At 66.4% G+C, this 110,482-nt stretch carries 117 protein-coding genes, 1 tRNA gene and 1 pseudogene (2 of these 119 cut by a window edge); 53 read left to right on the plus strand and 66 right to left on the minus strand.

Annotated elements, in window-relative coordinates; genetic code table 11:
* Nucleotides 1-1,261 carry the 3' portion of a tetratricopeptide repeat protein gene (locus SPYCA_RS12040; RefSeq protein WP_120220709.1) on the plus strand. Its footprint begins 284 nt before the window's first position, so 1,261 of the gene's 1,545 nt are visible here — the last part of the coding sequence; its start codon lies beyond the left edge, outside the window; the stop codon is at nt 1,259-1,261.
* Here SPYCA_RS12040 and SPYCA_RS12045 read toward each other — a convergent pair.
* The 4 genes from SPYCA_RS12045 to SPYCA_RS12060 are packed head-to-tail and all read right to left on the minus strand — an operon-like array spanning nt 1,255 to nt 4,027.
* Nucleotides 1,255-2,013 (minus strand): isocitrate lyase/PEP mutase family protein, encoded by a 759-nt coding sequence (locus tag SPYCA_RS12045; RefSeq protein ID WP_120220711.1) that lies wholly within the window; start codon nt 2,011-2,013, stop codon nt 1,255-1,257. The genes SPYCA_RS12040 and SPYCA_RS12045 overlap by 7 nt on opposite strands.
* Nucleotides 2,014-2,054: 41 nt before the next feature.
* Nucleotides 2,055-2,486: a nuclear transport factor 2 family protein gene (locus SPYCA_RS12050; protein ID WP_120220713.1), complete on the minus strand. Its 432-nt coding sequence runs from the start codon at nt 2,484-2,486 to the stop codon at nt 2,055-2,057.
* Nucleotides 2,487-2,498: 12 nt separating this feature from the next.
* Nucleotides 2,499-3,560: a bifunctional DNA-binding transcriptional regulator/O6-methylguanine-DNA methyltransferase Ada gene (gene ada / locus SPYCA_RS12055; RefSeq protein ID WP_172595055.1), complete on the minus strand. Its 1,062-nt coding sequence runs from the start codon at nt 3,558-3,560 to the stop codon at nt 2,499-2,501.
* A gap of 2 nt (nt 3,561-3,562) precedes the next feature.
* The gene (locus tag SPYCA_RS12060; RefSeq protein ID WP_120220717.1) at nt 3,563-4,027 is read right to left on the minus strand and encodes a DUF1203 domain-containing protein; all 465 of its coding nucleotides are present in this window, start codon (nt 4,025-4,027) and stop codon (nt 3,563-3,565) included.
* A 103-nt stretch (nt 4,028-4,130) separates the two neighbouring features.
* On the opposite strand from SPYCA_RS12060, the gene SPYCA_RS12065 reads away from it, so the two are divergent.
* Nucleotides 4,131-5,657 carry a S1C family serine protease gene (locus SPYCA_RS12065; protein ID WP_120220719.1) on the plus strand — a complete coding sequence of 509 codons (1,527 nt, stop codon included), beginning with the start codon at nt 4,131-4,133 and terminating at the stop codon, nt 5,655-5,657.
* A gap of 265 nt (nt 5,658-5,922) precedes the next feature.
* Here SPYCA_RS12065 and SPYCA_RS12070 read toward each other — a convergent pair whose 3' ends face one another.
* Nucleotides 5,923-6,600, minus strand: coding sequence for a dienelactone hydrolase family protein (locus SPYCA_RS12070; protein ID WP_120220721.1), 678 nt, complete (start codon nt 6,598-6,600; stop codon nt 5,923-5,925).
* 51 nt (nt 6,601-6,651) lie between these two features.
* Between SPYCA_RS12070 and SPYCA_RS12075 the strand changes: the two genes are divergently transcribed.
* The 7 genes from SPYCA_RS12075 (at nt 6,652) to SPYCA_RS12105 (ending at nt 14,172) form a co-directional block, all read left to right on the plus strand.
* Nucleotides 6,652-7,179 carry a hypothetical protein gene (locus SPYCA_RS12075; protein ID WP_146625132.1) on the plus strand — a complete coding sequence of 176 codons (528 nt, stop codon included), beginning with the start codon at nt 6,652-6,654 and terminating at the stop codon, nt 7,177-7,179.
* A gap of 132 nt (nt 7,180-7,311) precedes the next feature.
* Nucleotides 7,312-7,878, plus strand: a complete 567-nt coding sequence (locus tag SPYCA_RS12080) for a F0F1 ATP synthase subunit delta (protein WP_120220725.1) — start codon at nt 7,312-7,314, stop codon at nt 7,876-7,878.
* Between the two features lie 38 nt (nt 7,879-7,916).
* Complete coding sequence (gene atpA, locus SPYCA_RS12085) at nt 7,917-9,446, plus strand: F0F1 ATP synthase subunit alpha (protein ID WP_120220727.1); 1,530 nt, start codon at nt 7,917-7,919, stop codon at nt 9,444-9,446.
* Nucleotides 9,447-9,541: 95 nt separating this feature from the next.
* Entirely contained in the window at nt 9,542-10,423 is an 882-nt protein-coding gene (locus SPYCA_RS12090; RefSeq protein ID WP_120220729.1) for a F0F1 ATP synthase subunit gamma, read from the plus strand.
* A gap of 24 nt (nt 10,424-10,447) precedes the next feature.
* Nucleotides 10,448-11,980 carry a F0F1 ATP synthase subunit beta gene (gene atpD / locus SPYCA_RS12095; protein ID WP_120220731.1) on the plus strand — a complete coding sequence of 511 codons (1,533 nt, stop codon included), beginning with the start codon at nt 10,448-10,450 and terminating at the stop codon, nt 11,978-11,980.
* Between the two features lie 46 nt (nt 11,981-12,026).
* On the plus strand, nt 12,027-12,284 hold the full coding sequence (locus SPYCA_RS12100; protein WP_120220733.1) for an ATP synthase F1 subunit epsilon: 258 nt from the start codon (nt 12,027-12,029) through the stop codon (nt 12,282-12,284).
* A 394-nt stretch (nt 12,285-12,678) separates the two neighbouring features.
* Entirely contained in the window at nt 12,679-14,172 is a 1,494-nt protein-coding gene (locus SPYCA_RS12105) for a CpaF family protein (protein WP_120220735.1), read from the plus strand.
* 238 nt (nt 14,173-14,410) lie between these two features.
* Here the strand turns inward: SPYCA_RS12105 and SPYCA_RS19065 are convergent, their stop codons facing one another.
* Nucleotides 14,411-14,596, minus strand: coding sequence for a hypothetical protein (locus SPYCA_RS19065; RefSeq protein WP_146625133.1), 186 nt, complete (start codon nt 14,594-14,596; stop codon nt 14,411-14,413).
* 55 nt (nt 14,597-14,651) lie between these two features.
* On the opposite strand from SPYCA_RS19065, the gene SPYCA_RS12110 reads away from it, so the two are divergent.
* Entirely contained in the window at nt 14,652-15,482 is an 831-nt protein-coding gene (locus SPYCA_RS12110) for a class I SAM-dependent methyltransferase (protein WP_120220737.1), read from the plus strand.
* A 5-nt stretch (nt 15,483-15,487) separates the two neighbouring features.
* Nucleotides 15,488-16,252: a leucyl/phenylalanyl-tRNA--protein transferase gene (gene aat, locus SPYCA_RS12115; protein WP_120220739.1), complete on the plus strand. Its 765-nt coding sequence runs from the start codon at nt 15,488-15,490 to the stop codon at nt 16,250-16,252.
* Nucleotides 16,253-16,287: 35 nt separating this feature from the next.
* On the opposite strand, the pseudogene SPYCA_RS19760 reads toward aat, so the two are convergent.
* From SPYCA_RS19760 to SPYCA_RS12135, 4 genes and pseudogenes are all read right to left on the minus strand, one after another.
* Nucleotides 16,288-16,683: pseudogene (locus tag SPYCA_RS19760) on the minus strand (DUF2155 domain-containing protein); the annotation flags it as partial.
* A complete protein-coding gene (locus SPYCA_RS12125; RefSeq protein ID WP_120220741.1) occupies nt 16,683-17,069 on the minus strand; it encodes an NADH:ubiquinone oxidoreductase subunit NDUFA12 in 387 nt (128 codons plus the stop codon). The gene SPYCA_RS12125 and the pseudogene SPYCA_RS19760, both read right to left, overlap by 1 nt.
* A 62-nt stretch (nt 17,070-17,131) precedes the next feature.
* Entirely contained in the window at nt 17,132-17,587 is a 456-nt protein-coding gene (locus tag SPYCA_RS12130) for a DUF192 domain-containing protein (protein ID WP_120220742.1), read from the minus strand.
* 120 nt (nt 17,588-17,707) lie between these two features.
* Nucleotides 17,708-18,280, minus strand: a complete 573-nt coding sequence (locus SPYCA_RS12135; protein ID WP_120220744.1) for a RecX family transcriptional regulator — start codon at nt 18,278-18,280, stop codon at nt 17,708-17,710.
* A gap of 179 nt (nt 18,281-18,459) precedes the next feature.
* Here SPYCA_RS12135 and SPYCA_RS12140 point away from each other — a divergent pair, with 179 nt between their 5' ends.
* The 3 genes from SPYCA_RS12140 (at nt 18,460) to SPYCA_RS12150 (ending at nt 23,568) form a co-directional block, all read left to right on the plus strand.
* Nucleotides 18,460-20,211 (plus strand): fatty acyl-AMP ligase, encoded by a 1,752-nt coding sequence (locus SPYCA_RS12140; protein ID WP_120220746.1) that lies wholly within the window; start codon nt 18,460-18,462, stop codon nt 20,209-20,211.
* Nucleotides 20,212-20,425: 214 nt separating this feature from the next.
* Nucleotides 20,426-22,780 carry a putative bifunctional diguanylate cyclase/phosphodiesterase gene (locus SPYCA_RS12145; RefSeq protein ID WP_120220748.1) on the plus strand — a complete coding sequence of 785 codons (2,355 nt, stop codon included), beginning with the start codon at nt 20,426-20,428 and terminating at the stop codon, nt 22,778-22,780.
* 203 nt (nt 22,781-22,983) lie between these two features.
* Nucleotides 22,984-23,568 carry a CHAP domain-containing protein gene (locus tag SPYCA_RS12150; protein WP_120220749.1) on the plus strand — a complete coding sequence of 195 codons (585 nt, stop codon included), beginning with the start codon at nt 22,984-22,986 and terminating at the stop codon, nt 23,566-23,568.
* 267 nt (nt 23,569-23,835) lie between these two features.
* Here the strand turns inward: SPYCA_RS12150 and SPYCA_RS12155 are convergent, their stop codons facing one another.
* The gene (locus SPYCA_RS12155) at nt 23,836-24,105 is read right to left on the minus strand and encodes a DUF3297 family protein (RefSeq protein WP_120220751.1); all 270 of its coding nucleotides are present in this window, start codon (nt 24,103-24,105) and stop codon (nt 23,836-23,838) included.
* A gap of 336 nt (nt 24,106-24,441) precedes the next feature.
* Here SPYCA_RS12155 and SPYCA_RS12160 point away from each other — a divergent pair, with 336 nt between their 5' ends.
* The gene (locus tag SPYCA_RS12160; RefSeq protein WP_120220753.1) at nt 24,442-25,389 is read left to right on the plus strand and encodes a hypothetical protein; all 948 of its coding nucleotides are present in this window, start codon (nt 24,442-24,444) and stop codon (nt 25,387-25,389) included.
* Between the two features lie 11 nt (nt 25,390-25,400).
* On the plus strand, nt 25,401-27,035 hold the full coding sequence (locus tag SPYCA_RS12165) for a ShlB/FhaC/HecB family hemolysin secretion/activation protein (protein ID WP_120220755.1): 1,635 nt from the start codon (nt 25,401-25,403) through the stop codon (nt 27,033-27,035).
* Here SPYCA_RS12165 and SPYCA_RS12170 read toward each other — a convergent pair.
* Together SPYCA_RS12170 and SPYCA_RS12175 are read right to left on the minus strand one after the other, a co-directional pair.
* Nucleotides 27,007-27,465: a hemerythrin domain-containing protein gene (locus tag SPYCA_RS12170; protein ID WP_172595056.1), complete on the minus strand. Its 459-nt coding sequence runs from the start codon at nt 27,463-27,465 to the stop codon at nt 27,007-27,009. The two genes, SPYCA_RS12165 and SPYCA_RS12170, sit on opposite strands and share 29 nt — an antisense overlap.
* Nucleotides 27,466-27,520: 55 nt before the next feature.
* On the minus strand, nt 27,521-28,462 hold the full coding sequence (locus SPYCA_RS12175) for a helix-turn-helix domain-containing protein (protein WP_120220759.1): 942 nt from the start codon (nt 28,460-28,462) through the stop codon (nt 27,521-27,523).
* A 153-nt stretch (nt 28,463-28,615) separates the two neighbouring features.
* Here SPYCA_RS12175 and SPYCA_RS12180 point away from each other — a divergent pair, with 153 nt between their 5' ends.
* Entirely contained in the window at nt 28,616-29,389 is a 774-nt protein-coding gene (locus tag SPYCA_RS12180) for an SDR family oxidoreductase (protein ID WP_120220761.1), read from the plus strand.
* A gap of 20 nt (nt 29,390-29,409) precedes the next feature.
* On the opposite strand, the gene SPYCA_RS12185 is transcribed toward SPYCA_RS12180, so the two are convergent.
* The 5 genes from SPYCA_RS12185 to SPYCA_RS12205 form a co-directional block, all read right to left on the minus strand.
* On the minus strand, nt 29,410-29,964 hold the full coding sequence (locus SPYCA_RS12185) for a pseudouridine synthase (RefSeq protein ID WP_120220763.1): 555 nt from the start codon (nt 29,962-29,964) through the stop codon (nt 29,410-29,412).
* 199 nt (nt 29,965-30,163) lie between these two features.
* Nucleotides 30,164-31,996 (minus strand): translational GTPase TypA, encoded by a 1,833-nt coding sequence (gene typA / locus SPYCA_RS12190; RefSeq protein WP_120220765.1) that lies wholly within the window; start codon nt 31,994-31,996, stop codon nt 30,164-30,166.
* A gap of 54 nt (nt 31,997-32,050) precedes the next feature.
* Nucleotides 32,051-32,962, minus strand: a complete 912-nt coding sequence (locus tag SPYCA_RS12195) for a hypothetical protein (RefSeq protein WP_120220767.1) — start codon at nt 32,960-32,962, stop codon at nt 32,051-32,053.
* Nucleotides 32,963-32,979: 17 nt separating this feature from the next.
* Nucleotides 32,980-33,882 (minus strand): tetratricopeptide repeat protein, encoded by a 903-nt coding sequence (locus SPYCA_RS12200; protein WP_172595057.1) that lies wholly within the window; start codon nt 33,880-33,882, stop codon nt 32,980-32,982.
* An 84-nt stretch (nt 33,883-33,966) separates the two neighbouring features.
* On the minus strand, nt 33,967-34,617 hold the full coding sequence (locus tag SPYCA_RS12205) for a 5'-methylthioadenosine/S-adenosylhomocysteine nucleosidase family protein (RefSeq protein ID WP_120220770.1): 651 nt from the start codon (nt 34,615-34,617) through the stop codon (nt 33,967-33,969).
* A 64-nt stretch (nt 34,618-34,681) separates the two neighbouring features.
* Between SPYCA_RS12205 and SPYCA_RS12210 the strand changes: the two genes are divergently transcribed.
* The 3 genes from SPYCA_RS12210 (at nt 34,682) to SPYCA_RS12220 (ending at nt 37,674) form a co-directional block, all read left to right on the plus strand.
* Nucleotides 34,682-35,641: a bile acid:sodium symporter family protein gene (locus tag SPYCA_RS12210; RefSeq protein ID WP_120220772.1), complete on the plus strand. Its 960-nt coding sequence runs from the start codon at nt 34,682-34,684 to the stop codon at nt 35,639-35,641.
* Nucleotides 35,642-35,717: 76 nt separating this feature from the next.
* Nucleotides 35,718-36,929, plus strand: coding sequence for a toxic anion resistance protein (locus tag SPYCA_RS12215; protein ID WP_120220773.1), 1,212 nt, complete (start codon nt 35,718-35,720; stop codon nt 36,927-36,929).
* Nucleotides 36,930-36,945: 16 nt separating this feature from the next.
* Nucleotides 36,946-37,674, plus strand: coding sequence for a hypothetical protein (locus SPYCA_RS12220; RefSeq protein WP_232003289.1), 729 nt, complete (start codon nt 36,946-36,948; stop codon nt 37,672-37,674).
* Here the strand turns inward: SPYCA_RS12220 and SPYCA_RS12225 are convergent.
* From SPYCA_RS12225 to SPYCA_RS12240, 4 genes are all read right to left on the minus strand, one after another.
* On the minus strand, nt 37,665-37,988 hold the full coding sequence (locus SPYCA_RS12225; RefSeq protein WP_120220777.1) for a hypothetical protein: 324 nt from the start codon (nt 37,986-37,988) through the stop codon (nt 37,665-37,667). The genes SPYCA_RS12220 and SPYCA_RS12225 overlap by 10 nt on opposite strands.
* A complete protein-coding gene (locus SPYCA_RS12230; RefSeq protein ID WP_120220779.1) occupies nt 37,985-38,593 on the minus strand; it encodes an RNA polymerase sigma factor in 609 nt (202 codons plus the stop codon). Before SPYCA_RS12230 ends, SPYCA_RS12225 begins: the two co-directional genes overlap by 4 nt.
* A complete protein-coding gene (locus SPYCA_RS12235; RefSeq protein ID WP_146625134.1) occupies nt 38,520-39,125 on the minus strand; it encodes a hypothetical protein in 606 nt (201 codons plus the stop codon). Before SPYCA_RS12235 ends, SPYCA_RS12230 begins: the two co-directional genes overlap by 74 nt.
* Nucleotides 39,126-39,388: 263 nt before the next feature.
* Nucleotides 39,389-39,462 (minus strand) — tRNA-Gln (locus SPYCA_RS12240).
* 155 nt (nt 39,463-39,617) lie between these two features.
* Here SPYCA_RS12240 and SPYCA_RS12245 point away from each other — a divergent pair.
* A complete protein-coding gene (locus SPYCA_RS12245) occupies nt 39,618-40,922 on the plus strand; it encodes an FAD-dependent oxidoreductase (RefSeq protein WP_120220783.1) in 1,305 nt (434 codons plus the stop codon).
* A complete protein-coding gene (locus SPYCA_RS12250; protein ID WP_120220785.1) occupies nt 40,919-41,332 on the plus strand; it encodes a DoxX family protein in 414 nt (137 codons plus the stop codon). Before SPYCA_RS12245 ends, SPYCA_RS12250 begins: the two co-directional genes overlap by 4 nt.
* A 123-nt stretch (nt 41,333-41,455) precedes the next feature.
* Here SPYCA_RS12250 and SPYCA_RS12255 read toward each other — a convergent pair whose 3' ends face one another.
* Nucleotides 41,456-42,715: a dipeptidase gene (locus SPYCA_RS12255; protein WP_120220787.1), complete on the minus strand. Its 1,260-nt coding sequence runs from the start codon at nt 42,713-42,715 to the stop codon at nt 41,456-41,458.
* Here SPYCA_RS12255 and SPYCA_RS12260 point away from each other — a divergent pair.
* Both SPYCA_RS12260 and SPYCA_RS12265 read left to right on the plus strand, forming a co-directional pair.
* Complete coding sequence (locus SPYCA_RS12260; protein WP_120220789.1) at nt 42,714-43,031, plus strand: hypothetical protein; 318 nt, start codon at nt 42,714-42,716, stop codon at nt 43,029-43,031. The genes SPYCA_RS12255 and SPYCA_RS12260 overlap by 2 nt on opposite strands.
* 21 nt (nt 43,032-43,052) lie before the next feature.
* Nucleotides 43,053-44,228 (plus strand): acyl-CoA dehydrogenase family protein, encoded by a 1,176-nt coding sequence (locus tag SPYCA_RS12265; protein ID WP_120220790.1) that lies wholly within the window; start codon nt 43,053-43,055, stop codon nt 44,226-44,228.
* Nucleotides 44,229-44,241: 13 nt separating this feature from the next.
* Here the strand turns inward: SPYCA_RS12265 and SPYCA_RS12270 are convergent, their stop codons facing one another.
* Nucleotides 44,242-44,838, minus strand: coding sequence for an HAAS signaling domain-containing protein (locus SPYCA_RS12270; protein WP_120220791.1), 597 nt, complete (start codon nt 44,836-44,838; stop codon nt 44,242-44,244).
* Entirely contained in the window at nt 44,835-45,161 is a 327-nt protein-coding gene (locus tag SPYCA_RS12275; protein WP_120222314.1) for a PadR family transcriptional regulator, read from the minus strand. The genes SPYCA_RS12270 and SPYCA_RS12275 overlap by 4 nt, the downstream gene beginning before the upstream one ends.
* A gap of 76 nt (nt 45,162-45,237) precedes the next feature.
* On the opposite strand from SPYCA_RS12275, the gene SPYCA_RS12280 reads away from it, so the two are divergent.
* Both SPYCA_RS12280 and SPYCA_RS12285 read left to right on the plus strand, forming a co-directional pair.
* Complete coding sequence (locus SPYCA_RS12280) at nt 45,238-45,873, plus strand: hypothetical protein (RefSeq protein ID WP_120220792.1); 636 nt, start codon at nt 45,238-45,240, stop codon at nt 45,871-45,873.
* Between the two features lie 83 nt (nt 45,874-45,956).
* Nucleotides 45,957-47,165 (plus strand): M20 metallopeptidase family protein, encoded by a 1,209-nt coding sequence (locus tag SPYCA_RS12285; RefSeq protein WP_120220793.1) that lies wholly within the window; start codon nt 45,957-45,959, stop codon nt 47,163-47,165.
* Here the strand turns inward: SPYCA_RS12285 and SPYCA_RS19070 are convergent, their stop codons facing one another.
* The 3 genes from SPYCA_RS19070 to SPYCA_RS12300 form a co-directional block, all read right to left on the minus strand.
* Entirely contained in the window at nt 47,166-47,741 is a 576-nt protein-coding gene (locus SPYCA_RS19070) for a hypothetical protein (RefSeq protein WP_146625135.1), read from the minus strand. It abuts the gene before it with no gap.
* Nucleotides 47,738-49,324, minus strand: a complete 1,587-nt coding sequence (gene nadB, locus SPYCA_RS12295) for an L-aspartate oxidase (RefSeq protein ID WP_120220795.1) — start codon at nt 49,322-49,324, stop codon at nt 47,738-47,740. The genes SPYCA_RS19070 and nadB overlap by 4 nt, the downstream gene beginning before the upstream one ends.
* A gap of 108 nt (nt 49,325-49,432) precedes the next feature.
* A complete protein-coding gene (locus SPYCA_RS12300; RefSeq protein ID WP_120222315.1) occupies nt 49,433-50,356 on the minus strand; it encodes an ABC transporter ATP-binding protein in 924 nt (307 codons plus the stop codon).
* A 101-nt stretch (nt 50,357-50,457) separates the two neighbouring features.
* Here SPYCA_RS12300 and SPYCA_RS12305 point away from each other — a divergent pair, with 101 nt between their 5' ends.
* The 14 genes from SPYCA_RS12305 (at nt 50,458) to SPYCA_RS19075 (ending at nt 63,402) form a co-directional block, all read left to right on the plus strand.
* A complete protein-coding gene (locus tag SPYCA_RS12305; protein ID WP_232003291.1) occupies nt 50,458-51,018 on the plus strand; it encodes a DUF4402 domain-containing protein in 561 nt (186 codons plus the stop codon).
* Nucleotides 51,019-51,156: 138 nt separating this feature from the next.
* Nucleotides 51,157-51,360 carry a zinc-finger domain-containing protein gene (locus SPYCA_RS12310; protein WP_120222316.1) on the plus strand — a complete coding sequence of 68 codons (204 nt, stop codon included), beginning with the start codon at nt 51,157-51,159 and terminating at the stop codon, nt 51,358-51,360.
* A gap of 96 nt (nt 51,361-51,456) precedes the next feature.
* A complete protein-coding gene (locus tag SPYCA_RS12315) occupies nt 51,457-52,008 on the plus strand; it encodes a DUF4402 domain-containing protein (protein WP_232003674.1) in 552 nt (183 codons plus the stop codon).
* A 449-nt stretch (nt 52,009-52,457) separates the two neighbouring features.
* Entirely contained in the window at nt 52,458-53,900 is a 1,443-nt protein-coding gene (gene tldD / locus SPYCA_RS12320; protein ID WP_120220801.1) for a metalloprotease TldD, read from the plus strand.
* A 218-nt stretch (nt 53,901-54,118) separates the two neighbouring features.
* Nucleotides 54,119-55,354 carry a hypothetical protein gene (locus tag SPYCA_RS12325; protein ID WP_120220803.1) on the plus strand — a complete coding sequence of 412 codons (1,236 nt, stop codon included), beginning with the start codon at nt 54,119-54,121 and terminating at the stop codon, nt 55,352-55,354.
* 80 nt (nt 55,355-55,434) lie between these two features.
* Entirely contained in the window at nt 55,435-55,833 is a 399-nt protein-coding gene (locus tag SPYCA_RS12330; RefSeq protein WP_120220805.1) for a hypothetical protein, read from the plus strand.
* 138 nt (nt 55,834-55,971) lie between these two features.
* A complete protein-coding gene (locus SPYCA_RS12335; RefSeq protein ID WP_232003294.1) occupies nt 55,972-56,541 on the plus strand; it encodes a DUF924 family protein in 570 nt (189 codons plus the stop codon).
* Nucleotides 56,542-56,569: 28 nt separating this feature from the next.
* Nucleotides 56,570-57,136, plus strand: a complete 567-nt coding sequence (locus SPYCA_RS12340) for a pyridoxamine 5'-phosphate oxidase family protein (protein ID WP_120220809.1) — start codon at nt 56,570-56,572, stop codon at nt 57,134-57,136.
* Nucleotides 57,136-57,348 carry a putative signal transducing protein gene (locus SPYCA_RS12345; RefSeq protein WP_120220811.1) on the plus strand — a complete coding sequence of 71 codons (213 nt, stop codon included), beginning with the start codon at nt 57,136-57,138 and terminating at the stop codon, nt 57,346-57,348. Before SPYCA_RS12340 ends, SPYCA_RS12345 begins: the two co-directional genes overlap by 1 nt.
* Nucleotides 57,349-57,462: 114 nt before the next feature.
* Nucleotides 57,463-58,158, plus strand: coding sequence for an endonuclease/exonuclease/phosphatase family protein (locus SPYCA_RS12350; protein WP_120220819.1), 696 nt, complete (start codon nt 57,463-57,465; stop codon nt 58,156-58,158).
* 415 nt (nt 58,159-58,573) lie between these two features.
* Nucleotides 58,574-58,912 (plus strand): P-II family nitrogen regulator, encoded by a 339-nt coding sequence (locus SPYCA_RS12360; RefSeq protein ID WP_003043080.1) that lies wholly within the window; start codon nt 58,574-58,576, stop codon nt 58,910-58,912.
* Between the two features lie 18 nt (nt 58,913-58,930).
* Nucleotides 58,931-60,295, plus strand: coding sequence for an ammonium transporter (locus tag SPYCA_RS12365; protein WP_120220823.1), 1,365 nt, complete (start codon nt 58,931-58,933; stop codon nt 60,293-60,295).
* Nucleotides 60,296-60,646: 351 nt separating this feature from the next.
* Nucleotides 60,647-63,007, plus strand: coding sequence for a TonB-dependent receptor (locus SPYCA_RS12370; protein ID WP_120220825.1), 2,361 nt, complete (start codon nt 60,647-60,649; stop codon nt 63,005-63,007).
* 53 nt (nt 63,008-63,060) lie between these two features.
* Nucleotides 63,061-63,402, plus strand: a complete 342-nt coding sequence (locus SPYCA_RS19075; protein WP_146625136.1) for a hypothetical protein — start codon at nt 63,061-63,063, stop codon at nt 63,400-63,402.
* On the opposite strand, the gene SPYCA_RS12375 is transcribed toward SPYCA_RS19075, so the two are convergent.
* Nucleotides 63,371-63,745 (minus strand): VOC family protein, encoded by a 375-nt coding sequence (locus tag SPYCA_RS12375; protein ID WP_172595060.1) that lies wholly within the window; start codon nt 63,743-63,745, stop codon nt 63,371-63,373. The two genes, SPYCA_RS19075 and SPYCA_RS12375, sit on opposite strands and share 32 nt — an antisense overlap.
* 62 nt (nt 63,746-63,807) lie before the next feature.
* Between SPYCA_RS12375 and SPYCA_RS12380 the strand changes: the two genes are divergently transcribed.
* Nucleotides 63,808-64,347, plus strand: coding sequence for a winged helix-turn-helix transcriptional regulator (locus tag SPYCA_RS12380; protein WP_120220829.1), 540 nt, complete (start codon nt 63,808-63,810; stop codon nt 64,345-64,347).
* Nucleotides 64,348-64,436: 89 nt separating this feature from the next.
* Here the strand turns inward: SPYCA_RS12380 and SPYCA_RS12385 are convergent, their stop codons facing one another.
* From SPYCA_RS12385 to SPYCA_RS12445, 14 genes are all read right to left on the minus strand, one after another.
* A complete protein-coding gene (locus SPYCA_RS12385) occupies nt 64,437-66,023 on the minus strand; it encodes a GMC family oxidoreductase (protein WP_120220831.1) in 1,587 nt (528 codons plus the stop codon).
* Nucleotides 66,024-66,341: 318 nt separating this feature from the next.
* Entirely contained in the window at nt 66,342-67,256 is a 915-nt protein-coding gene (locus SPYCA_RS12390) for a sterol desaturase family protein (RefSeq protein WP_120220833.1), read from the minus strand.
* Nucleotides 67,249-67,653 (minus strand): hypothetical protein, encoded by a 405-nt coding sequence (locus tag SPYCA_RS12395; protein ID WP_120220835.1) that lies wholly within the window; start codon nt 67,651-67,653, stop codon nt 67,249-67,251. The genes SPYCA_RS12390 and SPYCA_RS12395 overlap by 8 nt, the downstream gene beginning before the upstream one ends.
* Nucleotides 67,650-68,084, minus strand: coding sequence for a TIGR01244 family sulfur transferase (locus SPYCA_RS12400; RefSeq protein ID WP_120220836.1), 435 nt, complete (start codon nt 68,082-68,084; stop codon nt 67,650-67,652). The genes SPYCA_RS12395 and SPYCA_RS12400 overlap by 4 nt, the downstream gene beginning before the upstream one ends.
* 454 nt (nt 68,085-68,538) lie before the next feature.
* Entirely contained in the window at nt 68,539-70,320 is a 1,782-nt protein-coding gene (gene recQ / locus SPYCA_RS12405) for a DNA helicase RecQ (RefSeq protein ID WP_120220838.1), read from the minus strand.
* 39 nt (nt 70,321-70,359) lie between these two features.
* On the minus strand, nt 70,360-71,019 hold the full coding sequence (locus SPYCA_RS12410; RefSeq protein WP_120220840.1) for an aquaporin: 660 nt from the start codon (nt 71,017-71,019) through the stop codon (nt 70,360-70,362).
* Nucleotides 71,016-71,525, minus strand: coding sequence for an arsenate reductase ArsC (locus tag SPYCA_RS12415; RefSeq protein ID WP_120220842.1), 510 nt, complete (start codon nt 71,523-71,525; stop codon nt 71,016-71,018). The genes SPYCA_RS12410 and SPYCA_RS12415 overlap by 4 nt, the downstream gene beginning before the upstream one ends.
* Nucleotide 71,526: 1 nt before the next feature.
* A complete protein-coding gene (locus SPYCA_RS12420) occupies nt 71,527-72,003 on the minus strand; it encodes an ArsI/CadI family heavy metal resistance metalloenzyme (protein WP_120220844.1) in 477 nt (158 codons plus the stop codon).
* Entirely contained in the window at nt 72,000-72,344 is a 345-nt protein-coding gene (locus SPYCA_RS12425; protein ID WP_120220846.1) for an ArsR/SmtB family transcription factor, read from the minus strand. The genes SPYCA_RS12420 and SPYCA_RS12425 overlap by 4 nt, the downstream gene beginning before the upstream one ends.
* 214 nt (nt 72,345-72,558) lie before the next feature.
* The gene (locus SPYCA_RS12430; protein ID WP_120220848.1) at nt 72,559-74,373 is read right to left on the minus strand and encodes an ABCB family ABC transporter ATP-binding protein/permease; all 1,815 of its coding nucleotides are present in this window, start codon (nt 74,371-74,373) and stop codon (nt 72,559-72,561) included.
* 209 nt (nt 74,374-74,582) lie between these two features.
* On the minus strand, nt 74,583-74,732 hold the full coding sequence (locus SPYCA_RS19280) for a hypothetical protein (protein ID WP_172595061.1): 150 nt from the start codon (nt 74,730-74,732) through the stop codon (nt 74,583-74,585).
* Between the two features lie 105 nt (nt 74,733-74,837).
* On the minus strand, nt 74,838-75,413 hold the full coding sequence (locus SPYCA_RS12435; RefSeq protein WP_172595062.1) for an LptA/OstA family protein: 576 nt from the start codon (nt 75,411-75,413) through the stop codon (nt 74,838-74,840).
* Nucleotides 75,410-76,048, minus strand: a complete 639-nt coding sequence (gene lptC, locus SPYCA_RS12440) for an LPS export ABC transporter periplasmic protein LptC (RefSeq protein WP_120220850.1) — start codon at nt 76,046-76,048, stop codon at nt 75,410-75,412. Before lptC ends, SPYCA_RS12435 begins: the two co-directional genes overlap by 4 nt.
* A 16-nt stretch (nt 76,049-76,064) precedes the next feature.
* A complete protein-coding gene (locus SPYCA_RS12445) occupies nt 76,065-76,682 on the minus strand; it encodes a ribonuclease D (RefSeq protein ID WP_120220852.1) in 618 nt (205 codons plus the stop codon).
* A gap of 261 nt (nt 76,683-76,943) precedes the next feature.
* Here SPYCA_RS12445 and SPYCA_RS19720 point away from each other — a divergent pair, with 261 nt between their 5' ends.
* The gene (locus SPYCA_RS19720; RefSeq protein WP_120220854.1) at nt 76,944-77,708 is read left to right on the plus strand and encodes a cold-shock protein; all 765 of its coding nucleotides are present in this window, start codon (nt 76,944-76,946) and stop codon (nt 77,706-77,708) included.
* Nucleotides 77,709-77,805: 97 nt separating this feature from the next.
* Here SPYCA_RS19720 and SPYCA_RS12455 read toward each other — a convergent pair whose 3' ends face one another.
* From SPYCA_RS12455 to SPYCA_RS12480, 6 genes are all read right to left on the minus strand, one after another.
* Nucleotides 77,806-78,264, minus strand: coding sequence for a DMT family transporter (locus tag SPYCA_RS12455; protein ID WP_120220856.1), 459 nt, complete (start codon nt 78,262-78,264; stop codon nt 77,806-77,808).
* Nucleotides 78,261-78,485 carry a tautomerase family protein gene (locus tag SPYCA_RS12460; RefSeq protein ID WP_120220858.1) on the minus strand — a complete coding sequence of 75 codons (225 nt, stop codon included), beginning with the start codon at nt 78,483-78,485 and terminating at the stop codon, nt 78,261-78,263. Before SPYCA_RS12460 ends, SPYCA_RS12455 begins: the two co-directional genes overlap by 4 nt.
* 13 nt (nt 78,486-78,498) lie before the next feature.
* Nucleotides 78,499-78,975, minus strand: a complete 477-nt coding sequence (locus SPYCA_RS12465) for a nuclear transport factor 2 family protein (RefSeq protein ID WP_120220860.1) — start codon at nt 78,973-78,975, stop codon at nt 78,499-78,501.
* Nucleotides 78,976-78,987: 12 nt separating this feature from the next.
* Nucleotides 78,988-79,398: a VOC family protein gene (locus SPYCA_RS12470; RefSeq protein WP_120220862.1), complete on the minus strand. Its 411-nt coding sequence runs from the start codon at nt 79,396-79,398 to the stop codon at nt 78,988-78,990.
* 105 nt (nt 79,399-79,503) lie between these two features.
* Nucleotides 79,504-80,106 (minus strand): glutathione S-transferase family protein, encoded by a 603-nt coding sequence (locus SPYCA_RS12475; RefSeq protein ID WP_120220864.1) that lies wholly within the window; start codon nt 80,104-80,106, stop codon nt 79,504-79,506.
* Between the two features lie 4 nt (nt 80,107-80,110).
* Nucleotides 80,111-80,737: a pyridoxamine 5'-phosphate oxidase family protein gene (locus SPYCA_RS12480; protein ID WP_120220866.1), complete on the minus strand. Its 627-nt coding sequence runs from the start codon at nt 80,735-80,737 to the stop codon at nt 80,111-80,113.
* 147 nt (nt 80,738-80,884) lie between these two features.
* Between SPYCA_RS12480 and SPYCA_RS12485 the strand changes: the two genes are divergently transcribed.
* On the plus strand, nt 80,885-81,775 hold the full coding sequence (locus SPYCA_RS12485) for a LysR family transcriptional regulator (protein ID WP_120220868.1): 891 nt from the start codon (nt 80,885-80,887) through the stop codon (nt 81,773-81,775).
* A gap of 151 nt (nt 81,776-81,926) precedes the next feature.
* Here the strand turns inward: SPYCA_RS12485 and SPYCA_RS12490 are convergent, their stop codons facing one another.
* Nucleotides 81,927-82,937: a MipA/OmpV family protein gene (locus tag SPYCA_RS12490; RefSeq protein ID WP_120220870.1), complete on the minus strand. Its 1,011-nt coding sequence runs from the start codon at nt 82,935-82,937 to the stop codon at nt 81,927-81,929.
* Between the two features lie 182 nt (nt 82,938-83,119).
* On the opposite strand from SPYCA_RS12490, the gene SPYCA_RS12495 reads away from it, so the two are divergent.
* Nucleotides 83,120-83,350, plus strand: coding sequence for a hypothetical protein (locus tag SPYCA_RS12495; RefSeq protein ID WP_120220872.1), 231 nt, complete (start codon nt 83,120-83,122; stop codon nt 83,348-83,350).
* Nucleotides 83,351-83,396: 46 nt separating this feature from the next.
* Nucleotides 83,397-85,325, plus strand: coding sequence for a 1-deoxy-D-xylulose-5-phosphate synthase (dxs, locus tag SPYCA_RS12500; protein WP_120220874.1), 1,929 nt, complete (start codon nt 83,397-83,399; stop codon nt 85,323-85,325).
* 124 nt (nt 85,326-85,449) lie between these two features.
* On the opposite strand, the gene SPYCA_RS12505 is transcribed toward dxs, so the two are convergent.
* The 3 genes from SPYCA_RS12505 to SPYCA_RS12515 form a co-directional block, all read right to left on the minus strand.
* A complete protein-coding gene (locus SPYCA_RS12505; RefSeq protein WP_120220876.1) occupies nt 85,450-85,734 on the minus strand; it encodes a type II toxin-antitoxin system RelE family toxin in 285 nt (94 codons plus the stop codon).
* Complete coding sequence (gene relB, locus SPYCA_RS12510; RefSeq protein WP_120220878.1) at nt 85,718-85,936, minus strand: type II toxin-antitoxin system RelB family antitoxin; 219 nt, start codon at nt 85,934-85,936, stop codon at nt 85,718-85,720. The genes SPYCA_RS12505 and relB overlap by 17 nt, the downstream gene beginning before the upstream one ends.
* 315 nt (nt 85,937-86,251) lie before the next feature.
* Entirely contained in the window at nt 86,252-86,686 is a 435-nt protein-coding gene (locus tag SPYCA_RS12515; protein WP_197715345.1) for a PaaI family thioesterase, read from the minus strand.
* Between the two features lie 80 nt (nt 86,687-86,766).
* On the opposite strand from SPYCA_RS12515, the gene SPYCA_RS12520 reads away from it, so the two are divergent.
* On the plus strand, nt 86,767-87,108 hold the full coding sequence (locus SPYCA_RS12520) for a winged helix-turn-helix transcriptional regulator (protein WP_120220880.1): 342 nt from the start codon (nt 86,767-86,769) through the stop codon (nt 87,106-87,108).
* Nucleotides 87,109-87,350: 242 nt separating this feature from the next.
* On the opposite strand, the gene SPYCA_RS12525 is transcribed toward SPYCA_RS12520, so the two are convergent.
* The 8 genes from SPYCA_RS12525 to purE all read right to left on the minus strand — a co-directional run bounded on the left by SPYCA_RS12525 (nt 87,351) and on the right by purE (nt 96,117).
* Nucleotides 87,351-87,770 carry a DUF3035 domain-containing protein gene (locus tag SPYCA_RS12525; RefSeq protein ID WP_120220882.1) on the minus strand — a complete coding sequence of 140 codons (420 nt, stop codon included), beginning with the start codon at nt 87,768-87,770 and terminating at the stop codon, nt 87,351-87,353.
* A 25-nt stretch (nt 87,771-87,795) separates the two neighbouring features.
* Nucleotides 87,796-88,317: a signal peptidase II gene (gene lspA, locus SPYCA_RS12530; protein ID WP_120220884.1), complete on the minus strand. Its 522-nt coding sequence runs from the start codon at nt 88,315-88,317 to the stop codon at nt 87,796-87,798.
* Nucleotides 88,314-91,529, minus strand: coding sequence for an isoleucine--tRNA ligase (ileS, locus tag SPYCA_RS12535; protein WP_120220886.1), 3,216 nt, complete (start codon nt 91,527-91,529; stop codon nt 88,314-88,316). The genes lspA and ileS overlap by 4 nt, the downstream gene beginning before the upstream one ends.
* Nucleotides 91,530-91,755: 226 nt before the next feature.
* Nucleotides 91,756-92,682, minus strand: a complete 927-nt coding sequence (locus tag SPYCA_RS12540) for a bifunctional riboflavin kinase/FAD synthetase (protein WP_120220888.1) — start codon at nt 92,680-92,682, stop codon at nt 91,756-91,758.
* Nucleotides 92,683-92,845: 163 nt separating this feature from the next.
* A complete protein-coding gene (locus tag SPYCA_RS12545; protein WP_120220890.1) occupies nt 92,846-94,027 on the minus strand; it encodes a dipeptidase in 1,182 nt (393 codons plus the stop codon).
* Nucleotides 94,028-94,029: 2 nt separating this feature from the next.
* Nucleotides 94,030-94,521 carry a dihydrofolate reductase gene (locus SPYCA_RS12550; RefSeq protein WP_120220891.1) on the minus strand — a complete coding sequence of 164 codons (492 nt, stop codon included), beginning with the start codon at nt 94,519-94,521 and terminating at the stop codon, nt 94,030-94,032.
* Nucleotides 94,518-95,603, minus strand: coding sequence for a 5-(carboxyamino)imidazole ribonucleotide synthase (locus tag SPYCA_RS12555; protein WP_120220893.1), 1,086 nt, complete (start codon nt 95,601-95,603; stop codon nt 94,518-94,520). The genes SPYCA_RS12550 and SPYCA_RS12555 overlap by 4 nt, the downstream gene beginning before the upstream one ends.
* Nucleotides 95,604-95,607: 4 nt before the next feature.
* Nucleotides 95,608-96,117 carry a 5-(carboxyamino)imidazole ribonucleotide mutase gene (gene purE, locus SPYCA_RS12560; protein ID WP_120220895.1) on the minus strand — a complete coding sequence of 170 codons (510 nt, stop codon included), beginning with the start codon at nt 96,115-96,117 and terminating at the stop codon, nt 95,608-95,610.
* Nucleotides 96,118-96,325: 208 nt separating this feature from the next.
* Between purE and SPYCA_RS12565 the strand changes: the two genes are divergently transcribed.
* The 5 genes from SPYCA_RS12565 to SPYCA_RS12585 all read left to right on the plus strand — a co-directional run bounded on the left by SPYCA_RS12565 (nt 96,326) and on the right by SPYCA_RS12585 (nt 101,042).
* Entirely contained in the window at nt 96,326-96,970 is a 645-nt protein-coding gene (locus tag SPYCA_RS12565; RefSeq protein ID WP_120220897.1) for a GGDEF domain-containing protein, read from the plus strand.
* Between the two features lie 52 nt (nt 96,971-97,022).
* Nucleotides 97,023-97,352, plus strand: a complete 330-nt coding sequence (locus SPYCA_RS12570) for a hypothetical protein (protein WP_120220899.1) — start codon at nt 97,023-97,025, stop codon at nt 97,350-97,352.
* A gap of 33 nt (nt 97,353-97,385) precedes the next feature.
* On the plus strand, nt 97,386-97,952 hold the full coding sequence (locus SPYCA_RS12575; RefSeq protein WP_120220901.1) for a TMEM165/GDT1 family protein: 567 nt from the start codon (nt 97,386-97,388) through the stop codon (nt 97,950-97,952).
* A 114-nt stretch (nt 97,953-98,066) separates the two neighbouring features.
* On the plus strand, nt 98,067-98,519 hold the full coding sequence (locus tag SPYCA_RS12580; protein WP_120220902.1) for a Dps family protein: 453 nt from the start codon (nt 98,067-98,069) through the stop codon (nt 98,517-98,519).
* Between the two features lie 255 nt (nt 98,520-98,774).
* Nucleotides 98,775-101,042 carry a TonB-dependent receptor gene (locus tag SPYCA_RS12585; protein WP_120220904.1) on the plus strand — a complete coding sequence of 756 codons (2,268 nt, stop codon included), beginning with the start codon at nt 98,775-98,777 and terminating at the stop codon, nt 101,040-101,042.
* Nucleotides 101,043-101,387: 345 nt separating this feature from the next.
* Here SPYCA_RS12585 and SPYCA_RS12590 read toward each other — a convergent pair whose 3' ends face one another.
* Nucleotides 101,388-102,785: a methyltransferase family protein gene (locus tag SPYCA_RS12590; RefSeq protein ID WP_443029484.1), complete on the minus strand. Its 1,398-nt coding sequence runs from the start codon at nt 102,783-102,785 to the stop codon at nt 101,388-101,390.
* Between the two features lie 239 nt (nt 102,786-103,024).
* Here SPYCA_RS12590 and SPYCA_RS12595 point away from each other — a divergent pair, with 239 nt between their 5' ends.
* Together SPYCA_RS12595 and SPYCA_RS12600 are read left to right on the plus strand one after the other, a co-directional pair.
* Nucleotides 103,025-104,233, plus strand: a complete 1,209-nt coding sequence (locus SPYCA_RS12595) for a M23 family metallopeptidase (RefSeq protein ID WP_120220906.1) — start codon at nt 103,025-103,027, stop codon at nt 104,231-104,233.
* Between the two features lies 1 nt (nt 104,234).
* The gene (locus SPYCA_RS12600; RefSeq protein WP_120222320.1) at nt 104,235-104,630 is read left to right on the plus strand and encodes a bactofilin family protein; all 396 of its coding nucleotides are present in this window, start codon (nt 104,235-104,237) and stop codon (nt 104,628-104,630) included.
* Between the two features lie 21 nt (nt 104,631-104,651).
* Here SPYCA_RS12600 and SPYCA_RS12605 read toward each other — a convergent pair whose 3' ends face one another.
* From SPYCA_RS12605 to SPYCA_RS12620, 4 genes are all read right to left on the minus strand, one after another.
* Nucleotides 104,652-106,406 (minus strand): sensor domain-containing diguanylate cyclase, encoded by a 1,755-nt coding sequence (locus SPYCA_RS12605; protein ID WP_120220908.1) that lies wholly within the window; start codon nt 106,404-106,406, stop codon nt 104,652-104,654.
* 241 nt (nt 106,407-106,647) lie between these two features.
* A complete protein-coding gene (locus SPYCA_RS12610) occupies nt 106,648-106,950 on the minus strand; it encodes a hypothetical protein (protein ID WP_120220910.1) in 303 nt (100 codons plus the stop codon).
* Nucleotides 106,951-106,976: 26 nt separating this feature from the next.
* Nucleotides 106,977-109,856 carry a M16 family metallopeptidase gene (locus SPYCA_RS12615; protein WP_120220912.1) on the minus strand — a complete coding sequence of 960 codons (2,880 nt, stop codon included), beginning with the start codon at nt 109,854-109,856 and terminating at the stop codon, nt 106,977-106,979.
* A gap of 95 nt (nt 109,857-109,951) precedes the next feature.
* Nucleotides 109,952-110,482 carry the 3' portion of an acylase gene (locus SPYCA_RS12620; RefSeq protein ID WP_172595064.1) on the minus strand. It continues 1,692 nt past the right edge of the window, so only the last 531 of its 2,223 coding nucleotides appear in the window; its start codon lies off the right edge, out of view — the gene reads right to left on this strand; it ends in the stop codon at nt 109,952-109,954.

Below are 110,482 nucleotides of genomic sequence, written 5' to 3' on the forward strand. Positions count from 1 at the left end.
TGCGGGATTTTACAGCGCCGACCTCGACGGCAGCTATGCCGTTTCAAATCGCGAGGTGATCGAGTTCAAAGGCACGTCCGCGGCGCAGCAAACGCTGTTCCACGAATATACGCATCATTTCATGAAACGCTATTTCGGCGCCGCCTTTCCGGCCTGGTTCATCGAGGGGTTCGCCGAATTCTATTCGACGACCGATTTCACCAGCAAGGGCCAGTATCAGGTCGGTCGTCCCGCCTATTTCCGGGCGCACGGGCTGGTCAACATGCCGCGCATCCCGGTGGCGGATTTGCTGCTGAAGCAACCGCGCGAAATGCGCTCGTCGGGCCAGATGGACGTCTATTACGGCCGGGCATGGCTGCTCACGCACATGCTTTATTACCATCCCGATCGGAGCGGCCAGCTGACCGCCTATATCGACGCCATCAATCGCGGCGCAGATGGAGAGCAAGCGGCGATTGCGGCCTTTGGCGACCTCGCCGCGCTCGATCGCGACCTTCAACGCTATCTCGGACGCCCGCTCACCTATATGACATCGGCCGCCCCCGTTCCGATCCCCGGAACGATCACCATAAAGGCGCTGTCCAATGCGCAGGATGCGCTTTTGCCATGGCAGCTGGAACGGCGGAGCGCGCGTGACAGCGAACGACTGGTCGAGGTGCGCGACGAACTGAAAAAGCTCACCGCCGAATATGGCGACAGCGCCGGTGTCTGGTACGAACTGGCGCGCGCCGAATGGGATCTGGGCGACGAGAAGCGCGACGCCGTGGCGGCGCGCGCGGCAGTGGACAAGGCGCTCGCGATCGAGCCGAAGCATGTTCGCGCCAATATATTGTTGGGCGAAATGATGATCCACGACCTTGGCCAGCGCGATACGGTTTCGGACGCGGACTGGGCGGCGGCGCGAAAGCCGATCATCCTCGCCAACAACACCGACCCCGACGACCCGGTCCCGCTCTATACCTATTATGACAGCTTTCTGCGGCAAGGCGTTACCCCGCCGAAAATTGCGGTCACCGGACTCGAACGCGCCTTTGCGTTGGGCCCCGAAAGCGCCAGCGCGCGCATCGCCTATGCCTTTGCCCTCGCCCGCAATGGCGATTTCGAACGAGCGACCCGCCTTGCAAAGGTGGTGGCGTTCGACCCGCACGACGGCGGGCAAGGTGAACAGATTCTGGCGCAGATCGAAACGATGCGCAAAAGGAGCGGCGACGCCGGAAAGGGCGACGCCAACCTGTCCGCGGCGGCCGACGCCGATCAATAATCGGGCTCGGCGCCGCCAAAAACCTGCGCGGCCTGCGCGCTCAGCCATTCCATCGCCCCCGCCCAGGGCTGGTGCCCGTGGCTGATCCGCGCGACGCCAAGCTCGGCGAGTTGCTTGTGCGTCGGGCCGCCCTTGCCGCGCAATATGTTCACCGGCAGCGGCGAAGCGTCGCAGATCGCGCCGATGCAGCGGGGGTCGAGCAGGAAGGGCACGAACAGCGACCCCGCGCCAGCATCGGCATAGGCGCGCGCGCGTTCGAGCGTCGCGGCAACCAGCGCATCGCCATCCTTCGCGACGTCCTGCCCGCGAAACGCGTCGCAGCGGGCGTTGACGAAAATGCCGGTGTCGGCCGCGGCGCGGAAGCGCGCCACCGCTTCGGCGATGGGCAAGAGGTCGGACTGGCCGGGCAGCCGGTCCTCCATATTGATCCCCACGGCGCCCGCATCCCTGGCGCGGCCGACCGAGACGTCGACCGCCGCCGGATCGGCGCCATAGCCCGATTCCATGTCGATCGTCACCGGCAGGTCGGTGACCGACAGGATGCGCGTCAGGTTCGCGAAGACATCTTCGAGCGGGAAATCCTCGCCATCGGCGCGCCCCTGCGCGCCCGCAACGCCGAAGCTGCCCGTCGCGATCGCTTTCGCGCCCGCCGCGGCGACCGCCTTCGCGCTCCCCGCATCCCAGATATTGACGAGGATCAGCGGGTCGCCGGGGATATGCAGCGCGCGGAAACGGGCAATCTTGTCAGTCATGCAATAAGCTCCTTGGGCATCGATGGCGATGGAGGGGTGGGTCAGACGATCGGGACGGGCGATGCCGAGCCAAAGACCTGGCTATGCCCGCTTCTGGTATCCATATATTCGCGAATACGCCGGACGCGCGCGCCCTGCATCTCGAAAATGAAGACATAGTCGAGCGCGTAATCGCGCCCACCCGCGAGCGTCGCGCTATGACGCTGCTCAAAGACGACGCGGTCGCCCTCGGCGGTCAGCGAGATCGGCTCGATCCGCATCCCGTTGCAAAAGAGCCGCGGATAATCGTCGAGGAGAAAGCGGACGATCGCCTCGGCGCCGATCATATGATGGGTGACGCCCAGCGCGGTCGCGGTCGCATTGCCCGCGGGGGCCAGCCATTCGGCGTCGTCGGTCAGCACGGCGCGAATCCGGTCGGCATCGCGCGTCCCGAAGGCCTGCCAGACGGCGAGCGCGGCTTGTTTGCTATCCATGGCGCGCTCCCTTCAAAATTCGTCGAGGCGGCGCTGGCCCGGCGCGCCTTCGCGGCGGAGCAGTTCGTCCTTGATCGGCAGGCCATAGGCGTAGCCGCCGAGCGAGCCGTCGCCGCGCACGACGCGGTGGCAGGGGATGAGCACGGCGACATTGTTCGCGCCGTTCGCGCTGCCCGCCGCGCGCACCGCCCTGGGCTTGCCGACCGCGGCGGCGATGTCGGCATAGCTGCGCGTTTCGCCCGCCGGAATCTTGCGCAGTTCGCGCCATACCGCCTCCTGAAACGCCGTCCCTTTCACGTCGATCGGGATATGGTCGAAACCCTGCGTCGGCGCCTCGACGGCTTCAATTACCTGCGAGAGAAGCGCGGCAAACTCTTCGCCGCCTTCGACCAGCGTGGCGGCGGGAAAACGCTCCTCGAGCGCCTCGCGTCCCTCGGCAAAGCTCAGGCGGCACACGCCCTTGTCGGTTGCCGCGACGAGCATGTCGCCGAGACTGGTCGGCACGACCGCCCAGTGGATTTCGACACCCTTGCCGCCGTTCACCCATGCTGACGGGGTCATCCCCATACGTCCCTCCATATTTTCGTAAAAGCGCGACGGCCCCGAAAAGCCGGCGTCGTAAATCGCGTCGGTCACCCGCACCCCCTCGCTCAGCGCCGCCCGTGCGCGCTCCTCGCGCAGCGCGCGGGCATAGGCGGCGGGCGACAGGCCGGTGTGGCGGGTGAAGACGCGCTGGAAATGCGTCGGCGAATAGCCGGTGCGCGCGGCGAGATCCGCGAGCGCGAGCGGCTCCTCGCTTCCCTTGATCGCGGCGATCGCCTTGATCACCGCGCTTTCGTCGCGCGCGACATCGTCGGGCAGGCAGCGCTTGCACGGCCGCAGCCCCGTCGCACGCGCCGCCGCGCCATCGGCAAAGAAGCGCACATTTTCGCGCAGCGGATGCCGCGCGGCGCAGCTCGGTCGGCAATAAATGCCGGTGGTGAGCACGCCGGTCACGAAGCGCCCGTCGAACGCCTTGTCGCGCGCCTGCACCGCCTGCCAGCATTCGTCGTCGGTCATCGTGGAGAAGGCCATGATCAATTCCTCTCGATGCGCGCAGCGAAGCAGCCATTGGTGGCATATTGCGCGTGGATATAGGCAATGCGCGGGTCGGCGAACAGCTCGCGGATCGCCGCATCGCCATCTTCCCCCGGCCCCAGACGCGCTGCTGCCAACATACCCTCGGCGTCGAAGCCGCGGAACGCCATCGTCCGCCCCACGAACGCCGGGGGCAGTGCGTCGCAATAAGTCGCCGTTTCGACGCGATCGCGCACATAGATGGCATAGGCGCTGCGGAACGGCGTATCGACGTCGTGGCTGACATGGTGGAGCAGGATCACATCCTCGCCCGCTTTCGCATCGTCGAGGCTGATCCGGCACGGCCAGCCGCGATCGGCGGTCGCGGTGACGCGCCGGGCATTGCGGGCGGCCAGTTCGGTATCGTCCATCGCGAACAATGGAGCAAAGCGGTCGGGGGAGAGCCCCTCGATCTTGTAGGTCATTGGATCATTCCTTCTTCTTCGGTCGCCGCTGTTCTGGCACGCCGCGCCAACCGGTGCGTCCCGATGCTTGCGTTCAAAGCCTGCTCGACTAGTCTGCCGCGCCATGACCCGCTTCCTCGCGCTGCTGCTCGCCCTCCTCACCCTCACCGTCCCCGCGCGCGCCGCCGACGACATCAGCGCCGCGTCGCGCAGCGTCGTGCGCGTCGTCACCGTCGCGATGATGGACGGCGAGGTCGTCGGTTTTGGCCATGGCAGCGGTATCGCCATCTCGCCGACGCGCATCGTCACCAATGCGCATGTCGTCGAATCGGCGGCGCGCTACCCAGGCAATGTGGCATTGGGCGTCGTTCCGTCGGAGGGGCAAAAGAGCTTTGCCGGCAAGCTGATCGCGATCGACACCGCGCGCGACCTCGCGCTCGTCGAGATCACCGAGGGACGCCTGCCCGCCGCCGCCATCTACACCGGCCCGCTCGAATCGGGCGCCGATGTCGTCGCGCTCGGCTATCCCGGCAATGTCGACCTCGCGACCGCGCGCAGCGCCAACGACTATATCACGCCGCGCACGCCGACGCGCAGCGAGGGCAATTTTTCGAACATGCAGGCGGTCGACGGCGTCGCCATGCTGATCCACACCGCGAAAATCTCGCGCGGCAATTCGGGCGGGCCGCTCGTCGACCAGTGCGGGCGCATCGTCGGGATCAACACCGCGATCACCCGTGCCGACGACGGCGATTCGCCCTTTGCCTTTGCGATCGCCGGGCGCGAACTCACGCGCTTCCTCGCCGATGCGGGGCAGCAATATGGCAGCGTGGGCACGACCTGCCTGTCGATGGCCGAGGCCGACGCACGCGAACGCGCGGCGATCGAGGCCGAGGCGCGCGCCGAAGCCGAGGCCAGTGCCGCCAAAAATGCTGCGGCAAAGCTCGACCGCGAACTCAGGCAGGCGCGCGCCGAAGAGGAAGCGCTCGCCGCGCGCGAAAATCGCATCGCGCTCGCCGGCGTATTGTTCGTCATCGGCGCGCTCGCGGCGGGCGCCGGGTTGATGTTCTACAGCCAGAAGAATCTGCGCCATGCCAAGCTGGCGGGCGGCGGCGGCGGCGCGCTGATGCTCGCGGCGGTGGTGCTGTTCGTCACCCGCCCCGATGCCCATGCCGACGTCGTCGACGAGGCGGCCAAGACCCCCGCAAGCGAGGCGCCGCAACTCGCCGAGGGCAGCCTGCTTTGCACGATCCGTCCCGACCGCAGCCGCATCACCGTGTCGGCGACGACCGACGTGCCGATCCGCATCGGCAAGGGCGGCTGCGTCAACGGCCGCACCCAATATACGCGCGGGGCCGACGGCCGCTGGCAGCGCATCCTGGTGCCGAACGAGGAAGCGACCGTCACCGTCGCCTCGATCGACGCCGCGGGGCGCGACTATCGCGTCGAACGCTATCTGCTCGATGCCGAGACGATGGCAAAGGCCCGCGAGACGCGCGCCGCGATCACGCTCAAGAGCTGCACCGCCGACCCCGACGAACTCGCGGGCCTCGCCGCACAGCAGGACGCGATCCGCAGCGCGCTTCCGGCCACCCCCAACGAACGGCTCGTCTATCGCTGCCAGCGGGCGGCGATGGAGGCCGCGCCCTGACGCGAAAAGGGGCCACGGTCTTGATTCGACCGATTGCGGACCTCTCAATTCTCGTCACCCTGAACTTGTTTCAGGGTCCATAGCCCATTCGTTTCCTCCGGCGCAGCGCCGGATCAGAGGTCAGGCCATGGATGCTGAAACAGCGAGGCCATCGCCGCAGCCAGCATGACGGATTTATAGGGCAGCTGCCCACCCGGAACCGGCCGTCAGGCGCCGCATGATTCCGAACGAAACGTAACGGCGAGCCTCTCCGCGGCCCTTGCTTTCACCCCCCGCACGCCTCGAACAGCATCAGCGTGCGCTCGCGCGCCAAGTCCGCGCTCGGTTCGTGATAATCCTTGCGGCGGTCGCTGTTGAAGCCGTGTCCCGCCTCGTAAACGAAGATTTGCGCAGTCGGGTGATCCTGCGCGATCAGCGCTTCGACCCCCTCCATCGGGATGCCGCCGTCGAAGCGGCCGAAATGGGCGATGGTCGCGCAGCGCGGCGCCTCGTCCTTGAACATCGTCGGCACGAGGCTGCCGTAATAGGAGGATGCCGCCGCCAGATCGGGGCTGATCTGCGCCATCCGCCACGCGACCGACCCGCCATAACAATAGCCGGTGATGAAGACTGGCCCCTTCGCTTTCAGCGCGTCGATGCACGTCTGCGCGTCCTTCAAACTCTGTTCGAACGGATGGAGCTTGCGCGCCAGCTCGATAGCGCGCTCGAACTGCGGCCCCGAATAGTCGCTCTCGAACCCCGGATGCTCGCGGTCGAACAGCGCGGGGGCGAGCACTTCATAGCCGTCGGCGGCATATTCGTCGCAAAGCTCGCGGATATGATCGGTGACGCCGAAGATTTCCTGGATGAGCACCAACCCGCCGCGGCGTTCGCCTGTCGCCTCGGCATGATAGACAGCGATCCCGGCGCCATCGTCCATCGTCATCCGAATCATCTCACCCATCGTCATTTCCCATGCTATTCGACAAGCTGTCGTTTATCGGCAGGAGCGATCATGCAAGCAAGAATCCTAGCGCTCACGACGACAGTCCTGATCATGCTGTCAAGTTGCGATGCGCCGACGGGTGCACCGATGCCTGCGGCTCCGGACCCCAAACACAAGGCAATGCAGTTCGAACGAATTGCCAAGATCGCCGAGCAATCTTGTATGTGCGCGATGGCGGGACGCGACACGAAAGCGCTCGGTCGCGAGCTGGAACGGCTGACCACTTCGCTGGAAAAGCAGGAAAGCGCGACATCAAGCGTTCCGCTGCAAGGGCAGATCACCTGTTACCCCGAACTTGGCGAACAGGCCTGCATCGGACGAATAGTAATCACCGGCTCCCCCTCGAAAAGCGATTTTGTCTGCACAGAAGAGCAAGCCGACGAATTGCAAGCTGCTTGGGACACAGCGGTTGAAGATGACGGCGACATCGACAGCCTCAACAAGTCATTGCCAAAGCGCGATCGGGCGTTGCTGAAACGCCTCAAAGCAATGCACGCCCAAGCCGCGGCCATGATTCCGCAAACAGCCTGCAACTAGCCCCCACCCTCACCTTGCATTGCAACAGAATCGTTGCTACGCGCGCCGCGACCTTGCAGCGGGGGTGTCTTCGGACGCCGGTCAAATCCGCGCAACCATCCCCCACGGGATCGCAGAAAAGGACTTTCACGCGTGGAGAATTCCGGCGGCATTCAGGGCAACATAACGGCGGGCCTCGCGGGCCGCTATGCCAGCGCGCTGTTCGATCTGGCGCGCGAATCGAATGCCATCGACAGCGTCCAGCAAAGCCTTTCGGCGCTGCGCGCGGGCCTGATCGAATCGGCTGATCTCAAGGCGCTTGTCGAAAGCCCCGTCGTCAGCCGCGCCGACGCCGCCAGGGCGGTCGCCGCGGTCGCAGAGGCGATGAAGCTCGATTCGCTCACCGGCAAATTCCTCGGCGTGCTCGCCGAGAACCGGCGGCTCGCCGATCTGGGCGGCATGATCGACGCATTCGACGCGATCGTCGCGGCGCATCGCGGCGAAGTGACCGCAAAGGTCACGAGCGCGCACCCGCTCACGGCAGAGCAGCTCGACGCGCTCGCCGCCAATCTCAAGACCCGTGTCGGCCGCGACGTCCAGGTCGCGACGACGGTCGATCCCGCCATCCTCGGCGGCCTCGTCGTCCAGCTGGGCAGCCAGCTGATCGACGGCAGCATCCGTACCCGTCTCAACAGTTTCGCCCAGGCGATGAAGGGCTGAACGCCCGCACGCCAAATGCCCCGATGAAAGGCTAAACAATGGAAATCCGCGCCGCTGAAATCAGCAAGGTCATCAAGGACCAGATCGCCAATTTCGGCACCGACGCCACGGTCAGCGAGATCGGCTCGGTGCTGTCGGTCGGCGACGGCATCGCCCGCGTCCACGGCCTCGACAATGTCCAGGCCGGCGAAATGGTCGAATTCGCCAATGGCGTGAAGGGCATGGCGCTCAACCTCGAAGCCGATAACGTCGGCATCGTGATCTTCGGCTCGGACGCCGAGATCAAGGAAGGCGACCAGGTCAAGCGCACCGGCACGATCGTCGACGTCCCCGTCGGCAAGGGCCTGCTCGGCCGCGTCGTCGACGGCCTTGGCAACCCGATCGACGGCAAGGGGCCGATCAAGGCCGACAAGCGCATGCGCGTCGAGGTCAAGGCGCCGGGCATCATCCCGCGCACCTCGGTCCACGAACCCGTCCAGACCGGCCTCAAGGCATTGGACGCGCTCGTCCCCGTCGGCCGTGGCCAGCGCGAGCTGATCATCGGCGACCGCCAGACCGGCAAGACCGCCGTTGCGATCGACACCTTCATCAACCAGAAGGAAATCAACAAGGGCGACGATGAGTCGAAGAAGCTCTACTGCATCTATGTCGCGGTCGGCCAGAAGCGCTCGACCGTCGCGCAGATCGTCCGCCAGCTCGAAGAAAATGGCGCGATGGAATACTCCATCGTCGTCGCCGCGACCGCGTCGGAGCCCGCGCCGCTCCAGTTCCTCGCGCCCTACACCGGCTGCACGATGGGCGAGTTTTTCCGCGATAACGGGATGCACGCCGTCATCGTCTATGACGATCTGTCGAAGCAGGCCGTCGCCTATCGTCAGATGTCGCTGCTGCTGCGCCGTCCGCCGGGCCGCGAAGCCTATCCCGGCGACGTTTTCTATCTGCACTCGCGTTTGCTGGAGCGCGCGGCAAAGATGAACAGCGACAATGGCGCCGGTTCGCTGACCGCGCTGCCGATCATCGAAACGCAGGCAGGCGACGTGTCGGCGTATATCCCGACCAACGTGATTTCGATCACCGACGGCCAGATCTTCCTCGAAACCAACCTGTTCAACGCGGGTATCCGCCCGGCGATCAACGTCGGCCTGTCGGTGAGCCGCGTCGGCTCGGCCGCGCAGACCAAGGCGATGAAGAAGGTGTCGGGCTCGATCAAGCTGGAACTGGCGCAATATCGCGAAATGGAAGCCTTTGCGCAGTTCGGTTCGGACCTCGACGCCTCGACGCAGAAGCTCTTGAACCGCGGCGCGCGCCTGACGCAGCTTTTGAAGCAGCCGCAGTTCCAGCCGATGCCGTTCGAGGAGCAGACCGCGTCGATCTTTGCCGGCACCAACGGTTATCTCGACAATGTCGCGACGACCGACGTGTCGCGCTACGAAGCGGCGATGCTCGCCTATCTGCGCAGCGACCATGCCGATGTGCTGAAGGCGATCCGCGACACCAAGGATCTGGGCGACGACACGAAGAAGGCGCTGGTCGCCGCGCTCGACGCCTTCGCCAAGATTTTTGCATAACCCCCCCACCTCGTCATCCCGGCGAAGGCCGGGATCTCGACGGTGAGACCCCGGCCTTCGCCGGGGTGACGAAACAAAGGTAAAAGACGGGACTTATGGCCAGTCTGAAGGAACTCAAAGGGCGGATCGTCTCGGTCAAATCGACCCAGAAGATCACCAAGGCCAAGAAGATGGTCGCCGCCGCGAAGCTGCGTAAAGCGCAGGCCGCCGCCGAAGCCGCGCGTCCCTATGCCGAGCGGCTCGAAGGCGTCGTCGCGAGCCTCGCGTCGAAGGTCGGCGCGTCGGATTCGGCGCCGAAGCTGCTGGCCGGCACCGGCAAGAGCGACACGCACCTGCTTGTCGTGCTCAACAGCGACCGCGGGCTGGCGGGCGCGTTCAACTCGAACATCGTCAAGGCCGCGCGCGACAAGGCGCTCGAACTGCAAGCACAGGGCAAGAAGGTTCTCTTCTACCTCGTCGGCCGCAAGGGCCGCCCGGTGATCGCGCGCCTCTTTCCGGGTCAGATCATCGAGCAATATGAGACGACCGGGATCCGCGACATCGGCTTCGAGCAGGCGAGCGAGATTTCGGCGAAGCTGATGGAGCTTTACGAAGCCGGCGCCTTCGACGTCGCGCATCTCTTTTATTCCAAGTTCCGCTCGGCGCTCCTCCAGATCGCGACGGGGCAGCAGATGATCCCGGTCCCGCCGCCGGAAGGCGCCGCCCCCGGATCGGGGTCCGGGGCTTCGGTTGAATATGAACCCGACGAGGAAGCGATCCTCGCCGACCTCTTGCCGCGCAACGTCACCATCCAGATCTTCAAGGGCCTGCTCGAAAACGCAGCGTCCGAACAGGGCGCGTCGATGACCGCGATGGACAATGCGACGCGCAACGCGGGCGAGCTGATCAACAAGCTGACCATCGTTTACAACCGCACGCGCCAGGCGGCGATCACCACCGAACTTATCGAAATCATCGCTGGCGCCGAAGCGCTCTAAGCTATCCAAGCAAGGAAAAAACCCATGGCAACCGCACCCGCCCCTGAAAAGAAGGCTCCCGCCAAAAAGGCCGCCGCGCCCAAGGCTGCTGCGCCGAAGAAGGCCGCCGCACCCAAGGCCACCGGCACCGCAACGGGCCGCGTCGCGCAGGTCATCGGCGCCGTCGTCGACGTCCAGTTCACCGGCGAGCTGCCCGCGATCCTGAACGCGCTCGAAACCGACAACAACGGCAACCGCCTCGTCCTCGAAGTCGCGCAGCACCTCGGCGAGAACACCGTCCGCACCATCGCGATGGACGCGACCGACGGCCTGACCCGCGGCCAGCCGGTTCGCGACACCGGCGCGCAGATTTCGGTCCCCGTCGGCCCGCAGACGCTCGGACGCATCCTCAACGTCATCGGCGACCCGATCGACGAACGCGGCCCGGTGAACAGCGACATGAGCGCGCCGATCCACGCCAAGGCCCCCGAGTTCGTTGACCAGTCGACCGAAGCGTCGATCCTCGTCACCGGCATCAAGGTCATCGACCTGATCGCGCCCTATGCCAAGGGCGGCAAGATCGGTCTGTTCGGCGGCGCGGGCGTCGGCAAGACGGTGCTCATCCAGGAACTGATCAACAACATCGCCAAGGGCCATGGCGGCGTCAGCGTGTTCGCGGGCGTCGGTGAACGCACCCGCGAAGGCAACGACCTCTATCACGAGTTCCTCGACGCCGGGGTTATCGCCAAGGACGCCGACGGCAACCCGACCCCCGACGGGTCGAAGGTCGCGCTGGTGTTCGGCCAGATGAACGAACCCCCGGGCGCCCGCGCGCGCGTTGCGCTGTCGGGCCTGACCATGGCCGAATATTTCCGCGACCAGGAAGGCCAGGACGTGCTCTTCTTCGTCGACAACATCTTCCGCTTCACGCAGGCGGGTTCGGAAGTGTCGGCGCTGCTCGGCCGTATTCCTTCGGCGGTGGGTTATCAGCCGACGCTGTCGACCGACATGGGCGCGCTGCAGGAACGCATCACCTCGACCACCAAGGGTTCGATCACCTCGGTGCAGGCCATTTACGTCCCCGCGGACGACTTGACCGACCCCGCGCCCGCGACTTCGTTCGCCCACTTGGACGCGACGACGACGCTGAGCCGCGCGATTTCGGAACTCGGCATCTATCCCGCGGTCGATCCGCTCGATTCGACCTCGCGCGTGCTGACGCCCGCCGTCGTCGGTCAGGAGCATTATGAAACCGCCCGCCGCGTTCAGGAAACGCTGCAGAAGTACAAGTCGCTGCAGGACATCATCGCGATCCTCGGCATGGACGAGCTTTCAGAAGAGGATAAGCTCGTCGTCGCCCGCGCGCGCAAGATCCAGCGCTTCCTGTCGCAGCCCTTCCACGTCGCCGAAGTCTTCACCGGCATCCCCGGCAAGTTCGTGCCGATCGAGGAAACGGTGAAGTCGTTCAAGGCGGTCGTCGACGGCGAATATGACCATCTGCCCGAAGCGGCCTTCTACATGGTCGGCGGCATCGACGAAGCGGTCGCCAAGGCCGCGAAGCTCGCCGAAGACGCGTAACAATAGCCCTCTCCGCTTCAGGGGAGAGGGCTTTAGGAATGAAGACATGGCTCTGAAGTTCGAACTCGTCACTCCCGCCCGCCTCGAGCGGTCCGCCGACGTCCATATGGTCACCGTTCCGGGGACCGAGGGCGATTTTTCGGTGCTCGAAGGCCATGCGCCCTTCATGGCGACGCTGCGCAATGGCCCGCTGACCATCTATGCGTCGCAGGGCGCCGCGCCCGAAGTGATCGAGGTCGAAGGCGGCTTTGCCGAAGTCAATGAAGCGGGCCTCACCGTGCTGGCAGAGCATATCGCCGGCTGATTTTTTCGCCCGTCCACGGCGATCGAAAGCCCGCATCCCGACCGGATGCGGGCTTTTTCGTTGGGGGGCAGCGCATTCAGCCCTCGTGCGAATAGCGGCTTGCGACCGGTAGTTGCCCTCAACTTTATCGTCATCCCGGCGAAGGCCGGGATCTCACCCTATCGGTTTACCGCACCGGCGAGATCCCGGCCTTCGCCGGGATGACGGATAAGGGAAAGGCAGGAATCCACCCCAAAGCGGACACCGGCACGGCGCAAAAACCGCCGCCTCTGCATCTCCAGTCCGATCGCATTAGGACAATGTCAAAGTTTCCGATTTATTCACCCTGTCCGATGAGGGTGCGTCCGCGGCTGCGGATCATGCCCGAAGGAATTTGGAAAGCAGGATAAAGCGAATGAGTGCATTCGGACGCCGACCCGGAGCCGCTGGCCGCCCCGCCTTTGGCGTGGCGAAGCCGATGCAGACTGGCGCCGCCGTACCCGGTGGAACCCAGTTCCCCGCGATTGACACGCCCGCCGAAACCCCGCTGCCGATGCCGTCGTCGCTGTCGCCCGAAGACGATGCGATGGAACGACTCAACCAGCGCTCGACCGCCGAGATGGCCGAACCCGAAAAAGCGCAGGGGTTCGAGGCGAGCGTCCACAAGATCAAGGAACAGGTGCTGCCGCGCCTGCTCGAGCGTGTCGATCCCGAGGCCGCGGCGACGCTGTCGAAGGACGAGCTGACCGAAGAGTTTCGCCCGATCATCCTCGAAGTGCTCGCCGAGCTTCGCATCACGCTCAATCGGCGCGAACAATTCGCGCTCGAGAAGGTGCTCGTCGACGAACTGCTCGGCTTTGGCCCGCTGGAGGAATTGCTCGCCGATCCCGACGTTTCCGACATCATGGTCAACGGTCCCTATCAAACCTATGTCGAGCGCAAGGGTCAGCTGATGCTCGCGCCGATCCAGTTTCGCGACGAACAGCATCTGTTCCAGATCGCGCAGCGCATCTGCAACCTCGTCGGCCGCCGCGTCGACCAGACGACGCCGCTCGCCGACGCGCGTTTGAAGGACGGCAGCCGCGTCAATGTGATCGTCCCGCCGCTGTCCTTGCGCGGCACCGCCATCTCGATTCGCAAATTCTCGGCCAAGCCGATCACGCTCGACATGCTGTGCCAATGGGGCGCGATGAGCCAGAAGATGTGCACCGCGCTGAAAATCGCGGGCGCCAGCCGCTTCAACATCGTCATTTCGGGCGGCACGGGTTCGGGTAAAACCACCATGCTCAACGCCCTTTCCAAGATGATCGACCCCGGCGAACGCGTGCTGACGATCGAGGACGCCGCCGAACTTCGCCTGCAACAGCCGCACTGGCTGCCGCTCGAAACGCGCCCCGCGAACCTTGAAGGGAACGGCGCGATCCACATGGGCGATCTCGTCAAGAACGCGCTCAGAATGCGCCCCGACCGCATCATCATGGGCGAGGTTCGCGGCGCCGAATGTTTCGACCTGCTCGCCGCGATGAATACCGGTCACGACGGGTCGATGTGTACGCTGCACAGCAACAGCCCGCGCGAATGCCTCGGCCGTATGGAAAATATGGTGCTGATGGGCGACATCAAGATCCCGAAGGAAGCGATCTCGAAACAGATCGCCGACTCGGTCGACCTGATCGTCCAGATCAAGCGCCTGCGCGACGGTTCGCGCCGCGTCACCAACATCACCGAAGTGATCGGCATGGAAGGCGACGTCATCGTCACCCAGGAATTGTTCAAGTTCGAATATCTGGACGAGGACAAGGACGGCAAGATCGTCGGCGAATATCGCTCGATGGGCTTGCGTCCCTACACGCTGGAAAAAGCGCGGCAATATGGGTTCGACCAGCCGTATCTGGAGGCGTGTCTGTAAAGACAGGCGATTGCCCGAAGGCGTAGGTCAGCTTTGGGGTGGGAAGCGGATGTTGACTTTCTCCCCTCCCGCTTGCGGGAGGGGCAGCGAGACTTGCGAGCTTGCTCGTTAGTCGCAGCGGGGTGGGCTACCGCACCGTCGCTGCCCACCCCCGACCCCTCCCGCAAGCGGGAGGGGAGAGGAACCGTCCGCAACCGGTCGCAATCCGCCGTCGCGCACCCCATAAGACCGCCGGGAATCACGGCCTCAACGCCAGTGCTGCGGCCAAAAACGCCACCCCCGCCGACGCCAGCGCGATCCCGCGCCACGGCATGAAACCGACGGCATCGACGTCGCGCCGGTTGTTGCGGCGCCAGTTCGCGATCTCGGCAACGCCGAACAACGCCCCCGCCGCAATCGCCACCGACAGCATCGACACTTGCATTGACGCGCGCACCTTCGCAAACAGGGGACAGTCCCCCAAAAGAGAGGTTGCCCATATGCGTTCGCTGATCCTCGTTGCAAGTAGTGCCCTCGCCCTCGCCACCCCCGCGGCGGTCCTTGCCGACCATCATGGCGACGGCCACGCCGCGCACCAGGCGCATCACGCAATCGCCGCCGCGGTGGCCGCGCCGACGCGCACCCCCGCGAACGTCGAGCGCGACAAATACCGCCACCCCGCCGAAACCCTCGCCTTTTTCGGCGTGAAGCCCGGCGACACGGTGGTCGAGCTGTGGCCCGGCGGCGGCTGGTACACCGAAATCCTCGCCCCGCTGGCGAAGGCCGGCGGCGGCACGCTCTATGTCGCGGCGCCGTGGGAACGCGGGCTCAATCGCATCAAGGAAAAACAGGCCGCCGACGCCGCCACCTATGGCGCGCTGAAACTGGCCGAGTTTCCCGCCACAGGCGCCGGGCCGAAGGTGCCCGACGGCAGCGCCGACGTCGTGCTCACCTTCCGCAACGTCCACAACTGGCGCTTCGGCGGCGCCGACAAGACCGCCGACGCTTTCAAGCAGATTTTCGCGATGCTGAAACCCGGCGGCACATTGGGTGTCGTCGAGCATCGGCTGAACGAGGACGACGACGCCGCAAAGGAAGAAAAATCGGGCTATATGAAGGAAAGCTCGATCATCGCCTTTGCCGAAGCCGCGGGCTTCAAGCTGGCGGGCAAGAGCGAGATCAACGCCAATCCCCAGGACACCAAGGATTATGAAAAGGGCGTCTGGACGCTGCCGCCGAACCTGCGCGAAGGCGAGGTCGACCGCGCCAAATATGTCGCGATCGGCGAATCGGACCGGATGACGCTGAAGTTCGTGAAGCCTGCAAGCTGAAGCCGATTGAGTCCATCGACCCTGCGCTGCTGCTGAGCGCTTATGCGCAGGGGATTTTCCCGATGGCCGACGGGGCGGACGACCCGTCGGTCCATTGGGTCGAGCCGCGGCTGCGCGCGATCCTGCCACTCGACGGCTTTCACCTCTCGCGCAGCCTGAAAAAAATCATCGTGTCGGACCGCTTCCGCGTCACCACCGACACCGCCTTTGCCGACATGGTCGCGCTCTGCGCCGAGCCCGCCGACGACCGGCCGACGACGTGGATCAACCCCGTCATCCGGGCGAGCTATGACCGGCTGTTCCGGCTCGGCCATGCGCACAGCGTCGAATGCTGGCAGGACGATGTGCTCGTCGGCGGGCTTTACGGCGTCACGCTCGGCCGCGCCTTTTTCGGCGAATCGATGGTCAGCCGCGTGCGCGACGCGTCGAAGGTCGCGCTGGCGCATCTCGTCGCGCGGCTCATTGCGGGCGGCTGGAAACTGCTCGACTGCCAGTTCATCACCCCGCACCTCGCCAGCCTCGGCGCGATCGAAATCCGCCAGGCCGACTATCTGGCGCGGCTCTATTCGGTGTTGGCAGGGGGCGACGGCGCAGGGGCCGGGGCCGGAGCGGGAGCAGGCGCGGCGGGGGTTTCCGTGCCCTCGCCGCCGTTCGTCGCGGGCGACTGGGGCGCGCTCGATGCCTTGGGCGCGGAGGCCTTGGGGGCCGAGCGTTCGACCGGCTCGCCGCCCGGATATGTCATCGCACAGCTTTTGACGAAGACGTCATAGATCGGATGCTCGATCACATTGCGGTCGGGCCGCTCGCGGAAAAGCCAGCCCGAAAAGACGCGGCGCCACTTGTCGTCGCGCTGGTCCTGCACGGAAAGCTGGACGAAGGCGCCGGTTTCGGGCGGGTCTTCCCATGGCGCCGTCTGTTCGCACGCGCGCAGCCGGACGATCGCGCGGCCGACGCGCAGCGAGTCGCCGGGCTTCATCTCCAGTTCGCGGACCAGCCCGTTGCGCTTGTTGAGCAGGCCCAGCACCGCGACGCGCTCGGCCATCGGGGTTGCGCCCTCGATGCCGCCGATTTCGGCCGGAACGCGCTCCGACTTCAGCGCCGTCGGGACGGTCTTGCTGCCGTTCGAGGGGGGGCGGTCACATCCGGCCAGCGCCGTCGCGGCGGCTAGCGCGATCAGTGCGGTCGAAAGCGGCCGCGGCATTAATCGGCGCCGGGCCGCCAGGCCTCGTAATCGCCGGTCGCGGCGGCGCGGCGGCCGCCGCGTTCGAGCGCGCCCGCGGGGCGATAGGCGCCCGCGCTGCCGGTCAGATTGGGGGTCGGTTCGCCTTCCCAGGCGCGCGGCGCGGGCAGCACGTCGGCGGGGAGTTCGTCGAAGGTGCCGTGCAGCCAGCCGTGCCATTCGGGCGGCACGCGGCTCGCGTCGTTCGATCCCTTATAGATCACCCAGCGGCGGGGCCCCTTTTTGGCGCGATAATAGACATTGCCCAGGCTGTCCTCGCCGACCCTTTCGCCGCGCGCCCAGCTGTTCAGCAATGTGCCGACGGTCGCGCCGTCCCACCAGGTGAAAATCTTGCCCAGGATGCTCATGGCTGCGGCGTTTACAGCCAAGGGTGCGGGCTTCGCAAGCGAATTGCTCGCCGATTGGCCGCCTATTCCTTCCACGTCACCTTTGCCGTCTCGTCGATCCCCAGCTTCGCCGCGGTGCCGCCCGCGAGTTCGAGCACCGCCGCCACTTCGCCGCCGCTCGCGACGGGTTCGAGCGATCCGGGGATGGTGTTTTCGGCGATGCGGTCGATGCTGCCATCGGCGCGGATGAAGATCATGTCCAGCGGGATCAGCGTGTCCTGCATCCAGAAACTTGCGATCCGCGGTTTCTCGAACGGAAAGAGCATCCCGCCGTTCGCGGGCAGGCTGGTGCGGAACTTGAGGCCCCGCTTCTGCTCCGCATCGGTGCGCGCCACCTCGACGTCGAAGCGGTGCGCCGTGCCCGCCATGCTGATCGTCACCGCCGCCGTCGCCGCACGCTCCGCCTCGCCTGCATCGCGGCTGCACCCCGCCATCGGCAACGCAAACGACAGAGCCAGGGCCGTCAGAAAGATACGCATCGGAAACTCAGCCTCTTGATCGTCATCCCGGCGAAGGCCGGGATCTCGCCGTCAACTTCGTTCCGCACGGGCGAGATCCCGGCCTTCGCCGGGATGACCGCCCGATGCGGAGTATAGGGGCTAATCCAGCGCTGCTTCATCGTCCAGCGCCGCCAGCGCATCCTCGTCCCCCGGCGCGAGCGCCAGGATACGCCGCGCGAGCGCGAGCGAATGCCCCGCGCGCGCAAAGGCCGCGACGTGTCGCTCGCGCAGCCGGGGGTCGTCGTCGGCGCGCACGGCAAAAGGCCCCAAACGTCGCCGCCGTGCAAAGCCGATCGCCGCCGCGACCGCCGCGCGCTCCGCCGCGGCGATCGCTTCGCCGCTGTCCGCCGCGGCGATTCCATCGACGTAAAGCTGCGCCTTGACGCGCCGCACCCCCAGCCCGCGCCGCGTCATCGCCTGGCCACGCATCGCCGCATATTGGCGGTCGTCGAGATAGCGGAGCGCCTCCATCCGGTCGGCGATGGCCTCGCACGCCGCCATGGCGTCACTTTCGTCCTTCCATTCGGATTCGCGCACTTTTCTTGCGAGATAGCGCAGCAGTTTCGCCCGGCTCGTCGCGAATCGCGCGACATAGGCAAGCGCCAGCTCGTCGAGCTTCGCTGCGTCGAGCGGCTTTCTGGAACGGTCGAACGGAGCACAAGGCTTGGGCATGTGCCATGTTTGTGCCACAGTCGGGCCCGATTGAGAACGATCAACACCGCCATATCGGGCGTCAAGGCCCGGAAATGGGCGATTTGTTCAAACAACGCAGGGTTCGCGCACGCTTCATGGCACAGAAAGATGACATGCTTGTTGCTGCGCCCCCCGAATCGAGGGACGTCGCACCCCTTATGACCGAAAATCATGCCGCGTCGGCCGACACGCTCGTGCCGACCCCTACCCTGTGCGCGCAACCGCGCCGCTTTTCGGATTTCGCCACCGTGGGCGAAGCGCTCGACTATGCCGCCGCGGGCACCCGCGGGCTCAATTTCCACGATCCGCGTGGGCGTCTGGTGCGCCCCTACCCCTATAGCGAGCTCCGCGCCGACGCGCTCGCGGCCGCCTATCGCCTGATCGCCGCGGGGGTGAAGCCCAACGACCGAATCGCACTGATCGCCGAAACCGGCCCCGAGTTCGCCGCACTCTTTTTCGGCACCATCTATGCCGGCGCCTGGCCGGTGCCGCTGCCGCTGCCGACGAGCTTTGGCGGGCGCGACTCCTATGTCGGCCAGCTCGTCGTCCAGCTGACGAGCTGCGATCCCAAGATGCTGTTCTTCCCGCCCGAAATCGCCGCGATGGCGGCCGAGGCGGCCGAGCAGCGCGGGGTCGAACCGATCGACTGGACCAGCTTTGCCGGGCGCGCGGCCCCCGTCGCCGAGCTGCCCGAGCAGAAAACGGGCGAAACCTGCTATCTTCAGTACAGCAGCGGCTCGACCCGCTTCCCGCACGGCGTCGCGGTGACGCACGGCGCATTGCTCAACAATCTGTCGGCGCATTCGCACGGCATGAAGCTGCAGGACAGCGACCGGTGCGTGTCGTGGCTGCCCTGGTATCACGACATGGGACTCGTCGGCTGCCTGCTCTCGCCCGTCGCGAACCAGGTTTCGGTCGATTATTTGAAGACCGAGGATTTCGCCCGCCGCCCGCTCGCCTGGCTCGACCTCATCAGCCGCAACGAAGGAACGACGCTCAGCTATTCGCCGACCTTCGGCTATGACATTTGCGCGCGCCGCATTTCCAGCCAGAGCCATGTCGCCGACCGGTTCGACCTGTCGCGCTGGCGTGTCGCGGGCAATGGCGCCGACATGATCCGTCCCGACGTGATGCAGGCCTTTGTCGACGCCTTCGCCGATGCGGGATTCAAGGCGAGCGCCTTCCTGCCGAGCTACGGCCTCGCCGAAGCGACGCTGGCGGTCAGCATCATGCCGCCGGGCGAAGGCATCGTCGTCGAACTGGTCGAGGAAACCGAGCTGTCGGGCGCCGCGAACGATTCGGGCCGCCCGACGCGCTATCGCGCGATCGTCAACTGCGGCAAGGCGGTCAAGGACATGACCATCGAGGTCCGCGACGAGGCAGGCAATCCGCTCCCCGACCAGACGGTCGGCAAGGTGTGGTGCAGCGGTCCGTCGCTGATGACCGGATATTACCGCGACCCCGAAGCGACCGCGGCCTGCATGAAGGACGGCTGGCTCGACACGGGCGATATGGGTTATATGTCAAACGGTTACATCTATATCGTCGGCCGCGCCAAGGACATGATCATCATCAACGGCAAGAATCACTGGCCGCAGGACATCGAATGGGCGGTCGAGCAATTGCCCGGCTTCAAGTCGGGCGACATCGCCGCCTTTGCGATCACCACGCCGGGCGGCGAAGAGACCCCCGCGGTGCTCGTCCAGTGCCGCACCAGCGACGATGCCGAACGCGCCGCGCTGCGCGAGACGATCCGCGAGCGCGTCCGCGCGATCACCGGCATGAACTGCCTCGTCGAACTGATCCCGCCGCGCACGCTGCCGCGCACCAGTTCGGGCAAACTCAGCCGGTCGAAGGCGCGCGCGCAATATCTGGCGGGGGAAATCCAGCCTTTTGCGATTGCGGCGTAAGGGCGGGAAACGCTGTTGACGCCCGAATGCTGACCTCAATGCCATCGTCATCCCGGCGAAGGCCGGGATGACGAATAAGCGAAAGTCGGGAATCCACCTCCAAAACCCGTCATTTCCACGCAATCCTCCATCCAGTCCCCGCGCGGCACAGAAATTCGCCACGCCGCAGCGCGATGGTTACCTTCGGGTAACCCGCACCCGTTAAACCGGCCGGGTGAAAAGCCTGCCGACCGATCCGACTGCCGCCGACGTCATACCCGCGCGCACCCTGCTGGGGCTGGGGCCGCGGGGTCAGGATCTCGGCAACCTCCGTCAGCTCCAACTCGCGCCGCTTCGTGGCCGCGGCGCGCTGCGGCTCAGCATGGGGCTCGGCATGGCGCTCGTCGCCTTTGTGACGATGCTTCACCATGTCGCGCTGCCGGTCGCCGGCGGCTGGCTCGGTGCATCGCTTTTCTTCAGCCTCTGGTCGTGGCGCCGGTTTCGCGGTCTGCCGCTCGGCGATCCCAAGCTGCCGGGGAGCGTCGAATACCGGCTGTGCAATCGCCACGCGCTTTATTCGGCGCTGCTCTGGGGGGCGCCCTTCTGGCTTCAGGGGCTCACCCCCGGCATCGACCATATCCTGTCGATGTGGACGATCGCGGTGCTGATGATGCTCACGCTGGCGATCGTCGCGCACAGCGTTCCGCTGGCCTGCACCCTGTTCATCATGCCCGTTTCGCTGTCCGCGGCGGCGGCGCTCGGATTGGCCGGGGCGCCGGAAATCGGCGCGGTCACGCTTGTCGCAGGCATTCTGCTTTCGGGCTTCTGCGTCCGTTTTGCGCAAATCCACATCCGTTCGCGCCGCGCCGAGGAGACGCTGCACGAAAAGAGCGAAACGGTCAGCCTGCTGCTGCGCGAGTTCGAGGAAACCTCGGCCGACTGGCTGTGGCAGACCGACAGCAACCGCCGCCTCGTCCATGTTTCGCCGCGCCTCGCCTATGCGCTCGGCAGCAGCGCCGACCGGCTCGAAGGCGTGCCGCTGCTCCAGGCGCTGTCGGGCGATGCGTGGGACACCGGACTGTTCCCCAAGAGCCTGCACGACATGGCCGAACGGATGAAGCGGCGCGAAAGCTTCTCGAACCTGATCGTGCCGGTGTCGATCGGTGGCCGCCCGCGCTGGTGGGAATTGTCGGCGTCGCCGCGCCTCGACGAATCGGGCAAGTTCCTCGGCTTTCGCGGGGTCGGGTCCGACGTCACCGAACAGCGCGCAACCGCCGAACAGATTGCAAGAATGGCGCGCTTCGACAATCTTACGGGCCTGCCCAACCGGCTCAGCCTCAACGAGGATCTGGCCCGCGCGCTCGCCCGCGCCGTCGAGGCCAAATCGCGCTGCGCCCTGCTGATGATCGACCTCGATCGCTTCAAGGCGGTCAACGATACGCTGGGCCACCCCGTCGGCGACAAATTGCTGGCGCAGGTCGCGGCGCGGCTGAAGGCCTTGATGGAGCGCGGCATGACCTGCGGCCGCCTCGGCGGCGACGAATTTGCCGTTGTGCTCCACAATGTCGCCTCCGGCGCGGCCGCCGAAGACCTCGCGCAGCGGATCATCGCGACGATCAGCCGGCCCTATGTCGTCGACAATCACCAGCTGTTCGTCGGCGCCAGCGTCGGTTATGCGATCGGCCCGACCGACGGCGCGACGGTCGAGACGCTGACGCGCAACGCCGACCTTGCGCTTTATAAATCAAAGGATCGCGGCGGGAATGTCGTCGCCGCCTATGTCGCCTCGCTCCACGCCCAGGCCGAGGAACGGCGCGTCATGGAACAGGAATTGCGCGGCGCGCTCGAACGCGGCGAGTTCGAGCTTTATTACCAGCCCGTCGTCACCGCCGCCGACGGTACGCTCAATGGATTCGAGGCGCTGCTCCGCTGGACCAACCAGAAGCTCGGCAATGTCTCGCCGGGCCGTTTCATCCCGCTCGCCGAGGATGCGCGCCTCATCTCGCCGATCGGTGAATGGGTGCTGCGCACCGCATGCCGCGAGGCGATGAAATGGCCGTCGAACCTGAAGGTCGCGATCAACGTGTCGGCCGACCAGCTCACCGACCCCAGCTTCGCGTCGGTCGTCGTCTCGGCACTCGCGCAGAGCGGACTCCCGCCGCAAAGGCTGGAGATCGAGGTTACCGAAAGCGTCTTCCTGCGCGACGGCGGGGGCGCCGCGCAATTGCTCGACCAGCTCATCGCGCTCGGCATCCGCCTGTCGCTCGACGATTTCGGCACCGGCTATTCGTCGCTCGGCTATTTGCGCAAGACGCAATTCTCGACGATCAAGGTCGACCGCAGCTTCGTCGTCGGCGCCGCCAAGGGCAGCATCGAATCGATCGCGATCATCCGCGCCGTCGTCGCGCTCGCCGACAGCCTCGGCATGTCGACCACCGCCGAGGGCGCCGAAACCGAACTGGAGGTCGAAACGCTGCGCAGCTTCGGCTGCTCGAACATCCAGGGCTATTATTACGGGCGCCCGATGCCCGCGAGCGACGTGCTGACGCTGTTCCGCCGCCCCGACGATGTGGCGACGGCTGCGGCGTAACGACCGTCGCCCCCGGCGAAGGCGGGGGCGAAAGAAGAGCGGCGCGGCCAGCCGAATAGCGCGCACGACGAATCGAGTGCCTGAACAAGAGGTTCCGCCGTCCGCCGCATCGGTGGCGCGGCTCGTCGCTGGACGGGTGGTGAATGCCGCCCGGCGTGGCAAAGACGCTCCCACGCTTGAAAACAAGCCGGGGGTCGCATTCCATGTTCCAACGCCGCTTTCTGCCTGCCGCGCTTGCGTCGCTGCTGACGCTTGCCGGGCTGCTCGCCAGCGTCCCCGCCGCGGCCAGATCCTATTTGCAATGCGTCCCCTTCGCACGCGCCGAATCGGGCGTCGACATTCGCGGCAATGCCAAGACCTGGTGGGCGCAGGCGGCGGGCAGCTATGCGCGCGGCAACGAACCGCGGCTGGGCGCCGTCATGGCCTTTGCGGGCACGCGCGGGATGCCGATGGGCCATGTCGCGGTGGTCAAAAAAATCGTCAGCGACCGCGAAATCCTGATCGACCATGCGAACTGGTCGCCGATCAACGGCCGCCGCGGCCAGATCGAACGCGGCGTGCGCGTCGTCGACGTCAGCGATGCCGGCGACTGGAGCCTGGTGCGCGTCTGGTACGCCCCGATCGGCGACCTCGGCCTGCGCGCCAATCCGGTGCAGGGTTTCATCTACGCCGACGGCGAACCGGGCGGCGCAAATCCGGCGCCGAGCTTCGAGGCGCCGGTCTGGGCACAACAGGACTGGAAACCCGGCAACGGCCTCGAGGTCGTTGCCGCCTCGCTCGGCAACTGAGCCTACCCCCCACCTCCAAGGGCTCGACGAGCGACAAAGCCACTCGGGGCGGCCCGCCGCTCCGGGTGGTTTCTGTTTTGGGGCGCCGAAAGGGCACGAAACGGCTCAGTCGGCGCTTATCTGCTTACCATGTTGAGCCCCTCGTCATTGCGAGGAGCGTAGCGACGAAGCAATCTCCAGCCACCGATCGTGCGTGACGATAGCTGGAGATTGCTTCGCTGCGCTCGCAATGACGACTTCGGATGCGAGCGGAGGATGCGTCGCTGATCAGTCGGCGACCGGCGCGTCGCCCTCGCCCGCCACATCCTCGAACCACGCCTCGACCTCGCCCGACAGCTTGATCGTCATCGGCTGGCCGAAGCGATCCTTCGATTTCCCCGCGGCAACGCGGATCCAGCCTTCGGAGATGCAATACTCCTCGACGTCGGTGCGTTCCTTGCCCTTGAAGCGGATACCGATGCCACGTTGCAGCACCTCCAGGTCGAAATGGGGCGAGCGCGGATTGGTCGACATGCGGTCGGGCGGCGTATCGGTCATGGACAATTTTCCCATAAAATGATGCGCGGCCCTAGCGGGCGCACCCCCGCTTCGTCAATCGAAAGGCCGGTCGGGACGGATAGCGCCGCGCCACCTTTCGCTCCGGTCGATTCGCTGGGTCGATTCGCAGCCCCGAAGCGTGTGAACGACCAAAGAAAGCAAGTAAGTTTATAGTTAATGTCGCAAGATATTTTATCCGGTTTTGCACGATGATCTGGCAATTTACTTGTTTACCATCCTCGACATGTTCAAGAATTATCAAGATTTTATGGAACCTTTTCATTCAAGCGTGAATATCGCGGTCAGGGACCAGATCATGTACGAAGGGGAAGTGTCATGCCTTTGTCCTGTCTCAAAATCCGCTCGGCTCATCTTGTTCTTTTGCCCGCCTGCCTCGTGTTGGCGGCATGCGAATCCTCGGGCAGTTACCGCGTCGGCAGTGTCGGCCCTGCCGGGCCTGCGGGGCCCGTCGGCGCCACCGGACCGGCCGGTCCCGCCGGACCAGCCGGTCCCGCCGGTCCCGCCGGTCCCGCAGGCCCGGCTGGCGGAGCGCTCGGTCTCGGCGATGCCGGCGCCCTGGCGGTGGGGGGGCTCGTCGGGCCATCGGGAATCGCCGGCACCGGCCTTCTCGCCAACACCGGCGATCCAGCGAACGTCAATCCCGTGATCGGCGGCGTGCTCGTCAAGTCGGGCAGTCTCGTTAATGTCGTTGCCGACAAGGGCCTGCTGCTCGCGAGCGCAGTCGACAGCCGGCTTCCCGGCGACGCCAATCTCGTCGGCACGGTCGTCGGCGTCGTCAAAAGCACCGGCGTTGCGCTTGTCCAGACCGGAAACGGACAGCAATATCTGGTTGACGGCCTTACCGCCGCGCCGGGCGAGCTGATCACCGCGACGATTGGCAAGGCCACCGCACTCGGCAGCCCCGACGCCTCGCCGCTGATCGGCGCGAGCATCCTGTCCCCGGGCCAACAGAACGGCAGCCTGCTGACCGTCGGCGTCGGCTCGGGCGGGCAGCTCGTCACCGTGCAGCCCGGCACGGGGGGCAATCTGCTCGGCGGCGTCACCGCTGGGCTGACCGGCGGCGCAAACGGGTCGCCTGCCGCCACGCCCGTTGCGCTGGTCGGCAATGTCGTCTCGACCGCGACCGGCGCGCTGGCGCAGGTCGGCGGTGGCACCACGGGCGGCGACGGCAAGGGCGGCAATGCCGTAACCGGCGTGGTCCAGGGTGTTACCGGCACCGTCGGTGGAGTTCTTGGTGGGCTGAAACCCAAGGGTGGCGACTGAGAAGCTCCGCGATGCGTCGCTTGCGCACCGCCGGCGTCGCGACGGTGATGGGGGCCTGGCTCCTGCCCGTCGCGGCGCTCGCCGCCCAGCCCGCCGCGGCGCCGCTCGATGGGCGCCCCCCGCTAGCTCCTGATCGCAGCCGCGATCCGCTGCCCGATCCCGCGCCGCGCGACGTCGCGCTCGGCACGGTCGAACTCGGCGCTCGCCCCGATGTCACGATCCGCGAAATCCGTTTCGTGGGCGCCGGCGTGCCCGCCAACGTGGCCCGCGCGGCGCAGCGCTTCGTCGGGCGCCGCGCATCGGCCGACAATCTGGCAAAGCTCGCGGCGGCGATGACCCGCGCCTACAACCGGTCGAGCGTCGCGCTCTTCACACTGGTCATCCCCGAACAGGATCTGTCGGACGGGATCGTCACCGTCGCCTCGGCCGAAGGCTATATCGGCTCGGTCACGCTGAGCGGCGAAAGCGAAAGCGGCCCCGCGCCGCTCATCGCGCGCATGGCCGCGCCACTGACCGCCGAACGTCCGCTGCCGCGCGCGCAATTCGAGCGCGCGCTTGGCAACATCGCCGATATCCCCGGCGTCGCCGTCACGCCCAGGCTGGCGCTCGGCGGCGAGCAGGGCGCGGTGGCGCTCGACCTCGCCGTCGATGCAAAAAGACCCACGCTCGGCCTCGGTTTCACCACGCGCACCAGTCGTTTCGCCAACGACGGCATCGTGGATGCCAATGCGCGCGGCACCAGCCTGTTGCGCAGCGGCGACGAAACGCGGCTCAGCGGCGCGGCGGCCGTCAACTTCCGTTCACTTCTCTACCTTGCCGCCCGCCATTCGACCCCGCTGGGCGCGGGCGGCACGCGCGCCGAGCTGTCGGGCGCGGCGCTACGCACCCGGCCCGAAGGGCTGGCGGTCGACGGTGAAGCCTGGAGCGCGGGCTTTGCCCTCACCCATCCGGTCGTTCGCGCCGCGCGGCGCAATCTCGTCGCGGTCATCCGCGTCGATTATCTCGATTCCAAAAATGCTCTGTTCGGGTCGACAATCGCGGCCGAAAAAAGCTGGATCGCGGGCGGCAGCCTGGCCTTTCGCCTGTCCGAGGACCGCACCGCGGTTGGCGCGCGTATCGGTGTGGCCAAGGGGCTCGACATCGCTGGCGCGCGCGTCGATCCGGCGATCGGAGAGGTCGGTTTCGCCTATGCCGACGTCGGCGTCGAGGCGAACCAGTCGTTCGGGAAAGCGGTTATCGCACGCATCGCCGCGACAGGACGCTGGTCGCGCGACCGTCTGCCCGCCGCGCAACGCTTCAGCGTCGGCGGCGCCACATTTGGCCGTGCGTTCGACGACGGGCTGGTCAGCGGCGATCGCGGCTATGCGGCATTTGGCGAACTCGCGTTGCGCCCAATTCAAAACGGCCGAATGGCGAAGAGCGAAATCTATGCCTTTGCCGATTATGCGGACGTCCGGCTCGCCGCGCGCGCGTCGACGTCGGCAGCAGCCTTCCGGCTCGGCAGCTGGGGCGGCGGCCTTCGGCTCTCCTACGCCGACAATGCCACCATCGGGCTTGAGCTGGCTGACGCCTGGAAACAGCCGGTGCCGGGTTTCGGACAGGACTTGCGCGTCGCGCTCAGCTGGAAATTGTCGATCCGCCCCTGACCGGCGCGACCACCGGCGCCGCTGCCGAATAGAGTTTGTCGGCGAGCGGATAAAGCTCGCGCTCCTCGCGCTCGACGCGGCGCCCCAGCAGGTCGAAGACGATCCGCGTCTCGCGGCAGAAGCCCGCCCGGTCGGCCGCAACGCGCGCAGCGGTCCATTTGTCGTCATAAGCGGCGAAATTGTCGGCGAGGTCGCCCATTTCGAGTTCAAACGCGCGGGTGAGGCGAACAAGTTCGGCCTCGCCGCTCGCACGCAGGCGCGGATACAGCGCCCAATCCTCGCACTTCAGATGGCGGACCAGCGTGGTGCGCAACGCCGAGCGCGCCGATGCCAGATCGGCGGGACGCAGCGGCGCGGGGTCGTCGATCATCGCCAGGATGATGCGCGCCAGCGCCATCAGCGCCGCATGTTCGGCGCGCAGTCGATCCATTTCCCGGCTCGTGGCCATAATGGTTCCCGCGGCGCGAGCAGTCCCTCGTCCGCGATCATAGATGGGGAGCGTGAACGGACCGTAAACTCTCTTCCCGCCCGGCGGCGACCGGAACGCCGCCCGCGCCGGCGTCCGGCCAGGTCGCGCGCCGCCAGCTCGACGGCGGTGCGCCGAAGCGGCGGGCGAAGGCGGTCGCGAAATGGCTGGGCGTCGCAAAGCCCGTGGCGAGCGCGATTTCGGTCACCGGATCGTCGCCCGCGCGCAGCATCCGCGCCGCCGCGTCGAGCCGCGCGCGCAGCACATATTGCCAGGGCGTGACGCCGAACGCCTCACGGAACGCGCCGGTGAAGCGCCGCACGTCCATGCCGACGAGCGCCGCGAGCGTATCGAGGCTGTGCCGCGCGTCGGGCTCGTCGCGGATCGCCGCGACCAGCGCCGCGCGCTGCGATGCCGACAGCGTGCGCCGCGCCCCATGCCGGAACCCCGGTCGATAACGCGCGCGCAGATGCAGGTGCAGCGCATCGCCGACCGCGTGCGCCGCCATGTCGGCCAGGCCGCCGCCCGGCCCGCGCAGCAATTCGGCCAGCCGCGCCGCCGATCCGAAGAGAAAATCGTCGCGGTGCCGCACCCGCGCCGCAAGCGGCACGTCGCCGACGAGCGCGGTGGGCACGCGCAGCTCGACAAACTCGGCCCGCCCGCCCTCGGCGAGCGCGGCATAGCGGCACGCCGCGGGGATGATCCAGATGTCGCCGCGTTCCGGCTGCACCGGCCCCGACGGCCCGACGGCAAACTCGCACATGAGCCGGTCGATCCGCCCGCCCAGATGCACGACGATCGTGTGATGCGCCTCCTCGAACGTCCAGTCGGTCGGGCGGTCGAGCCGTTCGGTCGCGGCGACGACGCCGATCGGGCCGATCGCCGTCTCGCGGCGCGCGATGAGCGCCCGCGGTCGCAGCGGCCGGATGCCGTCCCACACGCCCCACGCCTGCCCGCTCAATCGCCCTCCTCTCCGGCCACCCGACTCATGCGCCGGAGGGGAAAGCTGCGCCGGAATTGGAAAGCGGGCAAGCCGGAACGCGCCTATCGTCGGCAGGACAGCGCCGTGGCGACTGCCCTGGCGTCCCTCCCACCGTCACCAAGGAGACCAGCAATGACGGATCACAGCATCAAGGGCAAAGTCGCGCTCATCGCGGGCGGCGGCAAGAATCTGGGCGGCCTCGTCGCCCGCGACCTTGCCGCGCACGGCGCCAGGGCCGTCGCGGTGCATTACAACAGTCCCGCCTCCGCCGCCGAGACCGAGGCAACGCTCGCCGCCATCCGCGCCGCGGGCGCCGAGGCCGTCGCCTTCCAGGCCGACCTCACGTCGGCGTCGGCGATGGAAAAGCTGTTCGCCGACACCATCGCGGCGGTCGGGCGCCCCGACATCGCGATCAACACCGTCGGCAAGGTGCTCAAAAAGCCCTTCACCGAGATCAGCGAGGCCGAATATGACGAAATGACCGCGGTGAACAGCAAGACCGCCTTTTTCTTTCTGAAAGAGGCGGGCAAGCACCTCAATGACAATGGCAAGATCTGCACGCTCGTCACCTCGCTGCTCGGCGCCTACACGCCCTTCTACGCCGCCTATGCGGGGACCAAGGCGCCGGTCGAGCATTTCACCCGCGCCGCATCGAAGGAGTTTGGCCAGCGCGGCATTTCGGTGACCGCGATCGGGCCGGGGCCGATGGACACCCCCTTCTTCTACCCCGCCGAGGGCGCGGAGGCGGTCGCCTATCACAAGACGGCCGCCGCGCTGTCGCCTTTCACCCCCACCGGCCTGACGCATATCGAGGATATCGTGCCGTGGATTCGGATGCTGGTGTCGGAAGGCTGGTGGATGACCGGCCAGACAATCCTCGTCAACGGCGGCTATACGACCAAGTGACCCCGGCTGGCGGGCGGCTGTCAGACCGTCCGCCATTCCCCCACCGCCAAATCCCCGATCTCCCACCCCCCGATCCGCCACCGCACCAGCCGCAGCGTCGGAAACCCCACCGCCGCCGTCATCCGCCGCACCTGGCGGTTGCGGCCTTCAGTGATGGTGAGTTCGATCCAGGCGTCGGGGACGCTCTTGCGGTATCGCACCGGCGGGTCGCGATCCCACAGCTTTGGCGGCTCGATGCGGCGGACGGTGGCGGGGCGGGTCGGGCCGTCGTTCAGCGTGACGCCACGGCGCAGCGCCGCCAGCGCGGCGGCGTCAGGTTCGCCCTCGACCTGCGCCAGATAGGTTTTGGGCATCTTGTGCTTCGGCGACGAAATCCGCGCCTGCAACGCGCCATCGTCCGTCAGGATGAGCAGGCCTTCGCTGTCGCGGTCCAGCCGCCCGGCGGGATAGACGCCCGGCACGTCGATATAGTCGGACAAGGTCGCGCGCGGGCCGTCCACGGGTGCGGTCGTTCCCTTGTCGGTGAATTGCGACAGCACGCCATAAGGCTTGTTGAACAGGATCAGGCGGGGCATGATGTGTTTGCTGCCATACGCCCCGCGGCTTTCTTCGTCACCCTGAACTTGTTTCAGGGTCCATGGCCTGCCCTATCCGGTAACGCGGCGCCGAACGAGAGCGCAGGCCATGGATGCTGAAACGAGTTCAGCATGACGAAACCGAAAAGGAAACGCCCAAAACAAAACCGGCGGCCGTTTCGGGCTGCCGGTCTGTATCTTACGCCGCCTCTTTTTTCCGCGACGCCTTCTTGCGCTCGTGCGGATCGAGGATCGCCTTGCGGATGCGGATATTCTTCGGCGTCACCTCGACCATCTCGTCGTCGTCGATATAGGCGATCGCCTGCTCCAGCGTCATGCGGCGCGGCGGGGTCAGCCGGATCGCGTCGTCCTTGCCCGTCGAGCGGAAGTTGGTGAGCTGTTTCGACTTCATCGGGTTGACCTCAAGGTCTTCGGGCTTGGCGTTTTCGCCGATGATCATCCCCTCGTACAGCGCCTCGCCGGGCGACACGAACAGGATGCCGCGCTCTTCCAGGGGGCCAAGCGCATAGGCGACGGCTTCGCCATTGCCGTTCGAGATGAGGACGCCATTCTTGCGGCCCTCGATCACGCCCTTGTACGGGCCATATTTCTCGAACAGGCGGTTCATGATCCCGGTGCCGCGCGTGTCCGACAGAAACTCGCCATGATAGCCGATCAGGCCGCGCGACGGGCCGCTGAAGGTGATGCGCGTCTTGCCGCCGCCCGACGGGCGCATGTCGATGAGGTCGGCCTTGCGCATCTGCATCTTCTCGACCACCGTGCCGCTATGCTCGTCGTCGACGTCGATGACGACGGTTTCATAGGGTTCGGTGCGCTGGCCGTTTTCGTCGGTCTGATAGAGGACGCGCGGGCGGCTGATGCCGAGCTCGAAGCCTTCGCGGCGCATCGTTTCGATGAGCACGCCAAGCTGAAGCTCGCCGCGGCCCGCGACGTCGAAACTGTCCTTGTCGGCGCTTTCGGTGATGCGGATCGCGACATTGGTTTCGGCTTCGCGGAAGAGGCGGTCGCGGATCATGCGGCTCGTCACCTTGCTGCCCTCGCGCCCCGCCATCGGGCTGTCGTTGACGGCAAAGCGCATCGACAGCGTCGGCGGGTCGATCGGCTGCGCGGCGATCGGTTCGCTGACGCTGGTGTCGGCGATGGTGTTCGCGACGGTCGCGTTGGTGAGGCCGGCGATCGCGACGATGTCGCCCGCGCGCGCCTCGTCGACGGGCACGCGGTCGAGCCCGCGGAACGCGAGCAGCTTCGATGCACGGCCGGTCTCGATCACCTTGCCGTCCATGTCGAGCGCGTGGATCGGCTGGTTGACCCTGACCGTGCCCGACTGGACGCGGCCGGTGAGGATGCGGCCGATGAAATTGTCGCGGTCGAGCAAAGTCGCGAGGAAGGTGAAGGGCGCATTTTCGTCGAGCCCCGGCGCGGGGACATGGCTGACGATCGTCTGGAACAAGGGCTCGAGCGTGCCCTCACGCGCTTCGGGGTCGGGCGAGGCATAGCCGCCGCGGCCCGAGGCATAAAGTATGGGGAAATCGAGCTGTTCGTCATTGGCCTCGAGCGTCAGGAACAGCTCGAACACCTCGTCGAGCACCTCGGCGGCGCGCGCGTCGCTGCGGTCGATCTTGTTGACGACGACGATGGGTTTCAGACCGAGCGCGAGCGCCTTGCCGGTGACGAACTTGGTCTGCGGCATCGGCCCTTCGGCGGCGTCGACCAGCAGGATGACGCCGTCGACCATCGACAGGATGCGCTCGACCTCGCCGCCGAAATCGGCGTGGCCCGGCGTGTCGACGATGTTGATACGCGTCGCCTTGTCGCCCTCGCCCCATTCGACGCTGGTGCATTTCGCCAGGATGGTGATCCCGCGTTCTTTCTCCAGGTCATTGGAATCCATGGCCCTTTCCTCGACACGCTGGTTGTCGCGAAAGGTGCCCGACTGGCGGAAGAGTTGATCGACGAGCGTGGTTTTGCCGTGATCGACGTGCGCGATAATGGCGATATTGCGGAGCGACATGGGAAAAGAGGCCTTTTGTGGAGATGAGCGGCAGCGCCGTGGCTGCGCGCGCCCTTAGCGATTATCCTGCTGCGGCGCAACAAAAGCGAGGTTGGCCGGATTGTATAGGGATCGCGCCTCGTGGCGGCGCAGCCGCCGCGCAAGGCCATTCTCGAACGCCGCCCGCCACGTCGAGAGCGCGGTCGTGAAACCGTCCCCCTCGGCCGCCTTTCCTTCCAGGTCCGCCAGCGCGCGCGAGGCCGCCAGAAGGTCGCGCCGCTCGGCGCCGAACGCCGGGGCCGGATAGCGTTCGGCGATCAGTCCCAGCTGATGGCGCGCCGCGGCCAGCAGCGCGCGCGCCGCAGCGCCATCGCCGCGCCGCGCCATGCCGATCGCGCCGCGCAGCGCCGAGACGGTCAGCCGCAGCTGGTCGTCGAGCGCGCGTCCAACAGGCGGGTCGCCATCGGGACAGGGGGCGATCGCGCGCACATAGGCGGCAATGGCGGCGAGCATCGCCGGCGTCGGTTCGCGGCCTGCGAATTCGTCGACAATCAAGGCGCGGACAAAGGATTCCAGAACTCCGTCCGCCGAATCGCGCGACACTTTGCCCGGCCGCGCCAGATCGGGAATGCGGACGGGGTCGAAGCGGCCATTGCCGCGCGCGGCGCCAAAGAAACTGTGCGTAACATCGGCCGTGCCAGCCCGATCCGAAACGCCCGCCATCAGGAAATGTGCGTTGTCGCGCCCGTTGACGTGGCAACCGGCGCAGCTCAGCCCGGCTTTGGCGGCCTGTCCGCCGAGCAGTCGGGGGCTGTTGAACAGCGCCTCCCCCGCCTGTATTTCGACCGAAGCGCTGCCCAAACATGCCGCAGGCTGGGTCGTAAGGACGGCAAGCTCGGCTCCCGGCGCCGTCCAGCGCAACGTCTCGAACGGCGGCGGCGCGGCGGCGGGGGCGGCGGGAACAGCCAGAGCCAGCGCGACCGCCATGCCGCCGGTGCACCGGTTCAGCCTGCCGATGGCGCTTTCTCCTCGATCCAGCGTCGCAGTTCATCGGCTTCGTTGCAGCCGAATCCACAGATCGCGTCGAGTCGCGCCAGATGCGCCCTCGCCCCGGCAACATCGCCCCGTTCGAGCTTCAGTTCGCCATAATATTCGATCGCGCCGCGGTGCGTCGGCGCGATCGCAAGCGCGTCGCGATAATAGGCTTCGGCCGCGTCGTGACGCCCGAGCTTGCGGTTCGCGAAGCCGAGATAGGTCAGCACATCGGGGTGTGGCCCCGCCGCCCACAGCGCCGCATCGAGTTTTGCGATCGCCGCTTCGTAACGGCGTTCGTTGATGAGCGCGACAGCCGCGACATAGATGGGATCGAGCGCGGCGGCGGATGGCAGGTGCATATCGGGCGCGACCGCGGCCCGCGCCTGCGGTCCCGCGGCGATGGCTGCCTCCAGCCTGGCGATCGCATCGGCAAGCTTTGCCGCATCGGCGCAGCTGGCTGCGCACTGTTCCTGCATCATCTTGAGCGCTTGCAGCTCTTTGTCGGCCTTGTCGGCCTTGCCGAGTCTCGCCTGCACGACGCCAAGATCGCGGCGCGCCTCGACCATTTTCCCGTCATGGCGCACCGCTGTTTCGAGCGGCTTTACCGCGCGGGAATAATCGCCCTGCGCCAGATGGCTGGCGCCGAGCAGATAATTGGCCTGCGGGTTCCTGGGGACGGCCGCGACAACCTTTTTCAGAGCCTTCGCCGCCTCGGCATAGCGGCCTGCGGCAAAGGCTTCGACACCCTTTTTATAGTCGATCGTCGGGTCATAGCTGCTCTGGCTCGGCGGCGCGCCGCCTCCCCCACCGCCGCCGCCCGCCGCAAGAGCGATAGGCGCCGCCAGCGCCGCGCAAGCCGCGAGCAGGGACATGGATGACCGGTAGTACCGCATGGCGTGTCGCTCCTCGGTCTGGAGAGGGTCAGTCTACCACAGAAGCGACCGGGGCGAAACGGATCAAAGCATCGCGACCAGTCGCTCGATCTCTTGCCCCGCGGCGCGCGCGGCGCGGACGAGGTTCGCGTGGAAATCACCGCCGCTGTCGCCATTCGCCTCGTCGGTCACCGCCTTGATCGCCGCCCATGGCTTGCCGAGCCGCATCGCCGCCTGCGCGACCGCGCCAACCTCCATATCGACGAGCGTGGCGCCGAGCGATTTGAGGTCGGCGGCGGCGTCGGGGGAGGCGACGAAGCTGTCGCCGCTGGCGATGCGCGCGTGAGGCAGGCCCAGCCCCGGATCGGGCATCGCGGCGAAGTGCGCCTCCCCCGGCTCGCCCATCGGCCAGTCGCCCGCGCGGTAGCGCCGGAAGCGGCCGGGATGCGTCGCGCCATAATCATGCTGCAAGGCTTCGGCGATCCAGTAAGCGCCCGGCGCCGCGCCAAGCGCGCCGCAGGTGCCGCTCATCAGAATGAGGTCGGCATCGCGCGCGAGGGCACCCGCGCACAGCGCAGCATTGACCTTGCCAAGCCCGCAGGTCGCGATGGCGACATCATGGCGATGCACGGCGAGACGGCGGACGGCGAAGGGGCCGTCATCCCTGTCCCCGGCTCCGGGGAACAATGTGTCACTCTCTTCGGGAAGTGCGGCAAGGATCAGCATATATGACATTATGCCTCTCTAGCGCCTCCTGCCGTCTTGCCAATCGTCCCCGCCACGGCCATCGCCTGCTGCAATGCTAGACCGCATCTTCCCCGACCGTTTCGTTCTTCTGCTGCTTGCGACGATTCTGCTCGCGAGCCTGCTGCCGGTGCGCGGCGCGGCGGTACCGGTCGCAGAGGCGTTTTCGACGGCGGCGGTCGTTCTGCTCTTTTTTCTGAACGGCGTCCGCCTTCCGCGCGACGAGGTGCTGCATGGCGTGCGCAACTGGAAACTTCAGGGCGCAGCGCTTCTTTTCTGCTTCGGCGCCATGGCCTTGCTGGGCCTCGCCGCGCAGGCCGCTCTCGCGCCTCTGCTGCCGACGACGCTCGCACTCGGCTTCCTGTTCCTCGGCGTCCTGCCCTCGACGGTTCAGTCGGCGACCGCGGCCACCTCGATGGCGGGGGGCAATGTCGCCGCGAGCGTCGTCGCCGCCGCGCTGCTCAATCTGATCGGGGTCGCGCTGTCACCGTTGCTCTTTGCCTTGCTCGCCGGCAGCGCGGGCGCAATTCAGGGCGCGGCGGTGCTGCGCATCGTGTCGGTCCTGCTCCTTCCCTTCCTGATCGGACAGCTTGCACAGCGCTGGCTTCGTCCCTGGGCGCTCGCGCACCGCGGCCTTGCCACCGCCATGGATCGCACGGCGATCGCGATCGCCGTCTATGTCGCCTTTTCGGCCGCGGTCGTCGCGGGCATCTGGGACCAGCTCGACGAGCGTGAGATCGCTATCATTCTCGCTGTCACCGCGTTGATGCTGGCGCTGTCCTTCGGGGGAGCCTGGGCGCTCGGCGGACTGCTGCGGCTTGCGCGACCCGATCGCATCACGCTGCTCTTCGCGGGCGCGCAGAAAAGCATCGCGGTCGGCGCGCCGCTGGCGGCGACGCTGTTCCCGCCCGCAATCGCCGGCATGGTGCTGGTGCCGATCCTCGTTTATCATATGGCGCAACTGATCGTGTCGGCATGGATTGCGCCGGGATTGAAAAGGACAGGACAAGTGTAATGCTTGTATAATACAGTGCCGCATGCCATATAGGCGGGCGGCCCTGACATCTCTCTTGGGGCTGGAAGGAAGACGAATGAGCGAAGTGACCGCAACGGCGACCGCGACCGACGAGCTGAAACTGACGCCGCCCGAACCCGTGCCCGCCGTGACGCCCGACAAGGCGGCGGGCCTCGTGCCGCTGTCGACCGAGCAGAAATCGAAGCTCGAAGAGCGCGTCGATGGCTTCATCGACGATCTGGTTGCGCAGGACGTCAATTCGCCCGCCTTCGGGCAAAAGGTCGACCAGATCACCAATATGGGCCGCAAGGAAATGCTGGAAGCGGCGAACCAGTCGAACCGTTTTCTCGACCGCCCGATCAAGGCGATGGACCGTGACACCGACATCGGCCAGAATCTGATCGAGCTGCGCAACACCGTCGAGCGGCTCGACCCGTCGGCAAACGGCAAGCTGATTTCCAAGCGCGGCCTGCTCGACAAATTGTTCGGCAGCAGCGTCACCAATTATTTCGCCAAATATCGCAGCGCCCAGTCGCACATCTCGAGCGTACTGACCGCGCTGGCGAACGGCAAGGACGAGCTGTTGATGGACAATGCCGCCATCGACGTCGAACGCCGCAAGCTGTGGGAAGCGATGGGCAAGCTGGAGCAGATGGTCCATATCGCCCAGACGCTCGACCGCAAGCTCGAGGAAAAGGCCGCCGAACTCGACGGCATCGACCCTGCGAAGGCCAAGGTGCTGCGCGAAAATGCGCTCTTCTATGCGCGCCAGCGGACGCAGGATCTGCTGACGCAGATGGCGGTGACGGTGCAGGGTTATCTCGCGCTCGATCTGGTCAAGAAGAACAATATCGAGCTGGTGAAGGGCGTCGAGCGCGCCAGCACCACCACGGTCGGCGCCTTGAAGACCGCGATCACCGTCGCGCAGGCGATGACCAACCAGAAGCTTGTGCTCGAACAGATCACCGCGCTCAACACCACCACCGCGAACATCATCGACGGCACGTCGAAGATGCTGAAGGACAACACCGCGCGCATCCACGAGCAGGCGGCGTCGAGCACGATCCCGATGGAAACGCTGCAACGCGCCTTCCAGAATATCTATGACACGATGGACGCGATCGACACCTTCAAGCTGAAGGCGCTCGACAGCATGAAAACCACGGTCAACACGCTGGAGGGCGAGGTCGCCAAGTCGAAGGGCTATATCGCGCGCGCCGAGGGCGCCGCCCAGGCGCAGGCGAGCGTCGGCGGCGGCGACAGCCCGCTCGCGGCGATCGAAGGGTGACGGCGAACCGATGAGCATGAGCGAGGTCGACAAGATCCGCCTTTCGGCCGAAGCCGCGATCGAACGGTCGCGCGAACGACAGCGACCGATCGGCACCAAGAGCGTCGCGCTGCGCCGCCAGCATCTTTACAGGAAGCTCGGCCGGATGCTGATCGCGGGGGGCGTGCTGCTACTCGGCGCCGCACTGTTCGGCGCGCTGATCCAGCCGCTCGGCTTCACCGGACTGCTCGCGCTGTTCGTCCTGCTTGTCGGCGTCGCGATACTCTTAGGCAAATGGCCGCCCTTCCCCGAACCGCGGCAGGCGGACCTGCCGAAAACCGATTTGAAACAGCTCGCCGGGCGCACCGAAATCTGGCTGGAAACGCAGCGGCCCGCGCTCCCCGCGCCCGCGCGCCAGCTGGTCGACGGCATCGGCGTCCAGCTCGACCTGCTCGCGCCGCAGCTCCAGACGCTCGATCCCGCGACGCCTGCCGCCGCGAACATCCGCAAGCTCGTGGGCGAAGACCTCCCCGAACTCGTCGCGGGTTATCAGCGCATCCCGGCGGGGCTGCGCAAGGAAGCGCATGCCGGGCGCACCCCTGACGAAACCTTGCTTGGCGGCCTGAAAATGCTCGAAAGCGAGATCGGCAATGCCGCGCGCAGCCTCGCCGCGGGCGAACTCGACAAGCTCGCGACGCGCGAACGCTATCTCCAGCTCAAATATCAGGGGATCGACGACGAACAGGCGCCGGGCGGTCAGGCCTGACGCCAGCGCTGCGTACCGAGCCACAGCAGCAGCACGAGCAGCAGCGGCGACGCGAGCTTCCACTCGCCCGGACCGGCCAGCGGCGCGAGCAGCGGCGCCGACGACAGGAGCCAGAGCGCGGCCAGCAGCGCACCCGCCGCGAGCGCTTCAAACGCAAAGCTGCGCCAGAAACGCCCGCGCGCCCGCTTGTACGCCGCCTGCGCGTCAATCGAACGGTCGATGCGCTGCACGAACCCCCGGTCGCCCGGCCGATCGGGCGGCGCCAGCATCGCCGCAAGAAGAGCGTCGGCGTCGGCTTCGCTTGGCTGTGTCATGGCGTCGGTTCTCCGGCGATCATTTTCTGCGCCTTCGCGCGCCCGCGCAAGACAAGCGATTTGAGCGTGCCGAGCGGCACGCCCATGATCGCGGCGGCCTCGCCATGCGAGCAACCGTGGCCGATGCATAAGGTGAGCGCCGCGCGCTCCTGCGGCGACAGCGCCGCCAGCAGGCGGTCGGCGTCGACGGCCGCGTCGCTGGCCGACCGCGGGTCGGTCGACGTCGCGTGCGCTTCGTCATCGCGTGCGATGGCGGCGCGCCGCCGTGCCGTGCGCCGCTGGTCGAGGAACAGGCGCCAGCCGATTCCCATGACCCATGCCGCATAACGTCCCTGCCCCCGATACTCGCCCGCCCGCTGCCACGCGCGAACGAAAGCCTCCTGCGCCAGATCGTCGGCGTCGCATCCCGCGGCCCGCGCCAGGAACGCCCGCACCCGCCCCTCGTACCGCAGCACCAGGAGCTGGAATGCGGCGCGATCGCCCCTCGCGACACGCTGGCTGAGCGCCCAATCTTCATCGGCCTCTCCCCCGTCACGCAGCGGCGCGCTCCTCGACAGCGGCGCTGCGCGCCAGGCGGCGACGGACCAGCAGCGCCGCTCCGACAAAGGCGGGGAAAAGCGCGGCGCCCGCCGAAATGCGGATCAATTGCTCATGCCCCTGGATCAGTCCGAAACCCGCCATCGCGAGACCGATCGCGAGCAGGACCAGCGCGTTGCGGTCATCGCCGGGCGCGTCGGTGCGCTGACCGCCCAGATGCTCATATGGCTTGTTGAGCTTGTCGATCAGCGGGGTCACGGCCTCCGATTTTGCCTCGAGCGCCCGGCGGATCGAGCGATGGAGCATCCACGCATGAAGCAGCCGCGCCAGCAGGAAAAATCCGACGATGAAAAGCGCAACGAACGTCGCATTCTCGACGGCGTTGAAAAAGCTGTCGCTGATCGCCACCAATTCGGTGGTTGGCGGCGGCGGCGGCAGAAAGGCGGCAATATCGCGCGGGTCGATATAGGCCGCGACATCGGCCGGGCTGATTGACTGTGCGCCGGCGACGGGCACGGCAACGGCCGTGGCGGGCGGCGCCGCGGCCGACATGGCGGGGGCGCTCGAGGCCGTCGCCGCGGTGGTGATCAACTGGTCCATCAACGCATATTCTCCTTGACACCGGACAGCGTGGTGAAAACGGGTGGCGGCCCGCGCCGGGGCACGGATGATCCGCACCGGGGAGCACAGCTTCCATGACCGCGCAAGGCCGCCGCCCGGATCGGCAAGCGCGCCGATCATCGACTGGACGGTGCGGCCGCGCGTTTCGGATGCACATGGGCGGCGTTTTTTTTTTGCGAGATCGCGGCGCACCTGCATAGCGCGACCGGCGGCAGGATTTGGGTTGGCCTGTCAGAAGAAAATGGATGCCCCGCGAGGATTCGAACCTCGATAGACGGAATCAGAATCCGTAGTCTTACCATTAGACGACGGGGCAAAGAGGGGCGCGCAATATGATCAGGCGCGCGGGCTGTCAAGGCCGCTGCGCCCATCGGCAACAGTCTGCTTGCCCTGCGGCATTTCGCCGCTAGCATCGCCCGCATAACAAGGGGGGCCGCGCCCCGGCGCAGGCGCCCGCATAGGAGTGGGCTGATGCGTCATGTCGCGATCGTCGGGTCGGGTCCGGCGGGCTATTATACCGCCGAAACATTGCAGAAGGCGGACGACATCGCGGTCGACGTCATCGACCGGCTGCCCGTCCCCTATGGCCTGATCCGCACCGGCGTCGCGCCCGATCACCAGTCGATCAAGGCGGTGTCGCGCCGTTATGAGGGCGTCGCGCTGACCGACAATGTCCGCTTCGTCGGCCATGTCGCGGTCGGCACCGACGTCAGCATCGACGAGCTGGTGGTGCTGTACGACGCGGTCGTGCTGGCGACGGGCGCACCGAACGACCGGCCGCTCGACATAGCCGGCGCCGACCGGCCCGGTGTGATCGGCAGTGCTGCCTTTGTCGGCTGGTACAACGGCCACCCCGATTTTGCCGATCTGAATCCGCCGCTCGACGCCCCCGGCGTCGCGGTGATCGGCAATGGCAATGTCGCGCTCGACGTCGCACGCATCCTCGCCAAGACGCCTTCCGAATTCGCCGGTAGCGACATCGTCGCGCACGCGCGCACGGCGCTCGCCGCCAGCGGGGTGCGGCATATCCACATCCTCGGCCGCCGTGGCCCCCATCAGATCGCGATGACGCCCAAGGAGCTGGGCGAACTCGCGCATCTGGAGCGCGCCAGCCCGCGCGTCGACCCCGCCGATCTGCCCGACGAGGGCGACGACGCGCTGCTCGAACCGGGAATGCGCAAGTCGGTCACGCACCTGCGCAGCTTCGCCGCCAATCCCGTCGCCAAGCCCGTGACGATCGATTTCGACTTCTTTGCCATGCCGGTTGCGATCGAGGGCAGCCAGGAAAATGGGGGTCGCGTTCGGCGCGTGATCGTCGAAAAGACCGCGCTCGACGCCGATCTGCGCAGCCATGGCACGGGGGAAACCTATGCCATCGACGCGGGGCTGGTGATCAGCTGCATCGGTTATCAGACGCCGCCGATCCCCGGCGTGCCCTATGAACATGGTCGCGGCCGCTTTGCGAACGACGAGGGGCGGATATTGCCCGGCCTCTATTGCGTGGGCTGGGCGCGGCGCGGGCCGTCGGGGACGATCGGCACCAACAAGCCCGACGGCGCGCGCATCGCCGAAATGGTGCTGGACGACATCGGCCGCGGCGCGGGCAAGGCGGGACGGCCGGGGCTCGACGCGCTGCTCGCCAGCCGGGGCGTTGCGCCCGTCACCTTTCGCGACTGGCGCCGGATCGAGGCGGCGGAAGTCGCGGCGGCGCTCGACGGCAACCCGCGTGAGAAGTTCACCAGCGTCGAGGCGATGCTCGCCGCGATCGGGCGATGACCGAGCGCATCCGCACCGCGCTGCGCTGGCTGCTCGCGCTTGCCTTCGGCTATGCGGGGTGGCGGCATCTGGCGACACCGGAACCTTTTGTCGCGATCACCCCGCCGTGGGTGCCGCGCCCCGATCTGGTCGTCGCGGCGACCGGGATCGCCGAGATCGCGGGCGCGATCGGGCTGATGATCCCCGCCACCCGCAAGGCCGCCGGCTGGGGCCTCGCCCTCTATGCGCTGTGCGTCTGGCCCGCCAATGTCCACCACGCGCTCGCCAATGTCGCGATCGGCGGGGAGACGCTCGGCTGGTGGTATCATGGCCCGCGCCTCGCCGCGCAGCCGTTCATCATCTGGTGGGCGCTATGGGCGAGCGGCGCGGTCGAGTGGCCGTTCGGGAAAAGGAAAGCCCCTCCCCCTTGATGGGGGAAGCGGCGAGCCCCGGATCAAGTCCGGGGCGCAGCGGTGGGGGTGAGGTCGCGGGCAAAAGCGTACGCCGGCAACCTCACCCCCACCCAACCCTCCCCCATCAAGGGGGGGGGACTTTTAACTTGCGGCCGGCGTCTCGATCGGCGGCTGTCCCTTCTGCCTTGCCGCATGGGCCTCGACCGCTTTCAGCACGCGCAGCATGTTGCCGCTCGCGATCTTTTCAAGTTCGGCCTGCGAATAGCCGCGCCGCGCCAGTTCGACGAACAGCGCCGGATAGCCCGCGACATCCTCCATCCCCACCGGCGCCGAATCCATGCCGTCATAGTCGCCGCCAAGCCCGATATGGTCGACGCCGATCGTGCGCTTCAGATGGTCGATATGGTCGGCAACCCTCGCGACCTGCGTTTTCGGGGCGGGGTTCGCGTCGTCCCACGCCTTCAGCGTCGCCGCGGCCGCCGCGGGATCGCCGGGATACATGGCCTTCAGCCGTGCCTCTTCGGCGGTGCGGCGGAGGCCGTGCGCGCGGACATCGGCGTCGAGGAAGCCGGGCAGGAACACGACCATCACGATCCCGCCATTCGCCTTGACCGCGGGCAGCACGCTGTCGGGAACGTTGCGCGGATGATCGTTCACCGCGCGCACGCCCGAATGGCTGAACATCACCGGCGCCCTCGACGCCGCAAGCGCATCCTGCATCGTCGCTTCGCTGACGTGGCTCAAATCGACGATCATGCCGATGCGGTTCATCTCCTGCACCACCTGGCGTCCGAAATCGGTGAGGCCGTCATGTTCCGGCGCATCGGTCGCGCTGTCGGCCCAGGGCACATTCCTGCCGTGGGTCAACGTCATGTACCGCACCCCCATGCCGTACATTTCGCGCAGCACCGCCAGACTCGACCCGATCGAATGGCCGCCCTCGATCCCCAGCATCCCGGCGACCTTGCCCGCCTTCATCGCCTTTTCAAGCTCCGCCGCATCGCCCGCAAGCATCAACCGGGCGGGGTAACGCGCGACCAGCCGCCGCATCACGTCGATCTGTTCGATCGTCTGCTGCACCGCTTTCGCTTCATTGGTGGTCGATGGGACATAGACCGACCAGAATTGCGCGCCGACATGCCCGCGGCGCAGCCGGTTGAGGTCGGTGTGCATCGCGATCCGGTCCTCGGTCGCGGTGTCGGTCGTATCGACGAAATCGAAATCATTGATGACGTTATCGACACGCGCGCGCAACGCCCAGGGCACGTCATTATGCCCGTCGAACACCGGCGCCTTCCTGAGCGCGGCCTCGGCCACCGCCTCGGGCGAGGTCTGGGCGGCGGTGGGAGTGGCGGTAAGGGCGAAAGCGGCAAGGCCGACGAGCAGGGAGGCTTTTTTCATGGCGCGCGACCCTAACCACTTGTTTGCGCAGCGCAAGCGTGCGCCCGCAAGGTCGCGCCTTCTTGTCTCACGCAAGAGGCGCAAAGGCGCAAAGAAGAAGAATGGCGATCTCGCGCGAAGTTACAAAGAGGGCAGCGGAAGAAAATGCCGACTGGGCGAGAATCGGCGCGAAGCGCCATCATGGTCGCCTGCGGCGGCCAATTATCAATCGCACGCGCTCTTTGTGTCTTCGTTTGAGATTTTCTTCTTTGCGCCTTTGCGTGAGATTTTTCCGTCGCCGCATCTCGCGAGCAAACGCACCTTGACGTTTACGTAAACCCCGCGCAGCATCGCCCCCATGACAGCTTTCGACGACTGGCGCGCCCGTTCGCCCTATTATGACGAGACCCACGACGCGCTGGCGCAAAGCGTCCGCCGCTTCGTCGAGCGCGAGATCGCGCCGCATATCGACCGCTGGGAAGCCGAAGGCGAGCTGCCGCGCGAACTGCACAAAAAGGCCGCCGAGGCGGGCATTCTTGGCCTGCGCTATCCTGAGGAATATGGTGGCCATTCGGAGGGTTTCGACATTTTTCACGGCCTCGTCGTCACCGAGGAACTGGCAGCGGTGGGCGCGGGCGGGCTTGGCGCGTCGCTGATGACGCATGGCATCGGCCTGCCGCCGATCCTTGCCCTGGGTTCGGAAGAATTGAAGCGGCGCGTCGCGCCGCCGGTGCTGGCGGGCGAGAGGATCATCGCGCTCGGCATCACCGAAGCGGGCGGCGGCAGCGACGTTGCGAACCTCAAGACAACCGCCAGGAAGGACGGCGACAGCTACATCGTCAATGGCGGCAAGATGTTCATCACGTCGGGCATGCGCGCCGACTGGCTGACCTGCGCGGTCCGCACCGGCGGGCCGGGCGCTGGCGGCATCTCGCTGCTGCTCATCGACATGGACGCGCCGGGGGTCGAACGCACGCGGCTCGACAAGATGGGCTGGCGGTGCAGCGATACCGCCGCCATTCATTTCAGCGATGTGCGCGTCCCCGCCGCCAACCTGATCGGGCGAGAAAATGCCGGCTTCATCGGCATCATGCGCAATTTCAACAGCGAGCGGCTCGGCATGGCGATGGGCTGCTGCGCCTACGCCCGCGTCGCGATGGCCGAGGCGGCCGGATGGGCGCAGAACCGCCAGACCTTTGGCCGCCCGCTCGTCGGCCACCAGTCGATCCGCATCAAGCTCGCCGACATGGAACGCCAGATCGAAGCAACGCAGGCCTGGGTCGACCTCTGCGCCTGGCAGGTCAAAGAGGACAGGGCCCGCCCCGCCGACTTCGCGATGCTGAAGGTGCAGGCGACCCGGATGCTGGAGCATGTCGCGCGCGAGGCGGCGCAGATCCTCGGCGGCGCCAGCTACATCACCGGCAGCAAGGTCGAACGCATCTACCGCGAAGTCCGCGTCAATGCCATCGGCGGCGGCAGCGAGGAAATCATGCTCGATCTGGCGGGGCGGCAGTTGTTTGGGGGGACGCGTTAGTTGGGGGGACGTGTTAGGAGGCCAGCCGCTGCGCGTAGCGATCGAGCCGCGCAAGCTGTGCCATCAGCACGGTGAGCAGCAGCAATTCGACCAGCCCCGTCGCGACGATCAACGCATACGCCATATCCCCGCTCGCACCCTGAAACGCGCGCACCAAACTCGCCCCGACCGATAGCGCCAGACTCCCGGCGGCGAAATGCAGCCAGCGGCGCACCAGCGCGATCCGGCGACGCGGCGCAATCCACCACGCCGCGCCGATGCACACCAGCGCCGCTAGTAACCCGCCGCGATCGAGCCAGGTCAGCGGATCAGCGCTGCCCGGAATATCGAGGACGACCGTCCGCAGCCGCATCAGCAGCAGGGTTCCGCCGCCAAGCAGCGCGGCCGCCACGCACGTGCCCCGCAGTCGGTCGGGCAGTGCCGCCTCGGCATAGGCGCGCGCAATGTCCGCGGGCCGCCCGAAGCGCTGCACCGCGGCGGCCTCGCCCACCTGGTCGGCGGTATCCCAGAGATGCGATTCGATCTCATCACGCACCCGGCGTGACAGGCTGGGATCGAACGCCAGAACATCGTCGAGTTCGTTGAGATAGGCGGCGATCGGCCCCTTCATGTTCGCGCGCCCAGTACCCGGTCGATGCCGGTGGCAAAGCTTTGCCAGCCCGCGCGCCGTTCGACCAGCGAGCGGCGACCGCTATCGGTCAGTGAATAGACCCGGCGTTTGCGCCCGCCGTCGGGCTGCACCCAGCGGCTCGCGAGCAGCCCGGCGAGTTCGAGCCGGTGCAGCGCCGGATAGATCGTGCCCTCGGGCAGATCGAAACGGCCACCGCTGCGCGCACGGATGGCCTCGATGATCGCATAGCCGTGCAACGCGTCGTCGCCGATCGTGGCGAGCAGCACGGCGTCGAGGTGCCCCTTGAGCATTTCGGCAGACATGTCGACCAATTTAGCCTTGCAACGCTAGGTATTCAAGTTATACCTAGCATTACTAGGCTTGAAGAGGGAGGATGTGATGACGGCGACGACAACCGGAACACTGGCGCCATCAGGCTGGACCGAGGGCTGGGGACTGTTCTGGACGCTGACTCTGGCGCTCGCCGCGATGGCGCTCGCCTTCCTCTTCGCCATCGGCTGGGACACCGAGGGCTATCGAATGGTGATTCGCGCCACCGCGCGCACTTCGCTGGTGCTGTTCCTTGCCGCCTTTGCGGCGTCGGCGGCCTTTAAGCTGTGGCCCGGCCTCTTCACTCGATGGCTCCGTCGAAACCGCCGCCAGCTTGGGCTTGGCTTCGCTATGTCGCACTTCATCCACGCTCTGGCGATCATCGCGCTGTGGAGATCCGATCCAAGCGTGTTCTGGCTGCTGTCCAACCCCAGATCGATCGCCACCGGGGGCGCCGCCTATGTCTTTATCGCGCTCCTCGCCGCTACGTCGTTCGACCGCATGGCCAAGCTACTGGGTTCCAAGTTGTGGTCGCGACTGCACTGGTGGGGGGCGTGGATCGTTGCGCTCAGCTTCATCTTCACCAACGGCAAGCGCATCCCGGTGAGCGATTGGTACGCGCTACCGGTCGCACTGGTCGTCGCAGTCATCATATTGCGCGTCAGTGCGGGACGAAAGCAGCGTGGAGCGGCGACGCTGGCCTGAACGAGGGCGTCAGCGTCCGCGCGCTCGACTTCGCGGCGGATCGGCGGCAGAATACTCGCCACCCCCGGAACGAGAGGCCGCGCATGACGCTTAACACCACCAGTCCTTGGCCCGCCGAGGCCGAAACCCTGCTCGACGATCTCGTGACCCTGCGCCGCGCCATCCACCGCGAGCCCGAACTTGGTTTGCAGAACCCGAAAACGCTCGCCAAGATCAAGCAGGCCCTCGCCGGGCTGCCGCTCGAATTGCGCGAGGGACCGTCGACCACGGGGCTGGTCGCGATCCTGCGCGGCCCCGCCAACGGGCGCACGGTGCTGCTGCGCGGCGACATGGACGCGCTGCCGCTGGTCGAGGATACGGGACTCGATTTCGCGTCCGAAACCACCGGCGCGATGCACGCCTGCGGGCACGACACGCATGTCGCGATGCTCGTCGGCGCGGCGAAATTGCTGTGCGCAGCGCGCGATCGACTGCCCGGAACGGTGATGTTCATGTTCCAGCCGGGCGAGGAAGGGCATCATGGCGCGCGCTTCATGCTCGAGGACGGGCTGATCGACCCGCTGCCCGACGCCGCCTTTGCGCTCCACATCATGCCCAACGCGCCGCATGGGATTTTCGCGGGGCGCGCGGGACCGCTGCTCGCCTCGTCCGATGTCCTCTCGATCACTGTCAAGGGCGCGGGCGGCCATGCGTCGATGCCGCACGATGCGGTCGATCCGATCCCCGTCGCCTGCGCAATCGTCACCGCGATTCAGACGATGGTGACGCGCAAGGTTTCCGTCTTCGATCCCGCGGTGGTCACGATCGCGAAGATCGCGGCCGGGACGACGAACAATATCATTCCCGAAAGCGCCGAGATGCTCGGCACGATCCGCACCCTGTCACCCGAGCGCCGGGCGATGGTCGCGCGCGAGCTGAGGCGCCTCGCCCCCGCGATCGCCGAGGCGCATGGCTGCACCGCCGAGGTGCATATCGAAGAAGGCTTTCCCGTCACCATCTGCGACAGCCGCGCCGCCGCTTTCGGCCAGCGCGTCGTCGAGGATGTGTTCGGTGAAGCGGCGTGGCTGACGATGGACAATCCGGTGATGGGCGCCGAGGATTTCGCCTATGTCCTCGAAAAGGTGCCGGGCGCGATGTTCTGGCTTGGCGCGAGCCAGGAGGGTAGCGACTGGCGGGCGTGCTGCGGCCTCCACAGCAACCGCATGATACTCGACGAAAAGGTGATGGCGCGCGGCGCGGCATTGCACGCGGCGCTGGCCGAGCGGTTCCTGAGCGAGGGGTTCGGAACTTAACTATGCAACTTCCACGATCAGACAGCGCGATTCTGGAAGTAGACGATCACTACAAATAGGTCCCCAGCAGCTGGCAATGTCATAGATCCCCGCCAGCACAACTCTGGAATCTTTGGCACCTGTGGGCCTTTGAATTGGCCCCGTCACAGGCAAACCCGCTACCCGGAAATGGTTGTGAATCCAGCTCCCCCGGCCCGAATCACGCCAAAACACATCATCATCCGTAAGCATTAGCGCGACGCCAGAGTCCGCTTCACCCGCTCGAACAATTGCCTCGACAAACTCTATGTCAGCGCAAAAGGCATACATCGTCTCGGGATGCTGGCCATTCACGGGAACCTTAAGTTCGACAGCATATCTTTTGCCGTCCATTGTGACGAACAAGTCCAAATTTATCTTCGGCTTGAGCGTAGAGCCATGGAGCCTTGGCACTCGCAGGCATTTTTCAAACTCGACCTGAAAACCGGCCTCTCTAAATCCAACGGCCAGTTCCAACTGCAATGAACGCTCGTTGCTTATTGGGCCAACGGCCGCAGGTGGAGCAACGAGAAACTCTTTGAGCCAGGCTGCAATCACGGCACCAGCACCGTATCGACCGGCTCGGCCAGCATGTCGGGGTAATCGAGCGTATAATGCAGCCCGCGGCTCTCCTTGCGGTGGAGCGCGCTCCGCACGATCAGCTCCGCGCATTGCAGCAGGTTCCTGAGCTCGATCAGGTCGGTCGTGACCCGGAAATGGCCGTAATAATCCTCGACCTCGTCGGTCATCATCTTGATGCGATGCTGCGCGCGCTCCAACCTCTTCGTCGTGCGCACGATGCCGACATAGTTCCACATGAAGCGGCGGATTTCCGTCCAGTTCTGCTTGATGACGACCTCTTCGTCCGAATCGGTGACGCGGCTTTCGTCCCATGCGCGGATCGCGGGCGGCGGTTCGAGCCGGTCCCAGCGCGCGATGATGTCCTTCGCCGCCGCCTCGCCGAACACGAAACATTCAAGGAGGCTGTTCGACGCGAGGCGGTTCGCGCCGTGCAGCCCGCTTTCGGTGCATTCGCCCGCCGCATAGAGGCCCGGCAGGTCGGTGCGCCCCGCCAGGTCGATCAGGACGCCGCCGCAGGTATAATGCTGCGCGGGCACCACGGGGATCGGCTGCTTCGTCATGTCGATGCCGAGGCCGAGCAGCTTTTCATGGATGTTGGGGAAATGCCCGGCGACGAAATCGGGATCCTGATGGCTGATGTCGAGGTGGACATAGTCGAGCCCGTAACGCTTGATCTGGTCGTCGTTCGCGCGCGCCACCACGTCGCGCGGCGCCAATTCGGCGCGCGGGTCGTAATCGGGCATGTAGCGGTGCCCGGTTTCGGGATGCTTCAAAATCCCGCCCTCGCCGCGCACCGCCTCGGTAATCAGGAAATTCTTGACCTCGAGGTTGAAGAGGCAGGTCGGGTGGAACTGCATCATTTCCATGTTGCTGACGCGCGCGCCCGCGCGCCACGCCATCGCGATGCCGTCGCCCGTCGCGCCCCTGGGCGCGGTCGAGAATTGATAGACGCGCCCGGCGCCGCCGCTGGCGAGGATCGTCGCGCGGCCGACATGCGCGTGGACCTCCCCGCTCGCCTCGTCGAGCGCATAGACGCCCCAGACGCGTCCCGACCCCGAATAGCGTGTCTCGTGCCGCCCGGTAATGAGGTCGATGCACGCCTGGCCCGGCAACAGGGTGATGTTCGGATGCGCCTCGGCGGTCTTCAATAGCGCCGCCTGCACCGCCCAGCCGGTCGCGTCGTCGACATGGACGATGCGGCGATGCGAATGGCCGCCCTCGCGCGTCAGGTGCAGCGCGCCTTCGTCCATGTTGAAGGGCACGCCCATCTCGACGAGCCGCGCGATCGCCTGCGGCGCATTCTCGACGACGAACTCGACCGTCTCGCGCCGGTTGAGCCCGGCGCCCGCGACCATCGTATCCTCGATATGATTCTCGAACGTGTCGCCCGCGTCGAGCACCGCCGCGATACCGCCCTGCGCCCACGCGGTCGACCCGCCGGTGAGGTTGCCTTTCGCGAGCACCAGCACCTTGCAGTGGTCGGCAAGGCTGATCGCGGCGGTGAGGCCAGCGGCGCCGGATCCGACGATGATGACATCGTGGCTATTCTCGGTCGTCATCCAGCAACCTCTATTCCCGTTCGTGTCGAGCGAAGTCGAGACACCCATCGCGGCGGCTCAAGGCGGCAGGGCATCTCGACTTCGCTCGATGCGAACGGCAAAAAAGGGTCACCCATTGGCCGTGCGCGTCAGATTGAGGAACACATCCTCAAGGTCGGCCTCGCGCGTCGACACGTCGACGATCCCATGCCCCATGGCGTTGACCGCGGCGAGCACCTCGCCCGCATTGGTGCGGTCCTTGTTGTAATGGATGGCCAGCCCCCGTTCACCCTCGCGCTCGACCTTGTCGAAGGCAGCGTGCGACGGCAGTTCGGTCACGTCCGCATCCAGGGTCACCACAACGATCTTCTCGCGCGCCATATCGACCAGCTCGCGCGTCGGCTTGTTCGCGATCAGCCGACCATGGTTGATGATCGCGATCCGGTCGCACAGCTCCTCGGCCTCTTCCAGATAATGCGTCGTCAGCACCACCGTGACGCCGCGGTCGTTCAAGGACTGCACATAGCCCCAAAGCTGCTGCCTGAGTTCGATGTCGACCCCCGCGGTCGGCTCGTCGAGGACGATGATCGGCGGCGAATGCACCATCGCCTTGGCGACGAGCAGGCGCCGCTTCATGCCCCCCGACAGTGTGCGCGCATAGGCGTCGCGCTTGTCGGACAGATGCACCGCGGCGAGCAGCTCGTCCGAAATGCGCCTTCCCCTCGGCACGCCATAAAGCCCCGCCTGATTCTCCAGCGTCTCATAGGGCGTGAAGAAAGGATCGAAGACGATCTCCTGCGGGACGATGCCAATGGAGTATTTGGCGTTTCTGGGATCGGCGTCGATGTCGAAGCCCCAGATGCTCGCATGGCCGCTGGTCTTGTTGACCAGGCCCGCGAGGATGTTGATCAGCGTCGACTTGCCCGCGCCATTGGGGCCGAGCAGCCCGAAAATCTCGCCCCGCGGTACGTCGAAACTGACCTTGTCGAGCGCCTGCTTGCCGCCGGCATAGATTTTGGAGACGGCGTCGATGCGGATCGCGGCTTCGGTCATGGCCGCTTCCATAGCGGCGCGACCGTGTCGACGAAAGGCGGCATTTGATACCGAACTGCCCGTTAACGATAAATTGGAAACTCGCGGCTAGGAGCAGGGCCGTGAGGACCAGCCACATCTTTTGCCCGCTGCCGATGCAGCGCGGCCTGACCGCCTTTGCGATTCTGATCGCGTCCACCGCCGCACCGCCGGTTGTGGCGCAGACCGATACGCAGGCCGAGGCCGAAGCGATCGTGCTTCGTCCGCTTTCCTTCTTCAAGGTCAATGACCTCGACTTCGGCGACATCGTCCCGTCGGCGAGTGCGGGCACCGTGCGCATCCACCCCGACGGATCGCGCAGCCGCACCGGCGGCGTCACGCTGGCGGGCGATGACGGCGAACCAGCGCGCTTTGCCGGGCTCGGCGGTTTCAACCGCCAGGTCAATATCTCGCTGGGATCGAACAGCATCTGGATCACCGGGCCGGGCACGCGGATGCGCGTCCGCAATTTCGAAATTGGCAGCACCCCGACCGCGATCCTGTCGACCCGGCCGACGCGCTTTCGCATTACTTCGCCGCTTGGCAACTACAACTTCCCCGTCGGCGCGACGCTCGAGGTCGGGGCGAACCAGGCGCCGGGCGAATATAGCGGCACCTTCTCGATTACGCTCAACTATCTTTAGAGCTTCTGTGGGGGGGGCGACGGCACCGGGGGACCACTGGCACCCGGACGGGGCTTGCACCGGTGCCGTCATAGTCCTCCTCAGGCGATGCGCGCACCCGATTGCCCAGCCTTCGCGCGCTTGCTATGGGCGCGGTCGATGACCCAGCCCGCACCCGCACCCGAAACGATCCGCACGTCCAGAACCCGCATCGCCTGCGACGGCACCGGCGACGGCCTCGCCGATGCGGCGCTCGGCCATCCACGCGTGTGGCTCGAAATCGACCCCGACACCGGCTTCGTCGATTGCGGCTATTGCGACCGCCGCTTCATCCTGATCGGCGGCGTCGCCGACCAGGCCTGATGCCCCAAGGGTAAACGCCCGCTTTACCAAAGCTGTGCATCGCCGATGAACGCGCTGCTGGCATATCTGTGTCAGGCAGGAGCAGAATCGGTGGGGATGAAAGGGACCAGGATTTTCGGCAGGGCACGCTGTATCCTGTCTGTCGCCGTCCTGGCCGCAGCGGGCGCCATGCTGTCCGCTCCGGCAGCTGCGGCGGACGGCAACGCGATCGCCAACGCCGCGGTCGTCCGGCCGAACACGCTCATCAAGACCGACGATCTCGATTTCGGAACGCTGGTCAGCGGGCCGACGGGCGGCACGGTGACGGTAAGCCCCGTCACCAACGCGCGCACCACTGGCGGCGGCGTCACGCCGGTCGGCGGCGGCGCGCATCGCGCGACATTTGTGGGGACCGGCGGACGGCTGCTGATCTTCGTATCGGGCAGCACCTCGGTCACGCTGACACGCGCGGGCGGCGGCGCGGCGCCGATGATCGCCAGCCTCGTCCGCGCCGCGACGACCAGCGGCGGCGGCGTCGCCCTGCTCGGCGCGACCTTGCTGCCCAGCGGGGTGCAGACCTATTATATCGGCGGAACGCTCACCGTGCCCGCGAACCAGCCGCCGGGCGATTACAGCGGGACCTTCACGCTGACCGTGAATTATCTTTAGGTCGGAAAGCGACCGGAAGCTGCCCTCAACTCTATCGTCATCCCGGCGAAGGCCGGGATCTCACCCAATCGGTTTACCGCACCGACGAGATCCCGGCCTTCGCCGGGATGACGGATAAGGGAAAGGCCGGAATCCACCCCAAAGCCGCTATCCGCCACAAAAAGCTGTCCTACATGGCCCGGCTGCGCCAGCCTTCGTCCCGGCTCTTTCAAATGTGGACAAAGCGCTCGCCGCCCGGCGTGAAAGCACGCGCATCAATCGCGCGCGACCTGCGCGCCGGGCGCGGCCAATCGGCGGCCGCACAAGGCTGACCTTTCCTGACCTTTGGACCGATTGCGCCGGGGCCGCGCCGACCGCTCCGCGCTCCGAAGCCGACCTCTTCCCACCACCACCCCCTTCCACGCCCAACAGCCTTTGCGCCCACGGCCCGACGTCCCTATATCGGTCCGATGACAAGCCCGACCGACCCCCGCCGCTTCCTCTACCGCGCCGATGCGCTCGACCCCGATCTGGCGCAAAAGCTCGCGCGCGAGGCCTTGGCCAGGGCCGACGATGGCGAGCTTTACCTGCAATATCGCGCGACCGAGAGCTTCGGCTTCGACGACGGGCGGCTCAAGACCGCCGACTATTCGACCGACGCGGGCTTTGGCCTCCGCGCCGTGTCGGGGGAGATGACGGGCTTCGCCCACGCCAGCGACATCAGCGCTGGAGCCATCCGCCGCGCGGCCGAAACGCTTGCCTTGCTCGATCCGGCGAAACAGGCGCCCGCAGGTCCGCCGCCGCGCACCAACCGCCATCTCTATGACGAGGCGAATCCGCTCGACCTCATCCCCTTCGCGAAGAAGGTCGCGCTGTGCCAGCAGGTCGACGCCGCCGCGCGCGCGCGCGATCCGCGCGTCGTGCAGGTGTCGGTCGCGCTCGCGGGAAGCTGGTCGGTGGTCGAGATCGTCCGCGCCGACGGTTTCCTCGCGACCGACATCCGACCGCTCGTTCGGCTCAACGTCTCGATCGTCGTCGAGGAGAAAGGGCGGCGCGAAAGCGGTTATTTCGGCCTCGGCGGCCGCTACATGTACGACCACCTGTTCGAGGAGGCGCAGTGGAACCGCGCGATCGACGAGGCGCTCGCCCAAGCGCTTGCCAACCTGCGCGCCGTCGACGCCCCCGCGGGCGAGTTTACCGTGCTGCTTGGCCCCGGCTGGCCCGGCGTGCTGCTCCACGAAGCGGTGGGTCACGGACTCGAGGGTGATTTCAACCGCAAGGGCACCAGCGCCTTTTCGGGCCGCATCGGGCAGCGCGTTGCCGCACCCGGCGTCACCGTGGTCGATGACGGCGCGATGGAGAGCCCGATCGGCGGCGGCCGCCGCGGCTCGCTGAGCATCGACGACGAAGGCACGCCGACGGGCGAGACCGTGCTGATCGAAGACGGTATCTTGAAAGGCTATATGCAGGACCGGCTCAACGCGCGGCTGATGGGGGTCGAACCCACCGGCAACGGTCGTCGCGAAAGCTTCGCGCATGCGCCGATGCCGCGCATGACCAACACTTTCATGCGCGGGGGCCAGGACGATCCCGCCGAACTGCTGAGCCGCGTCAGAACCGGCATCTTCGCCAAGAGCTTCGGCGGCGGACAGGTCGACATCGTGTCGGGCAAGTTCGTCTTTTCCTGCACCGAGGCGTACAAGATCGAGAATGGCAAGCTGGGCGATCCGATCAAGGGCGCAACATTGATCGGCGACGGGCCGAGCGTGCTCACCAGGGTCACGGGCATCGGCAACGACATGGCGATCGACGAAGGCATCGGTGTGTGCGGCAAGGCGGGCCAGAGCGTCCCCGCGGGCGTCGGCCAGCCGACCCTGCTGGTCAGCGGACTGACCGTCGGCGGGACGGCCTGACAACCGCGTCATTGCGAGGAGCGTAGCGACGAAGCAATCTCCAGCCACCGGCCTTGGATGACGGCGATGGCTGGAGATTGCTTCGCTTTGCTCGCGATGACGCGCCGCCTGTGACCACCCTCACTTGGCGTTCGCCCGTTCCGCGCATATAAAAGCCAGACAAGAACAGCTTTCGGTCGCATCATCCGTGGGGGCACCCCCGCAACAGGGAGGTTTGCATGCGTTCGAGTCTGCGTTTCATCTCCGTCGCCGCCATCGCCGCGATATTCGCCGCCGTTCCGGGGTCGGCGCAAAGGACCACCGGCCCCAGGGAACGCTATGAAATGGACGTCGCGACCGCGTCGGGTTTCGCCGCGATGACCGCGGGCGGGCGCAAGCCCGGCGTCGGCGGAATGATGGGGATGATGTTCGGCGGCGGCCCCGAAAATCAGGTCGCCCGCACGATCGAACTGCGCCTGGGGTCGACCCAGCCGCCGACCAGCCCGCCCGTCCGTGCCGATCATTTTTTCCCGCCGCAGGCCAGGCTCGGCGCGTCGCTGCCGCTGTGGGGGCCGGAGCCCGGCCAGCCGCGCCCGCGCGAGGACGGCAATGAAATGCCGGGCAATTTCGAGCGTCCGAAGGGCCGCCTGCTCCTTTATTGGGGTTGCGGCGCCAAGGCCGGGTCAGGCCAGCCGGTTGTGATCGACTTTGCCAGGGTCGCGGCGGGACAGATGCCGCCCAATCTGTTCACCACCGCAGTCCCGCGCATCCGCGAGGTGATGGCGTCGAACAGCGCCTCCTACGCCGACTGGCCGAACCGCAAATCGTCGAAAGCCGTGCCGAGCGACAGTTCGCTGCTCGGCGCACACCGCGTCACGGGCAATGTCGGGCCGGAGATCAATTTCACGCTGGCGCAGGATTATATGCCCGCGCTGAATGCCTCGACCGCGATGCAGGGCGACGGGTCGGTGATGATCCGCTGGAACGCGCTCCAGCCGGCGACCGGCTATGTCGCCTGGGCGTTCGGCGGCATGGACCGCGGCGGCGGCAATGCCGACATGGTGTGGTGGACGAGCAGCGCGTCACAGCAGTTCGGCGGCGGGCTCTGGGACTGGCTGCCGCCCGCCACCGTCGCGCGGCTCGTCACGCAAAAGATCGTCATGCCGCCCACACAGACGAGCTGCCAGATCCCCGCCGAGGTCAAGAAGGCGTCGGGCGAAATGATGTTCGGCAACCTCAACGCCTTTGGCCCCGAGGCGAGCTTCGCCTATCCGCCCAAACCCGCGGGCAGTGCGGTTTGGAACATCGACTGGACGGCAAAGGTCCGCTTTCGCTCGCACACCATGCTGATGATCGGCGCCGATTTCGGTGGCATGGGTGGCATGGCGAGCGAAGGCAGCGCACCCGCCGAAAAGCCGAAGAAGAAAAAGTGCAAGGGACCGCTAGGCATCCCGCTCCCCGACGCGGCGTGCTGATCGCGCGGTCAGCGCCCGTTCACACCCGCTGCGCTAAACGAATCGGCGGTAGGGCCATGTTTGAAGACAGGAGTCGAACCATGCGTCATCTGATCCCGGCGCTGATCGCCGCCGCCGCGCTCGCGGCCACGCCCGCCGCCGCAGCCGAAAAACGCGACCCCGAAGCCAGGCTCGCCAGGCTGCTCGAAGGCCGCGTCGCGGGCGAGCCGCAAAAATGCATCACGCTGTCGAACGTCAGCAGTTCGCAGGTAATCGACGAAACCGCGATCGTCTATCGCATCGGCAGCACCCTCTGGGTCAATCGCCCCGAAGGCGGCGCCGAGTCGCTCGACGACGACGATATTCTCGTCACCAGGACGATCGGCAGCCAGCTGTGCAATATCGACACGGTCGAATTGCGCGATAGCAGCAGCCGGATGTATGCCGGTTTCGTCTCGCTCGGCGATTTCATTCCCTATCGGCGTCCCAAGGCGGAATAAGCTCGGGCGCGGGTTGCGCCCGAAGCCTCCTCAACTAAGCTCGTCATCCCGGCGCAGGCCGGGATCTCACCGTCGCGGTCCGACGTGATGGCGAGATCCCGGCCTGCGCCGGGATGACACATGATGGAGAAACAATTCTTGGCTGCCACCGACATCCCCCCTCCCCCCGCCGACTGGGCGCGGCAGTTGCTCGCCTTCTGGTTCGACAATCACACGATGGACGATTGGTACGGCGGCGGTCCCGATTTCGATGCCGAAGTCCGCGCGCTGGCCGAAGACTGGCATCAGGCGCTGCGCTCGCAGCCGGCCGAGACCTTCCTGACCGATCCCGACACCGCGCTCGCCGCGACGATCCTGTTCGATCAGGTGCCGCGCAACATCTATCGCGGCCACGCCGATGCGTTCGCCACCGACAGCCTCGCTCGCGCAATCGCGCGCGGCATCGTCGCGCGCGGCTGGCACGACGATTGGCCCGACGAGCGCCGCCAGTTCGCCTGCCTGCCCTTTCAGCACAGCGAAGACATCGACGACCAGCGCGAATCGCTGCGCCTCTTTGCGCGCTTCGACGACCCGATGTTTCAGGACTATGCGCAGAAGCATTTCGACATCGTCGATCGCTTCGGGCGCTTTCCGCATCGTAACGAGGCGCTCGGCCGCGCGACCCGGCCCGACGAGGAGGCGGCGATAGAAGAGGGCAGGAATTGGTGATAGGCAGGCCGCAAGACGGAGACGAACCATGGCCGAATTCACCGACACGCTGACCGACAAGCATATCGCCTTCATCGAAAAGCAGCCGGTCTTCTTTACCGCGACAGCCGCGAACGAGGGCCGCATCAACCTGTCGCCCAAGGGCTATGCCGACAGTTTCAAGGTTCTGTCGGAAAGCCAGGTCGCCTATCTCGACCTCGGCGGGTCGGGGAACGAGACGCACGCGCATCTCGCGGCCGACGGGCGCATCACGATCATGTTCTGCGCCTTCGACCGCACCGCGCTGATCCTGCGCATCTATGGCCGCGGGCGGCCGGTGCTGCCGCAGGATGCCGAATGGGACGCGCTCGCGGCGCATTTCACCCTGCTCCCCGGCACCCGCCAGATTTTCGTGATCGACGTCGACAGCGTGCAGACGAGCTGCGGCTGGGGCGTGCCGATGATGGAATTGCAGGCCGAGCGCGAAACGCTGCAAAAATATCACCGCCAGGCCGATCCCGTGTTGTGGGTCGCAAAGTTCAGGGAGCGCACACAAAGCATCGACGGCCTGCCGACGCGCCCGACCGACCGCTTCATCGCCGGCGAGACTGCCTGATGCCGCTCGTCGAGCTGGTGCGCCTGCCCAATGGCGCCGAGGCCGAATTGCTGCGCGGCCGTCTCGAAAGCGCCGGCGTCCACGCGGTCTGCTTCGACGCGGGCATGAATATCGCCGAAAGCGTCGGGTTGATGATCCCGGTGCGCATCATGGTGCTCGACGAGGATCTGGCCGAGGCGCGGGCGTTGATGGCAGAGTTCGGCGCGAACTGACTTCACCATGTCATTGCGAGCGTAGCGAAGCAATGACGCGCAATATGGGCAACCGAATCCGCAATTCGCTCGTCTTGATCACGAAAAAGGACAAGGAAAGCTGCCATCTCCCCCATGATCAAGGTCGCCAGCTATAATATGCGCAAAGGCATCGGGCTCGACCGACGCCGCGATCCCGGCCGCGTGCTTGCGGTGCTGCGCGAACTCGACGCCGACATTATCGCCTTGCAGGAGGCCGACCGCCGCTTCGGCACGCGCGCGAGCGCGATCCCGCCGCACATGTTCGAGGAGCATAGCGATTATGTGCCCGTCGACCTGCTCCACGGCCGTCCCTATGCGATCGGCTGGCACGGCAATGCGCTGCTCGTGCGCAGGGGCGCCGCGGTCGAGGAAAGCCACGCGCTCCACCTGCCGACGCTCGAGCCCAGAGGCGCGGTTGCCGCGACGGTACGCATCGGCGGCACGCGGCTGCGCGTCGTCGGGATGCACCTCGACATTTCGGGGCTGCGCCGCCGCCAGCAGGCGCGCGCGATCCTGCATCATGTCGCCGAGGGCGAAAAGCTGCCGACGATCCTGATGGGCGACTGCAACGAATGGCGTCGCACCGGCGGCTGCCTTGCCGACTTCGGCGCCGAGCACCGGCTGGTCGATACCGGACACAGCTTTCACAGCCGCCGCCCGGTCGCCAAGCTCGACCGCATCTTCGCCTCGCCCGACCTCGACCCGGTCGATGCAGGGGTGCACCGCAGCCCGCTGGCGGCGCGCGCGTCCGATCACCTGCCGATCTGGGCGCGGTTCAAGGCAATTTGATAGCAGGGGCAAAACCGGACGTCAGATTTGGAGTGAGGAGCCGACGTTGCCGCTCCTCCCCGGCACGGGGAGGGGGACCATGCGAAGCATGGTGGAAGGGTACGCGGTCTCGAGCGCTGCGTATGATCTCCCGTACCCCTCCACCACCCTGCGGGTGGTCCCCCTCCCCCCTTGGGGGAGGATCGGCAACGGCCGCTTCCGGTCGATAACGGACAACATCCCCGTTCATCCCGCCAAGACCGACGACAACCCTGCCCAAAAATTAGGCAAATCTCCGCCTCGACTGCCCATCGAACGCACGATCCGGTGCCTGAGCGACCCCAAAACCGTCACAAAATGTTAACTTTTGCTCACCCGGCGCAATCTGGCACGGCTGTTGCACCGCAACATCGTGCCATTAGCAAAAGGGGGCATCATGAAGCTGATCCTGGCAATCATCAAACCGTTCAAGCTCGACGAGGTGCGCGAAGCGCTCACCGGGCTGGGCATCGCCGGCATGACCGTGACCGAGGTCAAGGGGTTCGGGCGGCAGAAGGGGCAGACCGAAATCTATCGCGGCGCCGAATATGCCACCAACATGGTGCCCAAGGTGAAGATCGAGCTCGTCTGCGACGACGCGCTCGCACCGCGGGTGGTCGAAACGCTGCAGCAAAGCGCCGGCACCGGTTCGATCGGCGATGGCAAGATTTTCGTGCTCGACGTGGGTCAGGCGGTGCGCATCCGCACCGGCGAGACCGGCGAGGCGGCTCTCTAAATGACGAAGGGGGAAAATATGACGTTCGCAAAGAAAATTGCGGCGGGCGCCGGGGCCGTGGGCCTTTCGCTGTTCGCCGCGCTGCCCGTCTGGGCGCAAGAGGCGGCGCCCGCCGTCGCCGAGGCCGCCGCGCCGACGCCCGACAAGGGCGATACCGCGTGGATGATGATTTCGACCGTGCTCGTCATGGCGATGATCGTGCCGGGTCTTGCGCTCTTTTATGGCGGCCTCGTCCGCACCAAGAATATGGCGTCGGTGCTCACGCAGATTCTGGCGGTCGCCGCGCTCGCGATGATCCTGTGGGTGATGTTCGGCTACAGCCTCGCCTTCGGCGGCGACGCCAACCAGTTCCTCTCCGCGGGCAAGATGTTCCTCGCTGGCGTCACCGCCGATTCGACCGTCGCGACCTTCACCGACGGCGTCGTGATCCCCGAATTCGTGTTCATCGCCTTCCAGATGACCTTCTCCGCCATCACCGTCGCGCTCGTGCTCGGCGGGCTCGTCGAGCGCATGAAATTCTCGGCGGTGATGGTGTTCGCGATCATCTGGCTCACCATCGTCTATTATCCGATCGCACATATGGTCTGGTATCTCGGCGGTGACGAGGCTTCGACCGGGCTGATCTTCGGCTGGGGCGCGCTCGATTTCGCGGGCGGCACCGTCGTCCACATCAATGCGGGTATCGCGGCGCTCGTCGGCTGCCTGATCATCGGCAAGCGTACGGGCTATCAGAAGGAAATCATGGCGCCGCACTCGCTGACGATGACGCTCGTCGGCACCGGGCTCCTGTGGGTGGGCTGGTTCGGCTTCAACGCCGGCTCCGCGCTCGAAGCCAATGGTTCGGCGGGCCTTGCCCTCATCAACACCTTCACCGCCACCGCCGCCGGCGTCCTCTTCTGGATGCTCACGGAACGCGCGCTCGGCCACAAGGGGTCGCTGCTCGGCGCCTGTTCGGGGGCGATCGCCGGTCTTGTCGCGGTCACCCCGGCCGCGGGTAATTCGGGTCCGTTCGGCGCGATCCTGCTCGGCGCGGTTGCGGGTATCGTCTGCTGCTGGTTCGTGATGAAGATGAAACCGAAGCTCGGCTTCGACGACTCGCTCGACGTGTTCGGCATCCACGGCCTCGGCGGCATCATCGGCTCGGTCGGCACCGCGGTGACGATGCTGGCGGTGCTCGGCGGTCCGGCGGGCGACGATTATGTCCTCGGCAGCCAGCTCTGGATCCAGGTCAAGTCGGTCCTCGTTGCGATCCTCTGGTCCGGCATCGGCTCGGCGATCGCCTTCTATGTCGCAAAGCTGGTCACCGGCGGGCGCGTCTCGGCAGAGGTGGAGCGCGAAGGGCTCGACCTCGGCGAACATGGAGAGCGCGCCTACAATTATTGACGAGACAGGATACCCGTCGCCGCACGTCTCTCTCTCCTTTCAATCGACGGCGGCGGGATCCTCACCAGGTTCCTCCTGCGAACCACTGGCCGGGGTTTCACCCCGGCCATTTTTTTGAACTGTGGCCGAAACGGCCACGGGCCGGGGTTTCACCCCGGCCATTTTTTTTGACCTGGGGCCGGAACGGCCACGCGCCGGAGTTTCACTTCGGTCATTTTTGACCGTGGCGCGGATGCAACAGCGTCGCGCCAATCGGCCGCGACCGATTCGTGCGCCATTGCGCAATTGTGACAAGAGGCGCACCTTCGCTGCCGGACCGACGCCAGATCGGCCACCAGGAGGAGGATCAACATGAATGCACGGGCATCATTGCTCGCGGGCCTGTCGTCGCTTGCGCTTGTCGCGACCCCGGCCATGGCGCAGGACGCCGCCGCCGAGGATGACGGCAACATCATCATCGTCACGGCGACGAAACGCGACGCCAATCTTCAGGACATTCCCTTTTCGATCAACGCGCAAACCGCCGAAGACATCCAGAAATCGGGCGCGGTGACGCTCGAGGATCTGTCGCGCAATGTCGCGGGCCTGTCGGTGCAGAACCTCGGCCCCGGCCAGAGCCAGGTGTCGGTGCGCGGCGTCTCCGCGGGGCAGGTCGTGCGCGATCAGCCGGGGGTCAAGGAACAGGTCGGCGTCTATCTCGACGAAAGCGTCATCTCGCTTTCGCTCTTCACCCCCGACATCGACCTTTACGATTTGAACCGCGTCGAAACGCTGCGCGGGCCGCAGGGCACTTTGTTCGGATCGGGGTCGGTCGGCGGCACGATCCGCTATATCACCAATCAGCCCAAGATCGGCGTGATGGAAGGCAGCGTCGAGGCGAACCTCAACCTCGTCGACGGCGACGACATCGGCGGCCATCTGAAGGGTGCGGTCAATGTGCCGATGGGCGACAATGCCGCAATGCGCGCGGTCGGATATTATACGCGCTACGGCGGCTTCATCAACGCGATCGGCCCGGCGGGCAAGGAGGATGTCAACAGCGGCGAACGCTATGGCGGCCGCCTCGCGCTGACCTTTGAACCCAGCGACAATCTGTCGATCACTCCGCGCGTCGTCTATCAGAAGGTCAAGGCCGACGGGTTCAACCGTCAGGAAATCTATAACCTCTACGCCAATGAGTTCACGACGACGCGCCCCACGGTGACGTTCGACGAGCGCGAGCAATATCTGCTGCTGCGCGAGGCGTTCGAGGACGAGACGCTGATCGCAGACCTCAAGATCGACGTCGGACTCGGCGGCGCGACGCTGACTTCGGTGACGAGCTATATCAACCGCGACATCCTCGTCAGCCGCGACGCGAGCGCGCTCACCGGGTCGGTGTCGGTCGACCTCGGCTTCCCCGACGCGGGCGTGCTGCTGCCCTCGAACCTGCTCGACACCACCGACCTGGAAACCTGGACGCAGGAGGTCCGCGTCGCGTCGGACAATGACGGGCCGTTCCAGTGGCTCGTCGGCGGCTTCTATTCCAAGATCGACCGCGTCTATGCCCAGCGGCTGCCGACGCCGGGCTATGACGCCTTCACCGATGCAACGCTGGGCGCCGGCACCTCGGCGGCGGTGGCAAATGGTTTTCCGGCCGATTCGCCCTACAACGCCGATCTGCCCTATGACATCAAGCAGTTCGCGATCTTCGGCGAGGTCAGCTACGACATAACCGACGCCTTCACGGCCACCGCGGGCGGGCGCTATTACGACTTCAAGGAAACGCGCAGCTTCGTCTCCGGCGGGCTGTTCGCCAACGGCGACAACCGCACCGACAGCACCAAGTCGAGCGGCTTCACCCCGCGTTTCCTGCTGTCCTACGACGTCAGCGACAATGTCACGGTGAATGCGCAGGCGTCGAAGGGCTTCCGCCTCGGCGGGGTCAACGATCCCCTGAACCTGCCGCTCTGCTCACCCGACGACGAAGCGCTGTTCGGCAGCTTTCAGGATTATGACGACGAAACGCTGTGGAATTACGAGCTGGGCGTGAAGACGCAGGGGCGCGGGTTCACCTTCAATGCCGCGGGCTTCTACAACGATATCAAGAATCTCCAGGTCACGCTCGATGCGGGCACCTGTTCGTCGCGCATCGTCTTCAACGTGCCCAAGGCGCATTCGATGGGCGTCGAGTTCGAGCTGGGGCTGTCGCCCGCCGACGGGCTCGACCTCAACCTGTCGGGCAGCCTCATCGAGGCCGAGTTCGACTCGACACTGCCGGGGGCGCTGACGGCGGCGACGGGCATCCGCGACGGCAACCGCCTGCCCTCGGTGCCCAAGTTCCAGCTTTCGGCGTCGGGCAGCTATGAATGGCCGATCGGCGACAGCGCGAGCATGTATGTCGCGGCGTCGTTCCAGCATGTCGGCACGCGCTACACCCAGCCGGCGGATCAGGAAAATAATCCGCGCACCTTCGTCCACGGCCTGCCCTTCGGCGGGGCGCCGGCCGGGGCATCGACGACGGTCGACCTGCAACTGCCCGACTATCAGCTCGTCAACCTGAGCGCGGGGGTCGATTTCGACAATGGCCTGTCGCTGATCGCCTATGTCAACAATGTCTTCGACGAAAATGCGCTGCTCTCGTTCGATCGCGAGCGCGGCGGACGCGCGCGCCTCGGCTACAGCGTCGGACAGCCTCGCACGTTCGGCATCACGGCGCGCAAGACATTCTGACCGGGGCGAAGGGGGCGGACCGCGCCGACGGTTCGCTCCCTTTCTCAACGAAAATGTTGCATATTTTTTGTGCAGGAGTGCCGCAATTTTGGCCTTCCCAACATGACATTAATGTGGCATTCATTGCGTCAACAGTTTCAGGAGGGGAGAGCCTGAAAGGCTGGGCCGGGATGAAAATCCCGGCCCTCTTTTTTGTGCGCAGCAATGATCCCTGCGGAAATCCGCGGCTTTCAGTCTCTTTTGCAGCGACAGCGCAGCATAGAATCGCCGAATCCTTTGCTGTCGCTACGGCCTGTCACAGCGCGGCCCATATGCTCGCGCCGATGACGGCGGGATCGATTCGCGCCGCGAAGCGGCTGGGGATCATGCCGCCATTTCGGATTGCGAAAACATGAAGGCGTTGCCGTCGGGGTCGTAGAATGTCAGGAGTTTGACCAGCCCCGCTATGTGCTGAATGCCGCCGTCCTGCCGCACGCCCTCGGCGTCGAGATGCGCTTTTGCTTCCGCAATGTCGGCGACCTCGAACACATTGGTCGCGCCGCCGCCCTGCGTAACGCTCTCGACCTGACTGAGCCCGATATTGACCCCCGCCATCGGGGTCTTGAGTTCGCACCAGCCGATCCCGTCGGCGCGATAGAGCAGTTCGCACTGCATCACCCGCTCGTACCAGGCGATCGACGCGGTCATGTCCCTGACCCCCATCGAACAGGTAAGCTCGGACCCGATCTTCAATGCCATCGTCTTGCCTCCCATGACCGGCGCGCTTGCGTCTGTGGTCCGATTTATATAGTTACTTGCAAATGCCGTCAAGCACGCCCGACCCGCTGCTCGTCCAGCTCGGCAGCCATCGCTGGCTTGTGCCGTTGCTCGCCGACCTCGCGGCGCATAAGGGCGCGCGTTTCGTCGAGCTGGTCCACCGCCTCGGCCTTGCGCGCGACAGCCTGACGCGCACGCTCGATGCCGCGGCGGCGATCGGCTGGGTGCGGCGCAACCCAGGTCACGGCCATCCGCTACGCCCTGAATATATCCTCACCGAAACGGGAGCCGCCGCCGCCGCGCGCGCCGCGACGATCGCCGCGGCGCAACGCGCGATCGGCCTTGCGCCTGGCGCCACGACGCGCTGGGGTCTGCCGATCGTCGCGGGCATCGGTGCGGGCCACAACCGTTTCAACGCGCTGTCGCGCCTGCTCGCGCCCGCCACCCCGCGCGCGCTGTCGCAGGGGCTGAGTGCGCTCGGCACGCACGGGCTGGTGCGGCGCGAGGTGCTCGATATGCGCCCGCCGACGAGTCGCTATGCGCTGACGCGAAGCGGGCGGACGCTGGCGGAGGCGTGCTTATAACCGTCGTCATCCCGGCGAAGGCCGGGATCTCGACCTCGCGTCATTCCGCACCGGTGAGATCCCGGCCTTCGCCGGGATGACGATAGAGATCAGCCCAAAGCCGCTTTCACAAAATCGGCAGCGCGCTCGCCGATCATGATGCTCGGCGCATTGGTGTTGCCGCTGACCAGTCGCGGCATCACGCTTGCGTCGGCGACCCACAGGCCGTCGACGCCATTCAGCCTCAGCGTCGGGTCGACCACGGCATCCGCGTCGCTCCCCATCCGGCAGGTGCCGACAGGGTGATAGACGGTGTCGGCGCGGCTGCGGATCAGCGCGTCGAGCGCCGCGTCATTGTCCAGGTCGACCGGATGGCGATCGACCCCGGCATAATCGGCCAGCGGCGGCGCCGCGACGATGCGGTGCATCATCCGCACGCCCGCCCTTAACGTCGCCATGTCGCGCTCGTCGGTCAGGAAGCCGGGGTCGATCGCGGGTGCGGCGGCGGCATCGGGCGACGCCAGCCGCACCGTCCCGCGGCTTTCGGGGCGCAGCACGCAGGCGTGGCACGAAAAGCCGTGCCCCTTGACCTTGGTGCGCCCATGATCCTCGAGCATCGCGGGGACGAAATGATATTGCACGTCCGGCGCGGGCAGGTCGGGGCGCGATTTCCAGAATCCGCCCGCCTCGGCGAAACAGGTGGTCATGATGCCGGTCCGCCGGGTGCGGTGTTCAAGGATCGCTTTCACCATCCGCCATGCGCCGCTGGGGCTGTTGCCCAGCGGATCGGTCGAGCGCGTCTCCCAGCTCGACACATAGTCGATATGGTCCTGAAGGTCCGCGCCCACCGCCGCGCGGTCGGCGATCACCGAAATGCCCTGTTCGCGCAGATGCGCCTCCGGCCCGATCCCCGACAGCATCAAAATCTGCGGCGACCCGAACGCCCCCGCCGACAGCACCACCCCGCCGTGTGCGCGCAGCGTCTCGCGGCGGCGCCCGCAGCGGATCGCCACGCCCACGGCGCGCCCGTCCTCGACCAATATCTTCTCGACCAGCGCCCCGGTGCGGATGTCGAAATTGGCGCGCCCGCGCAGCGGCTCGACATAGGCTCGGGCAGCCGACCAGCGCTCGCCGTCCTTCTGCGTTACCTGATACAGCCCGAAACCCTCATTGTCGGGGCGGTTGAAATCGGCGGTGCGCGGCAGTTGCAGCGCCTCCGCGCTTTCGATGAAACGGCGGCTCGTCACATTGGGCCAGCGCTGGTCCATCACATTCAGCGGCCCGTCCGCGCCATGCCATTCGTCGGCGCCGCGCTCATTGCCCTCGCTGCGCTTGAAGTAGGGCAGCACATCGGCATAGCTCCACCCCGTCGCGCCCAGCGCCGCCCATTGATCATAATCGAAGCGGTGGCCGCGGATATAGACCATCGCGTTGATCGCGCTCGACCCGCCCAGCCCGCGTCCGCGCGGCTGGTACCCGGTGCGGCCGTTCAGGCCCTTTTGCGGCACGGTCTCATATTGCCAGTTCGACGATTTGGGGATGAAAGGCATGAAACCCGGCGTCTTCACGCGCATGATGTCGTTCGTCCCGCCCGCCTCGACCAGACAGACGCTGCGCCTGCCGTCCTCGGCGAGTCGCCCGGCCGCCGCGCTTCCGGCGCTGCCGCCGCCGATGACGATGATGTCGAACTGATCCATGCCTGCCGCTCTCCCTCGCGCCGCTCGCCCGGATGCTTACATGAATGTCATTAGAGAGCGAGGCAAGGCGGAAAGAAGATTTCGCGCAGAGGCGCTAAGGGCGCAGAGATTTTTGGTTCACGCGGAGACGCGGAGACGCGGAGGGGTATCCAAGCCCGTTCGTGCTGCGCTTGTCGAAGCGCCGTTCTTCTCGGCAAGGTTTCAGCAAATACGGCCCTTCGACAAGCTCAGGGCGAACGGATTTTTCCGTCTCCGCGTCTCCGCGTGCCCCCCTTTTTCCTCTGCGCCCCCTACGCGAATCTCCTGCCAGCGCTCCGGCTACTCCGCCGCCTCCTCGCTCGCGCGCCCCGCCGCCCACCGCGCCTTGATCGTCGCGCTCGTCGCGCGGCTGCCGTCGTGGCTCCAGCCGGGTTCGCGCCAGATATAACCCAGCTTGTGCCGCCACGGCGCGGTCCACACATCCTTGGCGATCCCGACCCATTCGTGGACGGCGGCCCACAGGATGTTGAAACTGCCGAGCTGTTTGACGATGCCATAGCGCACCGGCTCGTCGTCGCGTTCGGGAACGAAGCTGCCGAACATCCGATCCCAGATGATGAACACCCCGGCATAATTGGCGTCGAGGTAGCGCGGGTTCACGCCATGATGGACGCGGTGGTGCGACGGCGTGTTCATCACCGCCTCGAACCATTTGGGCATTCGCCCGATCGCCTCGGTATGGATCCAGAACTGATAGATCAGGTTCAGCCCCGCGCAGAAGAACACCATCGCGGGTGGAAAGCCGATCAGGAACAGCGGAAGGCGAAAGATGAAGGCGAGGCTGAAAAAACCCGTCCACGTCTGCCTGAGCGCGGTCGACAGATTATAATGCTGCGAGCTGTGGTGGATGACATGGCTTGCCCAGAACCAGCGGACCCGGTGCGCGCTGCGGTGGAAGGCATAATAGGCGAGGTCGTCGAGGAAAAAGCAGAGGATCCACGCCCACCACCATGTGCCGAACGCGATGCCGATGTCGAACAGCCGGAACTGATGCACCCACACCGCCATGCCGATCACCGCCGCGCCGACCAATGCCCCCGCGACCTGACTGCCGGTGCCAAGCAGAAGCGATGTCAACGTGTCGCGGGCCTCGTAACGGCTGCGGTCCTGGCGCCGCGAGACAATCATCTCGACGATCAGCAGCAGGATGAAGCCCGGCACGGCATAGGCGACGGGATCGGGCAGTTCAGGCACGCCCCACCTCCCGCATCCGGCTGGCCCACATTCCCGCATCTTTCCCCAGCTGCAAGGTCACCGCGCCGAAGGTCTTTTCAGGCATCGCCAGCGTCAGGAAATCCTTGTCGAGCCGTCCGATCACGTTAGCATCGACGGGCCGCGCGGCAAAGAAATTGCCATGCGCGCGGATCAGCAGCATCCGCCCCTCGGCATTGCGCACGATCGCGGCAAAACCCGCGCGGTCGCGCGCGACCTCGATTCCGCGAAAACCGGCCTCGGCCTCTTCGGCGAGGCGGATCGCATGGGCCGCATCCTCGATCCGCGGATCGGCGCCCAGCCCCAGCCGCCCGACGAGCCAGGCGACGAACAACACCGCGACGAGCGAGGCGCCCGTCTGGACGAGCAGCGCCGTCACCGCTCCCCCGCCAGCGCGTCGAGCATCGGGCGCAGGCCGGTGAGGTCATAGCCCGCCTTCGCCGCGGCTTCGACGATCGCGCCGACATCGTCCCCGGCGCGCGCACGCGCCAGCGCCCACAAATGCGTCGAGCGCGTCCCCGACCGGCAATAGGCGAGGATCGGCCCCGTCGCGTCATGGAGCAGCTTGTCGAGCGCATCGATCTGCGCATGGCTGAACCCTGCATGGCCAATCGGAATCGCGGCATAGGCCAGCCCTTCGGCGGCGCAGGCATGCGCGATCTGCTCACCCTGCGGCGCCGCGGGTTCCTCGCCGTCGGGGCGGTTGTTGACGACCAGCGCAAAGCCCGCCGCCTTCGCCGCGGCGACATCCTCGATGTCGATCTGCGGCGCGACGCTGAACTGGGCGGACAGGGGACGAAAATCGCTCATCGCCGCGATCTACTCCCGCCGCGGGCATGCTGACAAGCGTGAAGGTGTGAACGCCACTGACGGCCGGCTGCTTCGGGGTGCGAAGCGGTCGGCGCGGCCCCGGCGCAATCCATCCAAAGGTCAGGAAAGGTCAGCCTTGTGCGGCCGCCGATTGGCCGCGCCCGGCGCATAGGTCGCGCGCGATTGACGCCCCTGTTTTCACGCCGGGCGGCGAGCGCTTTGTCCACATTTTGAAAGAGCCGGGATGAAGGCTGGCACAGCCGGGCCATGTCGGACAGCTTTTTGTGGCCGGTCCGGGGTGGTTAGCAGCCATAACACCCTCTCCCCTTCAGGAGGGCGCCGGGTCGGACCGTCCCCCGGACGATCCTCAACCGCGCGGGGCGCGGTTGACCCGGCACCGGTTGGGAGAGGGGGACGCCGTCAATCCCCTCTCATCCCGATCGAAAACTGCGAATCAAAACCGTCGGATCACATTCAGAAACGCATCGCCCCAAGCCTCGAGCTTCTTCGCGCCGACCCCCGGGATCGCGGCCAGGTCGCTGCGCGTCGCCGGACGTTCGCTCGCCATCGCGCGCAGCACCGCGTCGTGGAAGACGACATAGGGGGGCACGCCCGCCTCGGCGGCGAGCTCGCGCCGGACGCTGCGCAGCGCCTCGAACAGCGGGTCGCCGACGGGATTGGCGGCGCCTCGGTCGCTTCGGCTGGGCCGCTGCGTGCGCTTCGCCGGCGGCTCGGCGATCAGCACCGGGGCCTCGCCCTTCATCACCGCGCGGCCCGCAGGACCGAACATCAGCCCGCCATGCTCGGTGGTCGCAAGTGCCTCGCGTGCCATCAGCGTGCGCACCAGCGGCTTGATGAGCCGCGCTTCTTCGCCCTCGACGATGCCAAAAACCGAGAGCTTGTCGTGCCCGCGGCTGACGACCCGCGCGTCGCGCTTGCCGGTCAGCACCGCCTCGACATGGCCCGCGCCAAAGCTCTGCCCGGTGCGATAGACCGCGCTCATCAGTTTCTGCGCGAGCACCGTCGCGTCGAGTTGTTTGGGGGGATCGAGGCAGGTGTCGCAATTGCCGCAGCGTGTCGGCGGATTCTCGCCGAAATGGCGCAGCAGCAGCGCGCGGCGGCACTCGACCGTTTCGACCAGCGCCGCGAGCGCATCGAGCCGCGCCCGCTCGCCCGCCACGCGCGCCTCGGGCAGTTCGGACAGCCGCGCACGCGCGCGCGCGAAATCGTCGGCCGCCCACAGCATCAGCGCCTCGGCCGGATCGCCGTCGCGCCCCGCGCGGCCGGTTTCCTGATAATAGCTCTCGATCGATTTCGGCAGCCCGGCGTGCGCGACGAAGCGCACGTCGGGCTTGTCGATCCCCATGCCGAAGGCGACCGTCGCGGTGACGATGCCGTCCTCCGACGCCACAAAATCATGCTGCACAGCCATGCGTCGTTCAGGGTCGAGCCCGGCGTGATAGGCGGCCACGCTGCGCCCCGTCGCCGCGGCGAGCCGGTCGGCCATCCGCTCGGTCCCGTCGCGCGTCGGGCAATAGACGATCCCCGGCCCCGGATTGGCGGCGATGAAATCGGCGAGCTGCTTCGCCGGGCTGACGCGCGGCATCACGCGGTAGCGAATGTTCGGCCGATCGAAGCCCGCGAGCACGAGACCGTCGGCGGGAATGCCGAGCTGGACCAATATGTCCTCGCGCGTGTGCCGGTCGGCGGTCGCGGTGAGCGCCAGTCGCGGCACCGAGGGAAAGGCGTCGAGCAGCGGGCGCAGCAACCGGTAATCGGGCCGGAAATCATGCCCCCACTCGCTGACGCAATGCGCTTCGTCGATCGCGAACAGCGCGGGCGTCCGCGCCTCCATCAGCGACCGGAACCCCTCCCCCGTCGCGCGCTCCGGCGCGATATAGAGGAGGTCGAGCTGGCCGTCGCGATAGGCCTGGCGGGTATCGGCGAAATCGGCATCGACGCTGGTCAGCGACGCCGCTCTTATCCCCGCCGCCCGCGCCCCGCGCAGCTGGTCGTGCATCAGCGCGATCAGCGGCGACACGACGACGACGCAGCCGTCGAGCGCCACCGCGGGCAGCTGATAGGTCAGCGACTTGCCCGCCCCCGTCGGCATCACCGCCAGCGTGCGCTCGCCCGCCATGACGCGAGCGACGACATCGGCCTGACGGCCACGAAAATGGTCGAAACCGAAGGTGGATTTGAGGAGGGGGAGAAGCGCGTCGGCGGGAGAGGGCATGGCGCCGCCCTAGCAAGCGCGGCCGCGCGGGGGTAGGGGCTATCCCGCCGCGTCCTCCATAAACAACCAGCGGCCGCAGCCCCATGCCGCGACCGCGCCGGCGAGTTGCGCCGCCACGAACGCGGGCACATCGGCTGGCGCGATCCCGGCGAAACTGTCCGACAGGCTGCGCGCCACCGCAATCGCGGGATTGGCGAAGCTGGTCGACGAGGTGAACCAATAGGCCGCAGTAATATAGAGCGCGACGCTCGGCGCCACCCAGTCGGGGCGGTGCCGCACGGTGCCGAGGATCGTGAGGATCAAGCCAAAGGTCGCGACGAACTCGCCCGCCCATTGCCCGCCGCCGGTGCGCGCCTTTGCCGAAAATTGCAGCAGCGGCAGGTCGAACATCAGATGCGCCGCCCACACGCCCAGGATACCGCCCGCCAGCTGCGCGGCGACATAGAGCATCGCAGTGCGCGGCGCGATGCGGTGGCCAAGCGCCATCACCAGCGTCACCGCGGGGTTGAAATGCGCGCCCGACACCGGCCCCAGCATCGCGATCAGCACGAACAATATCGCCCCGGTCGCAAGCGCGTTGGCGAGCAGCGCGATCCCGACATTGCCGCCCGACAGCGTCTCCGCCATGATCCCCGACCCGACGACCGCCGCGAACAGGAAAAAGCTGCCGATCGCTTCGGCCGCGATCCGCCGGGTCACGCCGCGCCCTCCATCTGCCCGATCGCGTTCAGCGCCGCGCGGCGCTCGGCGGGCGTCATATCTTCGAGCGGCAGCGCGAGCATCGCGGCGACGCGCATTTCGAGCAGCCGGTATGTCTCGGCAAAGGCCGCATCTTCGGCCGCCGCGCCGCCCGTCACGTCGGCGGGGTCGGCCAGCCCCCAGTGCGCGCGCACCGGCGCGCCGGTGAACAGCGGACACGCCTCGCCCGCCGCATTGCCGCACACGGTGATCGCGATGTCGATGCGCGGCGCGCCCGGAGCGGCGAACGCGTCCCAGCTTTTCGAGCGAAACGCCGAAACGTCAAAGCCCTTGGCGCCGAGCAGGCGGAGCGCCGCGGGGTGCGGCACGCCCCTGGGCTTGCTCCCCGCGCTATACGCGGTGAGCCGCCCGTCGCCCATGCGCCCGATCAGCGCCTCGCCCAAAATGCTGCGCGCCGAATTGCCGGTGCACAGCACCAGCACGCCAAGCCCCTCCCCCGCCGTCATATCAACAGCAGACTTTGGGTGCCGCTTGCTGCGGCATGGTCGGCACACAGCACGCATCTTCGGCAGCATTGTCCGACGCGAGCGGCGCGAAATCGGGGCTGTCGCCATACACCGTCGCCTCACCGTTGGTCAGGAACGCTTCCCACACCACCCCGTCGGGATCGGCGATCCAGCTCTTTTCCGATTTGGCGTAGCAACAGGTCGTCGCGCCTTCCTCCAGCACCGGCGCCCCCGCGTTCTTCAGTCGGCCATAGACCGCCTTCAGCTCATCGGCATCCTCGACCTGCAACCCGACATGCTCGATCCCGCGATGCGCGCCGTCGCGCACCGAGATCGCGAAATTGATCCGCGGATCGTCGAGCATCCATTTGGCATAGTCGGGCTTGGTGACGCTCGGCGCGGCGCCGAACAGCCCGCTGTAAAAGGCAATCGACTTGTCGAGGTCGGCGACCCCGACGTGCATGTGAAACCGGCTCATGCGCTTTTCCTTTCGCTGTTGGAATCGGTGGTACATCCCGCCGCGGGCGCGCACGCCGCCCCGCCGCAGCAATTTTCCATGAGGAAGCCGACGAGCGCGGTCATCGCGCCATAGTCGGCCGAATAGATGAGCGAGCGCCCGTCGCGCCGCTGCGCGATCAGCCCCGCGTTCGTGAGCTGCGCAAGGTGGAAGGACAGCGACGACGCCGGCACCCCCAGCGCCTCGGCAATCGCTCCCGCCGCAAGCCCCTCGGGCCCCGCCTGCACGAGCAGCCGGAACAGCGCGAGCCGGTGCTCCTGCGCAAGCGCGCCGAGCGCGCGGATAATGGTTTCGGATTCCATCGGGATCTCCATGATTCGATAATAGTGGAAATATGGAAATTATGTGATGGCGTCAACAGATATTTCGGTAATATTCGAAATGATTGGTGGGAATGACGTAAACTCCGTCATTGCGAGCGAAGCGAAGCAATCTCCAGCTATCGACCTTCGCTGGCCCCGATAGCTGGAGATTGCTTCGTCGCGATGCTCCTCGCAATGACGGACAGGGCCGGTCCTAAACCGTCCCCTCCTCCTTCTCCGCCTGCTGCCGCGCCCACATGTCGGCATAGAGTCCGCGCATCCGCAGCAGCTCGTCGTGCGTGCCCGTCTCGGCGACCCGGCCCCGGTCGAGCACGATGATGCGGTCGGCGTTCGTCACCGTCGACAGGCGGTGCGCGATCACCAGGGTCGTTCGGCGCGCCGCGATGCGCTCCAGCGTGTCCTGGATCGCCGCCTCGGTGCGGCTGTCGAGCGCGCTCGTCGCTTCGTCGAGGATCAGTATCGGCGGATTCTTGAGCAAGGTCCGCGCGATCGCGACGCGCTGCTTCTCGCCGCCCGACAGCTTCAGCCCGCGTTCGCCGACCTCGGTGTCATAGCCCTGCGGCAACAGCGCGATAAAGCCGTCGATCGCCGCGCCCTCGGCCGCCGCCGCGATCTCGTCGGCGCTCGCGCCTTCGCGGCCATAGGCGATGTTGTAACCGATCGAATCGTTGAACAGCACCGTGTCCTGCGGGACGATGCCGATGCTCGCGCGCAGGCTTTGCTGGGTTACCTGCGATATGTCCTGCCCGTCGATCAGGATGCGCCCGCCCTGCGGATCGTAAAAGCGGAAGAGCAGCCGCGCGATCGTCGACTTGCCCGCCCCCGACGGCCCGACGATCGCCAGCGTCTCGCCCGCGCCGACGGCAAAGCTCACGCCGTTCAGGATCGTGCGGTCGGGCTCGTACCCGAAGACGACATTGTCGAACGTCACCGCCCCGCCGTTCACCGCCAGCGGCGCTGCGCCCGGCGCATCCGAAATCTCGGGCGGCGTATCGATCAGGCGGAACATCGCCTCCATGTCGACCAGCCCCTGGCGGATGACGCGGTACACCATGCCCAGCATGTCGAGCGGGCGGAACAGCTGCGCGAGCAACGTATTCACCAGCACCACATCGCCGACCTTATACTCGCCGACCGACCAGCCCCACACCGTATAGGCCATCGCCCCCGCAAGCGCGGCGTTGGTAATCAGGCTCTGCCCGATGTTGAGCCACGCCAGGCTGTTCTCGCTCTTCACCGCGGCACGCGCATATTGGTCGGCGACGTCGCGGTAGCGCGCTTCCTCGCGCGCCTCGGCGCCGAAATATTTGACGGTCTCGTAGTTCAAGAGGCTGTCGACGCTGCGCCCGATCGTCAGCGTGTCGAGGTCGTTCATCCGCGTGCGCAGCGCGTTGCGCCAGTCGGTCACCCGCCGCGTGAAGATGATATAGACGACGACCATCAGCGCGGTCGCGCTCGCCAGGCCGAAGCTGAACCTGGTCCAGAAGATGATGAGCACCGCGGCCAGCTCGATCACCGTCGGCGCGATGTTGAACAGCAGGAAATAGAGCATCGTGTCGATGCTCTTGGTGCCGCGCTCGATCACCTTGGTGACCTCGCCCGTCCGCCGCGCCAGATGAAAGCGCAGACTGAGCGCGTGGAGGTGGCTGAAGGTCGCGATCGCCAGCTCGCGCGTCGCATCCTGTCCGACGCGCTCGAACACGACGTTGCGGAGGTTGTCGAACAGCACCCCGGCGAAGCGTGCCCCGGCATAAGCGAGCACCAGCCCGATCGCGAGCGCGGCGCCATCCTCCAGCCCCGGCGCCATGCGGTCGATCGCCGCGCCATAGAGGAAGCCCATCGACAGCTGGACGCCCTTCGACGCGAGCACGATCAGCCCCGCAAGGATGATCCGCAGCTTCGCCTGCCGCTGCCCCGCCGGCCACAGATAGGGCAGGAAGCGCCGCAGCGTGGCGAGAACAGGCGGCTCGCGGCCGACATCGGCGGAGGTGGCGGTGTCAGGGGGCATGAGCGCCCCATGTAGGGGGGCGGAGCCGCGACGCCAAGCGGACTCAAGCTGCGCGGAACACTAATGTCTCACACAAAGGCACGAAGGCACAAAGAAATCATCTTCCGTTCGTGCTGAGCTTGTCGGAGCACCGTTCTTCCTTTTTCGAGCGGCGAACGGCGTTCAGGAGGTCTTTGTGCCTTCGTGCCTTTGTGTGAGATATTTCTTCTCTACCGCCCCGCGCGTTGCCCCACATGGCGGATGATGCGGTCGATCAGGCGGCGTTCTTCGGACGTTGGCGTCGGCACGATGGCTTCGGGCGGCAGCTGGCGGCGCCCGAACAGCGGACGGCGTGGGGGGACGAGGGGAGAGAAGCGCATGGGGGCGTGCCTTCGATCTGGCGGCGTCGCCCCCCGGCACCGCAGGTGGATCTGGTCCACGCCAGAGGTGAAGGCATGTGGTTGCAGATCACTGAAGAAGGCTGGTTACTGCTTTCTTTCCGGTACGGTGAAGGTGCCGGTGACGCGCCCGCCGGTGCCGCCCGCGATCGGATTGCCGTCGGGTCCGCGCGCCGCGCCGCGACCGTCGACCGTCGCGCGCCCGCTATTGAGGTCGATCACCAGCCGCCCGCCGCGCAGATTGTTGCCGCGCTGGCGCAGCTCGACATTGCCGACCATCGTGATCAGGCGGCGGTCGAGGTCGTAGATGGCGACATTGCCGCGCGCCGATTCGTCGCCCTTCACCACCGTCACGCCGCCGGTCGCGTCGAGCCGGTTGACGTCAGTGCCCCCGGCGCGCGTATAAGCGACGGTCATCCGCGGCGCGGTGACCGTCAGCCCCGCTTGCGTGACGCGGACCCCGCCCGCCAGCACCACGCGATCGGCGCGATCCTGCACCTCGATGCTGCCCGCGGCGAAATCGACCGGCGCATTGCTGTTGTGGTTGGCGAGCGCCTGCGCTGCCGCGCGATCGCCGCCGCCCGCCGACAGGATAGCCAGGCCTGTCAGCGCGAATCCCGCGCCTGCGAGCATCAGGCTCCTGGGCGTCCAAAGCCGGTTCATTCGATCACTCCCTGGTTGATCCGCAGCCGGGCGTTGCCCTCCAGCCGGACGATCCGCTTGTCGAGGTCGGCGGACAGTGCGTTGGCCGAAAACTGACCGATGTTCAACGCGCCTTCGACACCGCCCGTTCCGATCAGGCTGCGCGTCTTGAGATCGACCGCTACATTGCTCGCATCGAGCCGATAGCCGTTCGTGCCGCGCACGCGCACCGTGCCCGGCACCAGGACACGGCCGGTTTCCATATTATAGGCGCCCCGTTGCGCCACGATCGTCGCCGGACCATCGGTCAGGCGGATCGCACCGGACAGGTCGGTCATCCGTACGACGGGTTCGGCCGAGCTCTTCTGGACCGCGCTGCCCGCGAGCAGCGCAAAAGGCTGGCCCTTGGCGTCCTGTCCACGATATTCGGCGCGCGTCACCTTCATCCGTTCGCTCGCCATGTCGACCTTGTCCTTCGCGAGCAGGAAGCTGATCTCGGCGCGCTGGGTAAAGGGCGAAAAGACCAGCACCGCAGCGACCACGCCGATCACCAGCGGCAGGCCGTAACGCAGGATCCGCACCACGCGATCGTGGCTCGATCCGCTGCGCGCCCACATCTGGCGCTTCGTGCGGTCAAGATCGGCGCGTTCGGACATGCTTGCGAATCGACCCTCAGCTGTGCGCGAAAATATCGACCTCGGGCCAGCCGGCGAGGTCGAGCGCCGCGCGCGTCGGCAGGAAATCGAAACAGGCCTGCGCCAGTTCGGTGCGCCCCTCGCGCGCCAGCCGCGCGTCCAGAATCTCTTTCATCGCGTGCAGGAAACGCACGTCGCTCGCGGCATAGTCGCGCTGCGCCTCGCTGAGTTCGGCGGCGCCCCAGTCGCTCGACTGCTGCTGCTTCGACACTTCCTGCCCCAAGAGTTCGCGCACCAGTTCCTTCAGCCCGTGGCGGTCGGTATAGGTGCGAACCAGTCGCGAGGCGATCTTGGTGCAATAGACGGGCGCGGTGACGACGCCGAGCGCCTGCTGCAAGGCGGCGATGTCGAAGCGCGCGAAATGAAAAAGTTTCAATCGGCCGGGATCGGTCAGGATCGCCTTCAGCACCGGCGCATCATAGTCGCTGCCGGGTCTGAAGCGGACGAGATGCTCGTCGCCCGACCCGTCGCTGATCTGGACGAGGCAGAGCCGATCGCGCAGCGGATTGAGCCCCATGGTTTCGGTATCGACCGCAACGGCGCCCGCGCCCAGCACGCCTTCGGGCAGGTCTTCTTCGTGGAAATATACGCTCATCCCGCCGCCTTAGGCCAAGCGGCCGCGCCGCTCAATGACTGGTTTTCGCTGGCCTGTCGGGCGCGGAAAGGGGCACGGCAATTCGCGCCATATCCGCAAAGGCGCCGCTGCAATTTTCTGTTCGCAGCCTGTGGATAATTAGGCTATATCTTGCGTCCTTGGTGGCATGGGGCGAGTCCGTGCCCGTGGTGAACTGCGTCCCCGTCCGGCGCAAGGAGCCGGTAAAATGGGGTGTGGACGACCGAAAGCGACTACTAAGCAATGAGTTTCAACAAGGATCGCCGTGGCCATCGGGGACGCGGCAGGCGCGATGATTTCGGCAATTTCGACAGTTTTGAACCGGCCCCCTATGGCGGCGATTCCTACGGCGGCGGACGCGGCGGCTTCGGCGATCGCGATCGTGGCGGCTTCGGCGGTGGCGACCGCGGCGGCTTTGGCGACCGCGGCGGCTTTGGCGGCGGCGACCGGGGCGGTGGCTTCGGCGGTGGACGCGGCGGCGGCATGCCTGCGCAGGTCGTCGGCGAAGGCCAGGGCACGGTAAAGTTCTTCAACCCGTCGAAGGGCTTTGGTTTCATCGCCCGCGAAGACGGCGGTGAGGACGTGTTCGTCCACATCAGCGCGGTCGAACAGGCGGGGCTTCAGGGCCTCGCGTCGGGCCAGCCGCTCGCCTTCACGCTCGTCGAGCGCAACGGCAAGGTGTCGGCGATCGACCTCAAGATCGAGGGCGAACCCATGCCGGTCGAAGAGTTTGCCCCGCGTCAGCGCGAGGATCGCCCCGGCGGCGCGCGCGGGCGGCGGCAGCTGACCGGCGAACGCACTTCGGGAACGGTGAAGTTCTTCAACACGACCAAAGGCTTTGGCTTCATCGCGCGCGACGATGGCCAGGCCGACGCCTTCGTCCACATCAGCGCGGTGCAGCGCGCGGGCATGGCGGGCCTCGAAGAAGGCGACCGCGTCGCGTTCGACATCGAGGTCGACGACCGCGGCAAGTTCGCCGCGGTGAACCTGCAGCCGCATCAGGACTGATCGGCGGCACGACCGGAAACGCAAAGGGCGGCCATGAGGCCGCCCTTTTTGTTGGCAGGTCGGGCCGGAGAAGGCGGCTATCCGCTCCCTGGCGCGCTCAACCCGCGCGCCGCGCCAGCCATATGCCGACAATCATCAACGCGATCCCGGCGACGCGTTTCAGGTCGATTGCCGAGCGGATGGCGCCGAACAGGCCGAAATGGTCGATCGTCGCGGCGCTCACGAGCTGGCCGAAGAGCACGAAGAAGATCGCATTGCCGACGCCGAAGCGCGGCGCAATGAAGGTCACGGCGATCACGTAAAAGGCGACGAACAGCCCGCCGGCATAGAAATGCGCGGGAATGTCGCCCGTGAAGCGCACCGCGCCAAGCGACCCGGTCAGCAGCGCGCCCGCCGCAGCGATCAGGAAGGCGAGGCCAAAGAGGATCATCGACGCGGCCATCGGGCTGCCGAGCCGCGCACCAAGCCCGCCGTTCAGCGCCGCGAGGATCGGAATGCCGACGCCGGTGAGAAACATGATGGCGGCAAAGGCGGGCGCGGCATTGTTCACGGTCATATCTGGGGCTCCTCGGGTGGCTTTTGCAGCGCGCGATATGCGGCGACGGGCAAGCCGCCCACCCCCCAATTGTCCAGATCGACCTCGTCGATATTGACCACGGTGGTCGCGGGATTCTTGGCGAGCACGCGCTGGAGCAGGTCGGTCACCCCGGCGATCAGCTCGGCCTTCTGCGCGGGCGTCGCACCCTCGCGCGTGATGCGGATGTTGACATAGGGCATGATTATTCTCCCGTCAGAGTCCCAGGTCTTCCAGCTCCGGATGATCGTCGGGTCGGCGGTCACCCCGCCCGTCGCGCGGCCAGAGCAGCAGGCGGTCGGCGGCGGCGATCGCCACATCGTTGATGCTTGCGATCCGTCGGCGCATCGTGCCGTCTTCGCAAAACTCCCAATTCTCGTTGCCATAGGACCGCCACCAGCGTCCTTCGGCATCGTGCCATTCATAGGCGAATCGCACGGCGATGCGGTTGCCGGAAAAGGCCCACAGGCCCTTCACCAGCCGATAATCCCTTTCACGCCGCCATTTGTCGGTCAGAAAGTCGACGATCGCGCTCTGCCCCGAAAGGAAGGTCGAGCGATTTCGCCACTCGCTGTCCGCGCTATAGGCCAGCGCGACGCGCGCAGGATCGCGGCTGTTCCAGGCGTCCTCGGCCAGACGAACCTTGCGCGCCGCGCCGGCGGCGTCGAAGGGCGGAAGCGGGGGTCGGGACATGGGTGCGGCCTTTCAGGCAAAGGGGGTGGCAAATTCGATGCGGATGCCGCCGGGCATCGCGCAGATGAAATGGTGCGTGGCCGCACCCTCGCGGATCGGTTCGGGGTCGAACTCGATCGTCACCCCGGGATAGCCCTGCACGCTTGCAAAGACGGCGCGCAGCGCGTCGAGATCGGCGACCGCGAGCGCGAGATGATGGAGGCCGATGTTGGCGCGGCGATCGAAGCGCGTCGCGCGTGCAGGGTCGGCGACTTGCCAAAGCGTGAGCAGCGTCGTGCCGTCGGACACGAAGATCGCGGGATAGTCGGGGCGTTCGGCGGCGACGGTAAAGCCGAGCGCATCGACGAAAAAGTCGCGCGCCTCGGCGACGTCGCGAACGGCGAGCCCGACATGGTGCGCGCCACGGGTCATGGCTGTGGTCATCGATGATCCTTTCCTGGTCAAAAATCCGTCGGCAGGGCAGCCCGGCTGCGCGGCCGATGTCGCGCGGCGTGGGGCGCGGAGGCGTCACCCCTCCTCGTCATGGTCTCACGACGCAGCCGGCCAGCCTGGCATCGCCGGAAAGCCGGGCAGCGCGGCGATGCGGCGCGTCCAGTCGCGGATGCGCGGCCATCGGTCCAGGTCGATCCCGCCGTCGGGCGCGAGCGCGAGATAGGGGCTGGCGGCGATGTCGGCGATCGTCAGCCGGTCGCCGACGAGCCAGTCGCGCGCCGCCAGATGCGCCTCGACGACCGACAGGATGCGATCGGTGACCGCCGCGGCGCGTTCGCGGTCGATCGACCAGTCGAACAGCCGCTCGGCGCGCAGCAGCGCGGGGCCGTTGAAAATCTCGTTCGCCGCGTGCGACAGCCAGACCATGATCGCACCACGTTCTTCGGGGGTGCGCCCGTCCCAGTCACCGGGGCGGTGGCGCGCGGCGAGATAGGCGAGGATCGCCTGGCTGTCGCGCAGGACGAAATCGCCTTCGACAAGGACGGGGATCTGCGCCATCGGGTTGAGCGCGCGAAAGGCATCGGTTCGCCGCGCCGCGGCGTCGGTGGCCTGCTCCTCCCATGCAAGTCCCAGAAAGGCGAGCGCGATGCGCACCTTGTGCGCATTGCCCGACATCGCCGAGCCGTAAAGGCGGATCATCTCCTCAGCCCCCCCTGGTTTCGGCGCGCAGGGCGGCCAGCTCGGCGCGCAGTTGGTTGAGTTCGGCCGCCATCGGGCGGATCGCGGCCGAAATCTCGGCCTCGGTGAAGCGCGGCGTGATATGCTGCGAGCAGTTCCACTCCCAGCCGATCACGTCGATGAAGAAGGCGCGCTCGGGCGTCGCGCGATACCCTTCGGGCATCAACGCGGTGACTGCGGCAGGATCGTCGGCGATCTCGACGATGCTCGCATGGCCGATCAGTTTCAGCCGGTCGCGGTTCGGATAGTCCATCAGGAACAGCGAGACGCGGTCGTTGCCCGTCAGGTTCGCGGTGCTGATATATTGCTTGTTGCCGCGATAATCCGCGAAACCGATGCGGTTGCCCGATATGTGCCGCAGGAAACCTGCGGGGCCGCCGCGGTGCTGCATATAGGGCCAGCCCTCGGCGTTGACGCTTGCCATATAGAAGCTGTCACGCTGCGCGATGAAACCCAGTTCCTTTGCCGTCAGCGCGTCGGGCGTGCCGTCGGCGCCCGCGTCCATCTTCAGATAGGACGCGCGCGAACCATGCCGTTCCTGCGCGGCCATGACCGCCTCGTCGAACAGCGTGTGGCGGTAGTTGCGTGCCATCGTCCTGCTTTCCTCCGGTGGAGCGAACGGAGGCCTTTCGGGAGAGAGGGGGGGACCACCTCCGTTCGCAGCGCCGATGTAGGACATTGCGACATGCGTGATAATCAGCGACTATCGAACATCTTAATTCCATAATATGGAATAATCATGGATCGTCTGCTCACGCTGGAAATGTTCGTCGCGGTGGCGGACGAGGGCGGTTTTGCCGCCGCGGCGCGCAAGCTCGGCAGTTCGCCGCCCGCGGTGACGCGCGGAATCGCGGCGCTCGAGGCGCGGCTCGGCACCGCACTCTTCCACCGCTCGACGCGCGCGGTGGCGCTGACCGACGCCGGGGCGGCCTTTCTGGGCGAAGCGCGGCGCATCCTCGCCGACCTTGCGGGCGCCGAACGCGCGCTTCGCGGCGCCGCGGCGGTGCCGCGCGGCCAGCTTCATCTGACTGCGCCGGTCATGTTCGGGCGGCTGCATGTGCTCCCCGTGGTTGACGCGATGCTGGCCGAGCACCGCGAGCTCGGCGTGCGGATGATGCTGATCGACCGCAATGTCCGCATCGTCGAGGAAGGTATCGATGTCGCGGTGCGGATCGGCGCGCTCACCGATTCGGGGCTGAAGGCGGTGCGGATCGGCCGGGTGCGTCAGATGCTCGTCGCGAGCCCCGCCTATCTCGCGCGCCGCGGCGCGCCGCATCGCGTGGCCGACCTCAAGGGGCATGATCTGATCGGTACGATGGGGCCGCGCTGGACGAGCGAATGGCAGTTTGCGCGCACCCGCTGGCGCCTGCCCGCGCCGCCCCGGCTGACCGTCAACACTGTCGACGGCGTGCTCGCGGCAGCCGAAGCGGGATTGGGGATTGCGAATCTTTTATCCTATCAGCTTGCCGAAGCGATCGACGCGGGGCGGCTGATCGCGCTGCTGGAGCAGGATCAACCGCCCGCGCTGCCCGTCCACCTGCTGTTCGAGCCGTCGCGCGCGGCGCTGCCCGCGGTCCGGCTGTTCGTCGAGGCGATGCAGGCGCGGATGCGCATGGCGGGACTGGGATGAAGGGGGAAGCGTTGGGCCGGGAAGCGAACCTTCGTCTTACTGTTGTACCCCGGCGAAAGCCGGGGTCCAGGGCGCCCAGGAGCAGGCGTTGGCTTATCCCGCTCTGGACCCCGGCTTTCGCCGGGGTACGGCGCCTATCGCCCGCAACCTCTCAGAACTGATATGCCAACCCGCCGCCGAACAGCCATTGGTCCGCGTCGCCGATGTCGGCAACGATCGGCGAGCGGGCGAAGCGTTGGCCGAGACGGCCATATTGCGCGCCGCCGAGCAGGACAAAACCTTTGCGCAGATCGCCCGACAGCGCATAGGCGCCCGCGATCCCGAGCGTATATTTGCCTGCGGTCGCCCTTTTCCCCGCGCCGTCATAGACGGGCAGTCCGCTCGCCGCGCTGCCCGCGGGGTCGATGTCATAATAATAGCGGCCGAAACCCTTGCCGTAAAAATTGACCGACGCCGACACGCCGACATAGGCGCGCTTTGACAAGGGGGTGCCGTAATCGATCGTCGGCGAGGCGGCCCAGCTGCCGTGGCGGCCCGAGACATCCTTGAGCGCGACGACACGAAAGGCGACCTGATCATAGGCGCTGGTGATGACGCCGGTGTGCGAAATCCCCGCGAACAGCCCGGCTTCGACCGCTATCTTGCGCTTGCCGAGCGCCGCGACCTGCGGATCGTCGATCTTGCCGGTGCGGTCACTGCGCAGGCTGATGATCGGACCGAACTTGAAATCGGTCTTCTGCCCGCGGCGCTGGCGGATCAGGTCGACCTGAAAATTGGTGCCGCGCGTCGAGAAGGAATAGCCGCTGATCCGGCCGCGCAGATAAATGGCGGGGACGAGGCGGCGATCGTCGGCGCCATTATATTCGGGGGTGCTGAGCACGCCCGCGGCGACCGCGAAATAGTCGCGCGACCAGGTGCGTTCGGGATCGTCGTCGTCGGGCCGCGCCGCGGGCAACAGGATATTGTCGTCAATATCGCTATCCTGAAGGTAGCGCGGCGCATCGTCGGACCTGTGCGGGACGGCGATACCGCCCTCCTCCGCAAGATCGGCGGGCGGCGAGGCTTCTTCGGCAGCTGCCGGAGTGATCGCCAGCGCCGCGGCGGCAAACAGGATCAGCTCTCGCGCGGGATGGCGGAGTCGCGTCGAACGGGGCGTGGACATGCGTTGGTCATTCCTATGCTCTTGCCCCTCTTGCCAAGCGTGTAAGTAAAGCGCGCGCTATTGCAACGACTTCGTCTTGCGATGGGGCGATTTTGCTTCCATGCGTCTTTCATGCACCGCTTCGCCACCGCCGCTTTCCCTGTCCTTCGCGTCCGCTTCGTGTCGCCGCGCGGATGAGCCGCGTGGCGCGCCTTGTCGGCTATGCGCTGATGGCCGCCGCGGCGCTGCTGGCACTGGCGATGCGGCGCGGAACGGTCGAAAGCGTCGGCCCCTTCCCCGTCGCCGCGATCGCGCTGCTCGTCGGCATGGTGGGGGTGATGCTGGTGTTCACCGACCTGATGGTGCGCGGGCTTTATGCCCAGCTGGATGCTGCGAAACGGCGCGAGCGCGAGTCCGACCGGAGGGACGAGTGAACCCTTTTCGTTCGACACCCCATGCGCTTGGCAGTATGACCGCGCGATGACCGACCGTCCGCATACGCCGCTGCTCGACACGGTGGATGTCCCCGCCGACCTCCGCAAGCTGAAGCCCGAAGATCTCCGTCAGTTCGCCGACGAGCTGCGCGCCGAGATGATTTCCGCCGTCGGGATGACGGGCGGGCATCTGGGATCGGGGCTCGGCGTCGTCGAACTGACGACCGCGATCCACTATGTATTCGACACGCCGCGCGACAAGCTGGTGTGGGACGTCGGCCACCAATGCTATCCGCACAAGATCATCACCGGGCGCCGCGACCGGATTCGCACGTTGCGCCAGGGCGGCGGCCTGTCGGGCTTCACCAAGCGCAGCGAGAGCGAATATGACCCGTTCGGCGCGGCGCATTCGTCGACGTCGATCAGCGCGGCGCTGGGCTTTGCGATCGCCAACAAGCTGAACGACCAGCCCGGCCGCGCGATCGCGGTCATCGGCGACGGGTCGATGTCGGCGGGCATGGCCTATGAGGCGATGAACAACGCCAAACAGGCGGGCAACCGGCTGATCGTCATTCTGAACGACAATGACATGTCGATCGCGCCGCCGGTTGGGGGGCTTTCGGCCTATCTCGCCAGGCTCGTGTCGTCGCGCCCGTTCCTCGAGCTGCGCGAGATCGCGCGGCGCTTTGCGCGCAAGCTGCCCGAGCCGCTGCACAAGGCGGCGAAAAAGACCGACGAATATGCCCGCGGCATGGCGATGGGCGGCACCTTGTTCGAGGAGCTGGGCTTTTATTATGTCGGGCCGATCGACGGGCATAATCTCGACCATCTGATCCCCGTGCTCGAAAATGTCCGCGACAGCGAGCATGGCCCGGTGCTGATCCACGCGGTGACCAAGAAGGGCAAGGGCTATGCCCCCGCCGAAGCCGCCGCCGACAAATATCATGGCGTCCAGAAGTTCGACGTCATCACCGGCGAACAGGCGAAGGCGCCGCCGGGACCGCCCGCCTATCAGAATGTCTTCGGCGAAACGCTCGCGAAGCTCGCCGAAACCGACAAGCGCATCGTCGCGATCACCGCGGCGATGCCGTCGGGCACCGGCGTCGACAAGTTCGCGAAGGCGCATCCCGACCGCAGCTTCGACGTCGGCATCGCCGAACAACATGCGGTCACCTTTGCCGCGGGACTGGCGGCGCAGGGGATGCGGCCGTTCGCGGCGATCTATTCGACCTTTCTCCAGCGCGCCTATGATCAGGTCGTGCATGACGTGGCGATCCAGAATCTGCCCGTGCGTTTCGCGATCGACCGCGCGGGGCTGGTCGGCGCCGACGGGTCGACGCACGCAGGCTCGTTCGACATCACCTATCTCGCGACCCTGCCCAATATGATCGTGATGGCGGCGGCCGACGAGGCCGAGCTGGTCCATATGACCTATACCGCCGCCGAACATGACGACGGCCCGATCGCCTTCCGCTATCCGCGCGGCAATGGCACCGGGGTTGCCTTGCCCGAGGTTCCGATGAAGCTGGAGATCGGCAAGGGCCGTATCGTGCGCGAAGGCAAGACGGTAGCGATCCTGTCGCTCGGCACGCGATTGGCGGAGGCGCTCAAGGCCGCCGACACTTTGGAAGCGCGTGGGCTGTCCACCAGCGTCATCGACCTGCGTTTCGCCAAGCCGCTCGACGTGGACCTGATCCGCCGGACGCTCGCGAACCACGAAGTGTGCGTGACGATCGAGGAAGGCAGCATCGGCGGGCTCGGCGCGCATGTGCTGACGCTCGCGAGCGACGAGGGGCTGATCGACGCGGGGCTGAAACTGCGCACGATGCGCCTGCCCGATGTCTTCCAGGACCAGGACAAGCCCGAACTGCAATATGACGCGGCGGGGCTCAACGCGCCGCAGATCGTGGATACGGTGCTGAAAGCGCTGCGGCATAACAGCGCGGGGGTCGAGGAAGCGGGCGCGCGGGCTTAGAGCGTCGTGCGCTAAATCGGCGACACTTCAATTCCGTTCGTGTCGAGCGAAGTCGAGACACCCATCGACGTTGCGCGATGCCGAGGGGTGTCTCGACTTCGCTCGACACGAACGGGAAGATGGCTCAGATTAAACGCGCGCTGCTCTGGCGGTAAACCTCGCGTCGATGGCCGATGGTGATCAATATAATCACCATTGTGCCATCCTCGATCTTTGCGATCACCCGATAATTGCCGATGCGGTAGCGCCAATGTCCCGCGTAATCACCAACCAGTGCATGACCGCGCTGACGGGGGTCATCCAACTGTGCAACATCAATCATCGTCCGCGTGATGCGATCCGCCTGCTTGATGTCGATCTTGCGAAGCTGCTTACGCGCCTGGTCCGAAACCTCAAGCGTCCAGCCCAAGTTCCCGCCTTACCTGTTCGATCGAGACATTCTTGCTTGGATCATAATCGGCCAAAGCTTCTTCGAGTAGCGCTATGTCTTCGAGATCGTCGATATATTCCTCGATCGCTTTGCGGGCGAGAGCGGTTTTTGTCCGGCCAGACCGCTTCGCGGCACTTGCGAGCCGATCTTCCAATTCCTTGTCGAGGCGGATGGCGAGCATCAGGATTCTCCTTTGCTATACAAGTATAGCATTTTAAATCGGCCGGCAAGGATAGCGATTGAGCAATGAACCCATAGTGGACAATGCGGTCAGCGCGATGAATGATTGTCAGAACATGGGGGCGCCAATGGATTTCCTGAAACCCATCCGGTCGCTCGACGTGGCGCCCCACGAAGGCATGTCGTCACTGGCCCCTTATCCCGCACCTTATGGCGCGGACGGCTTCGCGCGACGGGTCGGCCACATGCGCCGCCCCGATCGCGGCGCAGGAGAGGCAGGTGGCCGCTTCCAGCGCCGCGGCGCCTCGCGCCGCTGTTACCCCACCGGGACGATCGTTGCCTGTGCGATCGCGCAGCGGCGCGGTTCTTCGTCGCCCCCTTCGGCCCAGACGTCGGCGCGGACGATCGCCTGGCGTTTGCCCGCCTTGACCACGCTGCCCTTCGCGCGCAGGTGACTGCCCTTCGCGGGGGCGAGGAAATTGATCGTGTAGCTGCCGGTGACGACGTCGCCGATCACGCTCGACGCCGCCCAGGCGCAGGCGTTGTCGGCCATCAGCCCGACGATCGCGCCATGGGCATAGCCGTGATGCTGGGTCATGTCGGGGCGCAGCGCGAGCAGCAGTTCGGCCTCGCCCTCGAAACAGCGGATCGGCTCGACGCCGAGAAAGGCGGTGAAGCCCGACGCATCGACCGCGACGCTTTTCATATAGGCGACGGCTTCGTTGTTGCTGGCAAATCGGTGTCCGCGCATCGGGGAGAATCCTGTTTAGTCTGGATTGCAGACCTTATCGCCGCTTGCGCGCGGCGGCGTCAAGTCTTAAATCCAGACTTATGAAGGATTATGTGCCCTCGCGTTCGCCCTGCGCCGTCGGCCGCGCGTCGCGGCTGCTTGGCGACCGCTGGGTGCTGCTGATCCTGCGCGAAGCCTTTCTCGGCGTCGACCGCTTCGAGGATTTCATCGCGCGGCTGGACATTTCGCGCGCCGCGCTGACCTCGCGCCTCGGCTGGATGGTCGCGGCGGGGGTGATGGAGCGCGTGCCGCCGGGCGGCAAGCGCGCCGCCTATCGCCTGACCGACGCGGGACAGGCGCTGCGCCCGGCCTATGATGCGATCAAGGCGTGGGGCGACGAATGGCTGCCGCGCGGCGGGGGCGGGGAAGAGATGCGGTCGTGAGGTCTGGTTTCGACGGGTTGCGGCCTGAAGCGGTCCTCCCCCAAGGGGGGAGGGGGGGCACCCGAAGGGTGGTGGAGGGGTACGGGAGGTCATACGCAGCGCTCGACACCGCGTACCCCTCCACCATGCTTCGCATGGTCCCCCTCCCCGTGCCGGGGAGGAGCGCTTCCGTCCGCTCCCCACCCCAAAGCCGCTATGGGTTTTGAGGACGACCCCTAACGTCGCGGGGAAAAGCGCGAAGGTTACGCCCCCGGAATCGCCGCCTGCGCGTCGCGGCCGTCGCCTTCGGGTGCGGCGAGGATGTCGCGGACGACGAGGCCCTTGTCGACGACCTGCGTGCCGGGGCTGCCGACCTGGCTGCGGATGCCGGGGTCGGCGCGTGCGCCGTCGGCGCTGCCGATGATCTGCGCCTCGCTCGCGCTGCGTGCCGAGGGGCCGCCGAAGAGCGCGCGCAGCGTCTGTTCGGCGGTCGATTCGCCGCCGGGGCGCGCGGTGCCGGGCGCGGGCGGGGTGAGCGCGAAATCGGGCGGCACGACGAGCGGCGCCTGACGCGACACCATCATTTCGTCGGGCCGGTCGCGGCTGAACAGGCTGTTCGACCCGCAGGCCGACAGGGTGGTGGCGACGATCGAGGCGGCCAGGATGGCGGTGGTCCGGTTCACTAAAATACTCTCCTCTGCGCCCCGTTTACTCGGCGGACGGCCTGGCGTCCGCCTGGCCCGCCTTTTCGCCCAAGAGCAGCGCGCGCGCAACCAGCAAAAGCACGCCGATGGTGATGCACGCATCGGCGACGTTGAAGATCATGAAGGGGCGGAAGGTGCCGATGTGCAGGTCGGCGAAGTCGACGACATAGCCGAAACGCACGCGGTCGACGATATTGCCGAGCGCGCCGCCGAGGATCAGCGCGAGCGCGATGACGTCGCCCTTCGCCTGTTCGCGCGTCATCCAGAAGGCGACCGCGGCGGCGACCAGCCCCGTCACCGCAACCAGCGTCCAGCGCGTCGTATCGGTGCAGCTGGCGAACATCGACAGCGAAATGCCGCAGTTCTCCGCCCAGCGCAGATCGAAGAAGCTGGTGATCTCGATGACCCCCTTGGGCTCGAGCGACAGCGGGACGGTGATGACCCATTTGGTCGCCTGATCGAGGATGAAGGCGACCGCGGCGAACATCAGGCCGAAGCGCAGATAGGGGGAACGGGCGCTGCTCATCCCGCCCCCAATACCGTTTCGCAGCGATTGCACAAGGCGCCGTCGGTGGTGACTTCGGGCAGGTGGCGCCAGCAGCGGCCGCATTTGTGGTTTTCGGTGCGGGTGACGATCGCGGGGCCATTGAAGTCGCCGGTTGGTGGAAGAAGCGAAACTTTCGCCGCAATGCAAACTTCTGCCCAATCGATGCCATCGTACTGGCTCTCGTGCGTCGTGTGTATAGGCAGCTCCACAACCGCTTCCAAGCTGCTGCGAATTTTCTTCTCCCTGCGCAGTGGTTCGATAGCCTCGTTGATGCCGTCGCGGATAATCCGGATTGTCCGCCACTTTGCGACCAATTTCGTGTTCCCGCGAAGGCGGGAACCCAGGGTGGGGTCAGCCGACGCGGGCACTGGATCCCCGCTTTCGCGGGGATGCAACAGCTGGTCGAGGTCAGGCCATTCCAGCAAATGCACGCTGCCCGCTTGCGGATAGCGCGTCCCCCACACCTCTTCGCTCGTGAACACCAGCACCGGCGCGGCGTAGCGCACCAGCGCGTGGAACAGCACATCGAGCACGCTGCGATAGGCGCGGCGCGTGTCGGTGCCGAGCGGGGCGGCGGGGCCGAGGTCGCAGTAGAGGACGTCCTTGCGGATGTCGAAATAGAAGGCCGACAGATCCTCGTTGCAGAAGTCCGCGAGCAGGCGCGTATATGTATTAAAGTCGAAATCATCGACCGCGCGCGCCAGCTTGGCGTCGAGGTCGGCGAGCAGGCTGAGCATATAGCGTTCGAGTTCGGGCATCGCCGCGACGTCGATGACGCGCTCCTCCTCAGTAAAGCCGTCGAGCGCGCCGAGCAGGTAGCGGAAGGTATTGCGCAGCTTGCGATACTGGTCGGCGACCGTGCCAAGGATTTCCTTGCCGATGCGGTGGTCCTCGGTGAAGTCGACGCTCAGCGCCCAGAGGCGGAGGATGTCGGCGCCATAGTCGCGCATCAGGTCGATCGGGCTGATCGTGTTGCCCAAGGACTTCGACATTTTGAGGCCCTTGGCATCCATCGTGAAGCCGTGGGTCAGCACCGCCTTGTACGGCGCCTGCCCGCGCGTGCCGCAGGACTCCAGCAAGGACGACTGGAACCAGCCGCGATGCTGGTCGCTGCCCTCCAGATAGAGGTCGGCGCTGTGCGTGCCGCCGTCGTGGCGGACGAGCGCGGGCCATTTGCCGCTTTCGAGCACGAAGGCGTGGGTGCAGCCCGAATCGAACCAGACGTCGAGAATGTCGGTGATGCGTTCGTAATCGGCGGCGTTATAGTCCGGCCCAAGATATTCCTGCGCGCGTGCGTCGCTCCAGGCATCGACGCCGCCCTCGCGCACCGCCGCGACGATGCGGTCGTTGACCAGCGGGTCGTTGAGATATTGCCCGGTCTTGCGGTCGACGAAGAGCGTGATCGGCACGCCCCACGCGCGCTGGCGCGACAGCACCCAGTCGGGGCGGTCCTTGACCATGCTGCCGATGCGGTTACGGCCCTTTTCGGGGACGAAGCGGGTCGCGTCGATCGCGGCCATGGCGAGGGTGCGCAGCGTGTCCCCCTCTCCCCCCGGGAGAGGGTCGGGGTGAGGGTGGCCAACGGCGGGAAGCGCGTCGCCCTCACCCTTCCGCGCCTGCGGCGCTCCCTCCCTCTCCCGCAGGGAGAGGGATTTATCCATCGGCACGAACCATTGCGGGGTGCAGCGATAGATGACCTTCGCCTTCGAGCGCCAGCTGTGCGGATAGCTGTGCTTATAGTCGGCGCTGGCCGCGAGCAGCGCGCCGGCGTCGCGGAGGTCCGAGCAGATCGGGCCGTCGGGGGCGTTGAACCTGGGGTTGATGACGCTGCCCTGACCGCCGAGCCAGCCCCAGTCGTCGCGATATTTTCCGTCGCTTGTCACCGCGAACACGGGGTCGATGCCGTTCGCCTTGCACAGGTCGAAATCATCCTCGCCATGGTCGGGCGACATATGGACAAGGCCGGTGCCGCTGTCGGTGGTGACGAAATCGCCAGGCAGGAAGGGGCGGGGACGGAGGAAGAAGTCAGCCAGCGGAGAGTTGAGATTGATGTTCGCGGCACGCTCAAGCCCCTCCCCTTCAGGGGAGGAGTTGGGGTGGGGTCTATCGGTCAACGCAGCGTCAGGACGCGAGACCCCACCCCCAGCCCCTCCCCTGAAGGGGAGGGGTGAGAAGAGCTTGGCCATCGGGTGGCGGGCGATGGTGCCCGCGAGGTCGGCGCCTTTGCCTTGCCACACGAAGGCGTCCTGAACTTGCTCCCAAGGCGCTCGCTCGAAAAATTCCGGCAACAAATTCTTGGCTACGAGCACAGACATCTCTCGGCTTGGCGCTACCGTGCCGGGCGAAAATGCACCTACCAGCGGTGTCATCGTTTTGATGTCTATTTTGACGACAACGTATTCGATCTCCGGCCCATAGGCCACAGCCTGATTGACCGGGATCGTCCACGGCGTCGTCGTCCAGATGACCGCATGCGCGCCGATCAATTCCTTGATCGGGCTCTCGACAATCTCGAACGCGACGTCGATCTGCGTCGAGACGATGTCCTCATATTCGATCTCGGCCTCGGCGAGCGCGGTCTTTTCGACCGGCGACCACATCACCGGCTTGGCGCCGCGATAGAGCATGTCGTTGGCGGCGAATTTGAGCAGTTCGCGCACGATGGTGGCTTCGGCCTCATAATCCATCGTGAGGTACGGATGGTCCCAGTCGCCGCCGATGCCGAGGCGCTTCAACTGCTCGCGCTGGGTGTCGACCCAATGCTGCGCATAGGCGCGGCATTCGGCGCGGAACTCCTCGACGGGAACCTCGTCCTTGTTGCGCTTTTTCTTGCGATACTGCTCCTCGACCTTCCACTCGATCGGCAGGCCGTGGCAATCCCAGCCGGGGACGTAGGGCGCATCCTTGCCCTTCAGCGTCTGGGTGCGAACGACCATGTCCTTCAGGATATGGTTGAGCGCATGGCCGATGTGCATGTCGCCATTGGCGTAGGGCGGGCCGTCGTGAAGGATGAACTGCTCGCGGCCCTTGCGGCTTTCGCGAATCTGGCCTTCCAGATTGCCCTCGAGCCATTTGGCGAGAATCAGCGGCTCCTTCTGCGGCAGGCCGGCCTTCATCGGAAAGTCGGTCTTGGGCAGGAAGACGGTGTCGCGGTAATCGCGGGCTTCGGGGGCGGAAGTGCTGTCGGTCATGGTGCGCGGCGCTTAGCGCAGTTTCGTGCGGGAGCAAAGCGTATGGGTCGACGTGGGAATGGGTTCACGCGGAGACGCGGAGACGCGGAGGGAAAAAAGAGAAGGGATTCGCGCAGAGATCGCAGAGCGAAGAAGGAGAACGGGCGGCGAAGCCGCCAATTTTCTTCTCCGCGTCTCCGCGTCTCCGCGTGAACCCTTTTTCTCTGCGCTCTCTGCGCGATTCATTTCAAACCCCGGCGAGCAGCGCCTTCGCTTCGTCGCAATCCCTCGCAATCTGCGCCATCAGCGCATCCATGCCGTCATATTTGGCCTCGGGCCGGATGAAGGCGTGGAAAGCGACGTCGATTTCCTGTCCGTAGAGATCCTCCCCAAAGTCGAAGAAATGCGGTTCGAGCAGTTCCTTGGGCGGATCGAAGCTGGGGCGGATACCGAGGTTCGCGGCGCCCTTGAGCACACGACCGTCGGGGAGCCTTCCGGTCACCGCATAGATGCCGTAGCGCGGACGGAGGTAGGTTCCCATGTCGATGTTCGCGGTCGGAAAGCCGAGCAGGCGGCCGTTCTTGTCGCCGTGCTGGACCACCCCGCGCACGGTGAAGGGGCGGGTGAGCAGGCGCGCGGCGGTGGCGCAGTCGCCGGTTTGCAGCGCCTCGCGGATGCGGCTCGACGAGATCACCGCGTCGTCCTCGACCGGGGCGACCATTTCGGTGAAGAAGCCGAGGCGGCGGGCATGGTCGGCGAGCGTGACGACATTGCCGCCGCGCCCCTTGCCAAAGACAAAGTCAGCGCCGGTGACGACCCCCGCGGCACCATAGCGGTCGAGCAGCAGGCCGGTGATGAAATCATCCGCGCTCGTCGCAGCGAGCGCCGCGTCGAAGGGCAGGACAAGCATCGCGTCGGCGCCCGCCGCGGCAAACAATTCCTGCCTTTGGTCGAGCGTTGTCAGGCGGAAGGGCGGGACGTCGGGTTTGAAGAAACGCACCGGATGCGGGTCGAAGGTCGCGACGATCGCGGGGCGGCCCTCGTCCGTCGCATGGCGCACCGCGCGGCCGACGACCGCCTGATGCCCGGCGTGAAAGCCGTCGAAATTGCCGAGCGCGATGACGCCGCCGCGCAAGGGCGCTTCGATGCGATTGTGGCCGTCGAGGCGGATCATCTCCAACCCCTCCCCTTCAGGGGAGGGGCAGCGAGACTTGCCAGCTTGCTGGCTAGTCGCAGCGGGGTGGGCTGCGAACGCTGCGCAAGGCCGCTGGCCCCCACCCCAACCCCTCCCCTGAAGGGGAGGGGCTTGAACAGCGCTGCACCGATACGCTGCACCGTCATGGCGCCGGAGGTGTCAGCCGGACCAGCCCCGCTTTCAGCACGCGCACCGCATTGGCGCCCATCGCGGCGCGGATTTCGTCGTCACTGAAGCCCGCGTCGATCAGCGCCTGCGTCACCTGCGCGAGCTGCGCCGTGTCGAAGCGCACGGTGGTGGCGCCGTCATAATCGCTGCCAAGCGCGACATGCTCGATGCCGACGAGATCGCGGACATGCTTCATCGCGCGCGCGATGCTTGCGGGTGAGGTGTCGCACACCGCCGCGTCCCAATATCCGATGCCGATGAGCCCGCCGGTCGCCGCGACTCCTTTGATCTGTTCATCGGACAGGTTGCGGTTGACCTTGCACGTCGCCTGGACGCCGCCGTGGCTGGAGACGACGGGGCGGCGCGCCATTTTGAGGATATCGGCGACGCACGCGGCCGAGCAATGGGCGATGTCGACGACCATGCCCTTCGCTTCCATCGCCGAAACGACCTGGCGCCCGAGCGGGGTGAGCCCGCCTTTTTTCAGGCCGTGCATCGACCCCGCGAGCTCATTGTCGAAGAAATGGGTGAGCCCCGCCATGCGGAAGCCCGCGGCGTAGAGCTTGTCGAGGTTCGCGATGTCGCCTTCCAGATTGTGCAGCCCCTCGATGCTGAGCATCGCGCCGGTGGTGCGCGGCTTGCCGCGCCGCGCGACGAGCAGCGCGTCGACGTCGGCGGCGGTCGCGACGGCTTTCAGCGCACCATTGGAGGCCGCCACCGCGCGGTGCAGCTTTTCGGCGTGCCACAGCGAGCGTTCGAGCAGCGAACCCCACGTCCGCACCGGCTGGAGCTGCGCGATGACGAGGCCGGTGATATTGTCGCTGTCGGCGTCGTTCGCGTCGTAATTCTGCCCCTTCGGCGATTTGGTCGTGCTCGCAAGCACTTGCAGCGCGACATGGCCGTCCTGCAGCCGCGGCAGGTCCATATGGCCGCGTGTCGCGCGGTCGAGGATGTCGCGCTTCCACAGCAAGCTGTCGCTGTGCAGGTCGACGATCGTGAGCGTCCGGTGCAGTGCCTCTGCGCGCGCCGACACCCGGGGCAGCGGCTTGCCGTCGATGCGGTTGAGGTCGCGTTCGATCATCCCCGGCGCGAGCGTGAAAAAGGCGAGCGCGGCGAGTGCGATCAGGATCAGGAGGGCGATCAACCAGCGGCGCATCGCTATCTCCTTGTCAGCGTCACGAAGCTGTAGGCGGGGCGCCCGCCTTCGTCCGCCGGGTGGTCCTCGCGCGCGACCTCGCGCCAGACCGCGGGGTCGGGATAGTCGATCATCGCGTCGCCCTGCGGCTCGATCGCGACTTCGGTGAGTTCGATCCGGTCGGCCAGCGGCAGGAAGAGGCGATAGATTTCGGCGCCGCCGATCACCATCACATGCGGCGCATTGGCGAGCTTCAGCGCTTCCTCGACGCTTGCGACGGGTTCGGCGCCCTCGTCCTGCCAGTCGGGATCGCGCGTGAGGACGATGTGGCGGCGCCCTTCGAGCACCGCGGGCAGGCTGTCGAAGGTCTTGCGCCCCATGATCATCGGGCGGCCCATGGTGAGCTGCTTGAACCGGCGGAGGTCGGCGGGCAGGTGCCACGGCATCCGGCCGTTCGCGCCGATCACGCCATTGGCCGCGCGCGCGAGGATCAGCGTGATTTCGGGGTGGTTCATGCCGGTGTGGTTCCCGCCCCGACGCCCACCCAGGTGACGTGGCCGAGCTTGCGGCCGTCGCGCACGTCCGCCTTGCCATAATGATGGACATGCGCTGCATCGTCGGCGAGCAGTTCGGGCACGTTTTCAATCGCGACGCCGATCAGGTTGCGCATCGTGACGGGCAGAACGGTCGTCTCGGTGCTGCCGAGCGGCAGGCCGGCGAGGGCGCGGATATGATTTTCGAACTGGCTCGTCACGGCGCCCTCGATCGTCCAGTGGCCGCTGTTGTGGACGCGCGGCGCCATTTCGTTGAAGATCGGGCCATCGTCGGTGGCGAAAAATTCGCCGGTGAGCACGCCGACATAGTCGAGCTCGGCCGCGATCGCCGCCATCAGCGCGCGCGCTTCCTCCTGTTGATCCAGCACATCGCGCGGCGGCGGCAGGCTGGAACTCGCGAGAATGCCGTTCGCATGGACGTTGACCGGGCTGTCCCAGAAGCGGACCTCGCCGTCGATCCCGCGCACGAGGATCACCGAAAACTCGTGCGCGAAGCTCACAAAGCCTTCGAGCACGGCGGCGTGACGGCCGATCGCGTCCCATGCGGCATCGGCGTCGGCGGCGGTGGCGAGGCGCGCCTGCCCCTTGCCGTCATAGCCCATGCGCACGGTTTTCAGGATCGCGGGAACACCGATTTCGGCCAGCGCCGTGTCGAGCGCCGCGCGGTCGGGCACCGCGGCAAAGGGCGCGGGGTGGCCGCCCAGCCGCGCGACGAAACGCTTCTCGGCAAGACGGTCCTGCGCGATTTCCAGCGCGGCGGCGCCAGGGCGCACCGCGACATGCCCCGACAGAAAGCGCACCGTGTCGACGGGGACATTTTCAAACTCGAGCGTGACGACGTCGCACGCCGCGGCAAAGGCGGCGAGGCGCGGTTCGTCATCCCATGCCGCGCGGCTATGCGCTGCCGCGACATCGGCGGCGACGCTTTCGGCGTCGGGGGCATAGATGTGGACGCGGTAGCCGAGCCGCGCCGCAGCAACGCCCAGCATCCGGCCGAGCTGGCCGCCGCCCAGGATGCCGATCGTCGAACCGGGAGATAGCAAGCGGTCAGCCCTCGCGAACGGGAGTTGGTGCGACGTCCGCGGTCTGCGCGTCGCGCCAGGCGTCGAGCCTGTCCGCGAGCGCTGCATCCTCGTTCGCGAGCAGCGCAGCGGCGAAGAGCCCGGCGTTGGTTGCGCCCGCCTTGCCGATCGCAAAGGTCGCGACGGGGATGCCGCCGGGCATCTGGACGATCGAATAAAGGCTGTCGACGCCCGACAGCGCCGCCGACTGGACGGGGACGCCGAGGACGGGCACGCGCGTCATCGCCGCGACCATGCCGGGCAGGTGCGCGGCGCCGCCCGCGCCCGCGATGATGGCTTTCAGCCCGCGCGCCGCCGCGCCCTTCGCATAGGCGACGAGGCGGTCGGGGGTTCGGTGCGCGGAGACAATCTGGACCTCGTGACCGATGCCCAGTTCTTCGAGGATATGGACCGCATGCGCCATCGTCGGCCAGTCCGACTGGCTGCCCATGATGACGCCCACGCTCACCTCGGCCTGCGGCGCACTGTCGCCCATCCCGATCCCTCCTTGTGCGGGCGGTCGGTCCATCGGTGAATCGCCGCCGCCCTCCCCCTAGCGGCAAGGTTGCGCGCGGGCAACGCCGCCCGTTTCGCAAATCCCTGCCGCCGCGTTTACCGATTGGTATCAAGTCGCGGCTAGGGTTGCCGACATCATATTCGTCGACATCCCGTCGGCGGACGTCAGGGCGCGCCGGGGACAAGGCATGGACAGCGTAGGGGGGGCACGGATTGCGGTAGACCAGTTTACCGCCGTTTCCGTCGACTCCATCGAGGATCAGCTGCGCGAACTGCGCCGGGAACGCGACGCGCTGCGTCGCGAGAATCGCGTGCTCAAGATCGCGGTCGCCGAACTTGAACGCGTGTCCGAACGCGACACGCTGACTCCCCTGTTCAACCGCCGCTATTTCCTGACCGCGATCCATCATCGCATGGCGCGTTTCGAGCGCCACGCCGAGCGTGCCGCCGTGGTGTTCGTCGACGTCAACCAGCTCAAATATATCAACGACAATTTCGGTCATGCCGCAGGCGATTTCGCGCTGATGGAAATCGCGAAGCGCCTCGCCGCCTCGATCCGCGCAACCGACGTCGCGGCGCGCATCGGCGGTGACGAGTTCGGGCTGATTCTCGACCAGTCGACCGAGGAAGGCGCGCGCGCGCAGGTCGAACGGCTGCGCGGCGTGCTCGCCGCGACGCCCGCGCAATATGACGGGCATGACATCGCGCTTTCGGCCTGTTTCGGTGTCGCGATGCTGCAAATGGGCATGACCGAATCGGACATATTGGCCGCCGCCGACCGCGACATGTACAAGAGCAAGCAACGGCAGGACGCCCCTGCGGGCCATCGCTAACGCGGCGTTAACCAAAAGCGCGCATCGTCATGCCCGAAGCAGGGGGTGGACGATGCAGACCCAGACCGACCCATATCTCGACATCCAGAACCGCATCACCGGCCAGATCGGCGCGCTGGCCGAAGCCTTGCCGCATTGCGCGCTCGCGCAGATCGTACAGGGGATCGACGACATTCGCTGCCTCGCGCGCGACCATGGCTTTGCCGCGGTCGAAACGCTGGCAAGCCGACTCGAATCGGCGGTCGCAGGGGGCGGCTACCGCGCCGCGATCCTGACCTATCTCGACGCGATGAGCGACGCGGCGCAGGCGCCGCGCGGGCCGATGCCCGCCGCGATGCACGAAGCCTGGCTCGCGTCGGTCGCGACGCGGCTCGGCCATTGACGCCGGACGACTGACACCGCACATCCCGCCGTCATGGACGCAATCATGTTCGCGCTGGTGGCGGTGCTGCTCGCCAATGCCGACGGGCGCAGCGGAATAGCGCTCGGACAGCTCCTCGCCGCGAGGTCCGATCGGCGCGTCACCGTCGGCTTTGCCTTCGGCGCCTTCCTCATCAACGCGATCGTCGCGGCGCTCGCGGGGTCAATCGCCAACCGGATGATCGGACCGGGCGTTGCGGCGCTGTTCGTCGCGCTGGCGCTGCTTTCGGCCGCCGTCGCGCTTGTCTGGCGGACGACGGGCGAGAGCGCCGGGCGGCTCGCCGAAGCCTCGGCGACCGAACTCGCCATGCTGATGCTCGCGCGGCAGTTCGGCGACCGCAGCCATTTCCTGATCGCCGCGCTCGCGGCGACGAGCGGCGCGGGGCAATGGGCCGCGGCGGGCGGACTCGTCGGCTGGACGCTTTCGATGCTCCCCGTCCTTGCCTTCGGGCCTGCGCTCGCCGAGCAGCGCGCGGCGCGGCTGCTCCGCTGGGCGGCGGCGGCAGTCCTTGCCCTGTGGGGAATCCGCACGGCGCTCGGCGCGTTCGGCTTGATCGGATAGAGTCATGAAGGCTTCACCTTTCATCGCTTTTCTCGATGAAACTCAGCCAAAGCTTCGATGGGAAAACATCGTCCACTGCCCCTATATGGCCTGGGTAACAGAAAGGATTCTCCCATGTCCGACAAAAACACCCCCGCCGTCGCCGATGCGCTCAACGCGCTGCTCGCCGACAGCTTTGCACTCTATCTCAAGACGAAAAATTACCACTGGCACGTCCAGGGGCCGCGCTTTCGCGAACTGCACCTGCTGTTCGACGAACAGGCGGCACAGATTTTCGCGAGCGTCGACCTGATCGCCGAGCGCGTGCGCAAGAATGGCGCCGCGACGCTGCGGTCGATCGGCGACATCAGCCGTCGCGCGTCGATCCGCGACGATGATGCTGTCGGCGTGAATGCCGACACGATGATCCGCAATCTTGCCGAGGACAACAAGCTGCTGCTCGCCCAGATCAAGGACGTAAAAAAGGCCGCGGAGGCCGATGGCGACATTGCGACGAGCGGGCTGGTCGACGGCTGGGCCGACGAGACGCAGCAGCGCATCTGGTTTCTGGAAGCGACGCTGGGATAGCGACGCGCCCCCCCCTGATGACCGACCGGGCCAGCTGCGCCTGCTTGCGGCAAAGCCATCGGGAGGTCGCGGCGCGAAGCGCTGGCAGCGTCGCCATGGCGCCGACCTGATCGCCCGCGAAAGTGCAGCAATTGCGCAACACTGCTGACATGAACGTCAGCGGCGCGGCGCTTGAACGTTGACCCCGCGCCCCGCGCGCGGCAACGGCGGCGGATATTCTCTACCCGCCAGCTTCACTTTCATAAAGGACAGGTCATGCGCCATCTTCCTTCCGCCCTTGCCATGAGCTTCGCCCTCGCTGCCGGCGCGGCCACCCCCGCCGCCGCGCAGGAGGTTTCGGCCATCCCCGCCGCCGAAGCCGACAGCGGCCTTGGCGACATCGTCGTCACCGCGCAGCGCCGCGAGGAAAGCCTGCAGGACGTGCCCGTGTCGGTCAGCGTGCTGTCGGGCGACACGCTCGGCGCGATCACCTCGACGGGTTCCGACATCCGCGCGCTCGCTGGCCGCGTCCCCAGCCTCAACATCGAAAGCTCCTACGGCCGTTCGTTCCCGCGCTTCTATATCCGCGGGCTCGGCAACACCGACTTCGACCTCAACGCCTCGCAGCCGGTCAGCCTCGTTTATGACGAGGTCGTCCTCGAAAACCCGATCCTCAAGGGCTTCCCGATCTTCGACCTCGACCGCGTCGAGGTGCTGCGCGGGCCGCAGGGCACGCTCTTCGGCCGCAACACGCCCGCGGGCATCGTCAAGTTCGACACCGTCAAGCCCGGCAAGACCGGCGGCTATGCGCGCGTCAGCTATGGCCGCTATGGCACGTCGCAAGTCGAAGTCGCGGCGGGCGCCGCCGACGACAATGGCTTTTCGGTGCGCCTCTCGGGCCTCTACCAGCATCGCGACAATTGGGTCGACAATATAGCGACCACGAAGAAGGACGATCTCGGCGGCTATGACGACATCGCCGCGCGGCTTCAGCTGCAATATGAAAATGGTCCCTTCACCGGCCGCGTGACGGGACAGGTCCGCATCTTCGACGGCTCGGCGATCATCTTCCGCGCCAATACGCAGCTGCCCGGCAGCAACAGCCTTGTCGGCCTCGGCGGCGCGGGCACCGGATTCGAGCGCGACAAGGTGTGGCAGGACGGGATCAATTTCCAGAAGCTCAACACCTATAATGCCGCGCTCAACCTCGAATATGATTTCGGCGCGGTGACGGCTTACTCGATCACCTCCTACTGGAACGGCAATTTCAGGAGCCGCGGCGACATCGACGGCGGCTTCGGCGCGGTGTTCCTGCCCGAATCGGGTCCGGGGCTTATCCCCTTTGCGGCGCAGAGCCAGGACAATGTTCCCAGCCTCGATCAGTTCACGCAGGAAATCCGCATCGCCTCGAACAACAGCGGCGGGCTCGGCTACCAGTTCGGCGCCTTCTATTTCGACGAAGGGCTCGACATCACCAGCTTCGACTTCGGCGGCCCGACCGATGCGACGCCCGCGGCGATCGCGGTGCAGCGGCAGGACAGCGAAGCCTATGGCATCTTCGGGTCGGTCAATTATGCGTTCGAGGGCGGGCTGACGCTTCAGGCCGGTGCGCGCTACAACCACGACCGCCGCGACTTCGTCGCCGCGCGCCCGGTCGAAACGCGCCCCGATTTCGTCGTCAACCCGAACACGCCGGTCCCGCCGCAGGCGGCGCGCGTCAAGGGCAAGCTGCTGACGTGGGACGCGAGCGCGACCTATGAAGCGTCGGACGCGTTCACCCTCTACGCCCGCGTCGCGCGCGGCTATCGCGCGCCGTCGGTGCAGGGCCGCCTGACCTTCTCGCGCGTGATTTCGACCGCCGATCAGGAAGAAACGATGTCGTACGAAGCGGGGATCAAGACCGCCTTCCTGAACGACCGTGTGCGCTTCAACCTCACCGGCTATTATTTCGATACCAAGGATCTTCAGCTGACCGCGGTGGGCGGCACGGCGAATGTCGCCAGCCTGCTCAATGTCGATGCCAAGGGCCATGGGATCGAGGCCGAGTTGCAGGCGGCGCCCGCGCGCGGACTGACGTTCAGCGTCGGCGGCGCGTGGAACGTCGCCGAGATCGACGACGCCAATGCCTTTGTCGCGGGCTGCGGCTCGGCGACGCCGTGCACCGTGCTCGACCCGCAGCGTCCGGGCAGCCCCGGCATTTTCTCGATCGACGGCAACCAGCTGCCGCAGTCGCCGAAGTGGACGCTCAACGCGACCGCGGGCTATGAAATCCCCGTCGGCGACGGCGCCATCTATGCCTTCACCGACTGGTATTATCGCTCGAAGGTGCAGTTCTTCCTCTATCGCTCGGTCGAGTTTTCGGACGACAAATTGATCGAGGGCGGGCTGCGCGTCGGCTACCGCACCGATCGTTTCGACGTCGCGGCCTTCGTTCGCAACATCACCAATGATGAATCGCCGACCGGCGGCATCGATTTCAACAACCTCACCAGCTATGTCAACGAACCCCGCATCTGGGGCGTCGAGGCGGGCGTGAAGTTCTGATCGGAATGATCCTCCCTGTCGCCCGGCGATGGGGAGGAAGCGCCGCTTTGGGGTGGTGAGCTGCCCTCCAACTCCGTCATGCTGAACTTGTTTCAGCATCCATGGCCTGACCTCTAATCGCGCGCTGCGCCGAAGGAAACGACGGGCCATGGACCCTGAAACAAGTTCAGGGTGACGATAATCGATAGGGCAGCGCCACTTAGAAGCGCGCCCTTCCACCCCCTAAATGCCCAAACAACGCCGCCGCAGCGAGAAAAGACCTTCCTACATCCAACCCATATGGTTCAGAAATCGAACCATAATAAACCAAAATGAATCATGGCCGCCAAGGAAAAACGTGGCGCCCTAAGCCACCGGCCCCACCCGCGCGTCGGGCTCCAGCCGGATCAACGGGCGCACCCGCCCGGTCAGTTTCGCGACCAGGCGCGGCACCAGCGCGTGCGCCTGCGCCCAGTTCCAATAGGCGACATAGGCCGGATCGCCGAGCAGATGCTTTTCCTCGGTCTTGGCGCGCCAGTAATAAATGCCGCTGACAAGACCGAGCAGCACGACATTGCGCGCCGCCTCGGTCCAGCCGCCCGCGGTGACGAGAAAGGGCAGCGAACCGATCCACCAGGTCAGATTCTTCGCCACATAGGCGGGATGGCGCGTGAAGGCATAGGGGCCGTGGGTGATGATGCCGCGGTGCGTCAGGTTGGAAAAGCGGATGCCGAACGCCATCGTCGCCCAGCTGTAAACCGCAGTGAGCAGCACCAGCACAACCGCCCAGACGATCAGCAGGCCGTCGTGGCCCGCGAGCCAATGCCCCCAGTCGGCGCCATGGACCTGATAATCGAGCGGCCCGCCGCTCATCAGGATGAAGGGCGGGTAGCAGACGAGCGCCGCGACCCACGCCATGCCATAGGGGTTGGCGGTGCGGATATGTGCATCGAGCGGCTTCAGGGTCAGGATATAGCCGACCGTCGCAATATGGACGTCGACCAGATAGAGGAGGTTGATCGCCCAGATGCCGGTCAGATAGGGGTTTGCCAGCACCTCCGACATCGGCACGGTGACGAGCGCCGAAAAATTGCCCGGCACGATCGACAGCATGAAGGCCGTGAAAAAGCCCTTCACGGCCCAGGCGCGCAGATGATGGCCGATCGCCTTGCCATCGACGGGCTGGCCGGGCGCGATCAGCCAGCGGCCGAATTGCCAGCAACCGTCGCGCGGTTCGACCATGCGGCGGTCGAGCCACAGCATATAGGGCACCGAGGCGAGCAGCAGCCAGGGCGCGACGCGCTCCAGCAGGTTCATCGAAAAGGCGTAATTGCCCTCCCAATAATAGCGCATCGTCGCATAAATGAGCGCGATCAGCGCCCAGGTCGCCCAGAGTCCGGCGAGCTTGGTGAGGCTGATGTCGAGCGTGTCGCGCCACGGGCGCCGCAGCGCCCAGTCGATGCCGGTCGACGGATTGCGGTGCACCTTGTCGACGAACAGTGACCACAGCACCATCGGCACCCCGCAGGCGAGGACGCTGGCGACGGCCGAATTGGGCCCGCTCATCGGCCCGCGCGTTCCCCAGTCGATCCCGACAAAGGCGGCGATGTCGGGCGCGAAGCGCGCGAGCAAAAGATAGGCCAGAAGCCCCGCCAGTCCGACGAGGCCGACCCCCGCGCTGACCGCCGAACGCGGCCGCGCAGGCGTCGGCACGGCGGAATCGCTGGCCGATTCGGCAGCGGTGATCGGAACGGATTCGGCCATGATATTCACCGCTTATCCTTAGCCAAAATTGGTAAGCAAGCCGTCAATGAAGACCACCGATTCGCCAGCCATTACCCGTCAGATTGGCAGCGTTCCGGCGTGTTGACACCGTTCACCGCGCGTTGGTTTCGATTCACCCCGACTCGGCGCGCAAAGATTCGCATGGGCCCGTCCGGCCTGTTAATGCGCGCAGCAATCGGGGCGGAGGGCTCCAAGAACAAACAAGATGGGGTCGCCACTTGTCGTCGAAACCAACGGGCCTGCGCGATTTGCGCCAGCGCGTCTCTGCGCTGTTCCAGGACCATGAAATCTTCGTTCGCACGCACGGCCACGTCCGCTTCCTGCGTGTCAGCGCGCTCTGGCAGAAACGTGTCGCGCTGATTGCCGGGCTGGTGCTGCTCGCCTGGGCGGGCGCGACGCTGACCGTGCTCGTCAACCAGCTGCTCACCGCCGACGAACGCGCCGCGGTCGCAGCACAGAAGGCCGCCGCCGCGGCGTCCGAAGCGCGCATCGCCAAATATCGCGACCGCGTCGCCGAAACCGCCGCCGACCTCGAGGAGCGGCAGGCGCTGCTCGAAAGCGTCGCCGAAACCCACTTCGGCATTGATCCGGCCGACATGCCCGCCGCCGCGCAGAAAGCGGACGCGCCGGGAGCCGCGTCGGCCGAGCCCGTCAAGACGAGCGCGATCGACCCCGATCTGCCTCCCGAAGCGCAAGTGCTGGCGCGGGTCGCGGCGCGACAGGAAGCCTTTGCCGCGCGCCTGCTCGGCGCCGTCAGGGGCCGCGTCGCCAAGGCCGAAACCGCCGTCGCGGCACTGGGGCTCAACCCCGATGCACTGGTGCGCAACGCCGCAGCCGGACGTGGTGGTCCCTTCATCCCCTTTCGCGGCCGCAAGGGTCAGGCAAAGGCGCTGGGGGCGAACTTCGCCGCGCTCGATGGCGCGCTGTTCCGCATGGAAGTGCTCGAACGCACACTCGTCGCCGTGCCGTCGGGCAATCCCGCCAATGTGCTGATGATGTCGTCGGGCTTCGGCTATCGTCGCGACCCCTTCACCGGCGCGGGCGCGATGCACGCGGGCGTCGATTTCCGCGGGCCCATCGGCACGCCCATCCTCGCCGCCGCACCCGGCCGCGTCAGCTTTGTCGGCGTCAAATCGGGGTATGGCAATGTCGTCGAGGTCGATCATGGCCAGGGCATCATGACGCGCTATGCCCACTTGTCGGGATTCACGACCAGGGTGGGGACCAAGGTTGCCGCGGGGCAACAGATCGCCAAGATGGGCTCGACCGGCCGCTCGACCGGCAGCCACCTGCATTTCGAAGTCCGTTTGAACGGCGTCGCGGTCAACCCGCGCCGCTTCCTGGAGGCCAAAGCCGATGTTCTCGAAGTCAAAAACGACGCCCGACAGCGAGTCGGCTCCGTCGCTGCCGCCCGCGGCGACCGCTAAGATGGCGACGGGCGCGCGCCATACCACCTTTTCGATCCTGGGTTCGGACGTCGTCGTCACCGGCAATGTCTCCGCCAGCGTCGACCTGCACGTCGACGGCAAGATCGAGGGTGACCTCAAATGCGCCAATCTGGTGCAGGGCGAGGCGAGCGAGATCAAGGGCGCGGTGACCGCCGAGACCGCGAAGATCGCGGGCCTGCTCGATGGGTCGATCGAGGCCAAGACGCTGATCGTTCACGCGACCGCGCGCATCACCGGCGACGTGACCTATGAAACGATCACCATTGAAAATGGCGGAAAGGTCGACGGCAAGCTGTCGCACCGCCGCCACGGCGCGATGGCGACCAAGGCGCCGCCGCCGCTCGAGGTCGTCGAGAACAAGAGCGCGTCGCTCTAAAATAACCCTGCGCGGGGCGCGCTATTTCAACAGGGCCGTTTCCCTGTCGGTCGCGCGCGGCGGTCCGTCGCGGTGCCGCTGGACGACAACCTTGTTCCGGCCACCGCGCTTGGCGTCGTAGAGCGCTTCGTCGGCGATCCGGTAGAGCTGCTTGAAATCGCACGCCGGGTGCACCTCGGCGACGCCGATGCTGGCGGTCACGGGTCGGTCGCCGACGGTGGCGCCATGGTCACAATCGGCGAGGCCGCGCCGGACGCTCTCGGCAAAGCGGCCGAGGACGATGCCCTCCATGCCGATGGTCAGCAGGCCGAACTCCTCGCCGCCCAGCCGCGCGACGGTGCACATCGGCCCTTCCCAGCGTTCGATCCGCTGGCCGATGGTGCACAGCACCGCGTCGCCCGCCTCGTGGCCATGAATATCGTTGATCGACTTGAAGCGGTCGATATCGACAAGGAGCAGCGCCGCGGGCAGATTGTCGAGGCGCGCGCGGTCGAGCAGCGGGGTGACGCTGTCGATGAAGCCGCGTCGGTTCGGCAGGCCGGTGAGCGGGTCGCGGCGCGCGAGCGCCTGCGCCCGCGCCTCGGCATCGCGGGCATGGTCGCGCTCGATGCGAAGCTGCGCGAGACGGCGGGTCGCGGCGGCGGCGAGCCAGAGCGCCTGCCAGGTCGCGGCGACCAGCACGACCAGTTGCGAGCCGCCGCCCCAGAAATCCCTGTTGACGTCGACGATGTGGATGAACGCCAGCACCGCCATCGGCACCCCCCACGCCGCCAGAAAGTCGCGCGCCTCGACCGAGCCGCGACGCCACGCCAGCACCAGATAGATCGCAACGAGGATCAGGTCGGCGAGGATTGCCAGCCCCAGCATGTCGGCAAACAGGCCAAGATCGCCGCTGCGCATCAGCGCGAGCGGGATGCCCGCCAGGCCGACACCGACGCCAAGGAACAAGGCCGCGACCCGCAATCCCCGCGCGGCCCGCCCGCGCTCGACCGCCGTGACCGCGCTCGCGGTCGCGACCGCAATCGCGAAGCAGGCAAGGAAGGTGCAGCTTTGCGCCGTCGCCGTCCCGGCCATTGCCGGAACGAGCGCCAGATGCGCCTGCGACCAGAGCGTGCCCCACAGCAGCATCGCCGCCGACCACGCCGCCTGCCAGGCGAGATATTGGCGGCGCACCGCGACCGCGAGCGACAGGCTGTAAATACCGCTCACCAGCAGCAGCGTCAGCGCGGCGCCGATCGCCGCGGCCATGCCGGCGACCTGCACCCCCGCCTCGTCCGCCGCGAGGATGCGCGCGCGGACGAGCCGATGCGCCGCAAGGCCGTCGAAGCGCATCGTCACGGCGGTCAACGCGACGCCGCGCGCCGGCGCCTCGAACAAAATCTGGCCGCCCGCGCGCCAGTGCGATCCGAAATCGCCGCTGCGCACCCGCTGCCAGCGCGTCGCGCCGTCGGCATAGGAGAAGCCGACCGCCAGCCGGTCGAAGCGTGAATTGTGCAGCATCAGCGCCAGTCCGTCCTGAACCGGCCGCGCATCGAGCGAGATGCGCAGCCACAGGCTGCGCCCCTGATAATCTTGAGGCGCCCCGTGGCAGACAAAGCGCAGGCGGTGCAGCGCATCGTCGCTCGGCGTCGTGTCGGTCACCGCGTGGCACAGATCGCGCTCGACGTCGAGCGCACGAGCCTGCGCCGACGACGCGGACGCCGCGAGCAGGATGAGCCCAAGCAAGGCCGCGAGCCGACCGCAGAGCGTCGCGAGAAGGGAGCGTCCCCCGATCATCGCCGCGCTATCGCATCAAATCCTTGGAAAATCTTTACCATGACGCCGCGCTCTTGAAGGATCGCCGTGGTGGCGGACGCCCGATGACCCTCGATACGATCGCCAAACCCCGCCGTTTGGCGCGCCGCGGGGTCGCCAACCCGGCGCCGCCGACGAGCCCGTCTCTCGCCCTTCCCCGGCGCCGCACAAAGGAAAAGGGCCGCCCGGCGGGGCGGCCCTTCCCTGGTCAATCGCGGACCGATCAGCCCTGGCGCGTGCCGGTCATTGCCATAGACCCGAAGGCGCCGGCCTTGATCGTGCCGGTCAGCGTGTCGCCGTCGATCGTCGCCTCGCATTCGAGCGTCATCGGCATCGGCACTTTCATGTTCATGGTCCAGGTCAGCTTGTTGCCATCGACCTTGCCATTTTCGACATCGAGCGACCCCATCGCGCCGGCATTCTGGCCGGTGAAGCTGTCGCCGTCGCTCTTGACGGTGAAAACCGATTTCTGGTCGCCCATCGGCGACTTGGTGACGCAATCATAGCTGCCATCGACTTGGGACATTGCGGCTCTCCTTACTGAAACTGATGTTAGTTAGCGGGAGACACCGTTTCCACGGGCAGACCCAATCCGTCAAGCTGCGGTTTCACCACCGCGGCGTCGCCGACGACGACATAGATCAGATCATCGGCGCTGAGCGCCGTCCGCGCCGCGGCGTCGACCGCTGCGGGCGTCATTGCTTCATAGGTCGCGGGCAGCTTTTCATAATAATCGTCGGGGCGATCGAATTTGGCGATCGCGCGCAGCCCGCCGAGCACGTCGTTCGACGTCTCGAAACTGCCGGGCAGTTCGCGCACGCTGCCGTTCACCGTGCGCTGCAACTCCTCGGTCGTGACACCTTTGTCGCCAAGGAACGCCTTGAGGTCGCTTTGCAGCTCCCTGATCGAATCGCCGGTGCGGTCGGCCTGCACCGGCGCAGTCGCGATCCAGCTCACCCGGTCCTTTTCACCCGTTACCTGCGTGCGCACGCCATAGGACCAGCCCTTGGTTTCGCGCAGGTTCATGTTGAAGCGCGAAAGGAAATCGCCGCCGAAAATATCATTGGCGGCGCGCAGCACTTCAAGTTCGTCACCGCCTTTGACGTCGAGCACCTTGCCCGCGACGATCACCGATTGCGGCGCCTTGGGCCGATCGACGAGCAGGATGCGCGGCTGCGGCGCGGGCACCGCAATCTCGAAATGCTTGCTCGGTTTCGGCGTCGTCGGCGCCTTCCAGTCGCCGAACGCCCGATCGAGCTGTTTCGTCACTTCGGCGAGCGTGGTGTCGCCGACGACGAAGATGCGGGCGTTGTCGGGGCGAATCCACGCCGAATGGAATGCCGCAAGCTGGTCGCGCGTCGCCTCGGCCACGGCCTTTTCCGTGCCCAGGCCCGACGGCGGGATGCCATAGGGATGGTCCGCACCATAGAGGGCGGGTTTCAGCACGCGCTGCGCAATCGCGCGCGGTTCGTTGAGTTCGGCCTTCAGCCGGTTGAGCTGCTGCGCACGCACGCGCTCCAGCTCCTTCGCGTCGAACGCCGGGTTGCGCACATAATCGGCGAGCAGCGCGAGCGACGCGCTGAGATTCGGCTTGAGCGCGAACAGGCCGAGCACCGTTTCGTCGGCATCGGCATAGCCATAGGTCTGCGCGCCGAGCCGCTCCTTGGCTTCGGCAAAGGCAATCGAATCGAGGCTCGTCGTGCCCTCGTCCATCAGGCTGAGCATCAGCGACTGGGTGCCGAGCGCGCTGCGCGGGTCGGCGGCATAGCCGGCATCGAAGCTGACCTGGACATTGACCGTCGGCACCGCGCTGCGCCGCGCGAAGACGACCTCGATGCCATTTTTGAGCTTTGCGCGTTCGATATCGGGAAACTCGAGCGCCTTCAGGCCCGAAACTTCCGGGAACTTCGAGCGGTCGGCAATCGAGCTTGCGCCGTCAAACCCGCTGTCGGGACCGACATCGCCCAGCGCGGGGTTCCAGTATCGGTCGGGCTGGACCGGGGCCGCATCCTTCGCCGCGACGACGGCGCCGCCGCGATTCTCGCCGCCCTCGGTGCGCTCGCCGGGTGTGTAGGTCAAGGAAAAGGCCGGGCGCGACAGCCATTTGCGCGCGGCGTCGCGCACCTGTTCGGGTGTCGCCCTGGCCAGCCGGTCGAGCTCGACCTTGTAATAGGCGGGATCGTTTGAATAGAGCGCGCCTTCGGCGAGCGTCACCGCCTTGCCGCCGAAACCGCCAACCGATTCGAGCTGCGAGATCGCGCCGCCCAGATAGCTGGCCGTGGCGCGCTGCAATTCGTCAGCGGTCGGCCCGCTCGCAAGGAAGGCAGCGATTTCCTCGTCGAGCCTTTTGGCGACATGCGCCGGATCGACCCCCGGCTTGACGTCGGCCTGGACGAGAATGATGCCCGCATCCTCGAACGGCGAGGCGCCCGCCGAGACGCTGACCGCAATCGGATCCTTGCGCACCAGCGCATTGTCGAGACGCGACGACGACAGCCCGCCAAGCACCGTCATCGCCATCTGGAGCGGCACCGCCTCGGCATCGTTCAGCCCCGGCATCGTCCACATGCGATAGAGGCGCGTGGTCGGGATCATGTCCTTGACCTCTTTCGCGAGCGGAGCCGGAAGCGTCGGCACCGAGACCGCGGGAGCCTTGACGTCGGGACCGCGCGGAATGTCGCCGAACCATTTTTCGACCTTGGCTTTCGCGGTCGCCACGTCGATGTCGCCTGCCAGCACCAGCACCGCGTTGTTCGGGCCATAATTGTCGGTGAACCACTTTTTCACATCATCGAGGCTCGCCGCATCGAGGTCGGCCATCGAGCCGATCGTGCTGTGGTGATAGGGGTGCCCCTTGGGAAAGAGATTCTCGAAAATCTCGTAGCGCAGCAGGCCATAGGGATTGTTATCGCCCTGCCTTTTCTCATTCTGGACGACGCCGCGCTGGTTATCGAGCTTTTCCTGCGTCACCGCGCCGAGCAGATGCCCCATGCGGTCGCTTTCGAGGAACAGCGCCAGGTCGAGCGCGCCGGTCGGCACCGTTTCAAAATAATTGGTGCGGTCGAGGAAGGTCGTGCCGTTGAAATCGGTCGCGCCGACCTGCCGCAGCGGTTCAAAGAAATCGTCGGGGGCATTTTCGGACCCGTTGAACATCAGATGCTCGAACAGATGCGCAAAGCCCGTCTTGCCCTTGGGTTCGTGCTTTGACCCGACCCGATACCAGACCGACACCGCAACGACCGGCGCCTTGCGATCCTCGTGCACGATCACGCGCAGCCCATTGTCGAGCGTGAAAGCCTCATACGGGATGTCGACCGCCTTGACGAGTTCGGCGGTCGGCGCCGGCGCGGCGGCCTTCGCCAACACGGGCGCGGCGGCGACGAGCGACGTCGACAAGGCCAAGGCGACAGCGAAACGGTGAAAACGGGCCATGAAAATCCCCTGGGTCAAGGCGCAGGCGATCGCCTGCCGGAAACCGGATGCCGGACGGCACTGTATCAATGGTCTAGGACAGCGCCGCGCGGCTTTCAAGGGCGATAGAATCGCGCCCCGCTGGCCCTCAGCGTCGCCGGGTCGAACATCACGGGCTTCAGCCGGTGGCGCACGAACAGCGGCGCCTGATCATTGTAATGCGGGCTGTCGGGTCGCGTCGTCGCCGCCCCGAAGGGCTGGATCGACTCGGACCGCACGCGGCCGTCACGGTCCCACGTCACGAACAGGATGAAGCTGTCGCCGTGGCGCACCTTCAGCCGCCCGTCGGGCTCCTCGTCCCACAGGGTCGAGGCGCGCACCGTATCGTTGCCGCCGTCGAGCGGCAGGTCGATGCGGTTCGGCCCCTCGCCGTGGCGGAGGCGGAGCAAAGTGCCTAGCCTGGGATCGAGCCTGCCGAAATGCTCCTGCAAATGCGCGACGGTTTCGCTCAGCACCTGGCGCGGGTCGGGCGGTTCACGGCGCTGATAATGCCGCCCGTTCGCCGGGCGCAGCACCATCAGCGCGAGCGCGTCGCCCTTGCCTTTTCCGTCGAGATTCCAGTCCCATTTGCGCAATAGCGCCTGCGC

The sequence above is a fragment of the Sphingopyxis sp. FD7 genome, assembly GCF_003609835.1.
GTDB lineage: Bacteria > Pseudomonadota > Alphaproteobacteria > Sphingomonadales > Sphingomonadaceae > Sphingopyxis.

Bases quoted from the DNA above. Each gene is read 5' to 3' on its own strand.
- SPYCA_RS12130 (WP_120220742.1), bottom strand. From the start codon at position 17,587: ATGCGTATCTTTCTGACGGCCCTGGCTCTGTCGTTTGCGTTGCCGATG.
- SPYCA_RS12195 (WP_120220767.1), bottom strand. From the start codon at position 32,962: ATGGCGGTCGCGCTGGCTCTGGCTGTTCCCGCCGCCCCCGCCGCCGCG.
- SPYCA_RS12170 (WP_172595056.1), bottom strand. From the start codon at position 27,465: ATGGATCGACTGCGCGCCGAACATGCGGCGCTGATGGCGCTGGCGCGC.
- SPYCA_RS12520 (WP_120220880.1), top strand. From the start codon at position 86,767: ATGAAGGATTATGTGCCCTCGCGTTCGCCCTGCGCCGTCGGCCGCGCG.
- SPYCA_RS12605 (WP_120220908.1), bottom strand. From the start codon at position 106,406: ATGATCGGGGGACGCTCCCTTCTCGCGACGCTCTGCGGTCGGCTCGCG.
- lspA (WP_120220884.1), bottom strand. From the start codon at position 88,317: ATGAGCAGCGCCCGTTCCCCCTATCTGCGCTTCGGCCTGATGTTCGCC.
- SPYCA_RS12475 (WP_120220864.1), bottom strand. From the start codon at position 80,106: ATGATCCGCCTTTACGGCTCGGCGATGTCGGGCAATGCGCACAAGGTG.
- SPYCA_RS12345 (WP_120220811.1), top strand. From the start codon at position 57,136: ATGCCGCTCGTCGAGCTGGTGCGCCTGCCCAATGGCGCCGAGGCCGAA.
- purE (WP_120220895.1), bottom strand. From the start codon at position 96,117: ATGGGCGACAGTGCGCCGCAGGCCGAGGTGAGCGTGGGCGTCATCATG.
- atpA (WP_120220727.1), top strand. From the start codon at position 7,917: ATGGAAATCCGCGCCGCTGAAATCAGCAAGGTCATCAAGGACCAGATC.
- SPYCA_RS12105 (WP_120220735.1), top strand. From the start codon at position 12,679: ATGAGTGCATTCGGACGCCGACCCGGAGCCGCTGGCCGCCCCGCCTTT.
- recQ (WP_120220838.1), bottom strand. From the start codon at position 70,320: ATGCCCTCTCCCGCCGACGCGCTTCTCCCCCTCCTCAAATCCACCTTC.
- SPYCA_RS12480 (WP_120220866.1), bottom strand. From the start codon at position 80,737: ATGGCACGCAACTACCGCCACACGCTGTTCGACGAGGCGGTCATGGCC.
- SPYCA_RS12590 (WP_443029484.1), bottom strand. From the start codon at position 102,785: ATGGCCGAATCCGTTCCGATCACCGCTGCCGAATCGGCCAGCGATTCC.
- SPYCA_RS12090 (WP_120220729.1), top strand. From the start codon at position 9,542: ATGGCCAGTCTGAAGGAACTCAAAGGGCGGATCGTCTCGGTCAAATCG.
- SPYCA_RS12365 (WP_120220823.1), top strand. From the start codon at position 58,931: ATGACGTTCGCAAAGAAAATTGCGGCGGGCGCCGGGGCCGTGGGCCTT.
- SPYCA_RS12260 (WP_120220789.1), top strand. From the start codon at position 42,714: ATGGCGCGCGACCCTAACCACTTGTTTGCGCAGCGCAAGCGTGCGCCC.
- SPYCA_RS12330 (WP_120220805.1), top strand. From the start codon at position 55,435: ATGCGTCATCTGATCCCGGCGCTGATCGCCGCCGCCGCGCTCGCGGCC.
- SPYCA_RS12200 (WP_172595057.1), bottom strand. From the start codon at position 33,882: ATGTCCCTGCTCGCGGCTTGCGCGGCGCTGGCGGCGCCTATCGCTCTT.
- SPYCA_RS12375 (WP_172595060.1), bottom strand. From the start codon at position 63,745: ATGGCATTGAAGATCGGGTCCGAGCTTACCTGTTCGATGGGGGTCAGG.
- SPYCA_RS12100 (WP_120220733.1), top strand. From the start codon at position 12,027: ATGGCTCTGAAGTTCGAACTCGTCACTCCCGCCCGCCTCGAGCGGTCC.
- SPYCA_RS12235 (WP_146625134.1), bottom strand. From the start codon at position 39,125: ATGGACCAGTTGATCACCACCGCGGCGACGGCCTCGAGCGCCCCCGCC.
- SPYCA_RS12465 (WP_120220860.1), bottom strand. From the start codon at position 78,975: ATGTCCCGACCCCCGCTTCCGCCCTTCGACGCCGCCGGCGCGGCGCGC.
- SPYCA_RS19065 (WP_146625133.1), bottom strand. From the start codon at position 14,596: ATGCAAGTGTCGATGCTGTCGGTGGCGATTGCGGCGGGGGCGTTGTTC.
- SPYCA_RS12325 (WP_120220803.1), top strand. From the start codon at position 54,119: ATGCGTTCGAGTCTGCGTTTCATCTCCGTCGCCGCCATCGCCGCGATA.
- SPYCA_RS12150 (WP_120220749.1), top strand. From the start codon at position 22,984: ATGTTCCAACGCCGCTTTCTGCCTGCCGCGCTTGCGTCGCTGCTGACG.
- SPYCA_RS12225 (WP_120220777.1), bottom strand. From the start codon at position 37,988: ATGACACAGCCAAGCGAAGCCGACGCCGACGCTCTTCTTGCGGCGATG.
- SPYCA_RS12050 (WP_120220713.1), bottom strand. From the start codon at position 2,486: ATGGATAGCAAACAAGCCGCGCTCGCCGTCTGGCAGGCCTTCGGGACG.
- SPYCA_RS12070 (WP_120220721.1), bottom strand. From the start codon at position 6,600: ATGGGTGAGATGATTCGGATGACGATGGACGATGGCGCCGGGATCGCT.
- SPYCA_RS19720 (WP_120220854.1), top strand. From the start codon at position 76,944: ATGAGTTTCAACAAGGATCGCCGTGGCCATCGGGGACGCGGCAGGCGC.
- SPYCA_RS12275 (WP_120222314.1), bottom strand. From the start codon at position 45,161: ATGTCTGCCGAAATGCTCAAGGGGCACCTCGACGCCGTGCTGCTCGCC.
- SPYCA_RS12075 (WP_146625132.1), top strand. From the start codon at position 6,652: ATGCAAGCAAGAATCCTAGCGCTCACGACGACAGTCCTGATCATGCTG.
- SPYCA_RS12485 (WP_120220868.1), top strand. From the start codon at position 80,885: ATGGATCGTCTGCTCACGCTGGAAATGTTCGTCGCGGTGGCGGACGAG.
- SPYCA_RS12285 (WP_120220793.1), top strand. From the start codon at position 45,957: ATGACGCTTAACACCACCAGTCCTTGGCCCGCCGAGGCCGAAACCCTG.
- SPYCA_RS12490 (WP_120220870.1), bottom strand. From the start codon at position 82,937: ATGTCCACGCCCCGTTCGACGCGACTCCGCCATCCCGCGCGAGAGCTG.
- SPYCA_RS12610 (WP_120220910.1), bottom strand. From the start codon at position 106,950: ATGTCCCAAGTCGATGGCAGCTATGATTGCGTCACCAAGTCGCCGATG.
- lptC (WP_120220850.1), bottom strand. From the start codon at position 76,048: ATGTCCGAACGCGCCGATCTTGACCGCACGAAGCGCCAGATGTGGGCG.
- SPYCA_RS12300 (WP_120222315.1), bottom strand. From the start codon at position 50,356: ATGACCGAAGCCGCGATCCGCATCGACGCCGTCTCCAAAATCTATGCC.
- SPYCA_RS12515 (WP_197715345.1), bottom strand. From the start codon at position 86,686: ATGCGCGGACACCGATTTGCCAGCAACAACGAAGCCGTCGCCTATATG.
- SPYCA_RS12420 (WP_120220844.1), bottom strand. From the start codon at position 72,003: ATGAGCCGGTTTCACATGCACGTCGGGGTCGCCGACCTCGACAAGTCG.
- SPYCA_RS12455 (WP_120220856.1), bottom strand. From the start codon at position 78,264: ATGACCGTGAACAATGCCGCGCCCGCCTTTGCCGCCATCATGTTTCTC.
- SPYCA_RS12155 (WP_120220751.1), bottom strand. From the start codon at position 24,105: ATGACCGATACGCCGCCCGACCGCATGTCGACCAATCCGCGCTCGCCC.
- relB (WP_120220878.1), bottom strand. From the start codon at position 85,936: ATGCTCGCCATCCGCCTCGACAAGGAATTGGAAGATCGGCTCGCAAGT.
- SPYCA_RS12210 (WP_120220772.1), top strand. From the start codon at position 34,682: ATGCTAGACCGCATCTTCCCCGACCGTTTCGTTCTTCTGCTGCTTGCG.
- SPYCA_RS12205 (WP_120220770.1), bottom strand. From the start codon at position 34,617: ATGTCATATATGCTGATCCTTGCCGCACTTCCCGAAGAGAGTGACACA.
- nadB (WP_120220795.1), bottom strand. From the start codon at position 49,324: ATGACGACCGAGAATAGCCACGATGTCATCATCGTCGGATCCGGCGCC.
- SPYCA_RS12600 (WP_120222320.1), top strand. From the start codon at position 104,235: ATGGCGACGGGCGCGCGCCATACCACCTTTTCGATCCTGGGTTCGGAC.
- SPYCA_RS12415 (WP_120220842.1), bottom strand. From the start codon at position 71,525: ATGACGGCGGGGGAGGGGCTTGGCGTGCTGGTGCTGTGCACCGGCAAT.
- SPYCA_RS12060 (WP_120220717.1), bottom strand. From the start codon at position 4,027: ATGACCTACAAGATCGAGGGGCTCTCCCCCGACCGCTTTGCTCCATTG.
- SPYCA_RS12565 (WP_120220897.1), top strand. From the start codon at position 96,326: ATGGACAGCGTAGGGGGGGCACGGATTGCGGTAGACCAGTTTACCGCC.
- SPYCA_RS12270 (WP_120220791.1), bottom strand. From the start codon at position 44,838: ATGAAGGGGCCGATCGCCGCCTATCTCAACGAACTCGACGATGTTCTG.
- SPYCA_RS12135 (WP_120220744.1), bottom strand. From the start codon at position 18,280: ATGCCCAAGCCTTGTGCTCCGTTCGACCGTTCCAGAAAGCCGCTCGAC.
- SPYCA_RS12340 (WP_120220809.1), top strand. From the start codon at position 56,570: ATGGCCGAATTCACCGACACGCTGACCGACAAGCATATCGCCTTCATC.
- atpD (WP_120220731.1), top strand. From the start codon at position 10,448: ATGGCAACCGCACCCGCCCCTGAAAAGAAGGCTCCCGCCAAAAAGGCC.
- SPYCA_RS12545 (WP_120220890.1), bottom strand. From the start codon at position 94,027: ATGCGCCGCTGGTTGATCGCCCTCCTGATCCTGATCGCACTCGCCGCG.
- SPYCA_RS12575 (WP_120220901.1), top strand. From the start codon at position 97,386: ATGGACGCAATCATGTTCGCGCTGGTGGCGGTGCTGCTCGCCAATGCC.
- SPYCA_RS12165 (WP_120220755.1), top strand. From the start codon at position 25,401: ATGCGTCGCTTGCGCACCGCCGGCGTCGCGACGGTGATGGGGGCCTGG.
- SPYCA_RS12250 (WP_120220785.1), top strand. From the start codon at position 40,919: ATGACCGAGCGCATCCGCACCGCGCTGCGCTGGCTGCTCGCGCTTGCC.
- SPYCA_RS12460 (WP_120220858.1), bottom strand. From the start codon at position 78,485: ATGCCCTATGTCAACATCCGCATCACGCGCGAGGGTGCGACGCCCGCG.
- typA (WP_120220765.1), bottom strand. From the start codon at position 31,996: ATGTCGCTCCGCAATATCGCCATTATCGCGCACGTCGATCACGGCAAA.
- dxs (WP_120220874.1), top strand. From the start codon at position 83,397: ATGACCGACCGTCCGCATACGCCGCTGCTCGACACGGTGGATGTCCCC.
- SPYCA_RS12350 (WP_120220819.1), top strand. From the start codon at position 57,463: ATGATCAAGGTCGCCAGCTATAATATGCGCAAAGGCATCGGGCTCGAC.
- SPYCA_RS12110 (WP_120220737.1), top strand. From the start codon at position 14,652: ATGCGTTCGCTGATCCTCGTTGCAAGTAGTGCCCTCGCCCTCGCCACC.
- SPYCA_RS12045 (WP_120220711.1), bottom strand. From the start codon at position 2,013: ATGACTGACAAGATTGCCCGTTTCCGCGCGCTGCATATCCCCGGCGAC.
- SPYCA_RS12255 (WP_120220787.1), bottom strand. From the start codon at position 42,715: ATGAAAAAAGCCTCCCTGCTCGTCGGCCTTGCCGCTTTCGCCCTTACC.
- SPYCA_RS12580 (WP_120220902.1), top strand. From the start codon at position 98,067: ATGTCCGACAAAAACACCCCCGCCGTCGCCGATGCGCTCAACGCGCTG.
- SPYCA_RS12310 (WP_120222316.1), top strand. From the start codon at position 51,157: ATGACCCAGCCCGCACCCGCACCCGAAACGATCCGCACGTCCAGAACC.
- SPYCA_RS12245 (WP_120220783.1), top strand. From the start codon at position 39,618: ATGCGTCATGTCGCGATCGTCGGGTCGGGTCCGGCGGGCTATTATACC.
- ileS (WP_120220886.1), bottom strand. From the start codon at position 91,529: ATGACCGACAGCACTTCCGCCCCCGAAGCCCGCGATTACCGCGACACC.
- SPYCA_RS12385 (WP_120220831.1), bottom strand. From the start codon at position 66,023: ATGGATCAGTTCGACATCATCGTCATCGGCGGCGGCAGCGCCGGAAGC.
- SPYCA_RS12550 (WP_120220891.1), bottom strand. From the start codon at position 94,521: ATGAACCACCCCGAAATCACGCTGATCCTCGCGCGCGCGGCCAATGGC.
- tldD (WP_120220801.1), top strand. From the start codon at position 52,458: ATGACAAGCCCGACCGACCCCCGCCGCTTCCTCTACCGCGCCGATGCG.
- SPYCA_RS12185 (WP_120220763.1), bottom strand. From the start codon at position 29,964: ATGCCCCGCCTGATCCTGTTCAACAAGCCTTATGGCGTGCTGTCGCAA.
- SPYCA_RS12215 (WP_120220773.1), top strand. From the start codon at position 35,718: ATGAGCGAAGTGACCGCAACGGCGACCGCGACCGACGAGCTGAAACTG.
- SPYCA_RS12265 (WP_120220790.1), top strand. From the start codon at position 43,053: ATGACAGCTTTCGACGACTGGCGCGCCCGTTCGCCCTATTATGACGAG.
- SPYCA_RS19280 (WP_172595061.1), bottom strand. From the start codon at position 74,732: ATGCGCTTCTCTCCCCTCGTCCCCCCACGCCGTCCGCTGTTCGGGCGC.
- SPYCA_RS12435 (WP_172595062.1), bottom strand. From the start codon at position 75,413: ATGAACCGGCTTTGGACGCCCAGGAGCCTGATGCTCGCAGGCGCGGGA.
- SPYCA_RS12220 (WP_232003289.1), top strand. From the start codon at position 36,946: ATGAGCGAGGTCGACAAGATCCGCCTTTCGGCCGAAGCCGCGATCGAA.
- SPYCA_RS12180 (WP_120220761.1), top strand. From the start codon at position 28,616: ATGACGGATCACAGCATCAAGGGCAAAGTCGCGCTCATCGCGGGCGGC.
- SPYCA_RS12360 (WP_003043080.1), top strand. From the start codon at position 58,574: ATGAAGCTGATCCTGGCAATCATCAAACCGTTCAAGCTCGACGAGGTG.
- SPYCA_RS12430 (WP_120220848.1), bottom strand. From the start codon at position 74,373: ATGCCCCCTGACACCGCCACCTCCGCCGATGTCGGCCGCGAGCCGCCT.
- SPYCA_RS12370 (WP_120220825.1), top strand. From the start codon at position 60,647: ATGAATGCACGGGCATCATTGCTCGCGGGCCTGTCGTCGCTTGCGCTT.
- SPYCA_RS12615 (WP_120220912.1), bottom strand. From the start codon at position 109,856: ATGGCCCGTTTTCACCGTTTCGCTGTCGCCTTGGCCTTGTCGACGTCG.
- ada (WP_172595055.1), bottom strand. From the start codon at position 3,560: ATGGCCTTCTCCACGATGACCGACGACGAATGCTGGCAGGCGGTGCAG.
- SPYCA_RS12065 (WP_120220719.1), top strand. From the start codon at position 4,131: ATGACCCGCTTCCTCGCGCTGCTGCTCGCCCTCCTCACCCTCACCGTC.
- SPYCA_RS12400 (WP_120220836.1), bottom strand. From the start codon at position 68,084: ATGAGCGATTTTCGTCCCCTGTCCGCCCAGTTCAGCGTCGCGCCGCAG.
- SPYCA_RS12445 (WP_120220852.1), bottom strand. From the start codon at position 76,682: ATGAGCGTATATTTCCACGAAGAAGACCTGCCCGAAGGCGTGCTGGGC.
- SPYCA_RS12125 (WP_120220741.1), bottom strand. From the start codon at position 17,069: ATGAGCATCCTGGGCAAGATTTTCACCTGGTGGGACGGCGCGACCGTC.
- SPYCA_RS12380 (WP_120220829.1), top strand. From the start codon at position 63,808: ATGCCGTCAAGCACGCCCGACCCGCTGCTCGTCCAGCTCGGCAGCCAT.
- SPYCA_RS12140 (WP_120220746.1), top strand. From the start codon at position 18,460: ATGACCGAAAATCATGCCGCGTCGGCCGACACGCTCGTGCCGACCCCT.
- SPYCA_RS12160 (WP_120220753.1), top strand. From the start codon at position 24,442: ATGCCTTTGTCCTGTCTCAAAATCCGCTCGGCTCATCTTGTTCTTTTG.
- SPYCA_RS12425 (WP_120220846.1), bottom strand. From the start codon at position 72,344: ATGGAATCCGAAACCATTATCCGCGCGCTCGGCGCGCTTGCGCAGGAG.
- SPYCA_RS12315 (WP_232003674.1), top strand. From the start codon at position 51,457: ATGAAAGGGACCAGGATTTTCGGCAGGGCACGCTGTATCCTGTCTGTC.
- SPYCA_RS19075 (WP_146625136.1), top strand. From the start codon at position 63,061: ATGTTGCATATTTTTTGTGCAGGAGTGCCGCAATTTTGGCCTTCCCAA.
- SPYCA_RS12540 (WP_120220888.1), bottom strand. From the start codon at position 92,682: ATGATCCGCCTCGACGGCCACAATCGCATCGAAGCGCCCTTGCGCGGC.
- SPYCA_RS12585 (WP_120220904.1), top strand. From the start codon at position 98,775: ATGCGCCATCTTCCTTCCGCCCTTGCCATGAGCTTCGCCCTCGCTGCC.
- SPYCA_RS12470 (WP_120220862.1), bottom strand. From the start codon at position 79,398: ATGACCACAGCCATGACCCGTGGCGCGCACCATGTCGGGCTCGCCGTT.
- SPYCA_RS12280 (WP_120220792.1), top strand. From the start codon at position 45,238: ATGACGGCGACGACAACCGGAACACTGGCGCCATCAGGCTGGACCGAG.
- SPYCA_RS12570 (WP_120220899.1), top strand. From the start codon at position 97,023: ATGCAGACCCAGACCGACCCATATCTCGACATCCAGAACCGCATCACC.